We start from the raw sequence: 114,234 nt of genomic DNA on the forward strand, positions 1-114,234 counted from the left end.
CAGCATACTGATGGAGCTCATCTCAATGCCGTCTATGTAGACTTTCGCATGCTCATCCTCTTCTTGCAAAGCCAAGGCATATAAAGCGGGCCAGTAATGCTCTGCTGTAGGGATGGACATATGAGCAGCCTCACCGTATTTTTCCCAATCAATCAAAGTCTCATGATGATTGGCGCCCATTTCTGAAACAAAGAAATCGTTAAAATCCTTCGCCCAAGTGTAAGGTTTTGCGCCCTCTTGCCAATGGATGGTACGCAAGTTATGCACCACATTACCACTGGCTAGAATCAGGATATTTTCATCACGCAAAGGGCGCAATTGTTTTGCTAACTCGTAATGCTGGCGGGCAGACTTCGAGCCATCTAGACTCAACTGCACGACAGGCACATCAGCGTTGGGATACATATATTTAAGAACTGACCAGGCACCATGATCAATGCCCCACTCATTTTCTTCCATCACGATGGGAACATTGAGCAACTCTTGCACGCGATCTGCTAAAGCAGGACTGCCGGGAGCTGGGTACTCAATTTCGAAGAGCTCTTGCGGAAAACCACCGAAGTCATGAATGGTTTTAGGCTTGGACATTGCAGTAACCCAAACACCCCGGGTGACCCAATGTGCCGAGATCACTAAGATAGCGTCTGGACGTTTTAATGATTTACCGAGAGTAGCCCATGCCGCAGTAAAACGGTTGGGCTCAATAGCGTACATCGGACTGCCATGGCCAGCAAATACTGCAGGTTGGCGATGGCTAGTCATAAATACTGGTTAACCGAATACGTAACCAGTATGAGCAGCAACTAAGGCAAACAAAATAGCCAGGCTGGTAGCAGCGGCTAACATGACAACTAAGGTAATGATCTTTTTGTTAATTTCTTCTTTAGATTCGTTATGCCATTCGTTCACGCTAAATCCTTTGCAAATACATTAATGAGTGGGGTAATTATCCACTATCGCCCTCGGCCAGCCTTACGCATCATGCCTTTTCCGCCGCCAAAGCCAGCCTGAGGCCTTCCAGCGGGCCCAGATGGACCTTTGGGTGCCGGTGGTCTGGCTGGGGGCTTGGCAACTACTGGTTTAGCCGGGTTTTTTGGGTCTGTTTTCTTATCGTCAGTCACTTTTAGCTCCTATAGATATCATATTGCCATGATTACTGACTATTCTATCCAAGCTATCGCTATTAATGCGATTCCCTTGATTTTTGCTATCACCATCCATGAAGCAGCCCATGGCTACGCTGCTCGTAAGTTCGGGGATAACACGGCCTATATGCTGGGCAGGGTTAGCTTAAATCCCGCTAAACATATCGATCCTGTAGGCACTATCTTAATTCCACTGGCGTTGATATTGACTGGATCACCTTTTTTAGTGGGTTATGCCAAACCGGTACCGGTGAATTTTGGACGCTTACGCAACCCCAGAATCGACTCCATCTGGGTGGCCTTAGCTGGTCCAGGATCTAACTTTATTCAGGCTTTCATCTGGGCAGTATTACTCATTGTCTTGGTAGGCTTTGGGATCGATGAAAAATTTTTAATCTCCATGGCGCAAGCAGGAATTCTGTGGAATTTAGGCTTATTGGTTTTTAACCTCTTTCCGCTCCCTCCGCTAGATGGTGGCCGCATTCTATCTAGCTTGCTGCCAGCACGCCAATCGATTGCTTTAGGAAAAATGGAGCCTTGGGGCTTTTTTATTGTCTTAGCCCTAGTTTTTACGGGCATCATTGGCAGTCTTTGGATGGAGCCACTGATGGCCCTCTTCAAATCAGTCCTCTACGCTCTCACTCTCCCCCTGCAAATGCTCTTCTAGCTTGGCTGTCAAACAAAAGGCCCTATTCTGGAGTATGCTAATTCTCAGTAAGCAGCGATTCAGTAATCCTTACATAACTATTTATTAGAGGTTTGATATGAAATTACAAAAGATTCTTTTAGCAACTACTGCAACACTCCTAACGATTAGCGCAGGCTTTGCTTTTGCTCAATTCCAAAAACCAGAAGATGCCATTAAGTATCGTCAGAGTGCGTTCACAGTGATGGGTAACTCCTTTTCAAAAATTGGCGCAGTAGTGAGAGGTGAGGCGCCATTTAATAAAGATGAAGTAGCGAAGAATGCCGCTATCGTTGCAATGATGTCTACCTTGCCATGGCAAGCATTTGGTCCTGGCACTGAAGGTGGAAAAGCAGAATCTGATATTTGGTCAAATAGCGCTAAATTCAAAGCTGCTTCAGAGAGAATGCAACTAGCTGCAGTAGATCTGAATAAAGCTGCTCAATCAGGCGACTTAGATAGTATTAAGAAGGCCTTTGGTGCTACAGGAGCAAGTTGCAAGAATTGCCATGATGACTTTAGGAAGAAGTAATCAAGTAACCTACTACTACCGCAACTAGACTCAAGAGCACTAGAGCCATACCGCGTTGTAAGGCTCCATCCTTGGATGCACGACCCAAGTCAGAAGGCAAGTAACTTGCTTCCTCGCTTGGGTCGATTTCTTTATCGCCACTGATCATTGGTGTAATTAGATCTTCACCCTTGAATGTTTTGTAATAGATGATGGCGGTGATGTGAATAGTCATTAAGGTGTAAATCAGCCAGTGATTCCAATAATGAACTTTTGAAAGTAATGACACTGTTGAGTTAGAAACATATTTCGCAAGAGGTCCTTGAAATGCAATTTCATCATCGACAAATAAGCCCGTAATCGCTTGAGTGCTTAGTGATATCAGTAGTACAAAAACAGAAAGCGCGCCCAGCGGATTGTGGCCTAAAACACGTGGTGCTTTGCCCTGCAGATAATCAATAACCCTTTGAGGGCTTGGAAGGAATGATGCAAAGCGTGAGTGCCTAGAGCCAATGAAGCCCCAGGTGATTCGGAAGATCAATAAGGTCAAGACACTGTAACCAAAGTAGGCATGCCATTGCATTGCATTGCCGCCAAGATTGACGCTGGTGATGCTACCGATAATGCAGAGTACTAATAGCCAGTGAAAGAGACGAATGGGCAAATCCCAGACACGAATGATTTTCTTCATGTCTTAAGGATAAGGCAAAACAACGGTATTTATTTGATCTGCGGCAAGTCTTTTTGGATAATTTTTAATCCCGCACGCAAAGCCTCTTGATAGCGCTCACGTTCGGCTTTAATCGTTTCAGCAGTCCAAGAAAAAAATCCTTCTCCAGTCTTCATGCCAAACTTTCCGCTAGCTACGCGCTCACTCACGCACTTAGCAATATTAGGTGAGTTGTTCAAAGTAGGGTAAATCTTCGTGCCCCCAGCAGCATGGATCTCAAGCCCTGCATGATCCCGCTGCATAGCAGGTCCAGCTGCAATGTAGCGAAAGCCAAAACCAAAGCGAACTGCCTTGTCGATATCCTCAAGACTACAAACGCCTTCGTCCACCATTGAAAAGGCTTCGCGTGATAAAGCATGCTGTAAACGATTGGCTAAAAATCCTGGTAAATCTTTTTTCACGACTACTGGAACCATGCCGCAGGCAGTCATCAACCTTGTCAAACTTTCACCCACCAATGGAGAAGTCTTTGCTCCATAAACCACTTCTACACAGGGCACTAAATGCGCTGGCATAAAAAAATGTAAGCCGATCATTCGTGCCGCAGTTTTTAAACCTTCTGCAATTTCACTAATGGGAAAGCTAGTGCTGTTACTAGCCAATACTGCTTCAGGCTTGGCATATTTTTCCAGCTTCACAAATAGTTCTTTTTTGATGTCTAGGCGCTCTGGCACACATTCAATGACCAGATCAATATCAGACCAATCGACCTCTTCAAGAGATCCTGCAACACTTAATAGATGAATACGGTTTTCATAGCCAAGCTCAGTCATTGTGTTGCTAAAGTAATCTGGCAATAGGGCACGACGCTCTGTGGTCGGTTCCACCACCTGAACAGCACAACCTCCTCGAGCACAGACTGCAGCTACGTCCGCACCCATCGTGCCGCCGCCGACAATCACTACCTTGGTTTCAGCTGGGGTAAACAACATTACATATTCTCCTAAAGGGGCAGACTTTTCATTGAAAATCCACATACAATGGGGGTCATTATTCAATAAAAAACATAGTGAGACATGATTCCCGTCAATTCGGTGCTGCAGGTCGGCCATTTCCCTGAATTAATGCAGGCAGAAATCGATCGTCGCTTTACCCCCACCCTCCATCTAGATCTTCAAGTTCCTCCGCCTGGCGGCCAGTTTGAGGCTATCTTGCTGCGTTCTAATACCAAACTACCTGAGGCCTTAATTAAGCAAATCCCCAGCATTCGGATGGTTGCCACTTGTGGGGTTGGCTACGACAACCTACCTCTGACATACCTTAAAGAGCACGGTATTAAAGCCAGCAACACCCCAGGCGTCCTTAATGATGCCGTTTGCGAACTGGCTATTGGAATGATGCTAGGACTTCTTCGCCGTATTCCTGAATCTGAGGCCTTTATCAAAAGCGGCGGCTGGTCCAAAGCGCCATTTAAGTTAGCGACTACTCTTGCTGGAAAGAAGGTTGGCATTGTGGGTATGGGTCGTATTGGCCAGGATTTAGCCAAACGACTAGAGCCTTTTAAGGTTGAAATTGCCTACAGTGGTCCCAGCCCCAAGCAGGTAGCCTGCACCTACTATCCCAATATCCTAGATTTAGCCCAAAACAGTGATGTCCTCTTCTTGGCCTGCCCAGCCACCCCCGATACAGACAAAATCGTGAATGCTCAGGTTCTAGAAGCAATGGGTCCAACTGCTTTTTTAATCAACATAGCCCGTGGCAGTGTAGTAGATGAAGAGGCTCTTTTATATGCACTGCAACATAAAAAGATTGCTGGTGCTGCCCTGGATGTTTTTGAGAATGAGCCCAACCCCAATAAGGGCTTCTTAAGCCTTGATAATGTTTTACTCACACCGCATATCGGTAGCGCCACCACAGAAACACGGATAGCAATGACCAATTTAGCTGTAGATAATTTAGAAGCTTTTTTTGCAAAACAACCACTTCCATCAGAAGTGTCTATTTAAAACGGAGTCAGCATGACCATTTCTTTAATTCCATCCACACTGCCTGCAGTGTTATCTCCTGTATTAACCCCATTTAAAGCAGATAGCACACCAGACGCACAAAAATTACTCAAGCAATGCAAATGGCTATCAGCAAATGGCGTTGGTCAGGCGATCTTTGGCACGAACTCCGAAGCAAATTCGATGTCTGCTACACAAAAGATGAATACGCTCACTGCACTGATTGAGGGCGGTTTAAACCCTGAGCATATGATGCCGGGCACTGGCTCAACTTCTGTTGAGAGCACCTATCGGATGACTGCTCATGCCTTAAGTCATAAATGCGCGGGTGTGTTGATGTTGCCGCCGTTCTACTACAAAGATATTACGGACGATGGTCTGTTTGCTTACTTTTCTGAAGTGATTCAAAGAATGGGCAACTCCGCATTGCAAATTTATATTTACAACATACCGCCTGTCACCAAAATCAATTTAAGCCTTTCATTGCTAGAGCGCTTAATTAAAGAGTACCCAAAAACTGTCGTAGGCATGAAAGACAGCTCTGGTGATTGGGAATATACCGAATCTGTGATTAAGCTATTAGCCCCTTCCGGCTTTCGCGTCTACGCCGGCAGTGAAACATTCCTCATGCGCACCTTACGTGCTGGTGGCGTTGGCTGTATTTCTGCTACCGCAAACGTCAATCCAAAAGCAATTGCTGATGTAGCGGCGCACTGGAGAGAATCTAATGCTGATGAACGCCAAGCAGATTTAGACAAAGTACGCGCTGTTTTTGCCCATTACCAAATGATTGCTGGCATGAAAACTGCTGTTGCACACTTTAGTAAAGATCCTGAGTGGTTGCGAGTACGCCCACCACTCATGCAATTGAGCGCTGATCAACAGGCTAAATTATTAAGTGAGCTCAAAGCAATTAATTTCAGTATGCCGGGTCTTTAATTCAATTCAACATTATTAGGAGACAAAATGAAACTACTTAAAATCATGGTGCTTTCTCTCAGCTTCTTGTGGGCAAGTGCACAAGCACAGAATCTTTCCATTGCAACCGGTGGTACTGGAGGCGTTTATTACCCAATGGGTGGAGGCCTAGCCTCAGTCTTATCCAAGCATGTCCCAGGTATGTCAGCAACTGCTGAAGTTACAGGCGGTTCAGTTGATAACTTAAAACTGATTGGCACTGGCAAACCTTACGTTGGTTTCTCAATGGCTGATGCTGCTAAAGACGCCAAAGATGGTGAAGATAAATTCAAGGACAAGCCAATAGATTTGCGCAATTTACTCATCCTGTATCCAAACCTCATGCACGTTGCTACAGTCGAGTCCACTGGCATTAAGACGATGAAAGATTTAAAAGGGAAGCGCGTCAGTACAGGCTCACCAGGCAGTGCCACTGAAGTCATGGCATTTCGCTTGCTTGAGGCTGCCGGTCTAGATAAAGATAAGGATGTAAAACGCGAGCGTTTGAGCGTTGCAGAATCCGTCAATGCAGTAAAAGATCGCAAGATTGATGCTTTCTTCTGGGTAGGCGGCTTGCCAACTGCAGCCGTTACTGATCTGGCAAACAGCCCGAGCATGAAAATCGTGATGATTGATACTGCTGCTGAAGTTCCTGCTATGAATAAAAAATATGGCAACCTTTACTTTCCATCCTTAATTACTAAACAAACTTATAGCGGTATGGAGAAAGACAATAATGTTGCAGCAGTTGCAAACTTATTGGTCGTCAATGCTTCTATGTCTGATGCTGAGGCATACAAAATTGTGAAGGCGATTTTTGATAATCAGCTTGAACTAGTCCGCTCACATGCTGAGTACAGAAATATCAAGTTAGAGAACCAAAAAGCGAATGCTTCACCGATTGCCTATCATCCTGGCGCTTTGAAGTACTTCAAAGAAAAAGGCATCAAAGTTAATTAAGCTTTAGCGGGGTGAGTTAATCTCACCCCTTCTGCTTTAATATGGCACATAAATATAAATATAGACGGGCTAGGCCATGAATCAAAACGTGATTGACAACGAAACTCAAGAAAAATTAGACGCCTTCATTAAGCAAGAAGAAGGTGACTCCAATGATTACAAAGGTCTTCTGGCGAAGTTCATTACCTTGGTGGCAGTTGGTATGTCTTTGTTTCATCTCTATGCAGCCTACTCTATAGTTCCAACACAGCAATTGCGTGTAATCCACGTGGCCTTAGTTTTGTTTTTGGTCTTTTTGAGCTTTCCCATTGCTACTCGCTTTAAAAATAGGTTGATGTTTTGGGATGTTTTATTTGCTATTGGCTCAGTTGCTATTGCTTATTACATCCTAAGTGGCGGCGATGATTTCATGGATAGAAACACCGCGCCAAATCCTACTGATATCATGGTTGGCATTGGTCTCATTCTGCTCATCCTAGAGAGTGTTAGAAGAACCAATGGCATGGTCCTAGTAACGGTTACCGTTCTCTTTTTGCTTTACGCCTTCCTAGGCAACTACCTGCCTGCGCCGTGGACTCATAAAGGCTATGATCTCGATCGTCTGGTCGGTTATATGTATATGAGCCTCGAAGGCATCTATGGCACTGCAGTCGACGTATCTGCAACCCTGATTATTCTGTTTACCATCTTTGGCGCCTTCTTACAATTTACTGGCGCTGGCAAGTTCTTTATCGACTTCTCCTTTGCGGCAATGGGTGGCAAATCCTCAGGGGTTGGCAGAACCATTGTGCTGTCTTCATTCTTAATGGGCGGCCCATCTGGCTCTGGGGTCGCAACTACCGTTACGGTAGGATCTGTTGCCGCACCCATGTTAGACAAAGTTGGCTATGAAAAGAATGCTGCTGGCGGTCTCTTAGCTGCCGGTGGTCTTGGTGCCATTATTTCACCACCAGTTTTGGGCGCAGCTGCTTTCTTGATTGCAGATTTTCTGAAGATTTCCTATTTAGATGTGTTGCTCATGGCAACTATTCCCACGATTCTTTTCTACCTTGGCCTATTTGTCATGGTTGAGATTGATGTTCGTAAATATGGGATGAAGAATATTCATTTTGAATCTGCGGAAAGTGCCTGGTCACTAACGAAAAAATACTGGTTCCATTTTTTCTCGCTAATTTCGATTGTGGTGTTCATGATGTTTGGTTTCTCACCGGTGATGTCGGTATTTTGGGCAACCGTAGTATCCGCTTTCTCCAGCATGTTGCGCGAAGATACTGCCATCATTCCGTGGGCCTGGTTTAAGGGTAAGGAGCCTATTCTTTCTGGGCTCTACAACTCTAATCTCACTAAAGCACTTGCTTCAGGATCTACTGGAGTATTGGCTATTGCCGCAACCTGTGCGGGCGCTGGCTTAATTGTGGGTACCGTTACCCTAACTGGTCTTGGCCTCAAATTTAGCTCGATTGTGATTCAGTATGCAGGTGGCTCACTATTGCTCACCGCGATCTTCACCGCTTTAATTGTTTGGATTGTGGGTCTGGCTGTGCCAGTCACTGCGTCATACATTATTTGTGCAGTGATAGCGGCGCCGGCATTGATCAATTTAGGTGTGCCCGCCTTTGCTGCACATATGTTTATTTTTTACTACGCCGTTCTCTCCGAGGTTTCTCCTCCAACAGCGCTCTCTCCATTTGCGGCAGCGGCGATTTGTAAGGGCAACCCCTATAGAACAACTTTACAAACCTGGAAATACGTTGCTCCAGCGATTCTGGTGCCATTCATGTTTGTTCTAGACAAGTCTGGAGTGAGCTTGCTCCTGATGGGCTCTAGCAGCGCCTTAGAACAAGCAGATTGGTCGCAAATTGCCTGGATCTCATTTACTGCAGTGGTTGGAATCATCTGTTTGGCGGGCGGTCTTCAAGGGTGGTTTATTGAAAAAACTAAGATCTTTGAGCGTGTGATCATGATCGTCTCTGGAGTTGCTTTGGCTTATCCATCTAGTGAGGCTGATCTGATTGGCTTTATTGGGTTTGCTTTAGTACTCATTACCCAAACGATGACCCATTTAAAATTAAGTCGTAAGTCTTCCTAGACAAAAATATTAGCAGTGCAGATATGAAAAATAAGGCCCGCAAATGCGGGCCTTATTAATTCAATGCTGATGTATTGAGGATTTAAGCGATCTTTGTCCACGCTGCTTTACCAGCATATTTTTTAACTGCAGCCTCATCAAACTCAAATCCCAAGCCTGGTGTTTTGTGCAGTATTAAGTCACCATTCTTAAAGGTAAGCTGCTTATTAATTAATCTACGGAAATTGAGCACCTGATCATCTAAGAAAAACTCTACAAATCGAGCATTAGGTGTGGCAGCAACTAAAGGTGCATGCAAATCATGCATCCAATGAGGGCAGACCGTAACGCCCTTTAAATCAGCATACGCAGAGATTCTGCGCCACTCTGTAATGCCACCACAAACAGCTGCATCTGATTGCAGGATCCTAGCACCGCCTGAGTCAATTAACTCTCTAAAACGCCAGCGTCCAGCTTCCATTTCGCCAGTGGCAACATTGATCTTCGTTAGGCGAGCAAGAGCTGCATGCAAATCTATCGCGTCTGGTGAAAATGGCTCCTCAATCCAGTAGGGGTTATAGGCTTCAAAACGTCGCACATACTCTAACGCAGTGGGTAAATCACGCCATGCATTATTGGCATCTAGAGTCAGCAAAATATCATTGCCGATGGCTTTGCGAGCAGCCTTCACTCGGGCCTCTTCTTGGGCTGGAGATAAACGCCCCACTTTCATCTTGACGGCTTTAAATCCTTGCTTAACATAAGACTCCATTTCTTGACCAAGCTTGGCTGGAGTTTTACCCTCAAGGTAATAGCCGCCACTTGCATAGGCAGGAACTCGGTCGTCCACTACTGAACCAAGATACTGATGTAATGGCAGGCCAACAGAGCGAGCGTTCAGATCCCAGAGTGCTGTATCCAAAATAGAGATGCCCCGCATCACTGCGCCAGTGCGTCCCTGCAAAATGGATTCGTTATACATCTCCATCCACAAGCCTTCACTGCGATGGCTATTCTGCCCAATCAGCTTTGGAGCTAATAACTGCTCGACAGCAATTTTGGCAATATCACCACCAGCACTGCCAACATAACAAAAACCAATGCCTTCATTACCATCCTTGCCGCGAACCTTCACCAGGCAATAGTGCCGCTCAGAAACGGTACGAGTGGAAAATGAAGTGACTTTATCCAAGGGCACTGCTACTGAGGTAACCTGAACAGATTCAATAATCGGCATCTAAACTCCTTATTTCAAAAAATGATTGTATCGATAGTTTAAATGCTCGATCTGAGGCTTAAGCAGTGATCATTTCATCAAATGCTCAACGCGAGATAGAAATACGACCCCTGAAAATACGAAGCCTCGCTTTAATTTGCTGCACTACAACATAATTATCCGTATGCTGGCTCACATTATTAGATAATTACATGGTGAACAAAAAAGTAACTTGTCGCTCCCTCCTGCAAAAAAGAGCGCTTCTTCTGATTGGGTATACCTTTCTAGGTCTGCTCCCTGCTTTTGTATCTGTAGCCAATGCCCAAACTAACCAAACCCGTAAGAAGGTGATTGTTCAGAATACGAAACCCGTTGGCTTTAAAGACACTGCAGCAAAAGGGGCTTCAAAAAGTAATAGCCTAAATCCTGCACTCTTTCAGCGCAAAGACCCCAACGAAGTAGATCTCGATAGCGCTAGTAATCTTGACTACCGCATCGTTCAAGGTTGTCTGCGACGCAGCTTTAACGAAGATAATTTGCCTGCCAGCGTTGGTATTGATAACCGGCAGTTTTCAGAATTTTTCAAAACTCAAACTAAAACGTTCTTTGATCGCATGCGCGGTGATTGCATTCCTTATGCAGCTGCGTTTGGCAGCCGTAACCGCTTTGACTCCCTGAGCATTATGAATGGCCCGATTCAGGATAGTAAAACAGAAGTATGGACATTCACACCGTCCGCATTTGGTGGATTCTTAATTCAACAAGACTATTTAAAAAATGAATCTAAGAACCTGACTGAACTACGAATTCCATTGAGAGATGTTTTATACGACCCCCGTAAGGTTGGCGACCTACTCCCAGTGGAATTGGTTTGGGAATTAAATTCTCTCATTAAACAGATCTATCCGGAAGAAAATAACTCATTAGAAAATACCAATAGCATCGTTCGTTTAATTGTGGACTTTGGTGATCGCGAGAGGTGGGCCCAAATCTGGGCTACTGAAATCATTGATCCAGCGAATAAAGAGGTATTTGCCAGTGCCTATTGGGTAGATCGTAACGATATCCCTGGTGGCTTCTTTACTGGGAGTGGTGAATCTCTCGAGCGATCTTTTTGGACAAATCCACTAAGCTATCGTCGTATTTCACGAGGCGTTGGTAGCGTTCGTGCTTCTAGCAAGCGCCCAAGTAGTAATGCATCTGCTGCCCCAACCCAACAACCCAAGCAGCGCTATCGAACCCACATGGGCATTGATTATGCTGCGCCAACCGGCACCCCTATCTTTAGCGTAGCCAATGGTAAAGTTGCTCACCTTGGCTATAGCGGTGCTTTTGGTAATCTCATTATTTTGGAGCACCCTGGCAACTACCACACCTACTATGCGCATCTTAGTAACTACAACGTTGAGCTTGCAGTGGGCAATGAAGTACGCCGCGGTTTAGAGATTGGCTATGTTGGATCAACGGGAAGATCAACTGGTCCACATCTCCATTTTGAACTGAGAAAAAATGGTATCTATATTGATCCATACGGAATCAAGACTCAGCTCGATTTATGGTCTATGCGAAACAATGAAAGCGGTCAGCTTACAAGAGAAATTCTTTTGCTGGGAAGCCCTATCAAATCGAATTGATAGAACTTTGGTAAAAATGCTGATCTAGAAATAAAAATAGGGTCCGCATGGACCCTATTTCTTTAAGCAATCAATCTTCAATCAGCCGAGAACTAATACCGGCAATTTTGAATGCACAATCACCTCATGTGTCTCGCTACCAAGCAAAAGACCTTTGATGCCAGTACGCTTATGTGATGCCATCACAATCACATCCGCTTTTGATTTTTTAGCTCCATCCAAAATGCCTTCGGATAAAGTGGAATTAGAGATATGCAGTGTTTTTGCTTTGATGCCTGCACCCAGAGCAGTAGCAGCTTTTTTAAACACATCTTTTGCGTAAGCATCACAGGCTTTCTGGTGATCTTTTTGGGTAATTCCATAACCTAAAGTGCTATCGGAATACACCATAGGAGGTAATGAGTCGGAGACATATACCAAGGTCACAGCAGCGCCATCAGCTTTTGCAAGTTCAGCCACCTTCTTTAAAGATTTTTTGCTGATATCTGAGCCATCGACTGGTACCAAAAAATGCTTAAACATATTGACTCCCTTTAAATTGAACTACTAACCTATACTTTCCATCATAATACTAATTATTAGCTCATAACAGCTGAAAAGGGGAACTTAATTGCTCAAGTATTTTGCCATCTACTGTTCATTTTTAATCACAATGCTTGTAATCGATTTAGTTTGGCTCTTAGGCATCGCTAAAAGTCTTTATCGAGATGAAATGGGTGAGTTGATGGCTACTGAACCCAAACTGATTGCAGGGCTCGCCTTCTACCTGCTCTATGCATTGGGGGCTATTATTTTTGTCGTCATTCCAGCGCTATCAAAACAGTCCTTGATATATGCAGTGCAATATGGCGCTTTATTTGGACTATTCTGCTATATGACTTACGACCTCACCAATCTTGCTGTGATTAGAGACTTTCCAACACGACTGGCATTTATTGATATTGCCTGGGGAAGCTTCGTTACTGCAGTCGTTTCTGGTATTGCCTACTGGGTTGGCAATCGTTTTTCCTAATTTGACAGGATTGACGACTTTCTTCAATGGGTCGGTTTAGCAACCCAACCATTGCGACGTTCATACAGAACAAATAGAATACCCCATATAACCACAGCAACATAAGCCCAAATCCACGCAATTTGGGATGAACGCGACCCTGAAATATCTAATACCAAACCGAAGATTGCAGGGCCTACCATACCACCGCCAAATCCCATTAGGGAGTGCAAGCCCATAGCTGCACCTTTGATATTTTCTTGTGCGCTAATCACAAGACCTGCGGTTAGTGTCGCTGAGTCGGCCATGATAAAAATGGCATGCCCAATTGCCAGCGCAACAATCAACCACCATGATTGACCGGTAGAGCAAGCTAAGGCAATTCCGAGTACCGCACTAGTCAGCATCACAATACATACCCACTTTTGACGCCCTACTCGAAGGGCGATTTCATTTCCCAGAATAGAGGCGGGTACGCCAAAGAAGTTTATTACCCCTGCCAATGTAGTTGCTGCCAAGATAAAAGTCTCTCCAGATACCGCACCACAAAATACAAAGAAGGCTACGAGCCAACTTCTTGAGGCAAATAATTCTAATGAGTGCGCGGTATAACCAAAAATAAATCCTGATGCTTTTTTATCTTGCAATACTAATTTCCACTTCTCTAATGGAAATATGTCACGTAAACGAATTTGAATTGCCCCCTTCCACTTTTCGTGCTGCAAAGGTGGTATCAGAAATAGAACAATTAAAAACGCTGTGAAGGGCCCTAGTGCGATGATGCTAAATACATAATGCCAACTAAGAGCACTGAGGATCCAACCTGAACACACATAAGAAAACCCAGTACCAATACCAAAGAAAGCCGTGTAGAAAGCAATATGACGTGTAATCTCACCAGACTGAATGCGATCGGACAAAATTTTGAGGCCAGGCATATAAGTACCAGCAAGACCAGCACCATTCATCGCCATGAAAAATAGAGCAGTCCAAAAGTTGAATGCCAATAGACCCATACCTAGTAAACCAGCTGTAGCCGAAAGGCCGCCAACTAAATAGACTTTACGTGCGTCCACTCGATCAGTAAGTGCCGTGGCTAAAGGAACGGCCAACATATACCCAAAGAAAAAAGCGCTGGCAAGCAATCCAGACTCTAGATTAGTTAAATGCCACTCTTCCTGCAAAGTGGTTAGCACCACTGCGTAGCAAGCAAAGCCCAATAAAGCACAAGTTTGTGCCGTGAGCATCAGGGGGGTGTAAGCAGACAATCGAAAGCGCATAAAGTATTAGTAAAAACGTGAATTCATTCTACTCGCCCTCAAAAGCCAAGACCCGCTACACTAATGGAAATCAGACGGAGGGAGTATGAAAAATAATCATATTTTGGGTCATTTAATCAAGTTCAGCGCAGGCCTATTGATCAGCCTAGGTTGCACCTTAGCGCTAGCGGATAACTATCCCTCAAAACCTATTAAAGCCATCGTCCCATTCGCTCCTGGCAGCTCAACCGATCAAATTGGTCGAGCCTTTGCAGCCAAGATGACTGAGCTCTTAGGTCAGCCTGTTGTGATTGAAAATCGACCTGGCGCAAATGGCCTGATTGGTGCAGATCTCGTTGCTAAGGCTCCCGCAGATGGCTACACGATCTTATTTGGCACCAATAGTACTAATGCCGCACTCAAGAGCTTAGTCAAGAACTTACCTTATAACCAAGATACTGCCTTCGCCCCAATTGGCTACTTTGGTTCAGCACCACTCATTATTACCATCAATAATGATGTCCCTGCTAAGTCACTGAATGGATTTGTCTCGTTAGCTAAAGCCAATCCCGGAAAAATGACTTTCGCTTATGCCAGCACATCGCAACGAGTCTCTTCAGAGATGCTAGCTAGTGCAGCAGATATCAAAATGACTGGTGTCTCCTATAAAAGCGGTCCAAATGCCATGACAGATGTCATTGGTGGACAAGTCAATATGTTCACAGCGGACTTCGGAGTAACCTTACCGCAAGTACAAGCAGGAAAAATTCGAGGACTAGCAGTAACTTCTCTGAAGCGCTCCCCCGCTATTCCAGAGTTACCCACAGTGAATGAAGCTCTTGGCATCAAGGGTTATGAATTAATTGCCTTCTTTGCTGCATTTGGTCCTGCTGATATGCCCAAGGATGCCATTCTTAAGCTCAATAAGGTCATTAATGAAGCAGCCAAATCAAAAGATGTAATTGAGCGATTTTCTGTCATGGGTTTTGAAACTCAACCTGGCACACCAGAAGCGCTTGGTCAAAAAATTAAATTAGAGACTGCTAAATGGGCTAAGGCTATCAAAGAAGCTGGTATTGAGCCAGAATAAGACTGGCCTTATTGTTGACTCAGGTTTGGAGAGTCCTGGAAGCCATTCGATCTATACGTTAGTACCAATGTATCGCGATAGCCGTATTCTTCAAGCGGCTGAATTGGAGTAGATTCATGAATCATCCGCTCATCATTCATGAGCAATAGAGACCAGGGTTGAGCTAGCGTAAAGCGTAATCCCGCTGAACCGTTGGTATCAAATATTCTGGTCTCACCACCTTTAATACCTACCCGGTCTAATAAAAATACTGCTACAAAATCGACTCCATCACGGTGCGCACCTTCAGGTGTTGGACGACCAATGCCATCAGTAGTATCAATCCTAAATTGATGGGTTTCTACAAACCAAGTAGTAACTGGCTTTAAACCACTCAAAACCTGAGCAAGACCTACCAAGAGAGACTGCCAAGCTGGATCATTTAATAAAGCTGCCTGAACCGGCTCAAACCAACGCTCAATTCCGCCATGTAGTGCGTTGTAATTAACTGACTGCCAGTGCGCACGATGCGGCACTATATGAAGATGCTCGCCTTTGATCTCATAACTCGCATGACGACGAAAACGGTAACGGCCACCATCTTTTAAATAGGGATCGCGAGGCAAGCCCTCCCAAAACTGAGTTAAGCTCTGCAAATTTTCTAGCGATACCTGACTGATTTCAGCAACACTTTCAGCCGATACCACAGCATACCCCTGGGAACTTAAAGCCTGTGCAAGCTCATTGGCTGAAGTAAGTGGTGGCGCTAGTGTGGCATTAGTCATAAGCTTATTTTATGGGCAATGAGTGGCAGAGCATTAATCAAGCTGAGCGCCAGATGCTTTCACAATTTTTGCCCATTTAGCCAACTCATCCTTGAGCAAGGCCCCTAACTTCGCAGGAGGCACTGGGCTAAGGTCCAAGCCCTGTGCAGTAAGCTTCTCACGAACATCAGCCCTTGCCATGACTTTTTCCATTGCAAGCTGATTTTTCTTGATGACATCGGCACTCACCCCTATTGGAGCAAAAGTTGCCACCCAAACCTCACCCACACAATCTGGATAAGTTTCTGCAATCGTTGGGATTTCTGGAGCCACACTAGAACGCTTAGCAGAACTAATCGCAATGGCCTGCAACTTACCAGCTTTAATGTAATTGATTGCTGATGGCAGACTTGCAAAAGCAAAAGGAACCTGACCACCCAAGACATCATTAATTGCAGGAGCAACCCCTTTATAAGGAATATGTTGCATCTCAATACCAGCACTGGTATTGAGCATTGCACCAAGCAGATGGCTAATCGTTCCATTGCCAGCAGAAGCATAGGATAGTTCGCCAGGCTTCCTCTTTGCTGCAGCCACAACCTCAGCTAACGTTTTATAAGGGGATCCCGGTGGCGATACCAATACATAGGGCGTAGCGCCGATGTAATAGAGCGGTACAAAATCATTGACCGGATCAAAGCCTGGGTTCTTATAAAGAGATGGATTAATAGCTTGTGCGCTATTGATAGTTAATAGCAAGGTATAGCCATCCTTAGCAGAACGTGCAACGCCCTGAGTACCAATATTGCCGCCTGCACCAGGTCTGTTTTCAACCACAATAGAAGCGCCAATTGCCTCACCAAAAGCAGGCGCAATTAAACGCGCAACAATGTCATTAGTGCCCCCAGCAGCCTGTGGAACCACCAAATTAATCGGCTTATTAGGATATGGTTGTGCAGCCAACTGGGCAGCAAAACATAAGCTAAGTAGGCTAAATAAGTATTTCCATTTACTTTGATTGATTTTCATGGCAACCCCTATCCCAATATATTTAAACGATTACGTACATCAGTTACATGGCCTTTCAGGTCATACAACTCCTTAGCATCTAGCATCGATACCTTGATATTCCCTACTCTTCTTTCAATCTCTTCAAGATCTTTATAATTTTTTTCTTTCAAGCCGGGATTGAATGCATTTTTTTCAATTGCCTTTAGCTCTTCATATACCTGGGCTAGCTTTAATTTTAAGAAGAAATTTTTGATTGCTGGAATATAGGTAAATAAAGGGATCAAAATCACTAGAAGTGGTATGACAATTTTGACAAAACGACCTACCCAAACTGCAGTCCAGAATGGAAAATGGCGATGCAAAAACGATGGCCCATCTTTTAAATAGATTTCTGCATCTACATGAAGAGGAAAATCCAGACCAGTATTAGAGGGGAATTCTCCGACCTTCTGTAAACGAGAATAGGACTTCAAGATATCGTAAGATGCTCCCAAAAGAAGGGAGACCATTGCTGGACTAATATCCTCTTTAGCAACCAATGTAGCTGTGGCAGCGATTACCTGAATCTCTTGTCTAGGTAGGTCATGTGAGATGCTCAATAGACCTCTAGGTACGTTGACTTTGGAAAGATAAGGCAAGTTACGTACATAGGCATCAGCCTGGTCAAAGCTCATTAAACGAATGCCTGAAATTTCATAGAATTTTTTAAGGATAGGTGCTTCAGCAGCCGCAACAATAAACACAACATCTAACTCTCCACTATTTAACTTATTGATAGCCTGATCTGGCTTGAGTTTTTCCGCACGAAAGTCGCCATCTGATAAGCCGCTAATTTGCAATAAAGCATTACTAAGTGCCAATGTGCCGCTACCTTCATTACCAACAGAAACACGTTTACCCTTTAATTGACTTAAAACTCGCAATCCGCCATCGCCCTTAAAAGCAGCCTCGCGGTACCAAACCCAAATTGGCTCATAAAACATTCCAGCTATAGAGACCAACTTTGGATATTTGCCAATGTCAGCAACACCGCCTTGGACCATTGCAAAATCAACCCCAGAATTAGGCTCATTGAGGAGTGCGAGATTATCTACAGTTCCGCCAGTTGTCATTAAGTCGAGCTTGACTCCCTCTTGTGCAAGCTCTGTTTTGAGACGCTCTCCAAACTGGTAATACAACCCTGTCGGAAAGCCGGTAGCCATATCGATTACCTTGGGTGGTGGCGGAATCAAGATCCATAAAAGACCAAAGGCAATGATTAACAGTGTAAGAAATACGGATCCTATCGCTATAGGGCTATAAAGGTGTCTTTTAATGGGCTTCATAAAATCTATATTGTTTTTTGCATTATGCCCCGCACATCAGATTAGGCAACTATTAGCTGCCCAGGAGACTAATGAGCGCTTACTGACGCACTTGGTCGATGACTAGCCGAATGTTATTCGCTCCGACTTTGACCGTTTGTGGGGCAGAAATTAAATCTCCCGACTCTGGCATTGCCATACCCGTTTTAGAAATTCTGACCTCGATAGAGGCTTCGGATAATTGCGATAGTGGTGAACTTGGATTCATCGCCAAAGCATCTGTTAATAAGAAGCTCATCGGAAACTCTGAAACAGACGTTCTTAGCACTGCAACCGGCATACGCTCGCCTGGCTTGCGTGCGATAACCATCATAATATCGCTAGACCTCACTTTAGACTTGATATCGGCTGCTATCTCGATCTTGCCACTAATGCCTTTCGTATTAACGCTAGCTTTAGATGAGAGGCCACCTTTGGCACGCGCATCAGCAATCGATGCCTCGATTGAACGCGCATCCTCTGTTCCTGGCGGCAATTGTTGGGCAAGCTTTTCCCATGTCTGTACGGCAGCCTTGTAATTACCTGCGGCATAAGAGGCTGTTCCAGAAAGCCATATCGCCATTAAGTTATTGGGATCTAATTTCAGCGCTTGATTAATCAGTTTTAACGGTTTACCAGTGAAGCTTCCATTAGCATTAGAGGCCAATACATCTGCATAGTCTGCCAAAAGCTGTGGATCAGAGTCAATAAAGTTTCCAGCGCGCTCATAAGCTTTTGCAGCTTCTACATTGCGCCCTAGGATTCGATAAGAGCGAGCTAACATTACCCAGCCCTGTAAATTAGTTGGATCTTGCTCCATCTTCGCTGCAAACTGGGCAACCATTTTTTCAACACCGTCTTGTGTCATTGGTTGTTGAGTATTTTTCTCAGCGATACGAGTGGCATCACCCAAGAAAAAATAGAAGCCCGCTGAAAGTACTGTGATAAATATACACAGGCCAATCACAGTCAACTTGCTTGAACCCATTACAGAGCGATCATCCTCTTCGTTTGTATCCTGAAAGAGGCGTTGACGCATTTCGGCATGGGCGATTTCATAATCAGCGTCATTAATGGAGCCTGCTCCACGCTCTAGTTCCAATTTATCGAGTTCTTCACGATAAATCGCAGCATTCATTTGACGACGAGAAGTTGCCTCTACTTTAGGCGGGAAAATAAATGGGCGCAATAAGAGAACAAGTACCAAGACTAGTAGTAAGAGGGCGGAAATTAGAAAACTAGTCATAAAGTCCCCTTCCCATTCTTATTATTGAGCAAAGCATCGATCCTTTTATTGTCATCATCTGACAAAGTAATAGTAATTACGGCATTATTTCTGCGGCGTAAATAGGTCAATAACCCTGCTATTCCTATTAGAAGAATAATAAAAGGGCCAATCCAAAGAAGCCAGGTAATCGGCTTGACGGGTGGACGATAGAGCACAAAATCTCCATAGCGCTCAACCATGAAGTTTCTAATTTGATCATCGCTCTTACCCTCTTTAATCAGAGTACGAATTTCTCGGCGTAGATCATTCGCTAAATCAGAGCGTGATCCAGCCAATGACTCATTCTGACAAACTAAGCAACGCATCTCTTCCGAGATACTGATTAAGCGCTGTTCGATCACAGGATCATCTGCCAAGGGGGCAGCATCTCTAGCAAACGATGAGCCAAAACTCAAGACACAGAGGGCGATCAACAAAATCGACTTCATGATTTCTGAAGCTCGCTAATCAAGGGATAGATCTTTTGGTTCAATATGCTCATCGTAATGGGGCCAATATGCTTAAAGCGAATCGTGCCTGCTTTATCAATCACATAGGTTTCAGGCACACCATAGACGCCGTAATCAATCCCAACACGTCCATTAGAGTCAAATGCGGATAGTAGATAAGGATTGCCCTGCATGGCTAACATGGCAAGAGCATCTTCACGCTTATCCTTGTAGTCCAAGCCAATAATGGGGGCAGCCTTTGATTTAGCAAGCTCAACTAGTACTGGGTGCTCCTCACGGCAAGCAACACACCAAGATGCCCAGACATTCAATATCCAAACCTGCCCCTTCATGCTTGCAGGCGAGAAAGACTGATTAGCGTCTGATAATTGTGGAATTTCAAATGCTGGCGCTGGCTTATTAATTAATGGCGAGGGAACTTCTTGTGGATCACGATTTAAACCAATCGCCAAGAAAACAACCAAGACTATAAAAAGTAGGAGGGGAAGTAAAAACTTTACTTTCATACGACCTGCCTCTTGAGTTTGATGCGGTAGCGTCTATCAGAGATTGCCAATACACCGCCAAGAGCCATCAATAAGCAACCTCCCCAGATCCAATCTACAAAGGGCTTGTAATACACGCGGACTGCCCAGGATTTATCAGGTAACTCCTCACCAAGAGAAACATAAATATCTCGCGTTAAGCCGACATCAATAGCGGCCTCAGTCATTGGCATGGTGGATGAGAAATAATTACGTTTCTCTGGATACATCATTGTCTGAGCCTTACCATTCTGATTCAGCAAGAAGGTTCCGCGCATTGCCTGGTAGTTTGGTCCAGGAACTACATTAGCGCCTTGAAACTGAATTTGATATCCGCCTACCGAAACAGTATCACCAGCGGACATACGCACATCTTTTTCTTCTTGATAAGCGCCAACCATCGTGACGCCAATCACAAATACCGCAATACCAAGGTGGGCTAATTGCATACCAATAAATGAGCGCGTTGGCTTGCCCGTCTTTGCTTGCCGAATGATCTGTAAGCAACCGGAAGCAATAACCCAAAAAGCCAATAAGAAGCCAAGGCCAGCTAACCAAGTGAACTCGCCCATCATCAATGGAATGCTGATACCTGCAAACACTGCAACCAAGCCTGCAAGCCATAAGCGCTTGATCACTGCCAGAAGATCCGAGCACTTCCAGTTGGTCCAAGGACCAATGCCCATCAATACCAATAAAGGCGCCATGAGAGGCACAAAGACACTATTAAAGTATGGCGGGCCAACAGAGATTTTTCCTAAATGAAGGGCATCAATTAATAATGGATATAAAGTCCCAAGTAAGACTGACCCTGCAGAAACAACCAGGAAAACATTGCCCAAGAGGATAAATGTCTCTCTTGAGCTCAAGCTAAATTTACCGCCTAGAGAACTCTTAGGCGCACGCCATGCATAAAGAACTAAAGAAGATCCAACTACGAGAACCAAAAAGATCAAGATAAAGACACCACGCTTGGGATCAGTAGCAAATGCATGTACTGATGTGAGAACACCCGAGCGCACTAGGAAAGTCCCCAGGAGAGATAGAGAAAAAGCAGTGATTGCTAATAACACCGTCCAACTTTTAAAGCCACCGCGCTTCTCTGTAACTGCTAATGAATGCAATAGTGCAGTACCGACTAACCAAGGTATAAACGATGCATTCTCAACGGGATCCCAGAACCACCAACCACCCCAACCCAGTTCGTAGTAAGCCCACCAAGAACCTAGCGCAATCCCGAGTGTTAGAAATACCCAGGCAGCGGTTGTCCAGGGACGCGACCAGCGCGCCCATGCTGCATCCAATCTTCCAGATAATAAAGAAGCAATCGCAAAAGCAAACGCTACCGAGAAGCCAACATAGCCCATGTACAACATCGGCGGATGAAACACAAGTCCAGGATCTTGTAATAGTGGATTTAAAGAGCGGCCATCTTGCGCAGCAGGCAGTAAGCGCTCAAATGGGTTAGAGGTTGTGATAACAAAAAGTAGGAGCCCACTCATCACTAAGCCCAAAACACCAATCACTCTAGCAACCATAAATTCATCTAAAGCTTTAGAAAGCTGGGCAACCAAAATAGTCCAAGTACTTAATAAGAAAACCCATAAGAGTAATGAGCCCTCATGCCCACCCCATACAGCACCCAATCGATACATGACAGGCATCTGAGAATTAGAATGCTCCGCGACATACAGCACAGAAAAGTCGTTGATATAAAAACTCCAGGCCAAGATTACAAAGGCCGTGGCAAGCAATAAGAAAACTGTTTGGGCAGCCGGTCTTGCGAGGATTAGCCACTCGCGACGGCCTTGATGCGCGCCTACCAATGGAAGCACACCCTGAATCAGAGCAATACAAAGCGCCAGAATGAGTGCGTAATGTGCAAATTCAGGAATCATTTATTACTTCCATTTTTTTGGGCTTGATCTAAGGCATGCTTAGCCTCTGGTGGCATATAGTTTTCATCATGCTTAGCAAGCACTTCACTAGCAATGAATTCTCCACTGGTATTCATGCGACCTTGAATCACAGCACCCTTACCTTCTTTAAATAAATCTGGAAGAATGCCTGTATATGCAACTGGAATATCTTTCACGAGATCAGTAATAACAAAATGTACTGTCAAGCCATCACGCTTTACAGATTCATCTTTAACCATGCCGCCAATTCGGAAGACTTGGTCCTTTGGCGCCTTACCCGCAGCCACTTCACTAGGAGTAACAAACAAAGCAATATTACTATTAAGCGCATTCAAAATTAATGATGCAGCAACTCCAATAACGACTAGAGCAGCAATAATGATCAATGCACGTTTATATCTCGATTTCACTGACTACTTTCTCTATCAAACTGCTTAGCGAGTTGCTCTTGCTTGAGTCTGCGAACAATTGCCTTAAAGCGAGCACGCACTACTAAAGGCTCAAGTAATAAAACGAGTGCGCAAACACCAAAACTACCCCATACATAGAGTGCGTAGCCACCCATTGCAAAGAATTCTGCTGGACTATTCCACATTAGCTCTTAATCTCGCTCAATTGTCTCACCCAATCGGTATGAGCTTCACGCTCCAGAATGATGGCCCGTACTCGCATCAAACCCACTGCAATCGAATACATCCAGAAGCACAGGGCCATGAGTAGCATGCCCCAGAGCATGGTCTGCGCCATCGCAGGTGCTTTTGTCAAAGAAACGGAGGCGCCTTGGTGCAAGGTATTCCACCATTTCACTGAGAAATAAATAATAGGTACGTTCACCACTCCTACCAGAGCCAAAATCGCGCCCGCTTTATCTGCCCGACGTCGATCATCAATCGACGCCTGCAAAGCCATAAAGCCTAAATAGAGAAAGAGCAAAATTAATTCGGAAGTCAGGCGCGCATCCCAAACCCACCAAGTGCCCCACATGGGCTTACCCCAAAGCGCTCCAGTCCACAGAGATAGAAATGCCATCCATGCACCTACCGGCGCCAAGGCTTGAGCCATCATCGCGGATAAACGGGTGTTAAAAATCAAGCTGAGCCCAGCCCATGCAGCCATCACAAGATAGATAAACATCGACATCCATGAAGCTGGGACATGAACAAAAATAATGCGATAACCCTGACCCTGCACTGCATCTACTGGAGCAACAAAAAAACTGATCCACAGACCAGCCAAACCAAATCCAGCGGCAAGCATCCAGAAAATAGGAATCAGTTTTCCAGCAACTGGATAAAAAGTGCTCGGGCTTGATAACTTAAACCAGTTAATCAAGCGGTTATTCGAAAAAGAAGGGTTATTTACCTGATTCATTCAATCGCAATCTTCACAGCAGCAGCACTCACCCAAGGTACAAATGCTAAAGCCAAAATTAATATAGCGCCAAGCAAAGAAAAATGGCCAGAGGTATCTAAGCCAACACTATTTGCGTAGACAGCGCCCGCACCAAAAATTAATACTGGAATATACAAAGGCAAAATTAACAAACTCATCAATACACTACCGCCTCGCACACCAAGGGTTAAAGCCGCACCAATAGAACCCAACAAGGATAGCACTGGAGTGCCTAGTAAGAGGGTGGCCATCAATACCGATAAAGAACCAGCATCTAAATCAAACTGGATACCAATCACAGGAGCTAATAACACCAGGGGTAGACCACAAACGATCCAGTGTGCAATGATTTTTCCTGTCACCAACAAAACCATGGATTGCGGCGATAAAACCAACTGCTCTAAAGCCCCATCCTGATAATCTGCTGCAAACATCCGATGTAAACCTAATAAGGTAGAAAGCAAGGCAGCGACCCAAATCACGCCGGGGGCAATTTTTCTCAATAAGGCGGTGTCAGCACCAATGCCAAGCGGAAATAAGCTCGTTACCACTACAAAGAAAAATAATGCGGTCAGAACCTCACTCTTACGGCGCATGACCAAAAGCAAATCGCGGTGGATGATGGCAAGCAAGGCTCTCATAGTTCTAGCACCTGCATATTGGGAATATTGATCTCTTGATGGCTAGTGAACACTAAAAGACCGCCAGCAGAGAGATGTTCAATCATTAAATTCTGCAACTCATGAACCGCCTGAATATCAAGGGCATTAAAGGGTTCGTCCAAAATCCATAGCTTGGCCTGACGCGTTAACATGCGCGCCATTAATATTCGTCTCTTTTGCCCTGCAGACAAACAATTGACGGGTAAATTTTCGCGGCCGCGCAAACCAAAACGCCATAAACTTGCCAGGGCTTTTTCTTGGGAGAGAGCGATGTCATCTAACGCTGCGTACATCTGTATATTTTCTAAAGCAGTGAGATCTTCTTTTAAGGCATCTCGATGCCCCAGAAATAAAAGCTCGCGGTGATAGGCAATGGGATCAAGCGCAATGGCTTGACTACCCCAACGCACTTCACCAGATTCTGGTTTTGATAAACCTGTTAATAGGCGCAAGAGGCTAGTTTTACCAACGCCATTCTCACCGCGCACATGCAAACAGTTTCCAGCACTAATACGCAAATTGAGACCTGAAAATAGCTCTCTTTCACCGCGGACACAACAAAGTTCATGGGCTTCAAGCACCAAGGCAGAGTTACTAGAGGTTGTGGAAATATGAGCTGTCATGTGAGGCTGTGGCTTGAATCAAACCACCGCATGCATTGTCCAAGAGCCCATCAGGGCTGTCAAACAAGCAGAAATGGATTTTTGGGAATAATCCCTTTTAATTCAGATGCTTAGAGAATTATAAGCGGAGTCAAGGGAAGCTGCTTCCCTACATTTAAGGGGTTATTCTGGTTTAATGCCGGCACTTTTAATAATCTTGCCCCAGCGCACAGATTCTTTCTTCTGAAAGACCCCAAAAGCCTCAGGGCTCATGGCGTAATACTTTGCCCCCTCAGACTCTAGTTTTTTCTGCACAGAGGCTTGTTGCATGATTTTGCTTACCTCAGCATGGAGCTTTTTCACGACAGCTGGGGGAGTTCCGGCTGGCGCAAATAGGCCAATCCAGTTCTTAACATCAAAGCCAGGAAGTGTTTCACTAATACTCGGCAGATCTGGCATCGATGGATCTCTAGTAGCTCCTGTTACCGCCAAGCCACGTAACTTATCACTTTTCACATACGGAAGAATGGTGGGCATAGTGGCAAACATGACTTGGGTTTGCCCCCCAATTAAATCGGTAATGGCAAGCGCATTACCCTTGTAAGGAATATGAGTCATATCCACTTTAGCGGTAAGGATAAAGAGTTCGCCTGCTAAGTGACTGGCCGTACCAATTCCACCAGAGCCATAAGCCACCTTACCGGGATTTGCCTTTAAATAGGCAATCAACTCACTAACATTTTTGACTGGAAGACTTGGATTAACAGCTAATAAACCCTCGGCATCCAGCACAAAGACTACTGGCACGAAATCCTTCATCGGGTCATAAGGCATGCTTTTGACAAGATAGGGATTGACTGCATGCGTACCAATACTACCCATGATGAGGGTGTAGCCATCAGCAGGAGATTTAGCAACAAAGTCAGCTCCAATATTTCCGCCACTACCAGTCTTATTCTCAACAATGACAGGCTGACCATAAGCTTCACTTAAACCCTGAGCAATAATCCTTGAAAAACCATCCGCAATACCACCCGTAGCGAATGGGGAGATGATCTTGATTTGACGATTTGGATAAGTATCGGCCTGAGCGAAAGCACTCTGCTGACTCAATATAGCCAGAGTAGCAATAAAAGATAATGCAATTTTTTTCATATTAAATGTCTTCAGATTTTTTAGTCAGTGGCGCAGCCGATAATCCCTGTACTTGATATTGGGCAATTAAAGAGCTTACTAAACCCGTGGTAATGAAGTCTTCAATACAAGCGCTTAAAAACTCAATAGCCTCTAAGTGTGACTTTTGAGTAGCAATCGCCTGCTGAATACCAGTGAACTGACCATCGAGTATGCGCGCACCTGGAATTTTTTGAGTAGCAGACACTAGCCCTGTTTTGAGACCTGCGAGAGCATCTAATTTTTCCCTGACAAACAACTCATTACTAGCCTGAACACTGTCTGCATGGACCAAAGTCGCATGCTTAAGATTTCGCTGCAGCCAAAGATCATAAGCACTCTTGAAAAATGAGGCGATCCGAATACCGGGCTGATCCACCTCGGATACATTCACAATAGATGAGTTAGCAGGAACTAAGTAGCTAGCCTCAAGCTCTACATAAGCAGGGGTAAATGTCACTCTTTTAGCGCGCGCTGGATCAGACCCCACCAATGCAATTCCACACTTCCCATCAGCAGCCGAATTGACCACCTCATCCTGAGTTTCACAACCCAGTAGCTTAAGTTCAACACCCAAGTGCTGAGCAATAGCACGGCAAATATCAGGCGCAATACCAGTGGGTTCGCCAGCAGAAGACCTACCAGTAACTAACAAAAAATTACCTAAATACACAGCGGCGTAAAGAACGCCGTGAGGAGCCAGTTGGGCTCTCACGACAGGCGAAATAGAATTCACAAAATCCTATTGAATAAAAGTCTGTAGCAACTTAAAGCTGAACAGTTTCACCTTCGGTCATGGGGATAATTTTGATACTACTTCCCTTCATGGCTTCCTGGAACTCTGCCAAGGTACCTTTTGTCATTGGATTGGAGTTGTAATGCATTGGGATAACCATTTTTGGCTTGACCCAAGTACGCAATGCATAAGCAGCATCATCTGGTGCCATTGTGAAATTTCCACCAATTGGAATTAAAACTAAATCTGGTTTGTAATGCTCGCTAATAAATTTCATATCGCCGAACAAGCCTGTATCGCCCATATGCCAAATCTTGAAGCCATTCTCTAATTCAATGATGTAGCCCATCGCTTCGCCAGCCGGATGAGATTCCATCTTGTCAGTTGCAGGATTCTTCCAAACAAGCAATGAGGAATGCTCGGCTTGCACAGCCGTAACCTTGACTCCAGGCAAAGGAGTGACGCGACCAGTCTTGTTAAAGCGATGTCCTAAATCAGCAGGCAATGCACCCAATGTAATGAGAGGCGTTACCATATCAGCAGGGCCATATAGCTTTGTATTGTTCATCTTAGCTAATGCAGGTGCATCACCAATATGATCTACGTGTGCATGAGTCACTAACAACAAATCAATTGGGCCAATGGCAGCTAAATCATTCTTGAATTGAGGTGGAGTCTTTGGACCACCAGCAATCCAAGGGTCGATCAAGACAATCTTCCCGCCTGGCGTCTTAATTCGAAAACCAGCCTGACCAAGCCATAAGATTTCTGTCTTACCCTGCGCAGTACTAGCAGCAGAGGTCTGGGCATAAGATAGCCCAGGGCTCAGTAGTAATGCTGTCGAAACCAAGAAGCTAGAAATTGAACTTCTCAATGAAATGCTATTCATACGCCGTCTCCCAATTACTTTTTCTATTAATAGAGAAACTATAGCCCAAATTCAGAGTGGCGGGTCTGAATGAGGCTCTATATGGCACCGCACCAATTTAAGCCTAAACAATACAAAATACTGGATGCTCTCGATACATTGATATTGCATCTAGCACTTACCAAGAAAAAACCCCGCAAAGGGCGGGGCTTGAGATGCTAATTTAATGCTGATTAAGGAATCATAATAATGGCGCCAGAGAGCTTCCTACCTTCAGCTGCACGATGAGCATCAGCAGCCTGCTCCAAAGGAAACTTGGCAGCAATTTGCACCTTAACGTAACCCTTGGCAATTGCATCAAACACAGCCTTTGCATTCTCTTGTAGCAATGCATGCGTAGAATTGTGAGGAAATACAGAGGGTCTCGTTAAAAACAGACAGCCCTTCTTATTCAAAATCTCTGGCTGAATTTCAGGAGCAGGTCCTGAGGCAGCGCCAAATAAAGCTAGGGTACCAAAAGGAGCAACGCAGTCTAATGAGCCCATGAAGGTTGTTTTAGCAACAGAGTCATAAACCACATTCGCTTTTTTACCGCCAGTTGCTTTCAAGAATTCTTCAACCCAATTTGGCTGCGAGTAATCAACCACTGCATCACATCCTGCTACTTTAGCTGCAGCCACTTTAGCTTGCGAGCCAACGCTACCGACTACAAAAGCGCCGAGTGCTTTTGCCCAGCCAGCCAAAATTTGACCAACACCACCAGCAGCAGCGTGCACTAAAACAACATCACCCGCCTTTACTTTATAGGTTTTTTGAATCAGGTACTGAGCAGTCATTGCCTTAAAGAACACGGCTGCTGCAACTTCATCAGCAACATTATTTGGTACTGGTACTAACTTATCGGCAGCTACGTTACGGGCACTTGCATACGCGCCAATACCGGCATTCATATACATCACACGATCGCCTACTTTAAGACCTGCCACACCTTCACCTAAAGCCTCAACCACGCCTACAGCCTCATGACCAAGGCCAGTAGGCAAGTCAAGCGGGTAATAACCTGAGCGCTGATACACATCAATGAAGTTAAAACCAATAGCGGTCTGACGAATCTGTACTTCGCCTTTGCCTGGAGGAGACAATTCTTTATCAATCACCTGAATTACCTCAGCACCGCCTAATTCGGAAAGACTAACTACTCGAGCTTTTGTCACGTGTTACCTTATTAAAGATTGTTAAATAGAAAATCATACTGTCAGGGCATCTTCCTCAATCACAGCCCAAGTACTATCACCCAACTTCTTCACCGCCATTGAATAGTTCCAGCCATCTGGAATACCGCAACTCCACTCTTTAGGGCCATTCTGAATGAGCACATTGACAGCATTTCTGCTGTCATAGTAGAGGTGATAGATTTTTCCATGAATCGGATTAAAACCAAACTTCGCAGCATGCACCATCTCAGTAGCATCAAGCCTGGATTGTAGTGCCCGCGCTTGCTTCATCAAAACCTCTGCCTGCTCCATAATGCGTTCGTACTCTAGCTTTGCATTTTGGCGCGCGACATTCACTGCCTTATCTTTTTCTTCAACTACTTTAATGGGAGCAAATACAGGGGCTCCAACCTCCATTGGATATTCAATCCCGGCATGTCTAGCTGGATCGGTATCTTCTATTCTCATTAAAATCCCTGTATCGCCTAAAGTGATTACTTAATTAAGCCACAAGCAATACGCGGCCCTGAGTTACCGGCTGGCTGAGACTTATAGTCATCAGGATCACGATGCACTACCACCGAGCGACCCACAATTCCGGTTGGGCCTGTATTCACAGCAAAACCATGCATTGTTGCAGTGTAAGTAGCATTGCCATTCGCATCTGACTTAATGTTCGGCATATCGCCAGCATGATTCATACCACTATTAGGCATGCCATGGGCTTTGGTATCTGGATTGAAGTGGCCAGCAGCACTAGTAGCATCGGGCGCAGAACAATCACCTTTTTCATGAACATGAAAGCCTTGCTCTGCATTAGGTTTTAATCCAGAAAATTTTCCGTTGACTAAAACATTGCTACCTTGCCAGGTAAAAGTCACTTCACCTTTTGCATTAGATCCAGATCTAGAATCTAAGCTCGAACTTGCTTTTTGACCAGTGCCCTGCTCCATCGATTGGCAAGCAACTAAGGTAAAAAGTCCTGCTACAGATAAGCCAATTGCCACCTTTTTTAACTTTGTATTCATATTCATCTCCCTGGGTTTTAAACTATTTCTTAGTACGCTACGAACGCCTCATATATCACCTCACGGAAAGTGTGACACAAAATCAGGGCGCCTGCTTAGCGCTTATAAAAGCTCAGGGTAACCTCTCCAAGCTCTATGCCAAACTTGCTCATTTTGGCCCTATTCAGCATGACTTTAGGGGTAACAAGGTACATCCAATCGTTAAATTGCACGTGGTAAATAGTACCGTCTACCGGTAGGGCTAGGGTATAGGTCCAATTTAGTGCATTACCCGCTAGGTCGCCCTGTGCCTCGCCGACAACATCATCTGCCCTACCAATATATTTTCCTGGGGATTGTTCAATCAAAGTCCAAATGCGTTTTTGCTTGGTGCCGTCAGAATAATCAAAGCTCTCATCGAGCGTGCCGACCTTCTTGCCATCCACTACTTTCCAGTCTGCCTTGATGAGTACTGTAAATCGTTTCTTTACCTCACCACTGCGGTCTGTGAAGATCCCGTATGCATCAATCGTCCCTGAAAAATAATCACTGAGATCTAAAGTGGGCTTCTCATTTGCATACTGCTGAACATTCGGGCTCGTACATGCAAGTAAAAATGATGCACAAGCAATTGCGGCAAAAGACTTCAGATAAAGATATTGATTCATTTAGCAGGCCTCATTTAAAAGTGGTGGCGGGCAACCTTGACCCAGTAATTCGCTTCGTAATTTTGGTACGCTTGTTTTAGGATCTAGCCAAATACCAAAAAAAGCTTTTGAAAATTCTATGCCAGGTATTTGAGCAATGCGCTTACCATCATGATAAAAAATAGTTCCTTGTTTTGGCACATAGACAGCAGTTAAAGTCTGGCCAGACTCAATATTGGGAAAGACCTTTGCAAGCTCCTTACCCCATTGTGTTACCTGTGCATCTGGAACGCCCATTTTTTTCATCTCTTCAGCGCTGCTATTGGCAATGGAAACACCTGAGAATGATTTTTGATAACGAATATCCAGTGCAAACTCGGGTGAAGAGGGTGTGCCCGCACGATAAAAAGATGCATCGTAAATATGAAAACCCCACCAATTGAATCTACCGCTACCCTGCAGTTTTGCAGGATTTAATAAGCCATCAATAAAGGTGAGGTCTCGAGCAAAACCATTGGATATTAATAAAAAGATAGAAGTAGCCAAAATTAAAAGGATCTTGATCATTCTCATGGCGCACCCTTTGAGGATGTTGCCTTAACCAAATACAAGGCTGTTGGACCTAATAATCTAGAAATTGCATGACGATTTTTTGCAAAGAATCGGTAAGCAATCTGCAATGTGGCTTGTAATGATTTTCTAGAGAATATCCACGCTAAGAATGGGAGATCCGCCCTGCGGTATGCCTCGGAGAAAACAGTCACGCCCTGGATTAGTTCGCCATTGCCATACTGCCCATACATGGCAGCCAAGGCCTGGTCGCAAGAAATGCCAATCTTTGTAGAATCAAAGCGCTCAGAATTAATATCCACAAAATCCAATAGTCCAGCCTGATTTCTTCTAGATAAAAATAGAATCTCTGCCTGGCACAAAGGGCAAGCAGCGTCATAAAAGAGAGTGAGTTTTTCAATTGGATCCATGTCTGAGCAAGTTTAAGCCTTATTGAATAAACTAGTTGATAACCACACTATCGAAAGATGCTATGCAAAAAGAAGTTGCCTTAAATGTATTTGGAGAACCCCTCATCCCCTGCTCATTTGACCCACTGACAGGCTTCTTTAGGGATGGCTGCTGCAAAACCAATGAAGAAGATGTTGGCAGTCACTTAGTTTGTGCCGTGGTCACAAAAGAATTTTTGCAATTTAGCCTTGAAAAGGGCAACGATCTAATAACCCCACGGCCAGAGTACCAATTTCCAGGGCTAGTTGCTGGAGATCAATGGTGCCTCTGCATTTCTCGCTGGATAGAGGCTGTGAATGCGCAATGCGCCCCTTTAATCAAATTAGAGAGCACTCACATCAATGCACTCAAAACAGTCCCCCTAGATATATTGAAAGAATATTCGAGCGAAGTGTGAAGGCTTTCTATACAGATCGTTTTGTATTACCGCTACCAGCGGGACACCGCTTTCCAATGGAGAAATATTCTTACTTAAGAGATCTAGTAAAGACTGTTGCCGATATAGAGTTAATCGAAGCTCCCGCCGCAAGTGACACCCAAATTCTGTATGCCCATGATCCCAACTATCTTATTAAGATCATCAAAGGAAAATTAAATCCTCAAGAGCAGCGAGAAATTGGCTTTCCTTGGAGTGAAAAAATGGTTGAGCGCTCTCGTCGTTCTGCAGGCGCAACTGTTGCTGCGGCAAAAACTGCTCTTGAAGAAGGTGTTGCCATCAATTTAGCTGGAGGTACTCACCACGCGTATCGCAATATGGGAAGTGGCTTTTGTGTATTCAATGACTCTGCTATTGCAGCACGTACGCTCCAGAGAGAAGTGAACGTAAATCTGAAGATTGCGATTATTGATTTAGATGTTCATCAAGGTAACGGTACAGCTTCTATTTTGCAAAATGATCCCTCGATCTTCACGCTATCCATTCATGGTGAAAATAATTTCCCATTTAATAAAGAGCAAAGCGATCTTGATTTAGGCCTTCCAGATGGGTGTAATGATCACACCTACTTAACTTCCTTAGAGCAATGCCTAGATGATCTTAGCTCTCGCTTCCAAGCAGACTGTCTGATTTATCTTGCAGGAGCAGATCCTCATGAAGACGATCGTCTGGGAAGGCTCAATATTAGTAAAGAAGGAATGCGCCTCAGAGATGAAACTGTTCTCCAGTTCGCCTTAGATAAAAGACTGCCAATAGCGATATCAATGGCGGGCGGCTATGGAAAGGAAATTGAATCCACCGTAGACATTCATTTCCAGACCATCAAAGCTGCCTTGCACTTTCAGCAAGAATACTAACTGAGAGTCTAGCTATTACCAAACTTGCTTTTTGCCATCAATCCAAGTTTCCTTGACTTTAATATTGGCGATTTTTTCTGGGCTTGTCTTGCGAGGGTTTTTATCTAAGATCACTAGGTCAGCCTGCTTGCCTACTTCAAGACTGCCAATCTTGTCGTCAGACATGAGTTGATAAGCCGCATTAATCGTGACTGCACGAATCGCATCATCCACAGACACACGCTCGTTGGGCCCCAAGACTTCGCGGGGAGGCTTTTGCCATAGACGATCAACCCCTTCAGAAATATAGCGTAAAGGACTTACTGGAGAGATCGGAGAGTCGCTGTGATAAGTGAAGCGGCCGCCTTCTTTTTTAAATGAAGCGCCTGGGGCAATTCGGCTGGCACGCTCGGGGCCAACAATGTGATTATGAAAGGCTTCGCCCCAATAGTTCACATGACCCACAGTAAATCCAGGAACAACGCCTAATTGCACAGCCTTTTTCACTTGTTCAGGCGTATTGATGGTGAAATGTTCAATTCGTAAACGGCGAGTTTCAGGCTTTGTATTGCCTGCTAAAAGCTTTGCATAGTTATTCAGAGTTTGTTCAACAGCACGATCGCCATTCGCATGAATTGATAATTGCCAGCCCTGATCAAAGAATGGTTTGATCAAACCAAAGAGATCTTCATCTTTGTAGTCAAGATCACCACGTCTTTTACTTCCCATTGGATAAGTGTATGGTTGATTTAACGCAGCCGTTAATCCCTGAGTAGAACCATCGGATACAAATTTGATGCCCACAAAACGTAGCCGGTCGTTTCCATCATTTGGCTTAATGGCATTAAAGTCTTTTGGAATTGCTGGGCCATATAAGTAGCCTCTGACGCGAAGTGGCCAGTCTTTACTAGCGCTTGCGCCCTGGAGTAACTTCACTTCATTATCTAAGCCCAACATGGCGCCCACAGTAATTTCAGTAGTTGTGGTGACCCCTTTCGAAGCAATCATCTTCCCTGTCTTTTGAACAGCCTTGAGTAAATCCGCATCCGAAGGTGGTGGCATTTTTTCCAAGAATGGCAAGTAAGAAGCGCCTTCAATCAAAACCCCAGTGAGCTTACCTTGAGCATTTTTCTGAAATACACCACCACCAGCTGGATTGGGAGTGCTATCAGTCACTCCAGCAATTTCAAAAGCCTTGTGATTGACATACGCAATATGACCAGATTGATTCAGCACGAAAATAGGAACTTCAGTGCTGACCTTATCCAAAACATCAGCAGTTAATTCCGCCATGAATGGATTAGTGCGAGATGGATCTACGCCAAAGCCCATCAACCATTGCCCTTTTGGCAAAGTCTTTAAATGGGCTTTTAATTTGTTGCTAAGTGTTGCAACTGTGTCGTACTTAGTAGTGAAGTTAGAGAGATCTAGCCAAATATATTCACCAACAGCCGTCAAGATAATATGAACGTGAGGATCAATCAGGCCCGGCATAGCTGTGTTGCCTTGGAGATTGACAATCTTAGTCGTGCTGGCTTGCCATCCTTTTATCACGTCCGATTTAGCGCCTAGGGCAACAATTTTCCCATCCTTGACAGCAAGTGCTTCCACCTCTTCATTTTTGGCATTTACGGTAACAATGGGCCCGCCATAAAAAATCGTATCTGCGTTATTCTGAGCGAAAGCCATAGAGGCATAAACGGCCATTACTGCAATAAGAAGGTTTGATGAAAATTTCATTGAATAGGGCCCAATTGGTTTAAGAGTGGTATTGAGTAATCATAATTGGTTTTTCTATCGCCAACCACTTATAAATCTAGTAATGATCTGAAAATGATCTTTAAGTGCACATTGCAAAATAGAGAAATGAAGGCTCTTGGATCAATGAAAGATTAGCTTCTTCAGGCTTTGTGGTGATATAGGCCAAAACACATGCCGCAATGATTAGTAATGCACCGAGCCACAAGGCCCAAGATTTAGAATTTTTGACCATATCAAACCCCTTAAGAAGATATCTGACGTATTTTGCATTCAAACTCCCTAAAGCAGGCAAATTTTGAGACTAATGTGTCTCCCTATCAAGGAAGCACCACGGGGAGCGCAGTAATAACTAATGAAGATCGCTAAATGGACCTAACACTAGTAATTAATCTCATTACAGGTGTAGTAGCAATTGATTGATAGCAAGTCCAAAAGAACCGACTAAAAATATGATCTAGATCAAGCCTTCATATTGTTAACGAACTAGCATGAAAGATGAAGTATCACTCTTAATGATTGGTTCAATATGAAAAATATCGTTGCCCTCGCTTTCATCTTTTCACTATTGATGCCTAATTTAGTTTATGCCAATCGACAACTCGCTATGCGTAATGGCTGTATGAGTTGCCATGCGGACACTGAAATGGATGCGCCACCATGGCGCGAACTTGCGATTAAATATAAAAAATACCGTGGCCAAGCAGAGGCAGCTAGTGTTCAAGGAGAAAAATTGAGAAAGGGTAAGTTGTTTAAGAATATCAAGGCGCATCAAGCATTAAGCCCAGCCAATGCAACAGAACTCATGCAATGGATTATTGATGGCGCCAATTAGGGAAATACATGATGAGATGTAGATCGCCCAACATTAGTTTTAACTTAAACTAAACTGAGGAGTCTTTTAGAACAATTAAATCCAAGGAAAGAGTAATGAGTCTGATTGAGAAGTTGCAATGGCGCTATGCCACTAAAAAAATGGATCCAACAAAAGTAGTGCCGCAAGATAAGGTTGAGCAAATTCTTGAAGCTATTCGCTTAACAGCAAGCTCTAGTGGATTACTGCCATATGAAGTACTAGTCATCACCAATAAAGAGATTCGAGAAAAAATGAAGCCGATTGCAAATGGGCAATCGCAAATTGTTGATTGCTCACACCTACTCGTCTTCGCAGCTTGGGATAACTACACTGCAGAGCGTATTAATGATGCGTTTGATATGACTGAGAAAATCCGTAATTTTACGAGTGACGCTGGTACGGCTTATCGTCAAATGCTTCTGAAGGTCTACCCAGCGAGAGATTCAGAAATCAATTTCACACACGCTGCGAAACAAGCGTATATCGGACTTGGCACTGCACTGATTGCTGCAGCTGAAGAGCAGATAGATAGCACCCCTATGGAAGGATTTGATCCACAAGCGCTAGACACTCTTCTGAACCTCAAAGAAAAAGGTTTGCGTAGTGTTGTCATGCTGCCTTTGGGCTACAGAAAAGCCGATGAAGATTGGTTGCTCAACCTCAAGAAGGTTAGGCGTGCCAAAGAAAGCTTTATTCGCTGGATCAGGTAAATAGTTATCCTGCAGTGACAAATAAAAACACCAACTCTTAAGTTGGTGTTTTTATTTGCGGTGAGCTGTTATGGCCAAAGAGTAAGCCATAGACTCACCATAATTCAAAAAGTAGCAGCTTACTGAGGTTTAACTCCGGCATTTTTCATGGCAACTTTCCATCTCTCAATATCCGTCAACAGGAATTTAGATGCATAACTAGGATTAGCAATTGCGGGGGTTGCCACAGAAGCATCCATTTCGCCAAAGCGACGCACTAAACCTGGATCTTTCAGCGCATTATTTAATGCCTTTGTTAATCGATCAATCACCGGCTTAGGCGTATCTTTTGGTGCATATAAAGCATGCCAAACTGATAATTGAAAACCAGGCATGCCAGACTGACTGAACGTGGGTGTTGAGGGTAAGGAGCTAATGCGATCCTTATTAGCTACAGCAAGTGCTTTGATACTACCTGCACGAATATGCTGCAATGTACTGGCAGGTTGATCGCAAATGACATCCACCTGCCCTGCTAACAAATCATTGAGTGCTGGTCCAGTTCCTTTATAAGATACCGAGAGCCAAGATGCTCCTAGCGTAGATTTCATGAGCACTTCGCACAAGTTCGATGTAGCGCCAATACCTGCATTGGCAAAATTTACCTTATCAGGATTTGCCCTCACATAATCAATAAAACCTTGAAGTGATTCTGCTGGAAAATCCTTCCTTGCCACTAGAACCATTGGAACCTCAGTCACCATACCAATAGGAATAAAGTCAGTAGCTGGGTCATAAGGTAATTTTGTATATAGCGCTGGTGCAGATGCTTGCGCCATATTATGAAAAAGCAAGGTGTAACCATCTGGACTCGCTTTGGCAACCTTAGCTGCGCCAATCGTTCCACCTGCGCCACCAGTATTTTCAATAATGACAGCTTGGCCTAAGTCTTTCGACATGGACTGCGCCAAAATTCTACCCAACACATCTGTAGAGCCACCGGGAGGATATGGCACAACGATAGTGAGTTGCTTTTCAGGATAGGCGGCAAATGCTAGAGATACCGAAAGGCAGCTAAATACCAAAAGAAGTTTGTAGATGAATTTCATAACACTCCTATCAAATAATTATGGAACTAACGAGCTTCAGACCTGACATAGTCAAACATGGCAGTATGATCCGCACCCTTGCCCAGCTTCTCATCTGCCTCTTTAGCAGTAAGGACGCATTGCTTTGCCAGATTTGCATAGCAATTCATATTCTCAATAAAGTTCAGTGCAATTTGCACATCCTTACGCATTAAGGCCAAGGAGAAGCCCGAATTAAAAGCATCATTGAGCATGAAATTTTCAACTTTATTTTCCGTCGTATTATTGCGACCGGTTGAAGCATTAAATACTTGATTTACTACATGAGGATCTAAACCAAACCTCTTTGCCGCATTGAGTGCCTCCGAGGCGGCAATTAAGCCAGCTGCTGACACATAATTATTCAAAGCCTTCACTGCATGTGCTGCACCTGCATCGCCAACATGCACAATGCTCTTACCCATACATTCTAGTAGCGGATGAACCTCTGCAAAGTATTCTTTTTTTCCGCCAACAATAATGGCAAGCGATCCATCAATTGCTTTTTTAACTCCCCCGGATACCGGCGCATCAATAAACTGAATACCTAACTTCTCTAATTTTTGATTGTTTTCTTTGGATGAGATCGGGCTAGATGAGCTCATATCTATTAGGTAGCTATTCTTACGTAACTGAGTAGCAATACCTGCAGATCCATTGATGCCCCACAAGAGCGTATCAATGATGGCGCTATCAGGCAACATTAAGATCGTGAGATTGGCATCTTGTATTGCTTGTTCAGGGCTCGATACAAACTGAAATCTTTTTTCACCTGAAAACTTTACCGCCACCTCTTGGTTAAGATCAAATCCAGCAATCTGATATCCGGCCTTCAGGAGGTTTTTTGCCATGGGGACTCCCATGAGCCCCAAACCCACAAAAGCGATCTTTGTATCGGATGCTTGCATTAGATACCCATTTCTTTAAATACTTCTTTAGCCACACGGAAACTATCAATCGCAGCTGGGACACCGCAATAAATTGCAACCTGTAAAAAGACTTCTTGAATCTCTTCTTTTGTTAAGCCATTATTAATGGCTCCTCTGACATGCAACTTCAACTCATGGGGGCGATTTAGCGCTGCAATCATGGCGAGATTTAAGAAACTACGTGTTTTTCTCTCCAGGCCCGGACGGTTCCAAACTTCATTCCAGCAATACTCAGTAACCAACTCTTGCATGGGCATATTGAAATCATCAGCATTCTTGAGTGAGTTCTCAACATACTCAGCGCCCAATACTTCTTTGCGGGTTTTTAGTCCTTTTTCAAAATTCTCGCGATTCATAACTGCTCCTAGTGATTGATTATTTTTGATTAAATGGCTTGTAGACTTTTTATCAGAAAATAATATTACCTCTTTTCCCCTCTCAACCCTGAAAAAGCTGAGATGACTGACCCTATACAGATCTCACTCAAGGCATAAATTGACATAAAACTAATGGAAGATACCAATGTTCCCAAAGCAAGAACAACAGTTATTCTGAAACAAGAATAATAAAAAGAAACTCAATAAAAAAATACCAAAGGGAGAGCATGATGAAAAGTATTTTCGGGAAGTTAGCTTTTGCAATATCTGGAGTGACAATAGCAACCACAGCGTATTGTGGCACTTACGTATATATCTCAAATATTGAAGATGCCGATATAGCAGCTTATGAACTAACAGCAGGGCCAAGTCCACACTTAAATTTAGTTGGACGCTTTCCTGCTGGAAAGTTTGCAATGCCTATGGCTGTGACACCCGATGGCAAAAATTTATATGCCTCCGTGCGCTCTAAGCCCTTTTCCCTATATATTTATCAAATTGACCAATCCAATGGGCAACTAAAATGGACTGGCTCAGTTCCATTGGCCGATAGCATGGTTGCTGTATCTACTGATAAAACTGGTAAATGGTTATTGGCAACCTCTTTTGGCGGTCACAACAACAGCGTTAACCAAATACAAGCAAATGGCTATGTCAATCCTGTTCCAGCAGAAGCATTTCCAAGTGGCGGTAAAAATCCACACGCCATCATATTTGACCAGTCCAATAAGTTTGTCTATGTACCCCAGCTAGGTACAGATGAAATCAAAATTCATACCTTTAATGCATCCCAAGCCAAGCCTCTCTCTGAGACATCAACTTCAGTAGCCCTCCAAAAACAACAGGGTCCGAGACATATTGTTATTTCGGATGATAATAAATTTGCCTATGTCATTACAGAGATGACTGGTGAAGTAGTGGTTTTCTCTCGGGATATCAAATCAGGAGGATTAACTCAAATTCAGGCTGTATCTAGTCTTCCAGCAGATAGTAAATTAGTACCTGGCAGACCAAGGCCTCCGACTGGTTCGCCAGAGGCGACTGCGTTTGATGACTCCAATATGATTTTCTGCGCTGAAATTAAGTTAACGCCTAATGGTAAATTTCTCTATACATCCGAGAGAACTAAGAGCACATTAAGCGGCTTTGAAGTCAATCCTCAAACAGGCAAAGTAAAGTATCTGTTTACGATACCTACAGAAGAAATGCCGAGAGGATTTAATGTTGATCCTAGTGGTCAATTTTTAGTTGCCTCCGGACAAAAGTCTGACAAGGTATCTCTCTACTCCATCAATCAAGCCAATGGTGAATTAAATCTGATTGAAAGAGTTGCTGGCGGCAAAGGAGCTAACTGGGTCACTTTCGTTAAAACGAAGTGAAATGATTTCTCTCAATACTAAAGCCACCCTTGGGTGGCTTTTTTTATTTTTTCAGTGCGCTTAAAAACTGCTTGATTGCTTTATTTTGAACTTCATTCTCGTTCGGTGTAACTCCTGCCCCTGAAAGATGTCCCATGGGTGAAGTCTCATTGATCGCGACATATTTCACCTGAGGTATATATTTTACCGACTCCTTGGCATCAGATTCTGGATTGAGCAAATCCCCGGTCCCCGCAAGAATGAGCGTCTTTGCCTTAATTGACTTCAATGCAGCAATCGTATCCCCATTAAAACCCTTTGTTTGCCCAATGTCATGGCGATCATAAGCGCGAGATTGCCAAATCCAATCATTTGCATCCATACGCTTCCAAGAAGCATCCTGAAGCTTATTGAGAAAATTAATTTCTGCCTCGGGACTATTGAACTGTTGATTTTGATAAGACGGTGTTCTAACAATCACTCCACTTAACCACCCTGCCCATAGTCGCATTCCTTTTTCAACGGGCTTGTCATATTTACCACCCTGATAAGCTGAGTCAGTCATGATGCTTTGCCTGAGCATCTCTAGAACCCCGGAAGTCCATGCATGGGTTTTAGCTAAAGGAATAATAGGTACGATTGACTGCATAGCATTGGGATAAGAAACAGCCCACTGCAAAGCTTGCATACCGCCCATGGAAGCACCGACCACCGATACTAGCTTGGTAATCCCAAAATGCTCAGTCACTAGTCGATATTGGCTATTCACCATATCTCGAATATTGAATTCCGGAAAGCTCACATTCGCCTGTGTTTGGCTATTGGATGGAGAGCTTGTCAAGCCATTACCAATTGCGTCTGTACAAATCACAAAATACTTATCTGTATCAAGAGCCTTGCCAGGACCAATCAAATAATCAATGCGATGATGATTTCCGCCAATCGCAGTAACCATCAGAATAGCATTCGATTTATCTGCATTCAGAACGCCCTGCGTCGTGAAAGAAATTTTGAAATTCTCAATAGTGGATCCATTTTCAAGGGGAAGATTGCCCTCTGCATAAGTTTGATGAGCTGGATCTGTATCTTTATGGGCATACGAGCTTGCCGAGAAAATGGTAAGCGTCAAACACACAATCAGAAAATGTAATTTTGTTTTCATAAGTCCTCTATCTAATCTTATTCCCAGAATGAAAAATCAGAATTTCCTTAGCGTCAAGGTCATAATGTTTCGCATTATTGGGCTTTTTTTATTTTAAGTATAGGCTAATGTTCAATATACTCCATGCTATTTCAGATGATGATTTCTATCCTTATTGGCTAGCCGGTACTTAAGCCTGAGATCAAAGACGGATGAGAGCAGAATTAGCTGTATATTTAAGCCATTAATGACATTGGAAGATCATGGATAGAAATATTCTAATAGTTGGAGAATACGGAAAAATATTTCTCGCCCCTCTGATTCAGGCTCTTGGAAAATCCTGGACAATTCAACACTGCACTGTCGAACAAGCTAAATCTGAATTGCTGGAGCTTGTCTCCAAGGCACACATTCTGGTTGTATCAGCTGAGTTGGTGTATTCCAAAGACCCGACACTAGTTCAGGATCTTATTACGGCGGGTAAGCAACTTCAATTAATCCAAGTACCATTTTCTGGTATGGAGTGGCTAAAAAAAGAATGGCTTCCTGATGGCTGCATTGTTTGTAATACCAATCAGCACTCTGAACCTATCGCCGAATACGTCATGCTGGGTGTTCTGGAGTTTGCAATTAATATGCGCCATATGGACCGGGAGCTTCGCCAAGGCAGATGGACTTATGGTGGCTCCATTGTGCGAGGACTGAAACATAGTGAGATTCAACATAAAACCATCGGTTTTATTGGTTTTGGACATATTGCTAAACGAGTCACTGAACTCGCCACTCCTTTTGGAATGGAGTTTATTGCGATTAGTCGCAATCCAAAGGTAGACGCTAGGTTGAAGTGGTGGAAAGACAGCTCACATCTAGAGACTTTATTGATGGAAAGTGATTACGTTCTCATTACTGCACCACTAAGCGAAAGTACTAGGGATTTGATTAATGGATCCACACTCAAAAAAATGAAGCCCACTGGCGTCATCATCAATGTTGCTAGGGGGCCGATTATTAATGAGGCAGCTATTTATCAGGCCCTCAAAAACCATGAGATTGGAGGCGCGCTACTGGATGTTTGGTATCAATATGCTAGTACTGATAATTTAGAAATGCGTCCATCAGCACTACCGTTCCATGAGCTAGATAACGTCATCATGACTCCTCATACTGCTAGCTGGACTGATCAACTCGATGAAAGAAGGATCGAATCAGTTGTAAAAAATATTCAAAACTTTATCGATCAAAAGCCTTTGGCTGAGATTGTTTTCTAAATAGCTATACCAACTTGAGATATTAGTTTTTATAAGTCGGGTCTAGCTTTTCTACAATCCGCAGCATTGCGGGCCATTCCATCTCCCCAAATGGCCTTCTGACGTGAGGTTGGTATAAATGATGGGTCTTCTGAATGACTTCATCAGGCGGCATCGTCAATTTCACACCGGAAGAGAGTGCATCCACCTGAGCCTTACACGCCATTTCTAGCCAATACAAAGTATTAAAGGCTTGGGCTGTGCTTGGGCCCACCGCTAGGAGACCATGATTCCTTAGAATCATGGCAGTTTGATCACCCAAATCTGCAACCAGGCGTGACTGCTCATCTAAATCAATCGCAACGCTTTCATAGTCGTGATAAGGAATCCCATGGAATCGCATTGCTGTTTGTGTAATTGGTAATAGGCCACATTCCATCGCAGAAACGGCCATACCAGCACGCGTGTGAGTATGAATCACACAGCTGACATTTTCTCTAGCGCGATGCACAGCACTATGAATCACATATCCAGCCTGATTAATACCAAAATCTGGATTGGGGTTATAGATAACTTCGCCATCTAAATTAATGGTGATGAGATTAGAAGCAGTGACTTCGTTGTACATCAACCCATACGGGTTAATAAGAATAAGCTCTTCTGCACTATCGGGAACTCTAGCGGTAATGTGGTTGTATATCAAATCACTCATGCCAAAATGAGCGACTAGCCTATAGCAAGCTGCTAAGTCAATGCGAGCCTGACGCTCCGCGGGACTAACAATATAACTGGATTTATCCATTACTCTTTTATTCCATTGGCTTAATGTTGAAATCACGAATCAACTTTCCAGTATTCTCGTAATCATTTTTTAAGAACACTGAAAACTCTCCAGAGGAGGATGAAGCTCTTACCTCAGCCCCACCCTTTGCTAACTTCGCGCGCGTCTCTGGCTCTTGCAAAATAAGATTGATTTCGTTTAATAAGGTTTTCTGAATGGCTGGCGGCAGTCCAACTGGGCCAAAAAGTCCTAGCCAAGCTCCAATTTCAAAACCCGGAAAACCTTGCTCAACTACCGTTGGGATTTCTGGCGCAAGTTCTGTTCTTTTCAGTGTAGCAACTGCCAAGGGCTTTAACTTACCTGCTCGCACCATCGCAATACTGGAAGATAGCGTATCAAAAGTAACTGGTAATTGCCCACCAATCACATCTGCTTGTGCTTGACTGCTGCCTTTATAGGGAACCTGGGTCATTTCAATATTGGCACGCTTAGCCAGCACCGACATTACCAAGTTACTGGTAGCGCCATTACCAGTAGATCCATAGCTAATCGGGGTTGGGCTCTTTTGCGCATTTGCCAGAAATTGTTGCAAAGTATTAGCCGGATCATTCGGATTGACCACCATTAAATAAGGCAACCATACCAGCATTCCAATTGGCGTGAAATCCGTCAGAGGGCTGTAACTAAGGGTTTTATAAATATGGGGGTTGATTGACATCGGCGCAGAAGCACTTACCAACAAGGTATATCCATCTGGCTTAGCCTTAGCAGCAATTCCTGCCCCGATACTTCCTGCCACACCAACTTTGTTTTCTACTAAAAATTGCTGCCCCATTCTCTGAGAAAGGCGATCGGCCATGATGCGCGTGACTGTATCGGTGCCCGTACCCGGCGGGAAACCAATGATGATCGTTACAGGTCTATCCGGATAAGCCGCCAGCACAACTAAGGAGCTACTCGACAAGATAGAAAATACCAATGTCCTGATAAAGAATTGAAGTTTCACTAAGCCCCCATTATTTTTTAAAGTTTTTTTAGATTTAAACAACCTTAATGACCAAATCTGGCAATCGATCTATAGAGCAACGAATCACATCACCCTTGACGACTGGACCGACATTTTCAGGAGTGCCTGAGTAGATAATGTCTCCAGGGTATAGCTCATTTGCTTCAGATAATTTAGAAATTTGCTCAGCTACCGACCAAATCATTTGAGACAAATCTGCTTTTTGCTTTACAGTCCCATTGACTGAGAGTTCGATATTCCCCTTGGTGAAATGTCCAATATTGGCAAGCGGGAAAATGGGACCAATAGGTGCTGAGTGATCAAAGGACTTACCAATTTCCCAAGGCTTCTTTTGATCCCCCATAAAACGCTGCAGGTCTCTGCGCGTCATATCTAAGCCAAGTGCATAACCAAATATATGATCAAGTGCTTTCTCAACTGGGATATTCTTGCCGCCTTTGTTTAAGGCTGCGACTAGCTCGACCTCATAGTGGTAATTCTTAGTCAAAGTTGGATAAGGATGATCTACGATTTTGTTTGGCGCAACAAACTGAATGGCATCCGTTGGCTTTTGAAAGAAAAATGGGGGTTCACGAGTTGGGTCAGAACCCATTTCTCTTGCATGCGCTGCATAGTTTCTACCAATGCAATAGATTCTGCGCACCGGAAATTCTTGGCTACTGCTAGCAATAGGAATGTAGACCTGCTCAACATTAAAAGGGGTTTTAATACCCTTCTCATGCGCCTGACTTACGCCTGTACTACTCAGAATAGCAGTACCCACACTCATTTTCAATACATTACGGCGTGTAATATTTTTTTCTTGCGTCATCTTCTCTATTCCATTAAATACAATTTTTGCAGCCATCAAGATTTGGTTTATAAGCAATCAATTTATACAGCAATCAGGGGTAGGAGTAGCCAGTAAATTCCCGCATCCATTATTCGCAAATAAGTGCAGATAATAGTTAGACTAAATTAAGCCTGCATATAACCATATCTGAGGTTGGTTCTGCCATCCCCATACTGGTCATAATTCACTTTTGCTAAGGCAACCTTATCAGTCATTAAGGCAGCTCGTTGTGCAGCAGTAAAGTTATAAAGCCGTGCAGAATTTTCGCCAAAGATTGCTCGCTTGACTGCTCCATCTGCAGCCCCCAGAGGACTAAAGCCATATTTTTTCTGCATATCCTCAGGAATCTCTAATCTACGTAGGGCCTCAATTTGCCACTGGGGGGAGCCCGTCCAGATGGCGTCGGTACCCCAAACAACATGATCTGCCCCTAAGCCTTGAATGAGCTGACCGAGCATCGCAGCACATAGCCTTGGCTCCGCAATAGTACTTTGGGCAAAAATTTGACCTAAATCTCCATAGACATTCGTGACACCTGTTTTTTGTGGGATCTGAGCTAAATCTGTTACCCAATCAATGCGGCCAGATTGTCTAAATTGCTCCCATCCTATATCCCAGGTTCCGCCTGTATAACGAAAAGCGGAATGGTAAATAACGAAATTTAATTGAGGCCAATCTTTAGCAGCTTTCGCAACATCATCTACTTTCGCATAAGCCAATAAGTGAGGATATTGCTGCGTGATTGATGGCGGATAAAGACCTTTATGAACACAGACATTAGCTAAGCTTGGCTTAGCTTTACTCCATTTCGCTAACTTTTCATAAAAGGGATAAAGTAATTTTTCATCATCAAGACGCCAAGGATGCTTTGAAAGTTGCTTATTAGTGTTATCGCCGATGGTGTAGCCCTTAAAAGAATCTGGCTTTAGATTTTCGTGATCTGCTTCGGCCTTTTCTAACCAACCTGGCATTCCTGGCATAAAAATTGCGTGTGAAAACATTCTTTTAGTGCCGGACCCTTGATTCACTGATTCACGCGCCTGCGCTTTCATTGCATTAGTTAAAAACCAATCTCGTGGATCCTCAGATCCAGAGCCAGAAATCAATGCCACTTTAGTATCGCTATCTAAATAGACCTCTTTAAAGTAATTGGCAAACTTCAAGTCATCCAAGGTTTGTGGCTTACCAACTAAAGCAGGATTCCATGAGGCCTTGCCTACAGCCTCGCGAGATCTCACAAAGCCTTCTAGCCGGGTATCGTCACGCAAGAAATGGGTATGCATATCCATAATGAACTGATCTTTTAACAAAGCAGATCTTTGATTAGCCAGCTCTGGTGTTGCAGCCTCGGCATGACTAACGCTATACATCGGGCCAAAGGTGTCATTCATTGCCAAAAAAGCTGCTGCCATTCCTGCAGCACTTTGAAAAAATCGGCGGCGAGGTATGCCTTGGTGCTTAGCAAGGGTTGTACCAATCTCTTTGATGCGATTCTCAAATTCTTTTTGCTTGGGAGTCTGCACACCAGGCAAAAACTCATCACTTGAAATTGCTTGGGTAGGTATCGGAGAACGAAAACGGGCTTTTTCTGCTGGAATTAATCCTGCAATTTCATCAGGAGTCATCATCATTTAAGCTTCCTATAGTCAAAAGAGAGCCTGCTTTAAACTCAATTTACGAGTTAGGCTTGATCTTATCGGAGTCCTGCTTTTGGCTTTTATCGATAGCTGTTTGTAGATTCAAGCTAGGTGCGGACATTTTTTCACCGTCCCACACTTGGCCACACCAACACTCGCCTGCATCATTAATGATGCAAACACCTGAGCCACAGCAGCGCTTATCTGGAGTCTTCATCATTAAGCCTTGTCATAGTCACTAGCAAATTGATGGTTTGTATCCCGGTGGTGGGCTTCATCATTGCGAACAGCAATCACGACATCTCGTAGAGTTGCGCTAGGTTCAAGCTTCCAGTAATCAATAGCAATTTGGGGGGCTGGAACATTCGGTATGCGCCCCTCATCAATTTCTTTTAAATACTCGGTATAGGAATAGACTGCCTCTTCCTCAAAATAGCCGACGATACGATGGGCAGTTCTAGGAAAGAATACATAAATAATGAAAAAGAAATTCCAGAAAATAGCCTGCGCGATCAAAACAAGGTAGCGCTCAAACCGATTGGGATTTGCAATCTCGATGAAAGTCATGAGATGCATTCTTTCATTCTCAGCCTCTGCTAAAAGTGTTCGTATCTTTGGCCCATAGCCAACCTTCATACTCCGCAGGCTTGTTAAATGAGTCCACATTCCGGCAACCATTCCGGGGACTCCTGCCACAGTTTCTAAAACAACAGCTCGGTGCCCATAGCGCTTCTTAAAAAAGGTGTCTGCAAAAAAGCGCATCCCTTTAGTAAAAAATAAGGCAACTCGATCAGAAAATCCAAGGGGTATGTAGTGTTCAGTCTGCTTCATATAAATCACTTTAAATGATTCTTACATTTTACGCCCACATGAAAATGACGCGCCCCTAGGCCAACCGTCCTAGAGGGGCTTAGCCTAGGGAAATCATGGTAATCACAATAAAGCAGCCCTAAAAAGCCAAATCAGTCCCTATTGAGCAGGTTTAAGACTTCTTCACTAAACTGAATGAAAGCGACATTATTTAAGGCACCTTGAAACTGCTTCCAAACCCTTTTTCTGCCCTCATTATTGGCTCCTCTGGAACCATTGGCACGGCGTTTATGGAGCTACTTAAAAACAACCCCCAATGCTCAAATGTCTTGGGTATTCATCGTCATTCAGAACATAGCATTGATTACCAAGATCCAGAGTCTATAGAATCTTGTGCCACAGCATTCTCTCAGGAAGCACCTTTTCAACTCATCATTAATACGATTGGAGTCCTGCACACCAACCACTCGATGCCTGAAAAGAAGCTAGACGATCTGAATACTGAACAACTAGAAGAGCTGATGAAGATCAACGCTATTGGTCCAGCACTCACCGTTAGGCACTTCTCTAAATTACTGGATCCCAAACATAGCATCATGGTTAACCTGTCGGCTAAAGTTGGCAGCATTGAAGATAACCGCCTTGGTGGTTGGTATAGCTACCGAGCTTCGAAGGCCGCGCTCAATATGCTGATCAAAACAGCGTCTATTGAATGGGCGCGTACCAAACCGAACACTGCTCTGATCGCAATGCATCCTGGTACCGTGAACTCAAGACTCTCAAAACCATTTCGCGGCGAGCAGATTGGTAGGCCTGCGCACGATGCAGTGGCAGATATGTTTCGAGTGATTGAAAGTCTCAAGAAAGAAGATTCAGGAAGCTTTCTTTCTTACTCAGGCGAAAGATTGCCCTGGTAAAAGCAAATCGCTGATTAAGGTCTACGCCTTAGGCGCTTTTTTCCTACAAGCGTCTGAACAGTATTTAACAAACTCCCAATTTTTGGCCCAAGACTTTCTCCAGATCATCTCTTTTTTGCAGACAACGCAAATTTTGTTTGGTAGATAACTTTTATTGCCCTTAAAGGAAGTACTCATATCAATCCCTAGAGATCATTGAGATGATTGAGGAGGTGATCGGCATGCCCCACGATCGACTCTTGATCCTCATCGCTAATTCTCTTGAGATTGGCAGTCATCAGCTTTGTACGTGGACTGGATTCAAACTGACTGCGATGCTTAATTAAAAAATTCCAATACAAGGTTGTTACAGGGCAAGCAGTCTCTCCAAATCGAATATCTGGCTTGTACTGACACGAGCTGCAATAATTACTCATGCGCTTGATATAGGCGCCACTAGCAATATAGGGCTTACTAGTGAAGCGTCCACCATTTGCAAACAAAGCCATGCCAGCGGTATTGGGAAGCTCCACCCACTCAATCGCATCGACATAAATTGCCAAGTACCAATCACAGACTTCTGATGGCAAGATCTCGGCTAGTAGAGCAAAGTTGCCGGTCACCATGAGGCGCTGAATGTGATGGGCATAGCCATACTGCAGCGTTTGGCCGATCGCATCTTTCATGCAGGCCATATTAGTTTGACCTGTCCAATACCATTGAGGCAAGGGTCTTTGATGGTTGTAATAATTATCTTGAGCCATCTTGGGCATATCTAAGTAATACATGCCTCTTACAAATTCTCGCCAGCCTAATATTTGACGAATAAACCCTTCAACCGTAGAAAGATCTAAGGAGTATTTTTTCCAGGCCCGTAAAACAGCAGCAATCACTTCTCTTGGATTAAGCAACTTCAGATTAAGCGAGCTCGACAAAATAGAATGCCAGCCAAACGGGGTATCAGTCCACATCGCATCCTGAAATACCCCAAAGTTTCTTAAGCGATATTCCACAAAATAGTCTAGCGCTCCTAGAGCTTGGGCTCGAGTTACTGGCCACCGAAAATGATCTAGTGAGCCAGGGTGATTTGGATAGGTAGCGTTAACAAACTCAAGAACCTCTTTGGTAACTGCATCTGGCTCAAATAAAACGGGGGCCTCAATGATGCCAGGGCCTTTTTTTGAATAGGGCTTACGATTATCTTGATCAAAATTCCACTGCCCACCCTCAGGGTTTCCTTCAGAATTAACCAGAATATTGTGGCGCTTACGCATTAGGCGATAAAAGTACTCTAGCCGTAATTCTTTTTTATCAGCCACCCATTCAACAAATTCTTGATGCGAGCAATAAAAGTGATCGTCCTCACGCATCTCCAGCCTAAGCGATAGCTCTCTTGCTAATGCTTCTATCTGCTGCTTTAAGCGCCATTCGCCTGGCTCAACGCAGATAAGGTTTGTAATCCCGCCTTGGATCATTTTTTCTTTTAAGGTCTCTACGATTGACAGAGGCGAGCTTTGAATATAAGTCAGGGGGTAATTAAGCTTTTTTAACTGAGCAGCAAAGTGCCGCATTGCAGATAAAAACAGAGCAATCTTGGCTTTATGGGACCAAACATATTGCGCCTCTGATATTGACTCAATCATGACTATTTCATCAGTTTTGAAATCAAAATCTCTGAGGGCGGCCCCTTTTAAATCGAGCTGATCTCCCAGAATCAGCACTAAGCGTTTAATAGACTTCATTTATTTTTATACTGCGTTGGGCAATAGGCGCGATCAACTAACTTACTTCGAAGCGCAACGTGCTTTGTAGCCCTTCCAGTAACGCGCTTACGCCATAACTCAAAAGAGCCTCGCTTAAGTTCATGGCGCATCAATTGAATGACTTGTGGTTCAGATAGGCCGAATGATTTCTCAATTGCATCAAATGGGGTCCGATCTTCCCAGGCCATCTCAATCAGGCGAGATATATCAGATTCAGAAAGGATTTTTGATGAGAATTTTGCCACCATGCAAGTTTATGACTTATTTACTAAACTTGTACGACACATGAATATTTTAAAAACCAGATGATTGGCAAAATTCGTAAGAAGTTGATTTCGCTTGCGCCAACACCATTCATAAAAGTGGTAGATGTGGCCTGCCCTATCTGCAACCGCCCTATCCCTGATTCCCAAAAAGATGCTCATCACCTCATACCAAAGTCCAAGGGTGGAAAAACTACCGAGTACCTACACCGCATTTGTCATCGTCAAATACATGCCCTCTTTACCGAAACTGAACTAGCCACGCAATTTAATACTGCGGCGGCTCTTCAAGAGCATCCCGAAATGCAACGATTTATTCATTGGGTTAAATCTAAGCCCAATCACTTCTATGAAAAATCACGTAGAAGTTCTCGATTGAAAGAAATCTAACTCTTACCTAAGGCGAGTCTCTAAAGACAAAACCCTCACCATTTCTGATGAGGGTTTGCTTTTCTGGTGGGCCCACCAGGACTTGAACCTGGGACCAAAGGATTATGAGTCCTCTGCTCTAACCAACTGAGCTATAGGCCCGTTAATCTTTGGATCAATCTTCCTCGAGGAAAGTCTTGAGCTTGTCGCTACGGCTTGGATGACGCATTTTTCTCAAGGCCTTCGCTTCAATCTGACGTATACGCTCACGCGTTACATCAAACTGTTTGCCTACTTCTTCGAGAGTATGGTCTGTACTCATCTCCACACCAAAGCGCATACGCAATACTTTTGCTTCACGTGGTGTTAATGAATCCAGAACATCTTTGACAACGTCACGCATAGATTCATGCAGAGCTGCTTCGGCTGGAGCCAAGGTATTGCCATCCTCAATGAAGTCGCCCAAATGAGAATCTTCATCATCGCCAATTGGAGTCTCCATCGAGATTGGCTCTTTAGCAATCTTCATGATCTTACGAATCTTGTCTTCCGGAATCTCCATCTTGAGCGCCAGGGTTGCAGCATCTGGCTCATGGCCAGTTTCTTGCAAGATCTGACGGCTGATACGATTCATCTTATTGATCGTCTCAATCATGTGCACTGGAATACGGATGGTTCTTGCTTGGTCAGCAATAGAGCGGGTAATTGCTTGACGAATCCACCATGTTGCATAAGTAGAGAACTTATAGCCACGACGGTATTCAAACTTATCTACCGCTTTCATCAAGCCAATATTACCTTCTTGAATCAAGTCCAAGAACTGCAGACCACGGTTGGTATATTTCTTGGCAATGGAGATTACTAGACGTAAGTTAGCTACCGTCATCTCACGCTTAGCCTCACGGGTACGCTTCTCACCTGCAGTCATCTGCTTATTCACTTCTTTTAACTCTGGCAGCGGAATGACTACGCGGGTCTGAATATCAATCAACTTCTGTTGAAGTTCCTGAATGGCAGGCACGTTACGTTGTAAAAGTGGGCCGTAGGGCTTGTTCTCTTTGAGAAGCTTATCAGTCCAGGTTAGATTCATTGCCATCTTCGGGAAGTCTTTTAATACTTCACCACGATTGACACCAATCTTATCTACTAACAAACTCACAATGCCGCGCTCTAGCTTCCATACTTGGTCAACCTGAGAGCGCATAGTGTCACATAACTTCTCAACACTTTTCGCTGTTAAGCGGAAACCTAATAACTCGCCACGAATGAGATCTTGCGCCTTGATATAAGCAGGACAGTTATAACCATCCTTATCAAAAGCACGACGCATTTTGTCGGCTTGCGTGCGAACGATGGCAAATTTCTCGAGGGAGATTTGTTTTAACTCTTCGAGCTGTTTAGCATTGGCTGCTGCAGCGGCAGCACCTCCGCCGCCACCTTCATCATCACCTTCATCTTCCTCAGCATTAGGATCAATCTCTGGCTCTTCGGGCCCCAACTTAATATCTTCAGCATTTGGATCTACCAAGCCATCCACAAACTGATCAATCTCGATCTCGCCAGTAGTAATCTTGTCCACGTTACTCAAGATTTCACTAATAGTGACTGGGCAGGCAGCTAAGGCCATCACCATATCTTTGAGGCCAGCCTCAATCTTCTTCGCAATCACAATCTCGCCTTCGCGAGTCAGAAGGTCTACAGTACCCATCTCACGCATATACATACGGACTGGATCGGTAGTGCGGCCAAATTCTGAATCAACTGTAGAGAGAGCTGCTTCAGCCTTTTCTTCAGCCTCTTCTTCAGAAGCTGCAGCTTCCGTGTTGTCAGACAGAATTAATGTTTCTGCGTCAGGAGCCTGCTCATAAACAGTAATACCAATATCGTTCAATAAGCTGATCAAGGTTTCTAATGCATCAGCATCAGACAACTCATCAGACATCACGTCATTCATTTCACCATGGGTTAAATAACCCTTGGACATACCCATCTTGATCAAGGTCTTCAAACGAGCGCGGCGTAACTCCTGTTGCTCTTCGGTGCCTAATTGCTGAGCTGCGAATTCTTTTAAGAGTGCTTTCTCTTTTGCTTTGCGCTCACGTGCTTTTTGACGATCCGTTAAAACTGGCTCAGCGCCATCAGAAGGAGCTTCTACTTTAGCCTTGCGACCGCGCTTTTTCTCTTCCTCAACTACTGGGGCAGTAACTTCGGCTGCCTTTGCTTTTTTACCTTTAATTTCTTCAGCCTTTGCTACTGCAGAAGCTTTCACTTTTTTTACTGGCTCGGGCTTGGCGGCTTTAACTTTAGTAGACGCTGTTTTAGCAGCAGCCTTCAGTGGTTTTGCTGGGGCCTTCACCGCCTTCACAGGCTTCGCTTTTTTAGCCACTGGTTTAGTAGCAGCTTTTGCTTTTGAAGCAGGCTTCGCTTTTTTAGCTGCCGGCTTAGCAATTGCTTTTGCTTTTGAAGCAGGCTTGGCAGCAACCTTCACTGGTTTAGCTGGAGCTTTCGCTTTCTTGGCTACTGGTTTAGCAGCAGCCTTTGCTTTTGGCTTAGCGGCGGCCTTCACTGGTTTAGCTGAAGCTTTCGCTTTCTTGGCTACTGGTTTAGCTGGTTTTTTGGTCTTGGTATTAGGCATTTATTAGCACTTACTCACATTACTGTTATTGATATCGACTGATTAAGTACAGCCCCGTAGTCCACTTGCCCAAAATTTCATCAAAATAAAGCGCAAGTAGCTGAATTAATTCATTTTTTTCTTGGGAACAGAGGATTATAGTCGATTGTGACTTTTTTAGTCCCCGATATACTAAAAATATAGGCTTATTTCAGGCTATCTTTAGGGGTGTTTGCGTAAATACTTAAGAGAATTTCAGCTTTTCGCCTAATTCACGATATCTAGCGCGATCTAGGTCGTTAGCCGTACTACCAGCAATCTTTTGAGCTATTGCGGTCATTTCTTGCTTTAAGTAGGTCAGTTCTAGCTTTTTAAAGGCGCCCTCTAAGTCTGCCGTAGCCCCATCAAGGTCTAAATCAGACCCCATGACGCGATTTCTGAGTAACTCGTACAAGGGTGCAAGCTCACTGCGCGAGAGTTGGTCTTGGAACATTGCGAAAGCCCCGGCGCCAGCAGTAGCAGATTTATTGCCCTCGCCTGGAATCAATTCCACTAAGTCACATTGGGATAAAAGATCTTGCATTAATAAGAAGGCTTTAGTTGATCGCTGTTCTGCAGCCTTCAATGCCAGTGAGCGTTTGTTAGCATCTAATGATTTTCCAAGATGTGGAAACTGAATCAGTACACGCAACATTTGCTCTGCTAAATCAGTCGGTGCCTTCGGTGGCTCAATATTTTGTGTCGCAACGCGTTTTGCAGAACCCTTAGACGCTTGCCAAGGGGCGCCCTGCCGATTACTGTTGGCAAAAGAATTTTGATTGATTGGTGATCTGGCTTGTTGTGCAGGAGCTGGCACTACTGTTAAACCACAAAATGACTCAAGCTCTGCCGGAGTCGTATTCGTTCGAATCGCGAGCTCACGCAAAATCTGAGTACGCAATGCAATGGGTGGCATCGAGAGCAATAATGGCTTGGCAGCATGATGAGTATGGGCTCTACCCTCTGGGGTAGTGAGCTCGTGGTCTTCACTAACAATCTTAAAGAAGAAGCTAGAGATCGACATTGCTTCTTTAATGACTTTCTCAAATGCAGCTGCGCCATAAGCGCGCACATAGCTATCAGGATCATGCTCTGTCGGTAAGAATAAGAAACGAATTTCTTTATCGTCAGACATCAGCGGTAAACAAGCTTCAAGTGCACGCTGTGCTGCACGTTGACCAGCAGAGTCGCCATCAAATGAGAAAATTACTTTGTCTGTTTGTCTGAGTAGCATCCGTACGTGGTTTGCAGTACATGCAGTTCCTAAGGTGGCTACTGCATTGGGGAAACCTAACTGTGCTAGCGCCACCACATCCATATAACCTTCGCAAACCAAGACGTATTCTTGCGCACGAATCGCTTGCCTTGCTTCAAATAATCCGTAGAGCGTATTACCTTTTGAAAACAATGGTGTCTCAGGAGAATTTAAATATTTTGGCTCACCTTGATCCAGAATACGCCCACCAAAGCCAATGGTTTGACCTTTGGGATTACGAATAGGAAACATCACACGATCACGAAAGCGGTCGTAACGTTTTATTGGAGCGCCTTCAGACTGCTCCCCCTGAATCAGAAGGCCGCCCTCTACAAGAGTCTTTGCTACTTCATCATTGGTATAAGGGCCGAACACTGCCTCCAGTCCTTGCCAGCCATCTGGGGCATAGCCCAAGGCATAACGTTTTGCGATCTCACCGGTCAGACCACGACCCTTTAAATACTCTACTGCCCTGGTATTGCCTTTGAGTTGTTGGCGATACCAATCTGCTGCTGAGCTCATCACCTCACTTAAAGCCATCGCTTGCTGCGCTCTTGCCACATCATTGGCGGTGCGCTCTTCGCGAGGCACATCTAGCCCTGCAGAGCGCGCCAAATCCTCAATCGCATCTACATAACCAAGGCCAGAGTACTCCATCAAGAAACTAATGGCAGATCCATGGGCACCACAGCCAAAGCAGTGATAGAACTGCTTTGTAGGTGATACCGAAAATGAAGGGGACTTTTCTGAATGAAAGGGGCACAAACCTTGGTAATTTGCACCGGCTTTTTTTAACTTAACGTGCTGCCCAACCACATCAACGATGTCAACCCGATTTAAAAGATCGGCAATGAAGGATTGTGGAATAAGCGCCATTAGGCTAGCAGTATGAAACTGTTTTACTGAGTTGGCTAGTCGCTCAATTACTTACTTAGCGAGTGCGGCTTTTACTAAAGCAGATACCTTACCCATATCAGCCTTACCAGCTAATAGACCCTTTAGAGCGCCAATCACTTTACCCATATCTTGTAGGCCAGTAGCGCCTGTAGAAGCAACTACTGCTGCAACTGCAGCCTCTACTTCTGCATCCGACATTTGGGCAGGCAAGTAGGCTTGCAAGATGGTCATTTCAGCAACTTCGATTGCAACCAAATCATCACGATTGGCTTTTTCAAACTGAGAGATGGAATCTTTACGCTGCTTAATCATTTTTTCAATAATCGCAATCACAGCAGCATCATCCAGAACAATTCGATCATCAACCTCACGTTGCTTAATCGCAGCAAGCAATAAACGAATAGCCCCTAGACGTGCAGTCTCTTTTGCACGCATAGCATTTTTCATATCTTCAGTGATTTGATCTTTTAGACTCATGGCATTTTCCTAATGTTGAATATATCTCGCTGCCTAGCTGTGATTAGCAATTCAAAAAGCAAAAACCCGCTGCGTTTCACCGTCAGCGGGCTTCAAAGCTTCTCGGTGAAGAGAGCTTTTAAATTCTATTAGTAAAGCTTCTTAGGCAACATTTGGCTACGAATACGCTTGTAATGGCGTTTTGCAGCGGCGGCCTTTTTACGCTTACGCTCAGCCGTTGGCTTCTCGTAAAACTCGCGGGCACGCAAGTCTGTCAAAAGACCATTTTTTTCAATGGTGCGCTTGAAACGGCGCAATGCCACTTCAAATGGTTCGTTTTCGCGGAGGCGGACTGTAGTCATACTTATTTAACTCGTATATGCTCGATAAATATCGAAAAATTAACTGAATTGCGATTCTAGCACGACAAAACCAAAAAATGATTGTTTTAGGAATAGAAACTTCTTGTGATGAGACCGGGGTGGCTTTATACAACACTACCCCTTGGGAAGAGGGCAAACCTGCATTCCAGGGCATTCTGGGCCAAGGTTTACACTCCCAGATCGCTATGCACCGTGACTACGGGGGTGTAGTTCCAGAACTAGCCTCAAGAGACCATATCCGACGTGTTTTACCCCTTTTAGATCAATCTTTAAGCCAATCTGGGCTCAAATTAGCTGATATTGATGCGGTTGCTTTTACTCAGGGGCCCGGCCTTGCGGGTGCCCTTCTGGTGGGCAGCGCGTTTGCTAAATCCCTGGCCCAAGGGCTGAATTTGCCCTCCATTGGGGTTCATCACCTTGAAGGACATCTACTTTCTCCGCTTTTAGGCCAAAGCGCTCCCCAATTTCCATTTATTGCCCTACTTGTCTCTGGTGGTCACACCCAGCTCATGAAAGTTTCTGGCATTGGTCAATATGAGCTTTTAGGCGAAACCATGGATGACGCTGCCGGTGAAGCGTTTGATAAGACTGCTAAATTATTGGGATTGAACTATCCAGGTGGCGCAGCCATTTCTAAACTGGCAGAAAAAGGGCGACCTGGAATTTTTGATCTACCCAAACCGATGTTGCACTCTGGCGATTTAGACTTCTCTTTCTCGGGACTTAAGACTGCGGTTCTAAATCAAGTGAAAAAGTTTGAAGAGAGAAAGATTACAGACTCTTCTGAAGTGGCGCAATTTCATACGGATCTTGCCAGAAGCTTTGTCGATGCCATCGTTACAGTGCTAGTGAGTAAATCAGAAAAGGCACTCAAACAAACTAGCTGCAAACATTTAGTGCTTGCTGGTGGTGTGGGAGCCAATATGCAATTACGAAATGCACTTAATGACAAAGCGAAAAAGAATCGTTTTGAAGTTCACTATCCACCACTAGAACTTTGTACTGATAACGGAGTCATGATTGCTTTTGCTGGAGCACTACGCATGTTAGCCAAAAATAATGGCTCCACAACTTCTGGAGCCTTTGACATCAAACCCCGTTGGGATTTGCAAAGCAATAATTTGATTTAGCTTGCTTTATTTCTTGTGGCTGATGCGAGCAAAAGCGCTATGGTTATGAATGGACTCAAAGTTCTCAGCCTCAACCACAAAGGCGCGGATACGCTCATCAGCCTTGAGATTGCCAGCCACATCACGCACTAAATCCTCTACGAATTTAGGATTGCTATAAGAATGCTCAGTATTAGCTTGCTTTATTTCTTGTGGCTGATGCGAGCAAAAGCGCTATGGTTATGAATGGACTCAAAGTTCTCAGCCTCAACCACAAAGGCGCGGATACGCTCATCAGCCTTGAGATTGCCAGCCACATCACGCACTAAATCCTCTACGAATTTAGGATTGCTATAAGAATGCTCAGTAACCCACTTCTCATCTGGGCGCTTTAGTAAACCCCAAAGCTCACTAGAAGCTTCGCTCTCTGCGGCGGTGATTAAATCTTCTACTGTCATCTTCGTTTGCGAATCAAGTACGACATCCATAGTGACATGGGATCGTTGATTGTGTGCACCAAACTCAGAAATCTCTTTAGAGCAGGGGCACAAACTCATAACTGGTACCTGAGCGCGCAATCCTAGCTCAATATCTAACTTTCCTGCAGGATTTTGCTTGGCTGTTGCCATCCAAGTCACTTCGTAATCCATCAAGCTTTCTACGCCAGATACCGGCGCTGCTTTTTTAACAAAGTGGGTATAGGTAAATTGCACATGGCCTTCTTTAGCGTCAAGCAAAGGCAACATATCGCACACCATTGCAACAACTGTCATGCTATCAACGGCCATCTCTTGCTTTTGAAGAAGCGCCATGAAGCGCGACATATGCGTTCCTTTAACATGCGCAGGTAGGGCAACATCCATCTCGAACTGACCAACGGATGGAAAGTCTCCAGATGCACTACGAATGGTTAATGGATGACGCACGCCACGAATACCAACCTGCTCAATCGGCAAAGCACGCTCATCCAATGTGGATTGCACATCGGGCATTGCGCTAGCTTTCAGAAAAGCGGGGTTAATGTCGTTCATGGCTCTATTTTCAAGCAAAACGGGTTTATTTGCCCGCAAATACTGAATTTATTGTGAATACGGCCGGAAAACGTTGTTTGATGGAATGCGTAATGCCCTCTACATCCAGGCCACACTTGGTCATCAACAGGTTGTAGTCTCCATGCTCAATAAATTGGTCGGGAAGACCTAGCTGCAAAAGGGGTTTGTTTATTCCAAGCTGCGCCAGCGCTTCCAGGCAAGCGCTTCCCGCACCGCCAGCAATCACGCCATCCTCAATCGTGACAAAATAATCGTGATTCTCCGCCAAGGATTTGATGAGATCAACATCGAGTGGTTTTACAAAACGCATATTGGCAACCGTTGAGTCAATCACCTCTGCGACTTCTAGCGCCGAATACAGCAAAGTACCAAATGCCAAAATGGCTAGGCGGCTTCCAGATTGAGCATTGGATTTGCGACGTATCTCACCCTTACCAAATGGTAATGTGCGGAGTTCTTTAGAAGGAGCTACTCCAGCGCCTGAACCACGGGGGTATCTCACGGCACTAGGATGAGGTTGATGAAATGCCGTAGTCAGTAGATCGCGACACTCTGACTCGTCTGCTGGCGTCATCACCAACATATTCGGGATACAGCGTAAGTATGGAATGTCATAAGCGCCCGCATGGGTTGCACCATCAGCGCCAACTAAACCAGCGCGATCTAATGCAAACAAGACTGGCAAATCCTGCAAAGCTACATCATGAATCAATTGATCATAAGCACGCTGCAAGAAAGTGGAATAAATCGCCACTACCGGCTTCATACCCTCACATGCCATACCAGCAGCAAAAGTGACTGCATGTTGCTCGGCAATACCGACATCGTAATAACGATTCGGAAAGTTTTTCTCAAACGCCACTAAACCAGAGCCTTCACGCATCGCTGGTGTAATCCCAATTAATCGCGGATCTGCTTGAGCCATATCGCATAACCACTCACCAAATACTTGGGTAAAGGTTTTTTTAGTTGCCGCAGCTTTTTTGACGCCCTCTTTAGGATTAAATTTACTAGGACCGTGATACAGCACAGGATCGACTTCAGCCAACTCATAACCTTGACCCTTGCGAGTCACAACATGTAAAAACTGTGGGCCACCGCCTTCTAGAGCTAGGCGGCGCACGTTCTGCAGCATTGGAATCAAAGCGTCTAAATCATGCCCATCAATTGGGCCAAAGTAATTAAAACCAAATTCTTCGAAGATAGTTGAAGGTGAAACCATGCCTTTAGCATGATCTTCAAGACGTTTTGCAAACTCGCGCAGTGGAGGTGCAATCGATAAAACGCTATCGATACCCTTTTTAGTAGCCGAATAAATATTACCGCTCAGCAATCTCGCCAGATGACGATTGAGCGCGCCTACTGCAGGAGAGATCGACATATCATTGTCATTCAGAATAACGACTAGAGGCAGATCTTCATATACGCCAGCGTTGTTCATGGCCTCAAAGGCCATACCACCAGTCATTGCACTATCACCAATGACAGCCACGGCCACATGACGCTCACCCTTTGTCTGGAAGGCGCGAGCCATACCCATCGCCGCTGAGATGCTGGTCGATGAATGTCCTGTACCAAAGGCATCAAACTCACTTTCGGCGCGCTGTGGGAATCCAGATAATCCCTTGAACTGACGCAGGGTGTTCATGCGCTCACGACGGCCCGTCAATATTTTGTGCGGATAGCTTTGGTGCCCCACGTCCCAGACAATACGATCATCTGGAGTGTCAAATACATAATGCAGAGCAATCGATAACTCCACCGTTCCCAAATTAGAAGATAGGTGTCCACCAGTTTGCGATACCGAATCCAAGACAAACTGACGTAATTCATCAGCAAGTGCTGGCAATTCTTCACGAGTCAGTTTTTTTAATTCGTTGGGGGAGTTGATGGAATGTAAGGTCATTGAATCTATTTAGTTTTTATTTATTTAGCTCTATTAACAACTAAGAGTGCTAAATCTTTTAAGGCATCTGCCTTGTTACCAAAATCAGCAAGGCTAGCGATGGCTGTTTCTTGCAAGTCTTTAGCCTGCTGTTGAGCGTAGTCTAAACCCATCAAGGTCACATAGGTTGGCTTATTCGCAGCTGCGTCCTTGCCTGCTGTTTTTCCCAGGGTTTGGCTATCGGCTGTTGCATCAAGCACATCATCAACAATCTGAAAAGCTAAACCAAGGGCTGTTGAATATTTTTGGAGTTGCGCCATTTGAGTGGGATTGAGATGTGCTGCAATACCGCCCAACTCAACAGCGCAAGAGAGTAAGGCGCCGGTTTTCATGGCATGCATTTGTTTCAAACCTACCAGATCTAAAGTTTTTCCAACGCTCTCTAAATCGATTGCCTGTCCGCCAGCCATGCCACGCGAACCAGAAGCAGCAGCTAAAGAACTAATCATCAGCAAGCGTACGTCGACTTCACATTGCGCATTGGCGAGCACCTCAAAAGCACGGGTTTGCAAAGCATCACCAACTAGAAGAGCAGTCGCTTCATCAAACGCTTTATGCACTGTGGGCCGACCACGACGTAAATCATCGTCATCCATACAAGGCAAATCATCGTGCACTAACGAATACGCATGAATACATTCAATCGCAACTGCTGCTGCATCTAACGCCTTTGCTTTGGCATCACCAAGCGAGCCTGCTGCATAAACTAGTAAAGGACGAATGCGTTTCCCACCACCTTGCGCCGCATAACGCATTGCTTCGTGCAAACGATTCGGCGTAGTTTGTGCAGAATCGAGCAAATCATCTAATGCCCTCTCAGCTCGCCCAGAGTGATTAGTAAGCCACTCTTGAAATTGAAAAATGGTAGTCATTAAGCCTCGAACACTCGCACTTGTTGTTCAACTTGAGCAAGCACTCCCTGACAATGTTTTAACAAAGCAGCACCGCGTTGATAAGCCAAAAGGGTCTCTTCTAAGGAGAATTTTCCTGATTCCATGTCCAAAATTAACTTTTCGAGTTCTTTTACAGCTTGCTCATAGCGGAGATCTGGATCAATTGTGACCTCAAGACCTGGTTTTTGAGTCTCTGACTTTTTAGCTGGCATAAGCTGTTTCCTTCATATTTCCCATACGGATAGCCCTACATATTAAAGCGAGAAGCCCCTCTGATGGGTATAATCTACCCCTTCCTTTCCAATATCGATCCGTCGATGGTTGGATTGGTTATTCCGCTTAGCTTCGGCTGACGTTTTCGGGGGTGGGGAGAATGACTAATCTGGCTACCGCGCAGAAGCTTGCGCCGTCCAATCTACAACTGCCGGTTTCGGCATATTTTGACGCTGATCTGTATCAGCGGGAAATTGAACTGCTTTTTAAGCAGGGGCCTGGCTATGTTGGCCACGAACTCATGGTGCCTGAAATTGGCTCCTATCAAACCTTATCCGCAGAAAACGAAGGTCGTATTCTCGTTCGCAACGACTCTGGTGTAGAACTACTTTCCAACGTCTGCCGTCATCGCCAAGCACTCATGCTTAATGGTAAAGGTAAAGCAGACAATATCGTTTGCCCACTCCATCGCTGGACTTACGATTTAGGTGGAAATTTATTAGGCGCACCCCATTTTGAAGATAAGCCTTGCCTCAACTTAGGCAAGTCCCCTTTGCAAAATTGGCAAGGCATGTTATTCGAAGGTCCACGCGATGTGCGCACTGATCTTGCAAAACTGGGTGTTGCTGAGGATCTTCAATTTGATGGCTACATGCTGGATCATGTTGAGGTACACGATTGCAATTACAACTGGAAAACGTTTATCGAGGTTTATCTCGAGGATTACCATGTTGTGCCGTTTCATCCTGGCTTAGGTAAGTTTATTTCTTGTGAGGACTTGCACTGGGAGTTTGGTGACTGGCATAGCGTACAAACTGTTGGTATTCATAAAGATTTGCAAACCCCAGGTTCACCGGTGTATCGCAACTGGCATGAAGCAGTCTTGCGGCAATATCAAGGCAAAACTCCACGGCATGGGGCTATCTGGCTGACCTACTACCCAAATGTAATGGTGGAGTGGTATCCAGGCGTTCTCTGTGTTTCTACTTTATATCCCATGGGCCCAAATAAAACTCGCAATATTGTTGAGTTCTATTACCCAGAAGAGATTGCCTTATTTGAGCGCGAGTTTGTAGAGGCTGAGCGTTCCGCCTATATGGAAACTTGCATTGAAGATGATGAGATTGGTGAGCGCATGGATCAAGGCCGTGCTGCCCTGTTTGCGCGTGGTGTTAATGAAGTGGGGCCCTATCAAAGCCCCATGGAAGATGGTATGCAACATTTTCATGAATGGTACCGTCGCGTCATGAATTTTCAAGGCGCATAATTAAGGCGCATTCTTAAACCATTTTGCATTCAAGATAGGAAGCCTTATGACTCCATTAGTTTCCGCAAACCAACTAGAAGAAATTCTCAATACTGGTGAGAATGTTTTGCTCTGCGATTGCCGCTTTGATTTAGTCAACCCAGAAGCCGGCAGAAAAGCATACGAAGAAAGTCATATTCCCGGGGCTATTTATGTCGATCTTGATCAAGACATGTCTGGCACTAAAACGGGAAGCAATGGCCGACATCCACTGCCTTCTCCACAAGATTGGGCAAAAACTAAAGCTCGCCTAGGCATTAGTCCAAATACTTTAGTAGTTGCCTACGATAAACAAGGCTCAGTCTATGCCAGCCGCCTGTGGTGGATGCTCAAAGCCACTGGGCATGCTAATGTCCGCGTCTTAGATGGTGGTTTAGATTCCTGGAACGGTCCGATGGGCACAATACCCCGCAAACCGACACCGACATCTCAAGCGATTGAGCCCATGCCTTATGTTGGTCTAGTAACAGTTGATGATATGGTGAGCAATCTTCAGTCGCGCAAAAATCTCGTGCTTGACGCCAGAGCAAACGATCGTTTTCATGGACAGAACGAAACTCTAGACCCTGTCGGTGGGCATATCCCTGGTGCAATCAATCACTTCTTTAAAAACAACCTATCGGCCACTGCATTTAAAGCGCCGGAGCAACTGTTTAAAGATTTTGTAGAGTTACTGGGATCCAAAAAACCATCTGAAATCATTCATCAGTGTGGCTCAGGCGTTACTGCCTGTCACAATCTGTTGGCAATGGAAGTGGCGGGATTAAGAGGCTCACGTCTTTATGCAGGTAGTTGGAGCGAATGGTGCGCCGACCCTACAAGACCGGTTGCTACTGATTAGAGCTATTGCGCTATCAATGCAACATTGATAGCAAGATCACAAATCCTACGCCGCACGCAATTAAAAGAGTTTGACGTAAAGATTCGACCCAATGGGGGCGGCGGTGCATTTGCGGGATTAAATCGCTGACCGCAATATAAATGAAACTACTCGATGCAATAACCAACAGATAAGGCATCGCAGTGTGCGCTTTCTCTAAAAAGAAGTAGGCCAAAACACCGCCAAGTACAGCTGCTAATCCACAAATCAGGTTGTATAACAATGCACGAGTCCTCGAGAAGCCTGCATTAAGCAACACAATGAAGTCGCCAATCTCTTGTGGAATCTCATGCGCAATGATTGCTATTGCAGTAAAGATACCAACTTGATAGTCAGCCATAAAGGCAGCAGCAATCAAGATACCATCCACAAAGTTATGAATACCATCACCGACTAAAATCATCCAACCACTACGTCCGGCATTCTCAGCATCATGTCCATGGTGATGAGAATGACCATCCCCTTCGTGATGGTGGTCATGACGCAGAAGGGCAATTTTCTCGAGCAAGAAGAAGCCCAATAAACCCGCAAGCAATGTGGCAAACAACAGTTGCGGGCTTGCCCCTCCCATACTGAATGCTTCAGGTAAAGAATGCAGTAAAGCGGTTGCCAGCAAAATACCAACCGACAAACTCACCATGTTGTGGACCATCTTAGCAAGCAAAGCTACAGAAAAAGTAGCAGCTACCAATACGCTAGCAGCGCCTGCCAAGGCAGTAACCAAAAGAATGGTTTGTAAAACTGTCATAGTGACTAAGCCACTCCCATTTTCTTAAACCAGGCGATACACTTTTCCCAACCATCCTTTGCAGGACCTTCACGATAGGTAGCCCGATAGTCAGCATGAAAGGCATGGGGGGTATCGGGATATACCTCAAATTGAGATGCTTTAGCAGCAGGGTTCTTTGGCGCTGCTTGCGCTAATGCCGCTTTCATCTGCTCAACACTCTCCAAGGAAATACCGGCATCAGCACCACCATACAAACCAAGTACTGGTGCCTTCAAGTCAGCCGCAATATCTACCGGATGACGGGGATTACCTTCTGTCTTCTCGCCAATCAAGCGGCCATACCAAGCCACGCCTGCGCGCACTTGTGGCAATGTGGCGGATAACCAAGTGATACGACCACCCCAACAGAATCCAGTGACGCCAACTTTTTTAAGATCACCACCATTTTTTCCAGCCCACACCAAAGCAGCCTGCAAATCATTTAAAACTTGTGCGTCTGGGGTTTTGGAAACGATATTAGTGAAGATTTCTGCGGTAGTACCATAGGTATTAGGATCACCAGCGCGAGTAAAAAATTCTGGGGCAATAGCGAGATAACCGAGCTTTGCAAAACGGCGAGTAATGTCAGCAATGTATTCATGTACACCGAAGATTTCGCTCGCCACAATAATGATAGGCAAAGACCCTTTGGCTTTTTCGGGACGCGATACATAAGCAGGCATCTGAAAGCTACCCACTGGAATCATTTGCTCGCCCGCTTTAAGGCCTTTAAAATCAGTCTCAATCGCTGCAGCCATTACTGGCTCTGATGCTGTCACAAATCCAACGCCGATGGTAGTTACAGCCGTAGCACCTAGCGCTGAGGTCTTCATAAAGCCTCTTCTACTATTTTGTATTTTTTCACTCATTCTTGTCTCCTCATCGTTGTTTCTAATGCGCCTCTTCCCAATTATCGCCAATACCAATACTCACTACCAAAGGCACCTTTAGTTCGGCAACATTACACATCAAGCCAGGCAATTTAGCTTGCAAAAGCTCGATTTCATCCATTGGCACATCAAATACCAATTCATCATGTACCTGAAGGATTAATTTTGTTTTCAATTGCTCCTTTTCAAGCCAATCCTCTACGGCAATCATGGCCAACTTAATCAGATCCGCAGCAGTACCTTGCATCGGAGCATTAATTGCAGCCCGTTCAGCCCCTTGGCGACGAGGGCCATTCGAACCTTTAATCTCTGGCAACCAAAGACGGCGTCCAAAAACTGTCTCCACGTAACCATTTTCTCTGGCCTCCAAGCGAGTGTGCTCCATATATTGCGCAACCCCTGGGTAACGATCAAAGTATTTAGCAATATAGTTTTGCGCAGCAGAGCGTTCGATCCCTAAGTTGCCAGCTAAACCGAATGCACTCATGCCGTAAATCAGGCCGAAATTAATGACCTTGGCATAACGTCGCTGCTCAGAACTCACATCATCCAAGGGAATGCCAAAAATTTCTGCAGCTGTTGCTTGGTGCACATCTTTACCATCCCTAAAAGCAGCCAAGAGATTATCATCCTCGGCAATGTGCGCCATGATGCGCAGCTCAATTTGCGAATAGTCTGCTGAAAGTAATTTACAACCATCAGCCGGCACAAAGGCCTCCCTAATACGACGACCTTCTTCAGTACGCACAGGGATGTTCTGTAAATTTGGATCACTGGAGGCTAGGCGCCCAGTGACTGCAGTTGCTTGAGAGAAGTTGGTATGTACACGGCCCGTCTTCGGATCAGCCATACGTGGAAGTTTCTCGATATAGGTGGACATCAGCTTCGCTAGACTGCGATAGTCCAAGATACGCGCTGGCAAAGGATAATCTTCGGCAAGTTTTTGCAATACCTCTTCATCGGTAGATGGTGCACCAGATGGTGTCTTCTTAATGACTGGCAATTCCTGTTGCACAAACAAGATTTCAGCAATCTGCTTGGGTGATTGAATATTGAACGGTTGCCCAGCCAGCTGATGAATCTCCCCCTCTAACTCCAGAAGGCGTTTGCCAACTTGCTGACCTTGCTTGGCCAATAAGGCAGAATCAATCCGAATGCCGTTGCGCTCCATAATGCCCAGCACACGCATCGCTGGCATTTCAATCTTTTCGTAGACATACAACAATCCAGCGCTTTCCTGAATCTGTGGCCACAGCTCCAAATGAAGGCGTAAGGTAATGTCTGCATCCTCTGCTGCGTAGCCCGTAGCAATTTTGAGATCGACTTGATCAAAGCCAATTTGATGAACCCCTTTGCCGCAAACCTCTTCGTAACGAATTGTCTTCATACCTAGATGGCGTTCAGCTAAGCTATCCATATTGTGCGGAAGATGCGATTCCAACACATAAGACTCTAGCAAGGTATCAAATTCAATGCCGTTCAAGGCAATCCCATAGTTAGCAAAGATATGGGCGTCATACTTTAAGTTTTGCCCAACCTTTAAATGCGTTTTACTTTCTAACCAAGGCTTCATACGCGCAAGAACAGTAGCGCGATCTAACTGTACCTCTCCATTGCGATGTGCCACCGGAATGTAACAAGCCTCACCTGGCTTGACCGATAACGAGATACCTACTAACTCTGCAGCTAGAGCATCCAGACTAGTGGTTTCGGTATCGACGGCAGTTAATTGCGCTGCATCAATTTTTTGTAACCACTTATCTAAGCCAGCCTCATCAACGACACACTCATAATGTTTTGTGATTGCGCCCTGCAAGTCTTTCGTATCTTGCGATAAATTTTTGGTTGGCGAAGTTGCAATCACTGTAGATTTTTTAGAAGGGGCAGACTGATCGGTTACTTGATTGACAATTGGACTACCCGCCAAGTCAAAGCTAGCCTCAGCCGCAGAAGCCTCATCAGGCGAGCTTGTCAGCTGCTTTTCTACATCCCGCAACCAAGTCTTAAAAGCGTAGCGCTCAAACAGCTCACGTAGTAAAGCAGCATCTTCAGACTTTGCATGCAGATCATCTAAGCTTGGTAAATGCGGCGATAAATCACAATCCGTTTTAACAGTGATGAGTTGTCGCGCATGAGGTAGCCATTCCAATGCGGCGCGAAGATTTTCTCCAACGACACCTTTCACTTGATCGGCATTGGCCATCAAATTATCCAGATCTCCAAATTCTGCTAACCATTTGTTAGCTGTCTTCGGTCCAGCCTTAGGAACACCCGGAACGTTATCGACCGTATCTCCAATAATGGATAAGTAATCGACTATGCGCTCTGGTGGAACGCCAAACTTTTCAATCACGCCATTGATGTCCAGCTTTTCATTGCTCATCGTATTAATCAAGGTCACCGATGGATTGACTAACTGAGCTAAATCTTTATCACCAGTCGAGATGATGGTCTCCCAACCTGCTTCTGTAGCTTGACAAGCTAAGGTACCGATCACATCATCAGCCTCAACTCCAGAAACCATTAATACCGGCCAGCCCAATGCTTTGACAATCGCATGAATCGGCTCAATTTGTTTGACCAAATCCTCCGGCATTGGGGATCGATGGGCTTTGTACTCGGAGTACATTTCATCCCGGAAAGTCTTACCTTTGGCATCAAAAACACAGGCAATGTGGTCAGCCTTGAGCTCAGACCGAGCTCGGCGCATCATATTGACCATGCCATAGATGGCCCCAGTGGGCTCCCCAGCCCCATTTCTGAGGTCTGGCATGGCGTGAAAGGCGCGGTAGAGGTAGCTAGAGCCATCTACCAACAAGAGTCTATGTTTAGTCATACCGCAATCGTACAATCTAGTTGTGAATTGCCTACAGGTCTGGTTAAGGAACCGTCCGAGAGTAGGCTTAAAAAGGTGAAAAATGATGCATGCACTAACTAACTTAATTGGCCACGCCTTCAGTCAAAACCTGGCTCTCATGAGCTTTTTGATAGCTTTTGGACTTTTAGCAGCAGCGCCTGCATATGCTCAGAATAACAGCCAGGCCCTAAGTCCCTCAGAACTTAACCGAATCAATAATCAGCCACTTGCACCTGTTGCAACTCCATCAGGCACCCTCAATTCTCCCCAGAGCCGCAATCCTAGCTATCAATACAAGGATGCCAACGGGACAGAAATCACAGAATACAAAGACACCAATAGTCCAACGCAAGTTCAAGTCAAAACCAAGTACACCACTTACGAAATGTCTCCGCCAGATTCTGTGAAGCCTGGAGCACAATCTGGTGAAGGTAATTTACTGAGCGTACCCAGCATTAGCATTCCGCTTAAGTAAAGAAATAGAATAGTTGCTGCTTTATGGCTGTATTTACCCCAATCGAACTCGCAGATATTTCTCATTGGATTTCTGAAGACTTCAAGATTGGTCAAGCCAGCGAAATTCGGGGAATTCATGGTGGGATTGAAAACTCTAATTTTTTCCTCGACACCATCCAGGATGGCAAAAAACAAGAATATGTTTTAACCATCTTCGAAAGATTATCTGCGCAGCAACTACCTTATTACCTAGAGTTAATGCGCCACCTAGCAAACAAAGGTATCCCGGTTCCAAAACCAATTGAAAATCATCAAGGTGAAATACTGTTTTCACTCAAAGGTAAGCCTGCTGCAATTGTGAGTAAGCTGCCTGGATTATCCAGACTAAAGCCAGAGGCAAAACACTGCAGTATGGTTGGCGAGATGCTAGCCAAGATGCATTTAGCTGGAAAAGACTTTTCTAAGACTCAAGAGAACTTGCGCAGTCTTGGATGGTGGCAAAAAACAATTCCTTTGGTATTGCCACACGTCAGCTCATCCCAAAAAGATTTACTGACGCACGAGCTAGCAATACAAGAAGCCTTTTTCAGCTCAGCTGCTTATGACATGATTCCGCAAGGCGCTAGCCACTGCGATCTCTTTCGTGACAACGTCTTATTTGATCCAAGAGGATCAGCCGATAACTCCCTTGATCAATTAGGCGGTTTCTTTGACTTCTATTTCGCCGGCACTGACAAGTGGTTGTTTGACCTAGCAGTGACTGCAAATGATTGGTGTCTAGCTGACAATAAAGAGGATTTAGATCCGACACGCCTTGCTGCCCTCATGCAAGCATATCAATCAGTACGCCCTCTTATTAAAGAGGAGCAAGCAAGCTGGTCCCTTATGCTACGTGCAGCGGCACTGCGTTTCTGGGTATCCCGCCTTTGGGATTTTTATTTACCCAGAGATGCGCAAATGTTGACGCCCCATGATCCAACTCACTTTGAACGCATTCTTTTAAGTCGTCGATCCCTATGAAACTAAACTCCGTTTTACCCAAAGATGGTTATACCTGGATCAGACAAGGTATTTGGCTCTTCAAACAGAATCCATTGGGTTTCTTGATGTTGGTCTTTTTATATATCTTTGCCGCCCAATTAGCAGTGATTATTCCGGTGATTGGTGTATTTGCTGTGTTGCTTCTCACGCCAACACTATCGGTAGGCTTTATGACTGCTTGTCGCCAAGCTATTCAAAAGGAACGTATTAGTCCGATGGTGTATTTGATCGCGCTGAAGTCTGGCCCCCTCGTACGCAGACGCATCTTGCAATTGGGTATCGTATATGCGGTTCTAATATTGCTTCTCAGCTTTGCCTTAAGTCTCTTGGTAGATTTTGAATTACTAATTCCACTAATGACGAGCGATAAGCCGATTACACCCGAGGCTCTTCGTCAAATTTATTTGGTACTGTTCTTTGGAGCAATTCTCTATATTCCAGTAGCCATGTTGATGTGGTTCTCACCAGTTCTAGTAGCCTGGGCCGATATGCCAGTTGCTCAAGCGCTCTTTTCTAGTTTCTTAGCCTCCTGGACTAATAAGGCTGCATTCTTTGCATATCTGACAATTTGGAGTGTTGTTTTGATTGCTATCCCATTAACGGTCGGCATGATTTTTGATGCAATGGATCTAGGCCAGGCTGCCTCTTTCATCATTGCGCCTATCTCTATGGCAGGTTTGACTGTAATGCACTGCTCTTTCTATGCAACATGGAAAGCCTGCTTTACAGAAGATGAAGTCATTCCATCTGCTTGAGCATCAACTGAGTTTTCAAGTTAATCAATAGCAGCAAGCTTGGCGATGCTGAGCTGCAACCATTTCACGCCATGACGCTTGAAGCTCACTTGGGCTCGCGCATCCGCATCAACCCCTTCTAAGCCTGTAACGCGCCCCTCACCAAATTTTGTGTGAAACACATTTTGACCAATTGAAAATGGATAACTTCCACGCGGTGGCGAAGCCAATCTTTTCACTTCAGTTGAGGCTGAGCCAACTCGCTTTGTAGGTCTCGGACGTTCGCTGCCAGAGTCAAAAAAATCATTGGATTCGTAATCGCGCTGGCGGGTATAACCATCTTGCCAGGTTGTTCCAGAATGAGCGCTTCCACCCCAGCGAGCATCTTTTGCCTTTGGCGTGAGCCACTTCAAAGATTCAGAAGGTAATTCTTCTAAGAAGCGGGATGGCATGTTGTAGCGCACTTGGCCATGGAGCATGCGCGACTGAGTGTGCGATAAATACAAACGCTCTTTAGCGCGAGTAATTGCGACATACATTAAGCGGCGCTCTTCTTCTAAGCCATTTTGCTCGTTGATACTGTTCTCATGAGGAAACAAACCCTCTTCTAGACCTGTAATGAATACAGAAGTGAACTCTAAGCCTTTGGCGGAATGTACTGTCATTAGCTGCACTGCATCCTGTCCCGCTTGCGCTTGGTTATCTCCGGCCTCCAAGGAAGCGTGGGATAAGAAGGCTGCTAAGGGTGATACTTCAACGACGCCAGGAGCATTTTCTCCAGGCAACATGGCCGCAGCGGCGTCCTGTCCGTAACCCTCTTCGGCAATAAAAGCGGTTGCAGCATTAATCAATTCTTGTAAGTTCTCTACACGATCTTGACCTTCACGCTCCGAGAGATAGTGCTGAATCAAACCACTATGCTGGATTACAAACTCAACGGTTTCAGGAAGGGTGTTGTGGCGCGTGGCTTCACGCATGTGGTCTACCAGGCGCACGAAGCCACCAAGTGCAGCACCAGCTTTACCCTCCAAGGAAGAGGCAGCGGTATAAAGAGAGCACTGCTGAGACCTGGCCGCATCTTGCAATGTCTCAATTGATCTTGCGCCAATCCCACGCGTCGGAAAATTGACTACTCGCGAAAAAGAAGTGTCATCGTTCGGATTTTCTAGCAAACGTAAATACGCAAGTGCGTGTTTAATTTCAGCGCGCTCGAAGAATCGTAATCCGCCATAGACGCGATAGGGAATGGCTGCCGAGAACAAAGCATGTTCAATAATTCGAGACTGTGCATTACTTCGATACAGCAGTGCTATTTCGGTACGTTTAATACCGCTACTAATTAGAGCTTTAATCTCATCAACCAACCAAGCAGCCTCTGCATGATCGCTTGGCGCATCAAAGATACGGACCGGTTCACCATGACCTGCATCGGTACGTAGATTTTTTCCAAGTCGCTCCGAGTTATTAGCAATCAAATGATTTGCTGTATCAAGAATATGTCCGTGTGAGCGATAGTTCTGCTCTAATTTCACCATCATGGGGTGATATTGCTTTTCGTAAAGACGCATGTTCTCAACATCAGCACCGCGAAAGGCGTAAATACTTTGATCGTCATCGCCTACAGCAAAGACTGCACTACTTCCCATGCCGCTCACATTAATACGACTAGCATCATGACCAGATAACAATTTGAGCCACGCATATTGCAAAGCATTGGTATCCTGAAACTCATCGATCAAAATGTGACGGAAGCGTTCTTGATAATGGGTGCGAATCGCCTCGCTATGCTTAAGCAACTCGTAGCTGCGCAAGAGGAGTTCAGCAAAATCTACTACTCCCTCACGCTGGCATTGCTCATCATAGGCTGCATAGAGTTGCGCCATCTTCGCCTGAAAATCATCGCCTACTGATAAATCTTTGGCCCGCTGCCCACGCTCTTTGGCATGAGCAATAAAGTACTGCAGTTGTTTTGGAGGGTACTTCTCATCATCAACCTTCAAACCCTTCAAAAGTCGCTTAATCGCAGAAAGCTGATCTTGGGTATCTAAGATTTGGAATGTTGATGGTAAGCCGGCATCTTTATGGTGTGCTCGCAGTAAACGATTACAAAGACCATGAAAAGTACCAATCCACATGCCTCGGGTATTAATCGGCAACATGGCGCTTAAGCGCACCATCATCTCTTTGGCGGCTTTATTAGTAAAGGTGACCGCTAGGACGCCTATAGGGGACACCTGGCCTGTTTGGATCAACCAGGCAATACGGGTGGTGAGGACACGAGTCTTACCACTTCCAGCCCCAGCCAAAATCATGGCTGATTGGGCTTGGCCGTTTTCATTGACGGGCGGGAGGGTAACTGCCTCGCGTTGTTCTGGATTGAGGTTGGCGAGCAGGTCAGAGTACATCACCCCAATTATAATTTGCCTCTTATGCCAAATGCCTCAAATACCCCTAATTCACCAGCAGCCAATTCAGCTGACGAACTCGCTAAATCCTATGAACCCGCCCCGATCGAAGCCTACTGGGGTCCAGAGTGGGAGCGCAGGGGTATTGCTGATGCCACCATGCTCGAAGGTAAGGATGATTTTTCCATTCAGTTGCCGCCCCCCAATGTCACTGGCACCCTGCACATGGGTCACGCCTTTAACCAAACCATCATGGATGGCCTGGTTCGTCATGCACGTATGTCTGGCAAAAATACTTTGTGGGTACCTGGTACCGACCACGCGGGTATCGCTACCCAAATCGTAGTTGAGCGTCAGCTCGATGCGCAAAAAGTTTCTCGTCATGACTTAGGTCGTGAAAAGTTTTTAGAAAAAGTATGGGAATGGAAAGAAACTTCCGGCAATACCATCACCCGTCAAATTCGTCGCTTGGGCGCTTCGATTGATTGGGGTAAAGAATATTTCACAATGGACAGAAAGATGTCCAAAGCAGTGGTGGAAGTTTTCGTTCGCCTGCACGAACAAGGTTTGATCTATCGCGGTAAACGCTTAGTCAATTGGGATCCTGTTTTAGGTACTGCGGTATCAGATCTTGAAGTGGTGAGCGAAGAAGAAGATGGCTCCATGTGGCATATCCGCTACCCATTAGCGGACGGTACAGGCTCGCTCACCGTGGCTACTACTCGTCCCGAGACTTTACTAGGTGATGTTGCTGTCATGGTGAACCCTGAAGACGAACGCTACAAACACCTCATTGGTAAGTCAGTCAATCTGCCTTTATGTAACCGTGAAATCCCGATCATTGCTGATGATTATGTGGATTTGGCTTTTGGTACTGGGGTAGTGAAGGTAACACCAGCACATGACTTTAATGACTACGCAGTGGGGCAACGTCATCAATTACCACTCATTAATATTCTCACGCTGGATGCCAAGATTAATGAAAACGCACCAGCTACTTATCAAGGTATGGAACGTTTTGCCGCTCGTAAACAAATCGTTTCTGACTTAGATACGGCGGGTCTATTAGAAAAAGTTCAGCCTCACAAACTCATGGTGCCCCGTGGTGATCGCACCCAAACCATTATTGAGCCGATGCTTACCGACCAATGGTTTGTGGCTATGTCTAAGCCCAGTCCGGATAACCAATATCAGCCTGGCTCGTCGATCGCTGGCGCTGCATTGGATGCAGTCACTAAGGGTGACATTAAGCTCGTTCCAGAAAACTGGATTAACACTTACACCCAGTGGTTAGAAAATATTCAAGACTGGTGCATCTCTCGTCAACTCTGGTGGGGCCACCAAATCCCCGCCTGGTATGGCGATGATGGCCAGATCTTTGTGGCCCGCTCCGAAGAGGAAGCCAGAGTCAAAGCTGCAACAGCGGGCTATGTAGGCAAACTCAATCGCGATCCTGATGTTCTCGATACTTGGTTTAGCTCAGCACTTGTCCCTTTTAGCTCCCTAGGCTGGCCAGAAAAAACGCCTGCCTTAAATCACTTCCTACCTTCATCGGTATTGGTCACTGGCTTTGACATTATTTTCTTCTGGGTGGCACGTATGGTCATGATGACCTGTCACTTCACTGGAAAAGTACCGTTTCATACTGTCTACGTTCACGGCTTAGTGCGGGATGCTGAAGGTCAAAAGATGAGTAAGTCCAAAGGCAATACCTTGGACCCAATTGATTTGATCGATGGCATCAAGATTGAAGAGTTAGTCGGAAAACGTACTACTGGCCTAATGAACCCTAAGCAAGCAGAGAGCATTAGCAAGAAAACGAAGAAAGAGTTTCCTGATGGTATTCCGGCATTTGGAACCGATGCATTGCGCTTTACCTTTGCATCTCTTGCCTCTCTGGGTCGCAATATTAACTTTGACCAAAAGCGTTGTGAAGGCTATCGCAACTTCTGTAACAAGCTTTGGAATGCTACGCGCTTTGTTCTCATGAACTGCCCTGGTAGTGATGAAGACAATGGCTTTGCACCTTGCGACAATCAATGTGGTCTTGAAGGTTATTTGGATTTTTCACCGGCAGATAAATGGATTGTTTCTCAACTACAAAGAACTGAGGCTGAAGTCGCCAAAGGTTTTGAGAACTATCGCTTTGATAACATCGCTAGCAGCATCTACCAATTTGTTTGGGATGAGTATTGTGATTGGTACTTAGAACTTGCCAAGGTACAAATTCAAACAGGCACTCCAGCCCAGCAACGTGCCACCCGTCGCACGCTATTACGTGTTCTAGAAACTATCCTACGAATGGCGCACCCACTGATTCCATTTATTACCGAGACTCTTTGGCAAACCGTTGGCCCCAAGTCTGGAAAAGAGTTAGCCCAGCAGGACAAGCAAACCATTGCACTCCAGCCCTATCCCGTTTCTCAGCCAGAAAAAATTGATGAGAAGAGTGAAACTTGGGTGGCGCAGATCAAAGCCATCGTAGATGCCTGCAGAAACTTGCGTGGCGAGATGCAAGTACCGCCCGGTCAAAAGGTTCCCCTTTGGATTAGTGGACCAGAAGCCTTCCTGCAAAAAGCGACGCCTTACTTACTCGCCTTAGCCAAACTCTCTGAGGTCAAAATCTATCTCGATGAGTCTGACTTAGAAAAAGATGCTCCTGGCGCTCCGATGGCACTCGTTGGAGACCTGAAACTACTTCTGAAGATTGAGGTTGATGTTGCGGCAGAGCGTACTCGCCTTGGCAAAGAAATTGAGCGCCTCGCCAATGAAATCGCTAAAGCCCGTGGCAAATTGACCAATGAAAGCTTTGTAGCCCGCGCTCCAGAAGAGGTGGTTGCCCAAGAAAAACAGCGTCTTGCTGGTTTTGAGCAGAATCATGAGAAGCTTGTTGCACAATTAGAACGTCTGAAATAAAGCAGTAGCAAATCCAGAGTGATCGGAACCCTTATGCCATTAACTACTAAAGCCGTTACCAAAGCCGTTTTCCCTGTTGCCGGCTTGGGCACTCGCTTCTTGCCTGCAACCAAAGCAAGCCCAAAAGAGATGCTCAATGTGGTTGATAAGCCTTTGATTCAGTATGCGGTTGAAGAAGCCATAGCAGCTGGCATCACTGAGATGATTTTTGTTACTGGTCGCAGTAAGCGGGCTATTGAAGATCACTTTGATAAAGCATATGAACTTGAAGCAGAACTAGAAGCCAAAAACAAACAAGCTCTGCTAGAAATTGTGCGAAGTGTTAAACCTAGTCATGTTGATTGTGTGTATGTGCGTCAACCCGAAGCGCTCGGTTTAGGTCATGCAGTGCTGTGTGCCGAGAAATTAGTACGCGATGAGCCCTTTGCCATCATCCTGGCAGACGACTTATTGGATGGACAACCACCCGTCCTCAAGCAGATGCTCAAGGTATTTAATGAGCAAAACGGTTCCGTGATCGCTGTAGAAAAGATTGATCCAGCCAAGAGTAGCTCATATGGAATCGTATCTGGTGACGAGGTGGCTAAAGGCATCTACCGTCTTAATGGCATTGTAGAAAAGCCGCAACCCAAAGATGCGCCTTCGAACTTAGCAGTTGTTGGGCGCTACGTTCTGTCCTCCGATATTTTTAGCCATATTCGCAATCTCAAACCAGGTGCTGGTGGCGAGATTCAATTGACCGATGCGATTGCCTCCTTGCTGAAGCAAGATGCTGTATTTGCTTATGAGTACGATGGCGTTCGCTATGACTGCGGTAGCAAGCTTGGTTACCTCAAGGCTTCAGTGGAATTTGCTCTTCGTCACCCTGAAGTGGCAACTGATTTTGCGGCCTATTTAAAGAATCGGTCTTTAACCTAAGACTCTTAACCTCGTCTTATCTTCTTTTGAGGAAGAAAATTAAGACATCGCCCTCAGTAGTACTCAGAATCAGTTCATTACCAGTTTGTTTAGCAAATGCCGGAAAATCATGAGCAGCACCAGCATCGGTTGCCTTGATCTTCAAGACTTCACCTGACTGCATGGTGGCTAAAGCTTTTTTGGTACGCAGAATAGGTAATGGGCAATTCATACCAATCGCATCTACTTCCGCATTAAAAGCAATATTTACTGATTCACTCATTTGCTTGCTATCCAATCTTTAACGCCGTTTAAGGCTATACCTAACTTACTAGGATCTGTTCCACCAGCCATCGCCATCTCTGGCTTACCGCCGCCTTTGCCACCTACCTGCTGAGCAACAAAGTTCACCAGATCACCCGCCTTAACCTTGCCAATAGAGTCTGCAGTAACGCCGGCAATTAAGCTGACCTTATCGCCCTGTACGGATGCCAGGACGATTGCCGCAGTTTTGAGCTTTGCCTTGAGTGCGTCCATGGTTTCACGTAAGACCCCTGCGTCAGCACCATCTAAGCGAGCAGCTAATACCTTAAGGCCATTGACATCAATTGCTTGACCAGCCAACTCGTCACCCTGACTTGCTGCCAACTTGGAGTTCACTTTTTCTAGATCGCGCTCTGCTTGACGCAAACTCTCTTGCAATTGAGTAACGCGGTTTACTAAGTCACCTGGATGAGTTTTCAGAATGGCTGCAGCCTCATTTATTCTGTCTTCCATGCCCTGTAAGAAGTGCAGCGCATTATTGCCAGTGACAGCCTCAACGCGACGGATGCCCGCTGCTACGCCACCTTCAGAAACAATCTTCAAGCTACCAATATCGCCAGTGCGTGATACGTGAGTGCCACCACATAGCTCTTTAGAGCTACCGATTTCTAGTACGCGCACTTCTTCGCCGTATTTCTCACCAAATAACATCATGGCACCAGTCTTCTGTGCATCCTCTAAAGACATGACCTTACCTGAGGTGGCAGTGTTCTCCAGAATCTCTTGATTCACAATATCTTCTATTTTGCGAATTTGCTCAGATGTAATCGGAGCATTGTGCGTAAAGTCAAAACGGGTCTTGATAGCATCTACCAGCGAACCTTTTTGTTGTACATGATCACCCAGTACCTCACGCAAAGCTTTGTGCAAGATATGCGTCGCACTGTGATTACGCATCGTGTCGGTTCTTTGCTGAACATCTACTAAAGCATTGAGTACATCACCGACCTTAAGCTCGCCCTCAAGCAACTCACCTTGGTGACCAAAGACATCGGCCTGAATCTTAAAGGTATCTTCTACAGTAAAACGGACAGTCTCATTACGAAGCTCGCCTTTATCACCAACTTGGCCGCCAGACTCCGCATAAAAAGGAGTGTTATCTAACACGATCACAGCAGCATCACCGGCCTTTACTGAAGTTACCGCAGAACCATCTACATATAGACCGGTTACCTTTGCACCCACATGTTTTAAGGTGTCATAACCATGAAACTGGGTTGACTGGCCTTTGTACTCTAAGCCTTGGGCTACCTTGAACTTGCCGGCTGCTCTAGCTTGATCGCGTTGCTTTTGCATCGCTACTTCAAAACCTGGGGAATCGACTGTCACTCCACGCTCACGGCAGACGTCTGCAGTGAGATCGAGTGGAAAACCAAAGGTGTCATGTAAGCGGAAAGCGGTTTCACCATCGACCACTTTGGCGCCGCCTGCTAATGCGCCATCCAAAATTTCCATACCGTTGGCAATCGTCTGGAAGAAGCGCTCTTCCTCTTGCTTTAATACTTCACCCACTTTATCTTGTGCAGCCCGCAATTCTGGATAGGCATCGCCCATCTCTTTAACCAGCGCAGGAACCAATTGATAGAAGAATGGTTTGCGCGCACCTAACTTGTAGCCATGACGAATCGCACGACGTGCAATGCGACGTAATACATAACCGCGTCCTGCATTACCTGGAATGACTCCATCAACAATAACAAAGCTACAGGCTCGAATATGGTCAGCAATCACTTTAAGTGAAGGACTCTGCGCATCACAGTTCCCTCCACCAGCAGCATCTACCGCATCTTTAGCAGCCTTTAATAAATTGACGAAGAGATCGATCTCATAGTTAGAGTGAACGTGCTGCAAAATAGCGGCAATGCGCTCAAGGCCCATGCCCGTATCAACACTAGGCTTAGGCAGTAGATGCATGACACCTGCTTCATCGCGGTTGAACTGCATGAAGACGTTATTCCAAATTTCAATGTAGCGATCACCATCTTCATCTGGACTGCCAGGAGGACCACCAGGAATATGGTCGCCGTGATCATAGAAAATTTCTGTGCAAGGACCACAAGGTCCGGTATCACCCATCATCCAGAAATTGTCGGAAGCGTAACGCGCGCCCTTGTTGTCGCCGATTCGAATAATGCGATCAGTTGGAATACCGATCTGCTTATTCCAGATCTCATAAGCCTCATCATCTTCAGCATAGACCGTGACCAAAAGTTTTTCTTTGGGCAACTTAAATACTTGTGTCAATAAATCCCATGCAAGCTGAATCGCATCTTTCTTGAAGTAATCTCCAAACGAAAAATTACCCAACATCTCAAAAAAGGTGTGATGACGTGCGGTATAACCGACGTTATCTAAATCATTATGTTTGCCACCAGCTCGAATGCACTTTTGGGCAGTCGTAGCGCGGCTATAAGGCCGCTTATCAAAGCCTAAAAACACGTCTTTGAACTGGTTCATCCCCGCATTGGTGAATAACAGGGTTGGATCATCCCCGGGTACGACCGGACTGGACGGAACGATTTGGTGGCCTTTTTGGGCAAAGAAATCTAGGTATGCCTGGCGAATTTGAGAGACTTTCATGCTGATAATTATCGCATTGGCACCTGCCTAGGGCAAACCCTAGACAAGTGACCCCCTTAGTGCCTTACAATCGCTCAACATCAATAAATCGGAACTTAAGCCGATCAATAAGGAGCACAACTTGAAAATTCGGAATCAACGGGATTTTGGGGCTGGGATCATGTATATGGTCATTGGCCTCTTCTTTGCCATTATCGCAAGACAGTATCAATATGGCACGGCGGCTAAGATGGGCCCAGGTTATTTCCCATTTTGGCTAGGCATGCTTATGGCTACTATCGGTTTATTGGTTCTTGTCAGATCTATGAATGCTAAGGCTGCGATCGAAAGTATTCCAAAATTCAATTGGCGCATCATGCTCCAAATCACGGGCGCAGTTGTTTTATATGGCCTCTTGCTCCCTAGAATGGGCTTCTTAGTTGCTGTTGTGGTCTTAGTTTTTGTTGCCGCTAGTGCTAGCAAAGAGTTCACCTGGAAGGGTACTGCTATCAATGCTGCCTTCTTGGTAACCTTTACTTATTCCGTGTTTGTAGTGGGCCTGAAACTTCAGTTCCCGCTACTGCCAGTATTCCTCCAACAATAAAGAACCGGGACACTACAAAATGGATTTATTTGCTAACTTAGGCCTCGGTTTCGAAACTGCATTTACTTTACAGAATCTCCTGTACTGCCTGATCGGCTGTGTCTTGGGAACCCTCATCGGCGTATTGCCTGGTCTTGGCCCTATCGCCACGATCGCGATGCTCTTGCCAGCAACGTATGCTCTGCCTCCAATTGCTGCTCTCATTATGTTGGCCGGTATTTATTACGGCTCACAGTACGGTGGGTCCACAACTGCGATTTTGCTCAATATTCCGGGAGAGACGTCGTCGGTGGTAACCGCAATCGATGGCTACCAAATGGCTCGCAATGGTCGAGCTGGTGTTGCCTTGTTTACTGCCGGTACCGCTTCATTCTTTGCGGGTTGCGTGGCCACTTTAATTTTGGCTGCATTTGCTGCCCCACTCTCTCAGCTTGCTTTTAAGTTTGGTCCTGCCGAATATTTCTCACTGATGGTCTTGGGACTCATTGGTGCGGTTGTTCTGGCATCTGGCTCCTTGATTAAAGCGATCGGCATGATCATCCTAGGTCTTTTGATGGGCCTCATTGGCACCGACGTGAACTCTGGTGTCTCACGCTATGCGTTTGATATTCCAGAACTCAGTGATGGTATCGGCTTCGTTGCAGTTGCGATGGGTGTATTCGGTTTCGCAGAAATCATGGGTAACCTAGAAAAGACTGGCGATGATGAGGGCTTCCTCAATAAGCTGACAACCATGGTCCCAACCAAAACTGATGTGAAGCGCATGATCCCATCTATTTTGCGCGGCACCACTATTGGTTCTATCCTGGGCATTCTGCCTGGTGGTGGCGCTGCCTTGGCCGCTTTCGGCGCTTACTCTGTTGAGAAAAAATCTTCTAAGTACAGCCACGAGTTTGGTAAAGGCGCTATTGAAGGTGTAGCAGGTCCTGAAGCAGCGAACAATGCTGCAGCACAAACCTCATTCATTCCTTTGCTCACATTAGGCATCCCACCAAATGCAGTGATGGCTTTGATGGTTGGTGCGATGACTATTCATAACATTCAACCAGGTCCGCAAGTGATGACTAGTAACCCAGCCTTGTTCTGGGGTCTGATTGCTTCGATGTGGATTGGTAACGTGATGTTGATTCTCTTGAACTTGCCCCTCATTGGTATTTGGGTCAAGCTCTTGAAGATTCCATACCGCTTCCTCTATCCAGCTATTTTGGTGTTCTGCTGTATCGGTGTATACACCGTGAACAACACCGTGTTTGATGTCTATGTCACTGCAGGCTTCGGCTTGATTGGTTACCTCTTCTTCAAGCTGGGTTGCGAACCTCCTCCATTACTCTTGGGCTTTGTGCTTGGGCCAATGATGGAAGAGAACTTCCGTCGTGCCCTATTACTATCCCGCGGTGATTTCATGACCTTCTTAACCCGCCCACTATCCTTGGGATTGCTGATTGCAGCAGCCCTCTTGGTGGTGATCGTAGCCTTACCAGCGGTGAAGAAGACTCGCGAAGAGGCATTCGTAGAAGATTAATTCGCTTTACCTCTATAGAAACGAGCCCGCAGCAGTTTGCGGGCTTTTTCTTTATCGGTCAGATGTTTTCTCTACAATGTGACTATGTCTGAAGATAGCAAATCCTCGAAAGCAAGTACTGGCGCCCTAGCCGAGCCCTCCAACTTCTTACGTCAGATCATTGATCATGACTTAGCAAGTGGTGCTTTTGCCAAGCGTACCAATTTAGCTGGTGAGGCAATTCCATCGATCATTACGCGCTTTCCGCCTGAGCCTAATGGCTATTTACATATTGGTCATGCGAAAAGTATTTGCCTAAACTTTGGCCTTGCTGCTGACTACAACAATCAGCCTGGTGGTGCGCGCTGCAATATGCGCCTTGATGATACCAACCCAGTAAAAGAAGATATCGAATACGCAGACAGTATTTTGGATGCAGTCAAATGGCTAGGGTTTGATTGGGGCAACCATCTTTATCACGCCAGCGACTACTTTGGTCGCCTCTATGAGTTTGCAGAAATTCTGATTCAGAATGGTAAAGCTTATGTTGATAGCCAAAGTGCTGATGATATTCACACCAATCGTGGTAACTTTGGTCAAGCAGGAAAAAACAGTCCCTATCGTGAACGTAGTCCAGAAGAAAATCTTGCCCTCTTTCGCGAGATGCGTGACGGGAAGTTCAAAGATGGTGAACATGTTCTGCGCCTGAAAATTGATATGGCTCACCCCAATATCATGATGCGCGATCCCGTGGTCTACCGTATTCGACATACGGATCACCATCGCACTGGTAGCAAGTGGTGCATCTATCCCTTATATGACTTCACGCATTGCATCTCTGATGCTTTAGAGAATGTATCCCACTCTATTTGTACTCTCGAGTTTGAGAACAATCGCCCTCTCTACGACTGGATTGTTAATTCACTCAAAGAACTGGGTGTCTTCAAAGATCCTGTGCCACATCAGTATGAGTTTGCCCGTCTAAATTTGACTTACACCATTACTAGCAAGCGCAAACTATTGCAGCTCGTTGAAGAAAAACGGGTTGATGGTTGGGATGATCCGCGGATGCCAACGATTGTCGGCATCCGTCGCCGCGGCTATACCCCAGAAAGTATTCGTTTGTTTTGCGAACGCATTGGGGTCTCTAAAGCAGATAGCTGGATTGATATGAGCACTCTAGATCAAGCGCTGCGCGATGATCTAGAAGCAAGAGCACCTCGTGCTACTGCGGTACTCAAACCACTCAAACTCATCATTCAGAACTTTGATGCTGACGGCAAAGAACCTTGCTCAGCACCACGTCATCCACAACATCCCGAATGGGGTAATCGTGAATTTCATTTCACACGTGAGTTGTGGATTGAAGCAGATGACTTCATGAAAGAGCCTATCAAAGGCTTCTTCAGATTATTTCCACCGATGGGTGATCAGCCAGGAAGCCGCGTACGCCTGCGCCATGGCTTTGTGATTGAATGCACTGGATTTGAGACTGACGCCAACGGCAATGTCATTGCAGTGAATGCAAGTTACTTCCCCGATAGTAAGAGTGGCACTGCTGGCTCAAATAACTATAAGGTGAAAGGCAATATCCACTGGATTAGCGCTGCTGAAGCCATTCCGACTGAAGTGCGTCTATATGATCACCTCTTTAGTGACCCGCATCCTGATAGCGGCGATAAGAATTTCTTGGATGCGATTAATCCCCATTCCAAACAAACTATTACCGCCTACCTTGAGCCTTGCATGAGAGAAGTGAAAGCGGAAGAGCGCTTCCAATTTGAGCGTCACGGCTACTTTATTGTCGATCAATTCGATTCCAAACCTAGTAAGCCAGTATTTAACCGAACCGTTGGTCTTAAGGATTCTTGGAAATAGTATCCAGAAAATGTGCCACGCTCGGATAACGAAGTGGCGTTTTGAGCTCATGCAAGCGAGTGTTAGTCACTCTTCTAGATTCGCGCATAAACGACCATAGCATCGGATTGACAATTTTTTGTAATTGCTCGGCTGGCATTCTAGGTGGTCGATCTAGACCAAAAGCATCCGCCACCTCATCAAAGTAATCTCCCATTTTGGTCTCACCGCCATCGCACGTATTGATCACCCTCTGTGGTTTACCGTGATACACCGCAGCGCAAACTAACCTTGCCAAATCATCACTATGAATATGATTTGAGTACGCGTCTTCCTCGGGTCGTAATACTGGTGTTTGAGACTGCAGACGCTCTAGCGGTAGACGGTCTGCCGCATAAATACCAGGTACGCGCAAAATGGTTAAAGCCACTCCATGAGCAGGTGCCCATAAACGCAAAGCAAACTCGGCATCGACCCTTCTTTGAGCACGTTCACTCTGAGGGCTGACTGGGGTACTCTCGCTGACCTTGGCGCCCTGGTGATCGCCGTAGACGCCTGTAGTGCTGATATAGATCAGGCGCCTGACGGCATTAGATCCTTGGGCTAAAATTCGGATGAGGTTGCGGGTTCGGCAATCACGACTTCCCTGATTTTGGGGTGGCGCTAAATGAATGATGGTTTGTGCTAAACCGGATAAGCGCCATAAAGATTCTGGCTGGTCCAGATTACCCAAAATGGGAGTCGCGCCAACCTTCCTCAACTCCTGAAATCGACTTTTCAAGGTCGTTAAGGCAAAAACTCGATGACTACGGGAAAGCTGCTTAGCTACCCGCAGACCAATGTCACCGCAGCCAATAATCAGGATAGAAGGTTTACCAAAAGATTGCATAAGTTACATCGTAACGATTTATTGAAAGGAATGAGAGTGTCTTATCAGATTACGCTCAAAACGAGCGGCAAACAATTTACTGTTAACCAGGATGAAACCCTCCTGGAAGCCGCCCTACGTCAAGGCATCAATTTACCTTACGGCTGCAAAAATGGTGCTTGTGGCTCCTGTAAAGGCAAAATTATAGAAGGTCAGGTGGCCCACGGCCAACATAGCGAGAGCGCCTTGAGTAAAGCAGATGAGACCACTGGTGGTACTTTATTTTGCTGCGCCCACCCTCAATCTGATCTTGTGATTGAAGCGCGTGAGGTTCAAGGTGCTGGCGATATTGCCATACGGAAAATGCCTTGCCGAGTGAATGTGATTGATAGACCAAGCAGTGATGTCGCAATCCTTAAACTACAGTTACCTGCCGCTGAGCGCTTTCAATTTCTGGCAGGACAATATCTAGAGTTCCTCCTCAAGGATGGTCAGCGCCGTGCCTACTCAATTGCCAATGCGCCAGATCAAGAAGGCCCCCTCGAGCTACATATTCGCCATTTACCCGGCGGCCTCTTTACTGATTTTGTCTTTGGAACTGCGACACCTGCCCTCAAAGTAAAAGATATTCTGCGCTTTGAAGGACCCATGGGCAGCTTCTTCTTGAGGGAAGACTCAAAGAAGCCCATCATTTTTGTTGCAGCGGGTACTGGCTTTGCCCCAATTAAATCCATCATCGAACAGATGCAGACCAAAAAGATTCAAAGGCCAATCGAGCTCTACTGGGGTGGGCGCCGACCTGGCGATCTCTACCTAGATCATTTGTGCAAGATCTGGCAAAACGAGATTCCGAACTTCAAGTACATTCCCGTCATCTCGGATGCCTTGGCAGAGGATGCTTGGGGTGGCCGAACTGGCTTTGTTCATCAGGCGGTGATGGCAGACCATGCCAATATGAAGAACCTTCAAGTCTATGCCTGTGGTGCACCAGTGATGGTCAATGCGGCACGAGAGGACTTTTCATCCAAATGCCATCTACCTGAGGAAGAATTCTTTGCAGATTCCTTTACCAGCGCCGCAGATTTAGTCGCAAACTAAACTCCAATAAAGTTAGATAATAGAAACTTCATTAGACCCATTTACCCAAACCGAGTATGAATAAGCCAGTTCAAGCGATCGACACCCATTCAGTGATGTTCATCACCCAACGCCCAGAAGTCATCATGGTCGAAGGTAAAGGCTCGTGGATCACAGATAACAATGGCAAGCGCTATTTAGATTTCTTACAAGGTTGGGCTGTCAATTGCTTAGGCCACAGCAATCCTGGAATGGTTGCTGCACTTAATGTGCAAGCAAAAAAATTAATTAACCCAAGTCCTGCTTTTTATAACGAGCCCATGATTGGCTTATCCAATCTATTAACCAGTAATAGCTGCTTTGACAAAGTGTTTTTTGCTAACAGCGGGGCTGAGGCAAACGAAGGCGCTATCAAGCTCGCACGTAAGTGGGGGCAGATCAACAAAAACGGTGCTTTTGAGATTATTACTTTTGAACACAGCTTTCATGGCCGCACATTAGCCACGATGAGCGCTTCCGGCAAGCCTGGATGGGATACGATGTTTGCCCCACAAGTTGCAGGCTTTCCAAAAGCAGAATTAAATGATTTAGAGTCCGTCAAAAAACTCGTGACTGATAAAACGGTTGCGGTGATGATTGAGCCCATTCAGGGCGAAGGTGGCGTGATACCTAGCACCAAAGAATTTATGCACGAACTGCGCAAGCTCACTAAAGAAAACAATATCCTTTTAATCGCCGATGAAGTACAGGCGGGATGTGGTCGTACCGGCAGCCTCTTTGCTTACCAGCTATATGGAATTGAGCCAGACATCATGACCTTAGGTAAGGGTATTGGTGGTGGCGTCCCCTTGGCAGCCCTCATGGCAAGCAATGCAGTAGCTTGCTTTGTACCAGGAGACCAAGGTGGCACCTATAACGGTAATCCACTCATGACTGCTGTAGGCATTAGTGTCATTGAACAATTATTAGCGCCAGGATTTTTGGATAGCGTCAAAGCCAAAGGTGAACTACTCAAATCAGAACTACTCAAGCTATCCGCAGAATTTAATCTCGAGGGCGAGCGCGGCGAAGGTTTATTGCGCGCACTCATGCTTGGTAAAGATATTGGTGGAAAACTTGTTGAACTCGCTCGTGATCGCAACCCTGAGGGATTATTAATTAATTCACCAAGGCCAAACTTATTACGCTTTATGCCAGCCCTCAATGTGAGTGAGGATGAGATTCACCAGATGGCGAATATGCTGCGTGAGTTACTCAAGCAAACAGCTTAGAGCTGTGAATTTTTAAACGCTAGCTCATTCACCTAAATAAGCTGTTCGTACTCTAGAGTCCTCTAGCAATTCTTTACCTGAGCCACTCAACGTAATTAATCCGCTTTCCATGACATAAGCACGATTTGCGATCTGCAAAGCCAAACGTGCGTTTTGCTCCACCAAGAGAATCGTCATGCCACTGGCTGAAAGATTACGAATGACATCAAAAATAGTTTCTACCATGATGGGGGATAAACCCATCGAGGGTTCATCTAATAGTAATAACTGAGGTTCTGCCATCATCGCCCTACCCATAGCTACCATTTGCTGCTCTCCGCCAGAGAGGGTTCCAGCTAGCTGGGATAAGCGTTCCTTTAATCTTGGAAAGTAAGAGTAGACCTCTTCTAGCTTTTGCTGAACCGCCTTGGCATCTTTTTTCAGAAATGCCCCCATCTGTAGATTTTCTAGAATGGTCATACGCTTAAACACCCCGCGACCCTCGGGAACCATACCTAAGCCAAGCTGAACTAGGTCATAAGCCGGCAATTTCTCAGTGCTACGGCTTGAGAACCGAATCTCACCTGCAGATGGAGTCAATGCACCAGCAATGGCTTTCAAGCTTGAGCTCTTGCCTGCACCATTAGCCCCAATTAAAGCTACTAACTCACCCTGATCAACATACAAATCAATTCCTTTGACAGCATTAATACCGCCATAAGAAACCTTAAGATTTTTTACACTCAGCAAGGCGCTCATCACACTGCTCCCTGGCCGAGATAAGCCCTAATCACTTCAGGATGCACGCGCACATCTGCAGGCTTACCCGAGGCAATCACTTTTCCATAATCAAGCACTGTGAGGCTGTCACAAATACCCATCACTAAACTCACATCATGTTCGATCAGCAAAATCGTTTTGCCATCTGCCCGAATACGAAGCAATAACTCACGCAACTCCAACTTTTCAGTTGCATTCATACCCGCTGCCGGCTCATCTAAAGCCAGCAGCTTAGGTTCGGTAGCTAAAGCCCGCGCGATCTCTAAACGGCGCTGATGTCCATACGATAGATTGCGTGCCTCCATATCGGCATAATCACTTAAACCAACATAAGCTAGCAGTTGTAGTGATTTATCTCGAATAGATCGCTCTTCTCGCTTAGTAGATGGAAAGCGAAAGATTGCGCCCATGACTCCTGCGTTTGATCGACAATGGCAGCCGACCATCACGTTTTCTAGAACTGACATTTCACCAAATAAGCGAATATTCTGAAAGGTTCTGGCTAATCCAGACTGAGTTACCTCGGAGACTGACTCGGGAACATAGGGCTTTCCATCAAATAAAAATATCCCGGAGTCGGCTGGATATAAACCCGTAATGACATTAAAGAAAGTAGTCTTACCTGCGCCATTGGGCCCTATTAATCCAACGATCGAGCCATGCGGAACTTTTAAGCCTACTGAATCGAGCGCATGGACACCGCCAAAGCGCTTAGAAACATCAGCGACATCTAAAAGTAAGCGCTCCATCATGAATTATTTCCGCCCTTTTGCCAGATGCCGCCTGGGCGATACAGCATGATCAAGATCAGGGCTAAGCCGTAAATCAGTTGGCGAATGATTTCAACATCAATAATCACATGACCGAACAGGGCTTGTTGCAAAGGCTGCGCAATGCCACGCAATACCTCTGGAAAGATGGCAAGTAGAACTGCGCCTAGAATGACGCCAGGGATATGCCCAATGCCGCCTAGCACTACCATCGCTAATACAACAATCGACTCCCATAGGGTAAATGATTCGGGTGAAACAAATCCCTGAAAAGCGGAAAATAAAACTCCAGCCACACCGGCAAAAGATGCGCCAATAGCAAAAGCCAGCAGTTTCATATTACGAGTATTAATACCCATCGCCTTAGCTGCTATCTCATCTTCACGAATTGCTACCCATGCACGACCGATTCGCGAGTCCTGTAAGTGCAAACAAATAATCGATACGGATATGGCCAAGAGTAAAAACAAATAGAACACGAGATATAAACCAGGAATCTGTATAAACCCTAGATCCAATGGCTTTGCAAAAGAAATTCCGAATAATTGAATCGGATCAATTGCCGTAATTCCCTTGGGGCCATTCGTCAGATTAAATGGGCGATCCAGATTATTCATAAAGATGCGAATAATTTCTCCAAAGCCTAAAGTCACAATCGCTAAGTAATCTCCTCGCAACTGTAGAGTTGGAAAACCTAGAATGATTCCAAATAGAGCCGCTAGGATGATGGAGAAGACTGCAACCATCCAAGGTGAAAAATGCATCCCCTCCGGAAAGGCTGCTGCAATAGTCTCAAACTGTTGCGGTAAATGTGGGGATGCTAATAGTGCGAAGCTATACGCACCAAGCGCATAAAAAGCGATATATCCCAAGTCCAGAAGTCCAGCAAAGCCCACAACGACATTAAGACCCAGGGCAAGAACGATATAAAGCAAAGCAAAGTCGAGCACTCGTACCCAGTAATTGCCGCCACTAGCGCCAACCACCCAAGGCATCAGAATTAAAGCAATGATGCCGATCCATAAATAGGCGGACCTGGGAAGTCGATTAAGCAGGGTCACCTTAAGCACGGTCCGAAACCCTTTCACCCAAGAGTCCGGTTGGACGTAAGACTAAGACCAAGATCAAAACCAAGAAGGCAAAGATATCTTGATAGTTTGAACCAAAGACGCCGCCAGTGAAATCGCCAATATAGCCAGCACCTAAAGATTCAATTAATCCTAAGAGCAGGCCGCCTAACATCGCTCCCTTTAAATTTCCGATGCCGCCCAAAACAGCTGCAGTAAAAGCTTTTAGACCGGGAATAAACCCCATATAAAAATGTACGTTGCCGTAGTTGCCAGCAATCATGATCCCAGCCAGCGCCGCCAGAGCTCCACCTAACATAAAGGTGATTGAAATAACACGATTGGGATTGACACCCATGAGTGCGGCAATTTGAGTGTTCTCGGCAGTAGCTCGCATTGCTCTGCCCAGCTTCGTTTTTTCGACCAAGAACAACAAACCACACATCACTGCTACCGCAACCACAATGATGACAATTTCCTTGCCAGTAATGGTGGCGCCACTACCCCATAAATCAATAGGAATTGAAGGCAATAATTGCGGATAGGTCATCGGGTTACGAGACCAAATCATCATCGCAATGGTTTGAAGCAAGATCGACATACCGATTGCAGAGATCAAGGGGGCTAAACGCGGCGCATTGCGCAGAGGACGATAGGCAATCCGCTCAATCCAATAGCTTAAGCCAGCACAAACGGCCATCGTGATGGGCAAAACAATTAAAAGAGTTAGCCAGCCCGGAAGATCGCTAGTGAAACCTAGGATTAATCGCAGTAATGAAAGCGATACCATGGCGCCAATCATCAGCACTTCACCATGAGCAAAATTGATAATTCCCAACACGCCGTACACCATGGTGTAACCCAAGGCAATCAGAGCATAGATGCTACCCAGCACTAAGCCATTGATAATTTGCTGAAGGAAGATATCCATTAAGTCACTGTGTTTATGGGGCGTAAAAAAAGAGTGCCGCAGAAGCGGCACTCTTTTATCAACAGTATTTACATCTTAATGACATCTAGAACTGTTTTCTTCTTATCTTTAAAGTCATATAAGGTAATGACGCCCTCTTTCATATCGCCTTTATTGTCAAAGGCAATATTACCAACCAAGCCATCCATCTTGGTATCTGGCATGGCAGCGAGAATCTTTGCTGGATCAGCAGAGTTTGCACGCTTCATTGAGTCCACAAGGACATAAACCGCATCATAGGTAAATGGCGCATAGATCTGTACGTCAGCATTGAAGCGCTCTTTGTAACGCTTCTGGAAATCAGCGCCTTGTGCCATTTTGGACAAAGCCATACCAGCCTCTGAGCAAGTCACGTTGATCACAGCCTCACCAGCCAACTCTGCAAGTTTCTCAGTACACATGCCATCACCACCCACCACTTTGGCTTTGATGCCCAGTTCTGCGGCTTGCTTGGTTAATGGGCCACCAGTGGCATCCATACCGCCATACATAATGACATCAGGTTTCTTACCTTTTACTTTAGTCAGAATGGCCTTGAAATCTGTTGCCTTGTTATTGCTTGCTTCACGGGTGACTACTTTCACACCAGCTGCTTTAATGGTTTTTTCAAACTCATCCGCCAAGCCTTTACCGTACTGAGTAGAGTCATCGATGATGGCAACTGTTTTGGCCTTTAAGGTATTCACAACATAATTAGCCAATGCCGGGCCTTGTTGCGCATCAGTTGCAACTAAACGATAGGTAGTTTTAAAACCTTGATTTGTAAAGTCAGGGTTGGTTGCGGAAGGGGAAACTTGTGTAATACCAGCATCGCTATAGATTTTGGAGGCTGGAATGCTGGTTCCAGAATTCGGGTGACCAACCACACCAACAACTTTAGCATCTACCAATTTCTGCGCTACTTGGGTAGCGGTCTTAGGATCTTCAGCATCATCCTCAGGCACTAAAGTTAAAACAACTTTTTTACCATCAATTGTTAAGCCGCTTTTATTGATCTCTTCGATTGCTAGGCGCGCACCATTTTCATTATCTTTGCCTAAGTGGGCGATTGGGCCAGTCAAAGGAGCGACGTGCCCGATCTTCACTTCCACCCCATCAACTGGAGTAGCAGCAGTCTTATCGCCGCCCTTGCCACAGCCAAACAAAACTAAGGTCGCTGCTGCTGCAATAGCACTTTTCATAAACAACACTTTTGATACTTTTAAATTAATCATCTACAGCTCCTATGAAATGAATACTTCAGCCAACTAAATTTTTAGGTAGTGAGAATGTCACGTCTTCCACTACGCCATCTAATGCACGAACTTGACGTGGTCCAAACTCTAGAATACGTGCCACGATAGATTGAGCCAAACTTTCTGGCGCGGATGCACCAGCAGTTAAACCAATACGCTTTTTGCCAACAAACCACTCTGACTTGAGCTGTTCAGGAGCGTCCACCATGTAAGAGGGAACGCCCAGTTTTTCTGATAATTCACGCAAGCGATTGGAGTTTGAGCTCGCTGCACTTCCCACCACAATGACGACCTCCACTTGAGGTGCCATAAATTTCACGGCATCCTGACGATTCTGAGTGGCATAACAAATATCTTGCTTGCGTGGTTGAACAATGTTGGGGAATTTTTTGGTGAGTGCTTCAACAATTTCTTTAGTCTCATCGATGGATAAAGTCGTTTGCGTCACGAAAGCAATTTTTTCATCGTTTGTAAAAGATAATTTATCAATATCAGCAACTTTTTCAATTAAGAAAAGTCCCTTCTCTATTTGTCCCATGGTTCCCTCGACCTCAGGGTGTCCCGCATGACCAATCATCAAAATAGTAAACCCATCTTTGGACATCTTCACTACCTCAAGATGGACTTTGGTCACCAATGGGCAGGTAGCGTCATAAACCTGCAAGCCTCGATCTTGAGCATCTTTGCGCACCGCTTGAGATACGCCATGAGCACTGAACACAACAATTCCACCTTTAGGAACCTCTTGCAAATCTTCTACAAATACTGCACCTTTTTCACGCAATTCATTCACAACATTTGCATTGTGAACAATCTCGTGGCGCACATAAATGGGTGCACCAAAACGCGTCAGAGCTTCATTGACGATATTGATAGCACGATCCACGCCCGCACAAAAACCGCGGGGCTGTGCCATCAAAATTTCAGGGTTATCTGGATTACTCATCTGTTAAAGAATAGCAACAATTTCTGCTTCAAAAGTTATAGGCCGGCCGGCCAAGGGATGATTGAAGTCAAACCATGCACCCTCATCATCAATCGATTGCAAAACACCCGCATATTGTGCGCCGCCTGGTGCATTGAATTCAATCACATCGCCCGGATTAAATTCCACATCATCAGCACGACCTTCTTTCAGGGCTTTCAACGAAACCCATTGCACCAAATCTTCTTTACGCTCACCAAAACTTTCTTCTGGTGAAAGTAAGGCGCTTTTTTTCTCACCCAAACCAAGTCCTAGCAATACTTTTTCAAAACAAGGAGCAAATTGTCCAGAACCCATCAGAACCGTAGCAGGACGATCAACAAAAGTATTGATGTAATCGTCCCCATTGGGCAAAGTGAGCCGGTAGTTGAGGGTCAAGTAGGAGTGGGGCAAAACAGTAAGCTGAGTCATAAGCTTATTGTATCTAGGCCTGCGCCCGCTGTGCACTCCCCGATTTCGGGCTGGCCAAAACATGAACAGCCCCGTGAAAAACCTCGAATGGATGGTGCTGCTGCGCTGTCTGATGCAGAACTTTTAGCCATTTTTTTACGGGTTGGCGTAAAAGGCAAAAGCGCGGTGGGCCTAGCCCAAGATCTGCTCCATCATTTTGGGAGCCTGCCCCGTCTGCTCAGGTGCACCCGTGAGGAGCTAACTTGCATCCATGGAATGGGGCTATCCAAATGGTCTCAAATCCAAGCCGCCTATGTGCTAGTAAAGCGTAGTCTTGAGGATGGGCTGGCTCAGGACTCTATTTTTTCCTCGCCAAGCCATGTTAGAGAGTTCCTACAGGCTAAGATTGGCCGTCTGCCCCACGAGGTCTTCCTTTGCCTCTACCTAGACTCTCGCCTACATCTTATTGAATGCCAGGAGCTTTTTAGGGGCTCTATTACCCATACAGCCGTCTATCCCCGAGAAATTCTGAAGGAGGCCCTCTCTAGAAATGCCAGCGCCCTGATCGTGGCGCACAATCACCCTAGCGGAAACCCCCTGCCCAGCAATGCAGATCAAGAGCTGACCAGAACCCTCCAGAATGCCCTGCAATTGGTTGACATTACGCTTCTAGACCACTGCATTGTCAGCGGCAGCGGTTTTTTCTCTTTTTCAGATTCTGGCCTTATGAATATTGGTAAATAATGGAAGTAATTACTAACTTATATTAGATTTAGGGACTTTTCTGCCTAATTTATTGTCAAGAGCCCAAAACCAAAGCCATTTAGGACTAGCCCAAAATAGGCTGGGACTGATACAATCTTCTTTTTTCGCAATTAATGGAGTTATGTCATGGCAAAAGTTTGCCAAGTCACTGGGAAGAAGCCGATGGTTGGCAACAATGTATCCCATGCAAACAATAAAACGAAGCGTCGCTTTTTGCCGAATTTGCAAAACCGTCGTTTCTGGGTTGAATCTGAAAACCGCTGGATTAGCTTGCGCTTAACCAATGCTGGTTTGCGCGTGATCGACAAGAACGGCATCGATGCTGTGTTGTCTGATCTACGTGCACGTGGCGAAATTTAAGGAGCGCACAAATGGCTAAGGGCGGCAGAGAAAAAATCAAGTTAGAGTCATCAGCAGGTACTGGTCACTTCTACACAACTTCAAAAAACAAGCGTACTAAGCCTGAGAAAATGGAGATCATGAAGTTTGATCCCACTATTCGCAAGCACGTTGCTTACAAAGAAACAAAGCTGAAGTAATTTACTTCCAGCTAATAAAAAACCCGCTATGTGCGGGTTTTTTATTGCCTAGGAATTCTGAAGCATTGAAGTTATGCGTAGCGGCGCAATCTCAGAGAGAACTCACGCAAGCTCGTTAAGCCGCTATCTTCAGCGCGCTGACACCAAGCATGCAGTTGTGCAACTAACTGCTCTCTAGTGGCGTTAGAGCGACCCCAGATAGCCTGTAGATCGCGGCGCATCTCAATCATCTTACGTAGTTGTGCGTTACTTGCCATTAATTCCTCAAGCTTTGCTCGCTCCTGCTCGCTAAGACGAGATTCATCTTTGGCTAACCAAGTACGAGCATCGCTTAAATGAGATGCAAGCACCTGCATATGCTGCGCTTCATTACTAAAGTACTGACGTAATGTTTTACTGTAGCGCGCCATGATTTCATAACGATTTGCAATGATGGCTTCTAGAGTATTGTGATCGGCAGGACGCAAATCGCTCAGCACTGGCTTGGGCGGCGTTTTCTTGATATTAGCCAAGCCCACTGCACTCATGATCTGAATGTACATCCAGCCAATATCAAACTCGTACCATTTGTTTGATAGCTTAGCGCTGGTAGCAAAGGTGTGATGATTGTTGTGTAGCTCTTCACCACCAATCAAAATACCCCAAGGGATAATATTTTTAGAGGCGTCTTCACAGTCGTAATTACGATAGCCCCAAAAGTGGCCAATACCATTAATCACACCAGCCGCAGTAATAGGAATCCACAGCATTTGAACGGACCAAACCGTCAGGCCAATGCCCCCAAATAAAAACACATCGATGATGAGCATGATGGCAACACCCTGCCAAGAAAACTTGGAATAAATATTGCGCTCAAGCCAATCATCTGGAGTGCCATGGCCAAACTTTTCCATCGTCTCTTGGTTTTTGGCTTCATTTTTGTAGAGCTCAGCACCGCGAGAAAGTACAGTAGCAATCCCTAAAATTTGTGGGCTGTGGGGATCATCTACTGTCTCGCATTTGGCATGATGCTTGCGATGAATCGAGGCCCACTCCTTAGTAACCATACCCGTGGTGAGCCAGAGCCAAAAACGGAAGAAATGAGAAGCAATCGGATGCAAATCCAGGGCACGGTGCGCCTGGCAACGATGCAAAAAGATGGTGACTGCTGCAATGGTGATATGAGTAGCTACCAGGGTAAAAATGGTAATTTGCCACCAAGACCAATCGAGGTACCCATTGGCTAGCCAATTAAGAAATAAATCAAAACCTGAGCTTGAAACTGTATTCAAAAGTGAATCCCTAATGAGGTCTAAACCTCTATTTTAGTTCTTTCACAGCCTTTTTGGTTTTGACTTTTGCCTCTTTTTCTACTGCTTTTTCAGAGTCTAGGACTGGGGTAGCAGCCTTCTTTTGGAAAACAGCGCCAAAAAAGCCATCTGTTCCATGAATATGAGGCCAAAGTTGCCACCAAGGGTTGTCTAGACCGCACCCTAAAGGAAGCTTGTCATTTGGAAAGAGTGGCTTTAGGGCTTGAGCGGCAGGCACCACCTCAAATTGAGGGTGCTTTGCCAGAAAATCCTCTGCAATCGCTTGATTTTCTTGAGGTAAAAGACTGCAAGTGGCATAAACCAAACGACCACCTGGTTTTAATAGTCGGGCCGCAGAAGCCAAAATATTCATTTGCTTTTGATTTAACTCTAAAACCCCTGTTGGGGTTTGGCGCCATTTGAGATCTGGATTACGTCTCAAGGTACCCATTCCACTGCAAGGGGCATCTACTAGAACGCGATCGATCTTTCCAGCCAAGCGTTTGATCTTGGCGTCATTCTCACTGTCGATCCATACCGGATGAACGTTTGAGAGGCCACTGCGGGCTTGCCGTGGCTTTAAGTTAGCCAAGCGTCGCTCAGATGTATCAAATGCATAGAGGCGACCTGTAGAGCGCATCAAGGCTCCAATCGCCAAAGTCTTGCCACCCGCTCCAGCACAAAAGTCGACAACCATCTCGCCACGTTTAGGTGCAAGCAAATAGGCAAGAAGCTGACTACCCTCATCTTGCACCTCAAACATACCCGCTTTAAATCCAGCCGTATTTTGCAAGGCAGGCTTACCCATAATGCGTACACCATCTGGTGCATATGGAGTTGGGATCGCTTGGTAGCGACCACCCAATGCATTCATCTGCACTAACAATTCTTCGCGATTGGTCTTCATGGTGTTTGCGCGCAAATCTAATAGCGCTGGGTGCATTAATGATTTAGCTAGCTCTTCACGCGTTTCTTCACCAGGATATTTTCCAAAGGCATCCCATAACCACTCTGGCAAATTATTACGAACGAGAGGATTTAATGCGGCAGGATCTACCGTAGCAAAACGTTGTAGCCATTCATATTCACCAGGCTTTAGCACGTGTGCCAAATCTGCAATGGCACTTTCTGCACGGTTAGCCGACCCAAGTCCACCCTCAGAAAGAGCCGACAGCAAACCCAATAAGGCTAAGCGTCTAGCCTGAGAACCTTCGCCACTGGAAGCAAATTGTGAGAATTCATTTTTACGACGCAAGATTGCAAAAGCACTTTCTGCAATTAATGCGCGATCACGATTTCCGAGTTGTGGCTCAGCGCGAAAATAACGACTAACTACGCGATCAGCTGGTTGCTCAAAACTGAGCAATTCTGGAAGTAAGCGCTCCAAATGAATCGCATGCTGAGGCAACGCTTTGGCATTAGAAAAATTCTTTTGACCTTCAGGCGCAATTAAATTTCCGCTCGCATTACGTCGCTCTGGACGACGAAGTGGATCATTCGATTTAGCAGCGTAACTTTTATGTGGGGCGAGTCTGTTTCCAGATTTACGGGGTGGACGTTCTGCACTCATAATTTGAAAAATTGCGGCTCTGGGGGTTGAAGCTTCACTTGATTACCTTCTATTCGCAATCGTCCGTCAAGGAACCATTTTACGGCCCGCGGGTAAATCTGATGCTCAGCTACCAAAACACGGGCTGCCAAGGTATCAGCATCGTCGCCTTCGCGGACTGGAACGGAGGCTTGGCAAATAATAGGCCCCTCATCTACACCCTCAGTGACAAAGTGCACAGTAGCGCCATGCACCTGAACGCCAGCCTCTAAAGCACGCTCATGGGTATGCAAACCAGGAAATGCTGGCAAGAGGGCTGGATGAATATTGATCAGGCGGCCCTCAAAATGGCGTATGAAGCCTGGGGTCAGAATTCTCATAAACCCCGCCAGAACGACTAAATCAGCCCCTAATTCATCTATTTTCTCGATTAGGGCTTTATCAAAGGATTCTCGAGCGGCATGCTCTTTGTGCTCCACAACGAAGGCTGGAATACCCTGCAAGCGAGCAAATTCAAGGCCCTTAGCCGCGGAGTGATTGGCTATCACCCCAGCAAATTTGACTGGCCACCGCTCTTTTTGAGCAGTTTTGACGATAGCCTCAAAATTGGATCCGCGGCCTGAGATTAAGGTAACGATAGAAAGCATGCCCACAATATAATTGATGGCTACCCTGAAAGCGATTTTGTGAACGTATTCCGTGGCCCGACCCAGTTTTCTGCAGGACCTGCTTGTGCCCTCAGCATCGGTAATTTCGATGGCGTGCACAGGGGTCATTGCGCCCTACTAAAACAGCTCGTGGATGGCGCCAAGGAACAAGGCCTGGTGAGTTGCGTCATGACCTTTGAGCCACACCCTAAAGAATTCTTCTCACCAGAACAAGCCCCTCCTCGTATTCTGAATCTGCGCGACAAACTAGCGGCTTTAGCAGAGCTTGGAATTGATCGGGTTGTAGTGGAGCATTTCAATGCCGCCTTTGCACGACTTACGCCAGATGAGTTCGTCTCTGAAATCATTGTCAAGCGCTTAAATGCAAAATGGATTTTGATTGGCGATGATTTTTGCTATGGGGCAAAGCGCGCTGGGAATTTTACGAGCCTCAAAGCTGCCGGCGAAAAATATGGCTTTGAAGTTTCTAGCATTCAAACTATCTCAGAAGATGGTGAGCGTATTTCCAGTTCCGCTTTGCGTGCGGCACTTGCTAATGGTGATATGAACCAAGCTGAAAAATTATTAGGTCGTCCTTATGGAATTTCTGGTCATGTCATTCATGGTCAGCAATTAGGTCGCAAACTTGGCTTCCCTACTTTGAACTTAGCAGTTGCCAATCACTTACATCACCGTAAACCAGCAACTACTGGCATCTTCACTGCGCAAGTATTAGGTCTTAGCGATAAACCCCTGCCAGCCGTAGCTAGCCTAGGCGTCAGGCCGACAGTCGAAGATGAAGGACGCGTATTGCTTGAGACGCATATTTTTGATTACCAGCAAGATGTCTACGGAAAAATTATTACTGTGGAACTCTTAGAAAAAATTCGTGATGAGGCCAAGTATGACGACCTCGACACCCTCACAAAAGCAATTGCAGCTGATGCAAAGCACGCCAGAAATTATTTCCAGAAAAAAACTTATGTCTGAAAAAGAAAACTCTTATCCTGTCAATCTTCTCGATACCTCGTTTCCAATGCGGGGAGACCTAGCCAAGCGCGAACCACAATGGGTTACTCAGTGGCAGAAAAATAAGCTTTACGAAAAAATTCGTGCGGCTCACGCCAACCAAACGAAATTCATTTTGCATGACGGCCCTCCATATGCGAATGGCGATATTCATATTGGGCATGCAGTAAACAAGATTCTGAAAGACATCATCGTCAAATCCCGCTGGTTAATTGGTTTTGACTCTGCCTATGTGCCGGGTTGGGATTGCCACGGCATGCCAATTGAGATTCAGATTGAAAAGCAGTTTGGTAAAAACTTACCGACAGCTGAAGTGCAATCTAAGGCACGTGCCTATGCACAAGTACAAGTAGATAAGCAGAAAAAAGACTTCGAGCGCTTAGGTGTACTTGGAGACTGGAACAATCCTTACCTCACTATGAGCTACCGTAATGAGGCTGATGAAATTCGTGCTCTAGGTAAGATTTGGGAAAAGGGCTATGTCTTTCGCGGCCTAAAGCCTGTGAACTGGTGTTTTGATTGCGGTTCTGCTCTAGCGGAAGCCGAGGTCGAATACCAAGACAAGACTGATCCAACGGTAGATGTCGGCTTTGCATTTGATGAAGCCCAGCGCCCACAACTTGCCAAAGCTTTTGGGCTCTCAGAGCTTCCTAACAAGCCTGGTCAGATTGTGATTTGGACCACTACACCATGGACTATTCCTGCGAACCAGGCCATGAATGTTCATCCTGAGCTGACTTATGCCTTGGTTGATGTGGGTGACAAGTTATTAATTCTGGCAAAAGATCGTGTTGAAAACTGCCTACAAGACTACGGCCTCGAAGGTAAAGTAATTGCAACTTGTACTGGTGCTCAACTGGCAAACATTTCCTTCTGGCATCCGCTTGCGCCATTGCATGAGGGCTACAAACGTCTCTCGCCAATCTACCCGGCTGAATACGTCACTCTTGATACCGGCACCGGCATTGTTCACTCTGCACCCGCTTATGGAGAAGAAGATTTTAAGTCCTGCAAAGCAAACAAACTAGCCGACAACGATATTCTGAATCCAGTCATGGGCAATGGTGTGTATGCCTCATGGCTGCCACTCTTTGCCAATGAGTACATCTGGAAAGCAAACCCCAAGATTGTGGAAGCTATGCGCGAAGCTGGTAGCCTGCTCCGCGATAAAACCTACACACACTCCTACATGCACTGCTGGCGCCATAAGTCGCCGATTATCTATCGCGCTACTTCGCAGTGGTTTGCGAGTATGGATAAAAAGCCTTCAGATGGCAAAGCAAGCTTGCGTGAAACAGCGTTAGCTGGCATTGAGAATACCGACTTCTTCCCTGCGTGGGGCAAACAACGCCTACACAGCATGATTGCTAATCGCCCTGACTGGACCTTGTCACGTCAGCGCCAATGGGGCGTACCAATGGCTTTCTTTGTTCATAAAGAAAGTGGTGAGCCCCATCCGCGCACTGTTGAGCTACTTGAAGAAGTAGCGAAGCGCGTAGAAAAAGACGGTATTGAAGCTTGGCAAAAATTAGAAGTTGCCGAACTGCTTGGTGATGAAGCTGCGCAATATGAAAAGAATCGTGACACCCTAGATGTTTGGTTTGATTCAGGGACAACCCATTGGCATGTAATTCGTGGTTCACATCGCAATGAATTACTTACTGCTGATGCTCAAACGCCCAATGGACGTTTGGCTGACTTGTATTTAGAGGGCTCAGATCAACACCGTGGTTGGTTCCATTCTTCCTTACTCACTGGTGCAATGCTCGATGGCAAACCGCCCTACAAAGCCTTGCTAACGCACGGCTTCACAGTAGATGGCCAAGGACGCAAGATGAGCAAGTCTGTGGGTAACGTGATTGCTCCACAGCAAGTGGCTGACAAACTTGGTGCTGAAATTATTCGTCTTTGGGTGGCCTCTACAGACTACTCAGGTGAAATGACGATTTCTGATGAGATTCTGAAACGCGTTACCGAGAGTTATCGCCGCATTCGCAATACCTTGCGCTTCTTGCTAGCCAATCTTTCTGATTTTGATCCAAGCAAGCATATTATGCCCGCTGATCAATGGCTAGAAATCGATCGCTATGCTGTAGCATTAGCGAATCAAATCCAAACTGATGTTCAGGCACATTACAAAGCTTATGAATTTCATCCAGCTGTAGCGCGTATGCTGTCATTCTGCTCAGAAGATTTAGGTGGGTTCTATTTAGATATTCTGAAAGATCGTCTCTATACCAGCGCACCTGATTCACCCGATCGTCGTGCTGCACAAAATGCTTTATTCCATATCACCCAAAATCTTCTAAAGTGGCTCGCACCCTTCCTTTCGTTTACTGCAGAAGAGGCATGGCAGGACTTTCCACATGGCTCAGGGAAAAAGCCTTCTGAGTCAATCTTCATGGAAGAGTTTGGCACCTTCCCAGAAATTACCAAAGCAGATGAATTACTTGCCAAGTGGAATCGTATTCGCGAAATTCGCTCTGAAGTCACCAAGGCGATTGAGATTGAACGCGAAGCCGGCAATGTCGGCTCATCTCTGCAGGCAGAGCTGACAATTAAGCTCGGCGATGTTGACTTTGCCATCCTGCATTCACTAGAAGATGATTTGCGCTTTGTCACCATTACCTCCAGCGCCAAGATTGAACTCAGTAATGATGGCTTAGAGGTCTTAGTCCGCGGTAGCCAGTACAAGAAGTGTGGTCGTTGCTGGCATCACACCCAGAATGTTGGCAGCAATATCGATCACCCTGAACTGTGTAGTCGCTGCATTAGCAATCTTTTTGGTGATGGTGATCATCGCTTATTTGCTTAATAGATCAATTCGATGAGTATTTCATTTCTACGCTCTCTAGCAATTGCAACGATCATTCTGCTCTTAGATCAACTGAGCAAGTGGTCGGCCTTAAGCAATTTGCAGTTAGGCGTTCCAGAGCCCGTGCTTCCTTTTATGAATTGGCTACTACTCCTTAACCCTGGGGCGGCATTTTCTTTTTTGGCCCAAGGCTCAGGATGGCAGCGTTGGTTCTTTACGATCGTGGGTTTGGTAGCCTGCGTCTATATTGTTTGGCTCCTGCGTAAAAGCCAAAACGATAAAATACTTTGTGTCGCTCTGAGTTTGATTCTAGGGGGCGCACTGGGGAATGTATTAGATCGAATCATGTACGGTGCTGTCGTTGATTTTATCGACCTTCATTACGCCAACTGGCATTGGCCAGCATTCAATATTGCAGATAGCGCTATTTGTATTGGCGCCGCGCTGATTATTTGGGGTGAATTAAGTAAGTCATTTGGCAAATCTGCCCAATCCCATTAAGCTGACACCATGCAATCACTTTTAAATAAGAAAATCGTTCTCGGGATCTCTGGTGGCATTGCCGCCTATAAGACTCCTGAACTTGCACGCCAATTGATACAAGAAGGCGCTACCGTTCAGGTAGTGATGACGCAAGCTGCAACTCAATTCGTAACACCCGTCACAATGCAGGCCCTCACAGGCAACCCCGTCTTTACCAGTCAGTGGGATAGTAGTGTTAGCAATAATATGGCTCACATAGAACTCTCCCGTTCTGCTGATGCTATTGTCATTGCACCTGCTAGCGCTGACTTAATGGCCAAACTCTCCTTAGGTTTAGCTGATGACTTACTCAGCACACTTTGTCTTGCTCGAGATTGCCCCCTCTTACTTGCACCAGCAATGAATAAGCAAATGTGGGAACACGCCGCAACCCAAAGAAGTGTTGAGCGCCTCAATAAAGATAGAGTTACCCTTCTTGGTCCAGCCAGTGGCTTTCAAGCCTGTGGTGAAGTTGGCATGGGCAGAATGCTAGAGCCTTTTGAAATCACCGAGCAAGTCATAGCTTTCTTTCAGAAGAAAACTTTGATCGGTAAAAAAGTATTAATTACTGCTGGCCCTACTTTTGAAGCAATTGATCCAGTGCGCGGCATTACGAATCACAGCTCAGGCAAGATGGGCTTTGCGATCGCGCGTGCAGCTGTTGAGGCAGGCGCCCAAGTACATCTCGTTGCAGGCCCCTGTGACTTAACAACCCCATTAGAGGCTACCGGGAACATTACTCGCAGCAATGTGAGAAGCGCAAAAGAAATGCATGTGGCCACATTAAATGCCTCTGATTGCGATATCTTCTTTGCAGTTGCTGCGGTAGCCGATTGGGGTATTGCAAAGCCTGCTCAAGAAAAGATCAAGCGCCAAGGCAAATCAGCTCCAAGTATTGAATTCATTGCTAACCCTGACATTCTTTTAGATGTCGCTAAAACCGTCAAAATGAAAGCTGGTAAACCTTACCCATACTGCGTAGGTTTTGCAGCAGAATCTAGCAATTTGGAAAAACATGCCCAAGAAAAACGGCAGCGCAAGGGCATTCCAATGGTCGTCGGCAATATCGGCCCAGAAACATTTGGTAGTGACCTCAATCAATTGCTTGTCATTGATGAAGCTGGTACCAAGAAAATTGCTAAGGCGGAAAAGCTTCAACTTGCTCGTCAACTGATTGCGCTTGTCGCTAAGAAAATTTAAACACCCTCGCTACCCGCTTTAGGAAATTCTATGCAATCACTCCAAGTCAAAATTCTCGATGAACGTATGCGCGACCAATTGCCAGTCTATGGAACACCAGGTAGTGCTGGACTAGATTTACGCGCTTGCATTGATGAAACCATTGAGATAGCACCGGGCCAAACTGTCTTAGTACCAACAGGTTTGGCTATCTTTGTTGAAGATCCGCGTTATGCTGCATTCATTCTTCCACGCTCAGGTCTTGGCCATAAGCATGGAATAGTCTTAGGAAATTTAGTTGGCTTAATTGACTCCGATTACCAAGGTCAACTGATGGTGAGCACCTGGAATCGCAGTTCAACTCCGTTCAAGCTGGAACCTATGGAGCGCTTAGCTCAATTAGTAGTCATGCCAGTCCAGCAAGTACAGCTCAAAGTGGTTGAGGAGTTTACTGAGAGCAGTCGTGGTGCTGGAGGCTTTGGAAGTACGGGACGAGCTTAAGCCAAGTCCCAATATAAAAGCCACCCTAAGGTGGCTTTTTTTACCTCAATGTTAGCTGAGGTTTATTTCCGAATATGTGCATGACGGGCAGCATCCTGTGACATGCCCCCACCTTTGCCCTCGCGAGATTCTTTCTCCGCAGAAATTTCCTTACGTCGCTCTTTACAAGAGCCTGCAATTTCTTGCAAAGCTTTGCGAGCACGAGTGGCAGATGCTTTAACGCCCTTACCTTCGAACTTTTCATGCTCGGCCTTATAAGTCTCAAAAGCATCCAGCAATTTATCGTGGTGTGACATATTTTCCTTTAACGTTGCTATTGGTTAAATTTCTTCTGCGGGAGCTACATCTTTTTTAGCGGTCTTACCTGGCAATACGGGGGCATCAAAATTCAATTGCACCTTACCATCCACATCCACATCCACATCCACATGTCCGCCTTGGGCCAATTTACCAAAGAGCAATTCATCAGCAAGTGCTTTGCGAACTGTATCTTGAATAATGCGTTGCATTGGGCGAGCACCCATTAATGGATCAAAGCCATGCTTCGCCAAATGAGCGCGCAATGCAGCGCTGAAGGTGGCGTCGACTTTCTTCTCATGCAATTGCTCCTCTAGTTGCATTAAGAACTTATCAACCACTCGCATGATGATAGTTTCATCAAGCGCTTTAAAGGAAACAATAGCATCTAAGCGATTACGGAACTCCGGTGTAAAGAACTTCTTGATATCCGCCATCTCATCACCGGACTCACGGACATTCGTAAAGCCCATAATGGACTTCTGCATTGCTTCTGCACCAGCGTTAGTAGTCATGATGATGATGACATTACGGAAGTCGGTCTTACGACCATTGTTATCCGTTAAGGTTCCATGATCCATTACCTGCAAAAGAATATTGAAAATATCCGGATGGGCTTTTTCAATCTCATCAAGCAAGAGTACACAATGCGGTTTCTTGTTGACAGCCTCGGTGAGTAAACCACCCTGATCAAATCCTACATAGCCTGGAGGCGCTCCGATCAAGCGGCTGACTGCATGACGCTCCATATACTCGGACATATCAAAACGCAGCAACTCAATACCTAAAATGTAGGCAAGCTGTTTTGCTACTTCCGTCTTACCAACACCCGTTGGGCCAGAGAATAGGAATGAGCCGATTGGTCTGTCGATCTTGCCAAGACCCGCGCGCGTCATCTTAATGGCGCTAGCCAAGGCCTCAATTGCAGGGTCTTGACCAAAGACCACGCTCTTAATATCGCGATCTAATGTTTGCAACTTACTACGATCATCTACGGTCACCGACTGCGGCGGTATACGGGCAATCTTGGCAACAATCTCCTCAATCTCTGGACGACCAATAGTTTTTTTCTGTTTAGACTTAGGCAAAATACGTTGCGCAGCGCCAGCCTCATCAATCACATCGATTGCCTTATCTGGCAAATGACGATCATTAATATAGCGGGCAGAGAGCTCGGCAGCAGCGACCAATGCGCCAGCTGCATACTTCACACTATGGTGCTCTTCAAAACGAGATTTGAGACCGCGCAAAATTTGCACCGTCTGATCAACAGTTGGCTCAACCACATCAACCTTTTGGAAGCGGCGAGATAGGGCTGCATCTTTTTCAAAAATTCCGCGGTACTCTGTAAAGGTAGTTGCGCCAATACACTTAAGTTGGCCATTTGATAAAGCGGGCTTCAATAAATTACTTGCATCTAATGTTCCACCAGATGCAGCGCCCGCACCAATCAAGGTATGAATCTCATCAATGAACAAAACACCATGGGCATGATCTTTTAAAGACTTCAGAACACTCTTTAAGCGCTGCTCAAAATCACCACGATATTTAGTGCCAGCAAGCAAGGCACCCATATCCAAGGAATAAACCGTTGCATTAGCCAGGATGTCAGGAACATCACCCTTCACAATCCGCCAAGCCAATCCCTCTGCAATCGCAGTTTTACCAACTCCAGCCTCACCAACTAATAGTGGGTTGTTCTTACGGCGACGGCAAAGTACCTGAATCACCCGCTCTACTTCGCTCTCACGACCAATCAGGGGGTCAATCTTGCCTTGGCGAGCCAAAGCATTCAGGTTTTGGGTGTACTGATCTAAGGGGCTCTCTTTTCCAGATGAAGCGGATTCTTCTGTTTCTTGGGTTGCATCAGCAGGCTTTACATGTTCAGCCTGATCTTTGCGAACACCATGACTAATAAAGTTCACCACATCCAAGCGAGTCACTCCTTGCTGCTGCAGGAAGTACACTGCATGCGAATCTTTTTCACCAAAGATAGCAACCAAAACATTGGCGCCAGTAACTTCTTTCTTACCGTTTGAAGTGGATTGCACGTGCATGATGGCACGTTGAATCACCCGCTGAAATCCAAGCGTAGGCTGTGTATCAACCTCATCATTGCCAGGCACTACTGGAGTGTTGTCATTAATGAAGTTCTTAAGCTGAGAGCGTAACTCGGCGATATTGACCGCACAAGCTTTGAGCACCTCAACTGCGGTCGCATTGTCTAATAATGCAGCCAATAAATGTTCGACCGTAATGAACTCGTGTCGTGATGCCCGCGCGTCAACAAACGCCATATGTAAACTGACTTCTAGTTCCTGGGCAATCATACTTCCTCCATAGTGCACTGTAGTGGGTGGCCCGCTTCACGGGATAGTTCAACAACTTGATGCACTTTGGTGGCAGCGACATCGCGAGTAAAGACCCCGCAAATACCTTTGCCAACTAAATGAACTTGCAACATGATGCGTGTAGCTGTTTCATGATCTTTACTAAAATACTCCTGAATCACCATCACCACAAATTCCATTGGCGTGTAATCGTCATTCAATAGTAAAACTTTATACATCGAAGGCGCCTTAACTTTCTCGGCCTGCTTTTCGAGAAGGATGGTGTCCTCAATGTAGGGATTGACTGGTACGCCAGTAGTGGGATTTTTTGGTGTGCGGCTCATAAGAAACATTCTAAACACAGATATTCAAACTTTAATTTACTAGGGTCTTGTTGCTAAAAAACCTGTAAAAACCCCTGTTTAACCCATATTGGGGCAGTTTTCGATAAATAAAGGGTATTTACTAGGGGGTAAGTAGATATAACTCCTTGACACCCCTACAAAAAGGGCAAACAATCAGGGGGTAGGCTTCAAGAGAAGTTCTATTTAGGCGTGTTGTGGAGCGAGACTGATTAAAAAGTATTTACCCTCATCACGGTTGTTTTAAGTTTATGTAATGGAGTTCGCATGGCGACCGGAATTGTTAAGTGGTTCAATGATGCAAAAGGTTTTGGCTTTATCAAACCTGATGATGGTGAAGAAGAGTTGTTCGCGCATTTCAGCGCAATTACTATGCCTGGGTTCAAAACCCTTAAGGAAAACCAAAAGGTAACGTTTGATATTACCCAAGGCCCTAAAGGCAAGCAAGCTACCAATATCCAAGCGGCTTAATAGTCCTTAGATCATTATGAGAAACCCAGGACTTGTTCCTGGGTTTTTTTTCGCCTGTAATTTACTCCCCTAAAATGCACAACATGCGCATATCAATCAATACTTTTCGCCATCTCTTATCTTTCGCCCTCTTGATCAGTTCAAGTCTAGCCTTCGCACAACTAAATGCCGGCTTACCAACGGTTGAGTTGAAAACCGGTATCTATCGCATTCAAGCAGAAATAGCAGACACTCCAGAGAGAAGACAGACCGGTTTAATGAATCGCACCAGCATGCCAATGAATTCTGGAATGCTCTTTATATTTGAAGAAAAAGCGGGGCACTGCTTTTGGATGTTTAGCACTAAGATTCCTCTCTCGATTGCTTTCATTGCAGACAATGGCAAGATTGTGAATATCGAAGAGATGCAAGCTGGTACAACCAATAACCACTGTCCTAAAGCCGCAGTGCGTTATGCCCTAGAGATGAATAAGCAATGGTTCTCCGAGAGAGTGATTGGTCCGGGGTCAGTGATTAGCGGCTTACCGAAGAGATAGTCAAAGCATTCTCTATTGGGATATAAAAAACGCAGACCTTAGTCTGCGTTTTACTTTGGTGAAGCAAGACTACTTATTCAAAGTGGCAAACATAGTGCACTGCTTGCTCGGCGCGAATAATAAAGTAGCCACCCTTCTCTACTTCCCAGCTTTGACCAGCCTTGAACTCTTGCTCTGGAGCGCCATTGATACTCACGAAAGCAGTGCCATCGACTACTTCCATTACTTCTCTAGTACTCAAGTCAAAACGTAATGTGCTTGGCAACACAACGCCAACGGACTTACGCACACCGTTGGGCAGAGTCACAGTGTGAGAAACGCACTTACCATCAAAAAATATATTGGCTTTTTTACCTACTGATACTTGATCAAATTGCATCTGAACTCTTTCTAATTTAGTTATAACTAATTATTTCTTTGCACGTTTACGTTTCGCTATTTCAGCAATGCGCATACGTAAGGCGTTGAGTTTGATAAAACCACCCGCATCAGCTTGGTTATACGCACCGCCGTCATCATCAAAGGTTGCAATATTCTGATCAAATAAAGTATTTGCTGAATCACGTGAAATAACCGATACAGAACCCTTATAGAGTTTTAAGCGTACAACGCCATTCACCATCTGCTGAGTATGGTCAATCAAGGTTTGCAAAGCCATACGTTCTGGCGCCCACCATAAGCCGTTGTAAATCAAGCTAGCGTAGCGTGGCATGAGGTCATCCTTCAGGTGAGCTACTTCACGATCCAAGGTGATACTCTCAATACCGCGGTGCGCCTTGAGGAGAATCGTACCCCCTGGGGTTTCGTAGCAGCCGCGGCTCTTCATACCAACAAAACGGTTTTCAACTAAATCAAGGCGACCGATGCCGTGCATGCCGCCAATACGATTTAACTCTGCTAATAACTCATGTGGTTTATAGGCTTTGCCATTAATCGCAACTGGGTCACCCGCTTTAAATTCAATCTCAATCACTTCAGGAGCATCGGGAGCCTTTTCAGGAGAAACTGTCCAACGCCACATAGACTCTTCTGCCTCTGCGTTTGGATTCTCTAAATGACGACCTTCGTAACTGATATGCAAGAGATTGGCATCCATGGAATAGGGTGAGCCCCCTTGCTTATGCTTCATCTCGACTGGGATGCCATGCTTTTCTGCGTACGCCATTAACTTCTCGCGCGAGAGTAAATCCCATTCACGCCAAGGAGCGATGACTTTAATGCCAGGCTCCAGAGCGTAGTAACCCAACTCAAAGCGGACTTGATCATTTCCCTTACCAGTAGCACCATGCGATACAGCATCTGCACCAGTCAAGCGTGCAATCTCAATTTGACGCTTAGCAATTAATGGACGAGCAATCGATGTGCCCAAGAGATATTCGCCCTCGTAAATCGTATTAGCCCGAAACATTGGAAATACAAAGTCACGCACAAACTCTTCACGTAAGTCATCGATAAAAATATTCTCTGGCTTGATGCCAAATTGCAAAGCTTTAGCACGCGCTGGCTCGAGTTCTTCACCTTGACCTAAGTCAGCAGTAAATGTGACGATCTCACAACCGTAAGTATCTTGAAGCCACTTCAAGATGACGCTAGTGTCAAGACCACCAGAATAGGCTAGTACGGCTTTTTTAATATCAGACATGATTTTTTATTCAATCAAAAATTAATTAATAAACAACTAAGGCAAATTACTGAATATTTTCCTATCAGCTCAAACGACCGCAGAGTAAATACTCCATTAATGCCTTTTGAACATGCAAGCGATTTTCCGCTTCTTCCCAAACAATACTTTGTGGACCATCAATCACGCCAGCAGAGACTTCTTCACCACGGTGGGCTGGCAAACAATGCATAAACAATGCATCAGGCTTTGCTACCGCCATTAACTCTTCGTCAATCATCCAGTCCTGGAAAGCATTCATCCGTGAGGTATTTTCAGCCTCGTAACCCATGCTGGTCCAAACATCAGTGGTTAACAAATCGGCACCTTTACAAGCATCCTTAGGATCAGCGCAAATAGTTAAGTGTTTTGCGGCTGCTTTTGTTAAACGAGAGGGGTCCAACTGATAGCCCACTGGTGCGGAAAAGCGGAACTGAAAATCTAAACATTCAGCTGCCTGTATCCAGGTGTAAGCCATATTGTTAGCATCACCAACCCACGCCACCGTCTTGCCTTGGATTGGACCGCGAGCTTCTACAAAAGTAAAGATATCGGCCAATACTTGGCAAGGATGATATTCATTGGTAAGGCCATTAATGACTGGCACTCTGGAATTAGCAGCAAAGCGCTCAATGATGTCTTGGCCAAACGTGCGAATCATGATGATGTCAGTCATTCTTGAAATCACCTGCGCAGCATCCTCTACGGGCTCACCACGACCCAACTGGGTGTCACGGGTGTTCAGGTATACGGCATGGCCACCAAGCTGATGGATGCCCGCCTCGAAGGAAAGACGAGTACGCGTGGAATGTTTCTCGAAAATCATTGCTAAGGTACGGTCGTGAAGCGGATGCCAAGTCTCATAACTTTTAAACTTGGACTTAAGCCATGCTGATCTTTTCAGCAAGTAGTCATATTCTTCACGAGTAAGGTCAGCAAACTGCAGATAGTGCTTGACCTGACCGGGCACTTGAGGCTTTGCCAGAGATGTCATAGTTGAGCTTTCTACTAAAGTTTTGGCTTGCATTTTTTTCTTCAAACATTCGACTGCACGAAAATAGAACTTAAGGTCATCTTACGGCTAACACCCCCTGTTAAGCTAGAGGACTTAACCATGCCGATTCCTACCACCTTCCTTACGCGAACTTGAACCACAAAAAACTTTTCATTCAAGGCATTACCACTGCTGGCAAACCATTTCGACCCAGTGATTGGGCGGAGCGCCTGTGCGGAGTGATGGCTAGCTTTCGCCCTCCAGGAGACTCTGGAGACCCTCGTTTCACCTATTCACCCTATGTCACACCAGTCGTGATTGCAACTGTGAAATGCGTTGTTATTGATACTAGACTGGGTGATCTTGATCCAAGAGCGCTGGACTTTGTAACAAACTTTGCCAAAGACAACAATCTACCGATCGAAGAGGCCTGTGAGTTTGAGCCCAAACCACAAACCCAGTCCTAAAAACAAAAACCCGCTCTGATAAGGAGCGGGCTTAGGTCGAAATGATTTCGACCAGCCTAAAACTGATTCTGTATTACGCAGCCATTGCCTTAATGGCTGCAGACAAACGTGACTTCTGACGTGATGCAGTATTTTTGTGAGCAATCTTTTTGTCAGCAATCTTGTCGATTGTTACTTGAGTTGCTGCAAATACTTTCGCAGCCGCCGCTTTATCACCAGTTTCGATCGCTTTACGAACTGCCTTAATGGAAGTGCGGAGCTTTGAACGCAAACTGGAGTTGTGCTCATTCTGTTTTACTGCCTGGCGTGCGCGCTTGCGCGCTTGTGCTGTATTGGCCATCTTTAAACCTTGCCTCTATAAATTGCAAAATGCGATTAGTTAAAAATCCTGCGGTCTTGCCAGATTCATAAGCAAGCTCGCCAAAACCCAAGATTTTACATTAAAGGGGCAAAAAAGCCCAGTCGACTGATAAATAGGTGAAAATCGGCTCATGAACCTGCTTTCTGCTGCCGCCAAGGTGAGCTCCCTCACTATGCTGTCCCGCATTACGGGGCTTCTTCGGGAGACCCTGATTGCCCGTAGTTTCGGGGCCTCAGAGTGGACAGATGCCTTTAATGTGGCTTTTAGGATACCCAATTTACTGCGTCGTTTATTCGCTGAAGGGGCCTTTTCGCAGGCTTTTGTCCCCATTTTGGGCGAAATCTCCAAGGATGGGGATCAAAAACAGCCTCAAATCCTCGTTAATGCAGTCGCCACGCTCTTATTTTGGGCTTTACTGCTCACAGTATTGCTCGGCGTGATCGGCGCCCCATTGCTCATTCTGGTGATTGCTACCGGATTTAGTGGTGGTCCAGCCTATGAGGCCAGCGTTGTTATGACCCGCATCATGTTTCCCTATATTGGGCTAATTTCGCTGGTTTCACTGTCGGCGGGAATTCTGAATACTTTCCAGCGTTTTGCCATCCCGGCCTTTACTCCCGTTTTATTAAACCTGGCCTTAATCGGAAGTGCACTATTTTTGGCACCTCATCTAGATCAACCAATCTACGCACTCAGTATTGGTGTCCTCTTGGGCGGTATCTTGCAGTTAGCGCTTCAGATTCCGGCGCTTTCTCGCATAGGACTTTTGCCACGAATTGGTTTGCTGCCTGGCGCCATTAAATCTGCCATGGCAAATCCAGAAGCAAAACGGGTTTTGAAACTAATGGGGCCAGCAGTCTTTGCCGTCTCTGTTGCACAAATCTCACTCATCATCAACACCAATATCGCATCCCGCTTACAAACTGGAAGTGTGTCGTGGCTTTCCTATGCCGATCGCTTAATGGAATTTCCCACGGCACTGCTAGGCGTCGCTTTAGGCACCGTGCTTCTACCCAGCTTAAGTAAAGCTAATGCCAAGAATGACTTAATTCACGCAGGTGAATTACTCATCTGGGGATTGCAGCTGACATTTTTGTTGGCTACACCCTGTGCAATTGCGCTCTTTGTTTTCGGCGAACCGCTTGCAGCAGTGCTCTATCACTATGGCAAATTTAATGCACTAGATGTTTTGATGACACAACGCGCACTGGCTGCATATGGTGTTGGGCTGATTGGGCTGATTTTGGTAAAGATTTTGGCGCCGGGTTTTTATTCACGCCAGGATATTCGGACCCCAGTCAAGATTGGTTTGCTAGTTCTTGTAGCAACCCAACTGGCTAACTTGGTTTTTGTTCCCTGGCTTGGGCATGCAGGTCTTGCCCTCTCTGTTGGCGCTGGCGCCTGTCTGAATGCAGCCCTCCTATGGATTGGCCTTCATCAACGGGGGGCATTGCCTAGCTCGGCTTGGGCCAAATACCTTGGGCAGCTATTTTTGGCCCTCATCCCCTTCTCTGCAGTCCTTTTTTATGCTGCTGGCGCCCATAATTGGATCGCCCTCCAGGCGGAACCTTGGACCCGTATTGGTCTTCTAGCTGCATGGTTGGCCGCCGCTGCCATGGTTTACTTTGGCGCCCTTGGTCTAGTTGGAATTCGCTGGCAAAAATTCTTGCGTCATGCAAAATAGGACTTATGCCAACACAACAACTCGACTATTTCACTTCTTTAGTTGCTGAAGACGAACACTTACCGCTAACGGAAGCGGCGATCGCTGTTGCACAACATGCGTATCCAGATTTAGATGTTCAAAGTGTCCTTGATCAACTTGATCAAATGGGCAATAAGTTGAAATCCCGAATTACTCCAGATACGCCCCAAATTCAGCGTTTGCAAATTCTGAAGAATTTCTTTTATACCGAATTAGGCTTTGGACCAAACCCAAATGATTTTTATGCGCCCGAGAATTCTTATTTGCACTATGTGCTTGAGAACCGGAGAGGCATTCCGATTTCGCTTGCGATTTTGATGATGGAATTGGGTCAGCAAATTGGCCTAAAGATTCGCGGAGTTTCATTTCCAAATCACTTCATGATGCGCATCTCCTTGCAACAAGGTGAAATCATCATGGACCCACTTACTGGTGAATCACTCTCCAAAAATCAGCTCCAAGAGATGCTTGATCCCTACCTAGACGCTAAGGGCTACCGCGGGGAATTGAGCCTACCTCTGAATATCTTCCTGCGAGCCTCTAACCCACGCGAAATCTTGTCTCGTTTCATGCGAAATCTGAAAATGATTTACTCGGAAGATGAGCGCTGGGAGCGCCTGCTTGGAATTCAAGAGCGCTTAGTGATTTTGCTGCCAAACTCGATTGAAGAGGTTCGTGATCGTGGGCTGATCTTTGCTCAACTGGAATATTTACGCCCTGCAATAGCAGATATGCATCGTTATCTCAGTGAATCCCCAGAAGCAGAAGATGCGAGCGATATCCGTGAACATATTGCTACGCTAGAGAGTCAGGCTAAGTTCCATTAAAACTTAGCCCAAAATAGCAATCGCTATTGCTTACGTTGAAAAATTTTGTAGAGGGCAGCTAGGACGACTGGGATCGCTGCAGCACCAACGCCGATCAATACGATCACATTTAAGTTTTGACGAATAATGGGGATGTTGCCAAAAAAATATCCGGCAATCACCAAGCCGAATACCCATAGCACGGCGCCAGTGATATTGAAGAACTGAAAGCGCGAGAAGTTCA

Annotated in this window: 121 protein-coding genes and 1 tRNA gene (2 of these 122 only partly in view); 43 read left to right on the forward strand and 79 right to left on the reverse strand. The window is 45.4% G+C overall.

Annotation, left to right across the window (positions count from 1 at the left end; all coding sequences use genetic code 11):
* The 3 genes in view from ygiD to ICN31_RS06730 are tightly spaced (at most 44 nt apart) and all read right to left on the reverse strand, a layout consistent with a single transcriptional unit that may run on beyond the window.
* A protein-coding gene (ygiD, locus tag ICN31_RS06720; RefSeq protein ID WP_216259821.1) for a 4,5-DOPA dioxygenase extradiol crosses the window boundary here: on the reverse strand, positions 1-762 show its 5' portion. The gene continues 18 nt to the left of window position 1, outside the view; only the first 762 of its 780 coding nucleotides appear in the window; it begins with the start codon at positions 760-762; the stop codon falls past the left edge of the window.
* 9 nt (positions 763-771) lie between these two features.
* Entirely contained in the window at positions 772-909 is a 138-nt protein-coding gene (locus tag ICN31_RS06725) for a hypothetical protein (protein ID WP_169709848.1), read from the reverse strand.
* 44 nt (positions 910-953) lie between these two features.
* A complete protein-coding gene (locus ICN31_RS06730; protein WP_161491176.1) occupies positions 954-1,121 on the reverse strand; it encodes a hypothetical protein in 168 nt (55 codons plus the stop codon).
* Positions 1,122-1,149: 28 nt separating this feature from the next.
* Between ICN31_RS06730 and ICN31_RS06735 the strand changes: the two genes are divergently transcribed.
* Complete coding sequence (locus ICN31_RS06735; protein ID WP_216259823.1) at positions 1,150-1,812, forward strand: site-2 protease family protein; 663 nt, start codon at positions 1,150-1,152, stop codon at positions 1,810-1,812.
* Positions 1,813-1,909: 97 nt separating this feature from the next.
* On the forward strand, positions 1,910-2,362 hold the full coding sequence (locus ICN31_RS06740) for a cytochrome c (RefSeq protein WP_216259825.1): 453 nt from the start codon (positions 1,910-1,912) through the stop codon (positions 2,360-2,362).
* Here the strand turns inward: ICN31_RS06740 and ICN31_RS06745 are convergent.
* Together ICN31_RS06745 and ICN31_RS06750 are read right to left on the reverse strand one after the other, a co-directional pair.
* Entirely contained in the window at positions 2,349-3,032 is a 684-nt protein-coding gene (locus ICN31_RS06745; protein WP_216259827.1) for a cytochrome b/b6 domain-containing protein, read from the reverse strand. The genes ICN31_RS06740 and ICN31_RS06745 overlap by 14 nt on opposite strands.
* A 29-nt stretch (positions 3,033-3,061) precedes the next feature.
* Positions 3,062-4,003, reverse strand: a complete 942-nt coding sequence (locus tag ICN31_RS06750; RefSeq protein WP_216259829.1) for a 3-hydroxyacyl-CoA dehydrogenase family protein — start codon at positions 4,001-4,003, stop codon at positions 3,062-3,064.
* Between the two features lie 84 nt (positions 4,004-4,087).
* Here ICN31_RS06750 and ICN31_RS06755 point away from each other — a divergent pair, with 84 nt between their 5' ends.
* The 4 genes from ICN31_RS06755 (at position 4,088) to ICN31_RS06770 (ending at position 9,023) form a co-directional block, all read left to right on the forward strand.
* Positions 4,088-5,017: a 2-hydroxyacid dehydrogenase gene (locus ICN31_RS06755; protein WP_216259831.1), complete on the forward strand. Its 930-nt coding sequence runs from the start codon at positions 4,088-4,090 to the stop codon at positions 5,015-5,017.
* A 12-nt stretch (positions 5,018-5,029) separates the two neighbouring features.
* On the forward strand, positions 5,030-5,956 hold the full coding sequence (locus ICN31_RS06760; RefSeq protein WP_088524912.1) for a dihydrodipicolinate synthase family protein: 927 nt from the start codon (positions 5,030-5,032) through the stop codon (positions 5,954-5,956).
* Positions 5,957-5,983: 27 nt separating this feature from the next.
* Positions 5,984-6,934 carry a TAXI family TRAP transporter solute-binding subunit gene (locus ICN31_RS06765; protein WP_216259834.1) on the forward strand — a complete coding sequence of 317 codons (951 nt, stop codon included), beginning with the start codon at positions 5,984-5,986 and terminating at the stop codon, positions 6,932-6,934.
* 76 nt (positions 6,935-7,010) lie between these two features.
* Positions 7,011-9,023 (forward strand): TRAP transporter fused permease subunit, encoded by a 2,013-nt coding sequence (locus ICN31_RS06770; protein WP_216259835.1) that lies wholly within the window; start codon positions 7,011-7,013, stop codon positions 9,021-9,023.
* Positions 9,024-9,105: 82 nt separating this feature from the next.
* Here ICN31_RS06770 and ICN31_RS06775 read toward each other — a convergent pair whose 3' ends face one another.
* Positions 9,106-10,239, reverse strand: a complete 1,134-nt coding sequence (locus ICN31_RS06775; RefSeq protein WP_216259837.1) for a mandelate racemase/muconate lactonizing enzyme family protein — start codon at positions 10,237-10,239, stop codon at positions 9,106-9,108.
* Positions 10,240-10,430: 191 nt separating this feature from the next.
* On the opposite strand from ICN31_RS06775, the gene ICN31_RS06780 reads away from it, so the two are divergent.
* Positions 10,431-11,852, forward strand: coding sequence for a M23 family metallopeptidase (locus tag ICN31_RS06780; RefSeq protein ID WP_216259839.1), 1,422 nt, complete (start codon positions 10,431-10,433; stop codon positions 11,850-11,852).
* An 81-nt stretch (positions 11,853-11,933) separates the two neighbouring features.
* Here the strand turns inward: ICN31_RS06780 and ICN31_RS06785 are convergent, their stop codons facing one another.
* Positions 11,934-12,374, reverse strand: a complete 441-nt coding sequence (locus ICN31_RS06785; RefSeq protein WP_216259841.1) for a universal stress protein — start codon at positions 12,372-12,374, stop codon at positions 11,934-11,936.
* Between the two features lie 88 nt (positions 12,375-12,462).
* On the opposite strand from ICN31_RS06785, the gene ICN31_RS06790 reads away from it, so the two are divergent.
* Positions 12,463-12,864, forward strand: coding sequence for a DUF2177 family protein (locus ICN31_RS06790; RefSeq protein WP_216259844.1), 402 nt, complete (start codon positions 12,463-12,465; stop codon positions 12,862-12,864).
* 23 nt (positions 12,865-12,887) lie between these two features.
* On the opposite strand, the gene ICN31_RS06795 is transcribed toward ICN31_RS06790, so the two are convergent.
* On the reverse strand, positions 12,888-14,123 hold the full coding sequence (locus ICN31_RS06795) for a nitrate/nitrite transporter (RefSeq protein WP_216259845.1): 1,236 nt from the start codon (positions 14,121-14,123) through the stop codon (positions 12,888-12,890).
* 85 nt (positions 14,124-14,208) lie between these two features.
* On the opposite strand from ICN31_RS06795, the gene ICN31_RS06800 reads away from it, so the two are divergent.
* A complete protein-coding gene (locus ICN31_RS06800) occupies positions 14,209-15,192 on the forward strand; it encodes a tripartite tricarboxylate transporter substrate binding protein (RefSeq protein ID WP_216259853.1) in 984 nt (327 codons plus the stop codon).
* 8 nt (positions 15,193-15,200) lie between these two features.
* Here ICN31_RS06800 and ICN31_RS06805 read toward each other — a convergent pair whose 3' ends face one another.
* The 21 genes from ICN31_RS06805 to ICN31_RS06905 all read right to left on the reverse strand — a co-directional run bounded on the left by ICN31_RS06805 (position 15,201) and on the right by ICN31_RS06905 (position 31,750).
* Positions 15,201-15,956 (reverse strand): 2OG-Fe dioxygenase family protein, encoded by a 756-nt coding sequence (locus tag ICN31_RS06805; protein ID WP_216259855.1) that lies wholly within the window; start codon positions 15,954-15,956, stop codon positions 15,201-15,203.
* A gap of 33 nt (positions 15,957-15,989) precedes the next feature.
* Positions 15,990-16,964 (reverse strand): tripartite tricarboxylate transporter substrate binding protein, encoded by a 975-nt coding sequence (locus tag ICN31_RS06810; RefSeq protein WP_216259857.1) that lies wholly within the window; start codon positions 16,962-16,964, stop codon positions 15,990-15,992.
* An 8-nt stretch (positions 16,965-16,972) separates the two neighbouring features.
* Positions 16,973-18,271, reverse strand: a complete 1,299-nt coding sequence (locus ICN31_RS06815; RefSeq protein WP_216259859.1) for a TAXI family TRAP transporter solute-binding subunit — start codon at positions 18,269-18,271, stop codon at positions 16,973-16,975.
* A 79-nt stretch (positions 18,272-18,350) separates the two neighbouring features.
* Positions 18,351-19,535 carry a c-type cytochrome biogenesis protein CcmI gene (gene ccmI, locus ICN31_RS06820; RefSeq protein WP_216259861.1) on the reverse strand — a complete coding sequence of 395 codons (1,185 nt, stop codon included), beginning with the start codon at positions 19,533-19,535 and terminating at the stop codon, positions 18,351-18,353.
* Positions 19,532-20,005: a cytochrome c-type biogenesis protein gene (locus tag ICN31_RS06825; RefSeq protein ID WP_216259863.1), complete on the reverse strand. Its 474-nt coding sequence runs from the start codon at positions 20,003-20,005 to the stop codon at positions 19,532-19,534. Before ICN31_RS06825 ends, ccmI begins: the two co-directional genes overlap by 4 nt.
* Positions 20,002-20,532, reverse strand: coding sequence for a DsbE family thiol:disulfide interchange protein (locus ICN31_RS06830; RefSeq protein WP_216259864.1), 531 nt, complete (start codon positions 20,530-20,532; stop codon positions 20,002-20,004). Before ICN31_RS06830 ends, ICN31_RS06825 begins: the two co-directional genes overlap by 4 nt.
* A complete protein-coding gene (locus ICN31_RS06835; protein WP_216259865.1) occupies positions 20,529-22,448 on the reverse strand; it encodes a heme lyase CcmF/NrfE family subunit in 1,920 nt (639 codons plus the stop codon). Before ICN31_RS06835 ends, ICN31_RS06830 begins: the two co-directional genes overlap by 4 nt.
* Positions 22,445-22,879, reverse strand: a complete 435-nt coding sequence (gene ccmE / locus ICN31_RS06840; protein WP_216259867.1) for a cytochrome c maturation protein CcmE — start codon at positions 22,877-22,879, stop codon at positions 22,445-22,447. Before ccmE ends, ICN31_RS06835 begins: the two co-directional genes overlap by 4 nt.
* Positions 22,876-23,064, reverse strand: a complete 189-nt coding sequence (gene ccmD, locus ICN31_RS06845; protein ID WP_216259868.1) for a heme exporter protein CcmD — start codon at positions 23,062-23,064, stop codon at positions 22,876-22,878. Before ccmD ends, ccmE begins: the two co-directional genes overlap by 4 nt.
* Complete coding sequence (locus ICN31_RS06850; RefSeq protein ID WP_216259870.1) at positions 23,064-23,840, reverse strand: heme ABC transporter permease; 777 nt, start codon at positions 23,838-23,840, stop codon at positions 23,064-23,066. The genes ccmD and ICN31_RS06850 overlap by 1 nt, the downstream gene beginning before the upstream one ends.
* A complete protein-coding gene (gene ccmB, locus ICN31_RS06855) occupies positions 23,837-24,502 on the reverse strand; it encodes a heme exporter protein CcmB (protein WP_216259878.1) in 666 nt (221 codons plus the stop codon). Before ccmB ends, ICN31_RS06850 begins: the two co-directional genes overlap by 4 nt.
* Positions 24,499-25,146, reverse strand: coding sequence for a cytochrome c biogenesis heme-transporting ATPase CcmA (gene ccmA, locus ICN31_RS06860; RefSeq protein WP_216259881.1), 648 nt, complete (start codon positions 25,144-25,146; stop codon positions 24,499-24,501). The genes ccmB and ccmA overlap by 4 nt, the downstream gene beginning before the upstream one ends.
* 162 nt (positions 25,147-25,308) lie before the next feature.
* On the reverse strand, positions 25,309-26,280 hold the full coding sequence (locus tag ICN31_RS06865) for a tripartite tricarboxylate transporter substrate binding protein (protein WP_216259883.1): 972 nt from the start codon (positions 26,278-26,280) through the stop codon (positions 25,309-25,311).
* Between the two features lies 1 nt (position 26,281).
* Complete coding sequence (locus tag ICN31_RS06870; RefSeq protein WP_216259884.1) at positions 26,282-27,034, reverse strand: transporter substrate-binding domain-containing protein; 753 nt, start codon at positions 27,032-27,034, stop codon at positions 26,282-26,284.
* Between the two features lie 31 nt (positions 27,035-27,065).
* On the reverse strand, positions 27,066-27,923 hold the full coding sequence (locus ICN31_RS06875; protein WP_216259887.1) for a metal-dependent hydrolase: 858 nt from the start codon (positions 27,921-27,923) through the stop codon (positions 27,066-27,068).
* Positions 27,924-28,135: 212 nt separating this feature from the next.
* On the reverse strand, positions 28,136-29,116 hold the full coding sequence (locus ICN31_RS06880) for a zinc-binding dehydrogenase (protein WP_216259895.1): 981 nt from the start codon (positions 29,114-29,116) through the stop codon (positions 28,136-28,138).
* 33 nt (positions 29,117-29,149) lie between these two features.
* On the reverse strand, positions 29,150-29,584 hold the full coding sequence (locus ICN31_RS06885) for a DUF2452 domain-containing protein (RefSeq protein WP_088525194.1): 435 nt from the start codon (positions 29,582-29,584) through the stop codon (positions 29,150-29,152).
* Between the two features lie 26 nt (positions 29,585-29,610).
* Positions 29,611-30,144, reverse strand: a complete 534-nt coding sequence (locus tag ICN31_RS06890; RefSeq protein WP_255530930.1) for a superoxide dismutase family protein — start codon at positions 30,142-30,144, stop codon at positions 29,611-29,613.
* 95 nt (positions 30,145-30,239) lie between these two features.
* Positions 30,240-30,791: a DUF3833 domain-containing protein gene (locus ICN31_RS06895; protein WP_216259901.1), complete on the reverse strand. Its 552-nt coding sequence runs from the start codon at positions 30,789-30,791 to the stop codon at positions 30,240-30,242.
* Positions 30,792-31,343, reverse strand: coding sequence for a chalcone isomerase family protein (locus ICN31_RS06900; protein ID WP_216259903.1), 552 nt, complete (start codon positions 31,341-31,343; stop codon positions 30,792-30,794).
* The gene (locus ICN31_RS06905; protein WP_216259905.1) at positions 31,340-31,750 is read right to left on the reverse strand and encodes a thiol-disulfide oxidoreductase DCC family protein; all 411 of its coding nucleotides are present in this window, start codon (positions 31,748-31,750) and stop codon (positions 31,340-31,342) included. Before ICN31_RS06905 ends, ICN31_RS06900 begins: the two co-directional genes overlap by 4 nt.
* A 62-nt stretch (positions 31,751-31,812) precedes the next feature.
* On the opposite strand from ICN31_RS06905, the gene ICN31_RS06910 reads away from it, so the two are divergent.
* Positions 31,813-32,187 (forward strand): DUF2237 family protein, encoded by a 375-nt coding sequence (locus ICN31_RS06910; protein ID WP_216259906.1) that lies wholly within the window; start codon positions 31,813-31,815, stop codon positions 32,185-32,187.
* Positions 32,184-33,083, forward strand: coding sequence for a histone deacetylase (locus tag ICN31_RS06915; RefSeq protein WP_216259908.1), 900 nt, complete (start codon positions 32,184-32,186; stop codon positions 33,081-33,083). Before ICN31_RS06910 ends, ICN31_RS06915 begins: the two co-directional genes overlap by 4 nt.
* A 15-nt stretch (positions 33,084-33,098) precedes the next feature.
* Here the strand turns inward: ICN31_RS06915 and ICN31_RS06920 are convergent, their stop codons facing one another.
* Positions 33,099-34,802: an amidohydrolase gene (locus ICN31_RS06920; protein ID WP_216259910.1), complete on the reverse strand. Its 1,704-nt coding sequence runs from the start codon at positions 34,800-34,802 to the stop codon at positions 33,099-33,101.
* 100 nt (positions 34,803-34,902) lie between these two features.
* Positions 34,903-35,055 (reverse strand): hypothetical protein, encoded by a 153-nt coding sequence (locus ICN31_RS06925; protein WP_216259912.1) that lies wholly within the window; start codon positions 35,053-35,055, stop codon positions 34,903-34,905.
* A 294-nt stretch (positions 35,056-35,349) separates the two neighbouring features.
* Here ICN31_RS06925 and ICN31_RS06930 point away from each other — a divergent pair, with 294 nt between their 5' ends.
* Together ICN31_RS06930 and ICN31_RS06935 are read left to right on the forward strand one after the other, a co-directional pair.
* On the forward strand, positions 35,350-35,655 hold the full coding sequence (locus tag ICN31_RS06930) for a hypothetical protein (protein WP_216259914.1): 306 nt from the start codon (positions 35,350-35,352) through the stop codon (positions 35,653-35,655).
* A 95-nt stretch (positions 35,656-35,750) separates the two neighbouring features.
* A complete protein-coding gene (locus tag ICN31_RS06935) occupies positions 35,751-36,386 on the forward strand; it encodes an NAD(P)H-dependent oxidoreductase (protein WP_216259917.1) in 636 nt (211 codons plus the stop codon).
* A 119-nt stretch (positions 36,387-36,505) separates the two neighbouring features.
* Here the strand turns inward: ICN31_RS06935 and ICN31_RS06940 are convergent, their stop codons facing one another.
* The 3 genes from ICN31_RS06940 to ICN31_RS06950 are packed head-to-tail and all read right to left on the reverse strand — an operon-like array spanning position 36,506 to position 38,777.
* The gene (locus ICN31_RS06940) at positions 36,506-37,474 is read right to left on the reverse strand and encodes a tripartite tricarboxylate transporter substrate-binding protein (RefSeq protein WP_216259919.1); all 969 of its coding nucleotides are present in this window, start codon (positions 37,472-37,474) and stop codon (positions 36,506-36,508) included.
* Positions 37,475-37,500: 26 nt separating this feature from the next.
* Positions 37,501-38,400: an NAD(P)-dependent oxidoreductase gene (locus ICN31_RS06945; RefSeq protein ID WP_255530931.1), complete on the reverse strand. Its 900-nt coding sequence runs from the start codon at positions 38,398-38,400 to the stop codon at positions 37,501-37,503.
* On the reverse strand, positions 38,400-38,777 hold the full coding sequence (locus tag ICN31_RS06950; RefSeq protein ID WP_216259932.1) for a carboxymuconolactone decarboxylase family protein: 378 nt from the start codon (positions 38,775-38,777) through the stop codon (positions 38,400-38,402). The genes ICN31_RS06945 and ICN31_RS06950 overlap by 1 nt, the downstream gene beginning before the upstream one ends.
* Positions 38,778-39,025: 248 nt before the next feature.
* Here ICN31_RS06950 and ICN31_RS06955 point away from each other — a divergent pair, with 248 nt between their 5' ends.
* On the forward strand, positions 39,026-40,177 hold the full coding sequence (locus tag ICN31_RS06955; protein ID WP_216259934.1) for a beta-propeller fold lactonase family protein: 1,152 nt from the start codon (positions 39,026-39,028) through the stop codon (positions 40,175-40,177).
* A gap of 43 nt (positions 40,178-40,220) precedes the next feature.
* Here ICN31_RS06955 and ICN31_RS06960 read toward each other — a convergent pair whose 3' ends face one another.
* Entirely contained in the window at positions 40,221-41,318 is a 1,098-nt protein-coding gene (locus tag ICN31_RS06960; protein ID WP_216259943.1) for an alpha/beta fold hydrolase, read from the reverse strand.
* Positions 41,319-41,560: 242 nt separating this feature from the next.
* Here ICN31_RS06960 and ICN31_RS06965 point away from each other — a divergent pair, with 242 nt between their 5' ends.
* Complete coding sequence (locus tag ICN31_RS06965; RefSeq protein ID WP_216259945.1) at positions 41,561-42,565, forward strand: 2-hydroxyacid dehydrogenase; 1,005 nt, start codon at positions 41,561-41,563, stop codon at positions 42,563-42,565.
* A 22-nt stretch (positions 42,566-42,587) separates the two neighbouring features.
* Here the strand turns inward: ICN31_RS06965 and ICN31_RS06970 are convergent, their stop codons facing one another.
* The 6 genes from ICN31_RS06970 to ICN31_RS06995 all read right to left on the reverse strand — a co-directional run bounded on the left by ICN31_RS06970 (position 42,588) and on the right by ICN31_RS06995 (position 47,652).
* Entirely contained in the window at positions 42,588-43,346 is a 759-nt protein-coding gene (locus tag ICN31_RS06970; RefSeq protein WP_216259947.1) for a class II aldolase/adducin family protein, read from the reverse strand.
* Between the two features lie 7 nt (positions 43,347-43,353).
* On the reverse strand, positions 43,354-44,331 hold the full coding sequence (locus ICN31_RS06975) for a tripartite tricarboxylate transporter substrate binding protein (protein WP_216259949.1): 978 nt from the start codon (positions 44,329-44,331) through the stop codon (positions 43,354-43,356).
* A gap of 34 nt (positions 44,332-44,365) precedes the next feature.
* Positions 44,366-45,199: a fumarylacetoacetate hydrolase family protein gene (locus ICN31_RS06980; protein WP_370624279.1), complete on the reverse strand. Its 834-nt coding sequence runs from the start codon at positions 45,197-45,199 to the stop codon at positions 44,366-44,368.
* A gap of 110 nt (positions 45,200-45,309) precedes the next feature.
* Positions 45,310-46,815: an amidohydrolase family protein gene (locus tag ICN31_RS06985; protein WP_216259951.1), complete on the reverse strand. Its 1,506-nt coding sequence runs from the start codon at positions 46,813-46,815 to the stop codon at positions 45,310-45,312.
* A gap of 43 nt (positions 46,816-46,858) precedes the next feature.
* Positions 46,859-47,041, reverse strand: a complete 183-nt coding sequence (locus tag ICN31_RS06990; protein WP_216259952.1) for a hypothetical protein — start codon at positions 47,039-47,041, stop codon at positions 46,859-46,861.
* A complete protein-coding gene (locus tag ICN31_RS06995; protein ID WP_216259953.1) occupies positions 47,041-47,652 on the reverse strand; it encodes an alternative oxidase in 612 nt (203 codons plus the stop codon). The genes ICN31_RS06990 and ICN31_RS06995 overlap by 1 nt, the downstream gene beginning before the upstream one ends.
* A 200-nt stretch (positions 47,653-47,852) precedes the next feature.
* Between ICN31_RS06995 and ICN31_RS07000 the strand changes: the two genes are divergently transcribed.
* Positions 47,853-48,548 carry an SDR family NAD(P)-dependent oxidoreductase gene (locus tag ICN31_RS07000; protein WP_216259955.1) on the forward strand — a complete coding sequence of 232 codons (696 nt, stop codon included), beginning with the start codon at positions 47,853-47,855 and terminating at the stop codon, positions 48,546-48,548.
* A gap of 21 nt (positions 48,549-48,569) precedes the next feature.
* On the opposite strand, the gene ICN31_RS07005 is transcribed toward ICN31_RS07000, so the two are convergent.
* From ICN31_RS07005 to ICN31_RS07015, 3 genes are read right to left on the reverse strand one after another with little or no spacing between them, the layout of a single operon-like run.
* Positions 48,570-48,725 (reverse strand): DUF2256 domain-containing protein, encoded by a 156-nt coding sequence (locus tag ICN31_RS07005; protein ID WP_216259957.1) that lies wholly within the window; start codon positions 48,723-48,725, stop codon positions 48,570-48,572.
* Positions 48,726-48,733: 8 nt separating this feature from the next.
* A complete protein-coding gene (locus tag ICN31_RS07010) occupies positions 48,734-50,269 on the reverse strand; it encodes a cryptochrome/photolyase family protein (RefSeq protein ID WP_216259959.1) in 1,536 nt (511 codons plus the stop codon).
* The gene (locus ICN31_RS07015; protein ID WP_216259961.1) at positions 50,266-50,538 is read right to left on the reverse strand and encodes a TIGR03643 family protein; all 273 of its coding nucleotides are present in this window, start codon (positions 50,536-50,538) and stop codon (positions 50,266-50,268) included. Before ICN31_RS07015 ends, ICN31_RS07010 begins: the two co-directional genes overlap by 4 nt.
* A gap of 57 nt (positions 50,539-50,595) precedes the next feature.
* On the opposite strand from ICN31_RS07015, the gene ICN31_RS07020 reads away from it, so the two are divergent.
* The gene (locus tag ICN31_RS07020; RefSeq protein WP_216259963.1) at positions 50,596-50,943 is read left to right on the forward strand and encodes an HNH endonuclease; all 348 of its coding nucleotides are present in this window, start codon (positions 50,596-50,598) and stop codon (positions 50,941-50,943) included.
* Between the two features lie 64 nt (positions 50,944-51,007).
* On the opposite strand, the gene ICN31_RS07025 is transcribed toward ICN31_RS07020, so the two are convergent.
* From ICN31_RS07025 to rpsU, 5 genes are all read right to left on the reverse strand, one after another.
* Positions 51,008-51,084, reverse strand: a tRNA-Ile gene (locus ICN31_RS07025).
* Positions 51,085-51,097: 13 nt separating this feature from the next.
* Complete coding sequence (rpoD, locus tag ICN31_RS07030; RefSeq protein ID WP_216259965.1) at positions 51,098-53,557, reverse strand: RNA polymerase sigma factor RpoD; 2,460 nt, start codon at positions 53,555-53,557, stop codon at positions 51,098-51,100.
* Between the two features lie 223 nt (positions 53,558-53,780).
* Positions 53,781-55,706, reverse strand: a complete 1,926-nt coding sequence (gene dnaG / locus ICN31_RS07035) for a DNA primase (protein ID WP_216259967.1) — start codon at positions 55,704-55,706, stop codon at positions 53,781-53,783.
* A gap of 51 nt (positions 55,707-55,757) precedes the next feature.
* Positions 55,758-56,204: a GatB/YqeY domain-containing protein gene (locus ICN31_RS07040; protein WP_216259969.1), complete on the reverse strand. Its 447-nt coding sequence runs from the start codon at positions 56,202-56,204 to the stop codon at positions 55,758-55,760.
* A 128-nt stretch (positions 56,205-56,332) separates the two neighbouring features.
* Positions 56,333-56,545, reverse strand: a complete 213-nt coding sequence (gene rpsU, locus ICN31_RS07045) for a 30S ribosomal protein S21 (protein ID WP_011903537.1) — start codon at positions 56,543-56,545, stop codon at positions 56,333-56,335.
* A 77-nt stretch (positions 56,546-56,622) separates the two neighbouring features.
* Here rpsU and tsaD point away from each other — a divergent pair, with 77 nt between their 5' ends.
* Positions 56,623-57,696 (forward strand): tRNA (adenosine(37)-N6)-threonylcarbamoyltransferase complex transferase subunit TsaD, encoded by a 1,074-nt coding sequence (gene tsaD, locus ICN31_RS07050; protein WP_216259971.1) that lies wholly within the window; start codon positions 56,623-56,625, stop codon positions 57,694-57,696.
* A gap of 6 nt (positions 57,697-57,702) precedes the next feature.
* Here the strand turns inward: tsaD and ICN31_RS07055 are convergent, their stop codons facing one another.
* From ICN31_RS07055 to xseB, 5 genes are read right to left on the reverse strand one after another with little or no spacing between them, the layout of a single operon-like run.
* Positions 57,703-57,882 (reverse strand): GTP cyclohydrolase, FolE2/MptA family, encoded by a 180-nt coding sequence (locus ICN31_RS07055; protein ID WP_370624328.1) that lies wholly within the window; start codon positions 57,880-57,882, stop codon positions 57,703-57,705.
* Positions 57,879-58,706, reverse strand: a complete 828-nt coding sequence (gene folE2 / locus ICN31_RS07060; protein WP_216259973.1) for a GTP cyclohydrolase FolE2 — start codon at positions 58,704-58,706, stop codon at positions 57,879-57,881. The genes ICN31_RS07055 and folE2 overlap by 4 nt, the downstream gene beginning before the upstream one ends.
* A gap of 25 nt (positions 58,707-58,731) precedes the next feature.
* Complete coding sequence (dxs, locus tag ICN31_RS07065; RefSeq protein WP_216259975.1) at positions 58,732-60,633, reverse strand: 1-deoxy-D-xylulose-5-phosphate synthase; 1,902 nt, start codon at positions 60,631-60,633, stop codon at positions 58,732-58,734.
* 20 nt (positions 60,634-60,653) lie between these two features.
* Positions 60,654-61,544 (reverse strand): polyprenyl synthetase family protein, encoded by an 891-nt coding sequence (locus tag ICN31_RS07070; RefSeq protein WP_216259977.1) that lies wholly within the window; start codon positions 61,542-61,544, stop codon positions 60,654-60,656.
* A complete protein-coding gene (gene xseB / locus ICN31_RS07075; protein WP_216259979.1) occupies positions 61,544-61,777 on the reverse strand; it encodes an exodeoxyribonuclease VII small subunit in 234 nt (77 codons plus the stop codon). Before xseB ends, ICN31_RS07070 begins: the two co-directional genes overlap by 1 nt.
* 161 nt (positions 61,778-61,938) lie before the next feature.
* On the opposite strand from xseB, the gene ICN31_RS07080 reads away from it, so the two are divergent.
* Both ICN31_RS07080 and ICN31_RS07085 read left to right on the forward strand, forming a co-directional pair.
* On the forward strand, positions 61,939-63,045 hold the full coding sequence (locus ICN31_RS07080; RefSeq protein ID WP_216259981.1) for an SRPBCC family protein: 1,107 nt from the start codon (positions 61,939-61,941) through the stop codon (positions 63,043-63,045).
* Between the two features lie 46 nt (positions 63,046-63,091).
* Complete coding sequence (locus ICN31_RS07085) at positions 63,092-63,925, forward strand: sulfurtransferase (RefSeq protein WP_216259983.1); 834 nt, start codon at positions 63,092-63,094, stop codon at positions 63,923-63,925.
* 13 nt (positions 63,926-63,938) lie between these two features.
* Here ICN31_RS07085 and ICN31_RS07090 read toward each other — a convergent pair whose 3' ends face one another.
* Genes ICN31_RS07090 through polA form a run of 3 tightly spaced genes read right to left on the reverse strand, consistent with a single transcriptional unit; the run spans position 63,939 to position 68,459 of the window.
* On the reverse strand, positions 63,939-64,712 hold the full coding sequence (locus ICN31_RS07090; RefSeq protein WP_216259985.1) for a ZIP family metal transporter: 774 nt from the start codon (positions 64,710-64,712) through the stop codon (positions 63,939-63,941).
* Between the two features lie 5 nt (positions 64,713-64,717).
* Positions 64,718-65,602 (reverse strand): dienelactone hydrolase family protein, encoded by an 885-nt coding sequence (locus ICN31_RS07095; RefSeq protein ID WP_216259986.1) that lies wholly within the window; start codon positions 65,600-65,602, stop codon positions 64,718-64,720.
* Between the two features lie 22 nt (positions 65,603-65,624).
* Positions 65,625-68,459 (reverse strand): DNA polymerase I, encoded by a 2,835-nt coding sequence (gene polA / locus ICN31_RS07100; protein WP_216259988.1) that lies wholly within the window; start codon positions 68,457-68,459, stop codon positions 65,625-65,627.
* Positions 68,460-68,598: 139 nt separating this feature from the next.
* Between polA and ICN31_RS07105 the strand changes: the two genes are divergently transcribed.
* From ICN31_RS07105 to ICN31_RS07115, 3 genes are read left to right on the forward strand one after another with little or no spacing between them, the layout of a single operon-like run.
* Positions 68,599-68,955, forward strand: a complete 357-nt coding sequence (locus ICN31_RS07105; RefSeq protein ID WP_255530932.1) for a hypothetical protein — start codon at positions 68,599-68,601, stop codon at positions 68,953-68,955.
* Positions 68,956-68,978: 23 nt separating this feature from the next.
* The gene (locus ICN31_RS07110) at positions 68,979-69,956 is read left to right on the forward strand and encodes a homoserine kinase (protein ID WP_216259993.1); all 978 of its coding nucleotides are present in this window, start codon (positions 68,979-68,981) and stop codon (positions 69,954-69,956) included.
* Positions 69,953-70,732 (forward strand): BPSS1780 family membrane protein, encoded by a 780-nt coding sequence (locus ICN31_RS07115; protein ID WP_216259995.1) that lies wholly within the window; start codon positions 69,953-69,955, stop codon positions 70,730-70,732. The genes ICN31_RS07110 and ICN31_RS07115 overlap by 4 nt, the downstream gene beginning before the upstream one ends.
* A 20-nt stretch (positions 70,733-70,752) precedes the next feature.
* Here the strand turns inward: ICN31_RS07115 and ICN31_RS07120 are convergent, their stop codons facing one another.
* Complete coding sequence (locus ICN31_RS07120; protein ID WP_216259997.1) at positions 70,753-73,116, reverse strand: UvrD-helicase domain-containing protein; 2,364 nt, start codon at positions 73,114-73,116, stop codon at positions 70,753-70,755.
* Between the two features lie 24 nt (positions 73,117-73,140).
* Between ICN31_RS07120 and ICN31_RS07125 the strand changes: the two genes are divergently transcribed.
* The gene (locus tag ICN31_RS07125) at positions 73,141-76,032 is read left to right on the forward strand and encodes a valine--tRNA ligase (RefSeq protein WP_216260005.1); all 2,892 of its coding nucleotides are present in this window, start codon (positions 73,141-73,143) and stop codon (positions 76,030-76,032) included.
* Positions 76,033-76,065: 33 nt separating this feature from the next.
* A complete protein-coding gene (gene galU / locus ICN31_RS07130; RefSeq protein ID WP_216260007.1) occupies positions 76,066-76,950 on the forward strand; it encodes a UTP--glucose-1-phosphate uridylyltransferase GalU in 885 nt (294 codons plus the stop codon).
* Positions 76,951-76,966: 16 nt separating this feature from the next.
* Here the strand turns inward: galU and ICN31_RS07135 are convergent, their stop codons facing one another.
* Both ICN31_RS07135 and alaS read right to left on the reverse strand, forming a co-directional pair.
* Positions 76,967-77,194 carry a sulfurtransferase TusA family protein gene (locus ICN31_RS07135; RefSeq protein WP_216260822.1) on the reverse strand — a complete coding sequence of 76 codons (228 nt, stop codon included), beginning with the start codon at positions 77,192-77,194 and terminating at the stop codon, positions 76,967-76,969.
* 14 nt (positions 77,195-77,208) lie between these two features.
* Complete coding sequence (gene alaS / locus ICN31_RS07140; protein WP_216260009.1) at positions 77,209-79,833, reverse strand: alanine--tRNA ligase; 2,625 nt, start codon at positions 79,831-79,833, stop codon at positions 77,209-77,211.
* Between the two features lie 121 nt (positions 79,834-79,954).
* On the opposite strand from alaS, the gene ICN31_RS07145 reads away from it, so the two are divergent.
* The 3 genes from ICN31_RS07145 to ICN31_RS07155 all read left to right on the forward strand — a co-directional run bounded on the left by ICN31_RS07145 (position 79,955) and on the right by ICN31_RS07155 (position 83,795).
* Positions 79,955-80,416 (forward strand): tripartite tricarboxylate transporter TctB family protein, encoded by a 462-nt coding sequence (locus ICN31_RS07145; protein ID WP_216260013.1) that lies wholly within the window; start codon positions 79,955-79,957, stop codon positions 80,414-80,416.
* Between the two features lie 19 nt (positions 80,417-80,435).
* A complete protein-coding gene (locus tag ICN31_RS07150) occupies positions 80,436-81,938 on the forward strand; it encodes a tripartite tricarboxylate transporter permease (protein ID WP_216260016.1) in 1,503 nt (500 codons plus the stop codon).
* Between the two features lie 84 nt (positions 81,939-82,022).
* The gene (locus tag ICN31_RS07155) at positions 82,023-83,795 is read left to right on the forward strand and encodes a glutamine--tRNA ligase/YqeY domain fusion protein (protein WP_216260018.1); all 1,773 of its coding nucleotides are present in this window, start codon (positions 82,023-82,025) and stop codon (positions 83,793-83,795) included.
* On the opposite strand, the gene ICN31_RS07160 is transcribed toward ICN31_RS07155, so the two are convergent.
* Positions 83,776-84,663, reverse strand: coding sequence for an SDR family oxidoreductase (locus tag ICN31_RS07160; protein ID WP_216260020.1), 888 nt, complete (start codon positions 84,661-84,663; stop codon positions 83,776-83,778). The genes ICN31_RS07155 and ICN31_RS07160 overlap by 20 nt on opposite strands.
* Before the next feature lie 36 nt (positions 84,664-84,699).
* Between ICN31_RS07160 and ICN31_RS07165 the strand changes: the two genes are divergently transcribed.
* Together ICN31_RS07165 and ICN31_RS07170 are read left to right on the forward strand one after the other, a co-directional pair.
* On the forward strand, positions 84,700-85,740 hold the full coding sequence (locus tag ICN31_RS07165; RefSeq protein ID WP_216260023.1) for a 2Fe-2S iron-sulfur cluster-binding protein: 1,041 nt from the start codon (positions 84,700-84,702) through the stop codon (positions 85,738-85,740).
* A 56-nt stretch (positions 85,741-85,796) separates the two neighbouring features.
* A complete protein-coding gene (locus ICN31_RS07170; protein ID WP_216260025.1) occupies positions 85,797-86,990 on the forward strand; it encodes an acetylornithine transaminase in 1,194 nt (397 codons plus the stop codon).
* Positions 86,991-87,014: 24 nt separating this feature from the next.
* Here the strand turns inward: ICN31_RS07170 and ICN31_RS07175 are convergent, their stop codons facing one another.
* The 7 genes from ICN31_RS07175 to ICN31_RS07205 form a co-directional block, all read right to left on the reverse strand.
* Positions 87,015-87,731 (reverse strand): ATP-binding cassette domain-containing protein, encoded by a 717-nt coding sequence (locus ICN31_RS07175; RefSeq protein WP_216260027.1) that lies wholly within the window; start codon positions 87,729-87,731, stop codon positions 87,015-87,017.
* Positions 87,728-88,501, reverse strand: a complete 774-nt coding sequence (locus tag ICN31_RS07180) for an ABC transporter ATP-binding protein (RefSeq protein ID WP_216260029.1) — start codon at positions 88,499-88,501, stop codon at positions 87,728-87,730. The genes ICN31_RS07175 and ICN31_RS07180 overlap by 4 nt, the downstream gene beginning before the upstream one ends.
* Positions 88,498-89,589 carry a branched-chain amino acid ABC transporter permease gene (locus ICN31_RS07185; RefSeq protein WP_370624282.1) on the reverse strand — a complete coding sequence of 364 codons (1,092 nt, stop codon included), beginning with the start codon at positions 89,587-89,589 and terminating at the stop codon, positions 88,498-88,500. Before ICN31_RS07185 ends, ICN31_RS07180 begins: the two co-directional genes overlap by 4 nt.
* Positions 89,582-90,517 carry a branched-chain amino acid ABC transporter permease gene (locus ICN31_RS07190; protein ID WP_216260031.1) on the reverse strand — a complete coding sequence of 312 codons (936 nt, stop codon included), beginning with the start codon at positions 90,515-90,517 and terminating at the stop codon, positions 89,582-89,584. The genes ICN31_RS07185 and ICN31_RS07190 overlap by 8 nt, the downstream gene beginning before the upstream one ends.
* A 68-nt stretch (positions 90,518-90,585) precedes the next feature.
* Entirely contained in the window at positions 90,586-91,767 is a 1,182-nt protein-coding gene (locus tag ICN31_RS07195) for an ABC transporter substrate-binding protein (RefSeq protein ID WP_216260825.1), read from the reverse strand.
* Positions 91,768-91,795: 28 nt separating this feature from the next.
* On the reverse strand, positions 91,796-92,737 hold the full coding sequence (gene ispH / locus ICN31_RS07200) for a 4-hydroxy-3-methylbut-2-enyl diphosphate reductase (protein ID WP_216260034.1): 942 nt from the start codon (positions 92,735-92,737) through the stop codon (positions 91,796-91,798).
* Positions 92,738-92,740: 3 nt separating this feature from the next.
* On the reverse strand, positions 92,741-93,187 hold the full coding sequence (locus ICN31_RS07205) for a peptidylprolyl isomerase (RefSeq protein WP_216260036.1): 447 nt from the start codon (positions 93,185-93,187) through the stop codon (positions 92,741-92,743).
* Between the two features lie 30 nt (positions 93,188-93,217).
* Here ICN31_RS07205 and radC point away from each other — a divergent pair, with 30 nt between their 5' ends.
* The 3 genes from radC (at position 93,218) to rpmG (ending at position 94,470) form a co-directional block, all read left to right on the forward strand.
* Positions 93,218-93,910, forward strand: coding sequence for a DNA repair protein RadC (radC, locus tag ICN31_RS07210; RefSeq protein WP_370624283.1), 693 nt, complete (start codon positions 93,218-93,220; stop codon positions 93,908-93,910).
* Positions 93,911-94,057: 147 nt separating this feature from the next.
* Positions 94,058-94,291, forward strand: coding sequence for a 50S ribosomal protein L28 (rpmB, locus tag ICN31_RS07215; RefSeq protein ID WP_011903570.1), 234 nt, complete (start codon positions 94,058-94,060; stop codon positions 94,289-94,291).
* A gap of 11 nt (positions 94,292-94,302) precedes the next feature.
* Positions 94,303-94,470 carry a 50S ribosomal protein L33 gene (gene rpmG, locus ICN31_RS07220; RefSeq protein WP_015421876.1) on the forward strand — a complete coding sequence of 56 codons (168 nt, stop codon included), beginning with the start codon at positions 94,303-94,305 and terminating at the stop codon, positions 94,468-94,470.
* A gap of 71 nt (positions 94,471-94,541) precedes the next feature.
* Here the strand turns inward: rpmG and ICN31_RS07225 are convergent, their stop codons facing one another.
* From ICN31_RS07225 to purN, 3 genes are read right to left on the reverse strand one after another with little or no spacing between them, the layout of a single operon-like run.
* On the reverse strand, positions 94,542-95,741 hold the full coding sequence (locus ICN31_RS07225; protein WP_216260038.1) for an acyl-CoA desaturase: 1,200 nt from the start codon (positions 95,739-95,741) through the stop codon (positions 94,542-94,544).
* Between the two features lie 28 nt (positions 95,742-95,769).
* Entirely contained in the window at positions 95,770-97,329 is a 1,560-nt protein-coding gene (locus ICN31_RS07230; RefSeq protein ID WP_216260041.1) for an RsmB/NOP family class I SAM-dependent RNA methyltransferase, read from the reverse strand.
* Positions 97,326-97,955 carry a phosphoribosylglycinamide formyltransferase gene (purN, locus tag ICN31_RS07235; RefSeq protein WP_216260043.1) on the reverse strand — a complete coding sequence of 210 codons (630 nt, stop codon included), beginning with the start codon at positions 97,953-97,955 and terminating at the stop codon, positions 97,326-97,328. Before purN ends, ICN31_RS07230 begins: the two co-directional genes overlap by 4 nt.
* Positions 97,956-97,994: 39 nt before the next feature.
* On the opposite strand from purN, the gene ICN31_RS07240 reads away from it, so the two are divergent.
* From ICN31_RS07240 to dut, 5 genes are read left to right on the forward strand one after another with little or no spacing between them, the layout of a single operon-like run.
* The gene (locus tag ICN31_RS07240) at positions 97,995-98,945 is read left to right on the forward strand and encodes a bifunctional riboflavin kinase/FAD synthetase (protein ID WP_216260044.1); all 951 of its coding nucleotides are present in this window, start codon (positions 97,995-97,997) and stop codon (positions 98,943-98,945) included.
* The gene (ileS, locus tag ICN31_RS07245) at positions 98,920-101,799 is read left to right on the forward strand and encodes an isoleucine--tRNA ligase (protein ID WP_370624329.1); all 2,880 of its coding nucleotides are present in this window, start codon (positions 98,920-98,922) and stop codon (positions 101,797-101,799) included. The genes ICN31_RS07240 and ileS overlap by 26 nt, the downstream gene beginning before the upstream one ends.
* Positions 101,800-101,811: 12 nt before the next feature.
* Positions 101,812-102,300 (forward strand): signal peptidase II, encoded by a 489-nt coding sequence (gene lspA / locus ICN31_RS07250; RefSeq protein ID WP_216260048.1) that lies wholly within the window; start codon positions 101,812-101,814, stop codon positions 102,298-102,300.
* A 9-nt stretch (positions 102,301-102,309) separates the two neighbouring features.
* Positions 102,310-103,521: a bifunctional phosphopantothenoylcysteine decarboxylase/phosphopantothenate--cysteine ligase CoaBC gene (coaBC, locus tag ICN31_RS07255; RefSeq protein ID WP_216260050.1), complete on the forward strand. Its 1,212-nt coding sequence runs from the start codon at positions 102,310-102,312 to the stop codon at positions 103,519-103,521.
* A gap of 30 nt (positions 103,522-103,551) precedes the next feature.
* Positions 103,552-104,001, forward strand: a complete 450-nt coding sequence (gene dut / locus ICN31_RS07260) for a dUTP diphosphatase (protein ID WP_216260053.1) — start codon at positions 103,552-103,554, stop codon at positions 103,999-104,001.
* A 62-nt stretch (positions 104,002-104,063) separates the two neighbouring features.
* Here dut and ICN31_RS07265 read toward each other — a convergent pair whose 3' ends face one another.
* Genes ICN31_RS07265 through clpS form a run of 3 tightly spaced genes read right to left on the reverse strand, consistent with a single transcriptional unit; the run spans position 104,064 to position 106,981 of the window.
* Complete coding sequence (locus tag ICN31_RS07265) at positions 104,064-104,297, reverse strand: hypothetical protein (RefSeq protein WP_216260055.1); 234 nt, start codon at positions 104,295-104,297, stop codon at positions 104,064-104,066.
* 24 nt (positions 104,298-104,321) lie between these two features.
* Complete coding sequence (gene clpA, locus ICN31_RS07270) at positions 104,322-106,628, reverse strand: ATP-dependent Clp protease ATP-binding subunit ClpA (RefSeq protein ID WP_216260057.1); 2,307 nt, start codon at positions 106,626-106,628, stop codon at positions 104,322-104,324.
* A complete protein-coding gene (clpS, locus tag ICN31_RS07275) occupies positions 106,625-106,981 on the reverse strand; it encodes an ATP-dependent Clp protease adapter ClpS (protein ID WP_216260059.1) in 357 nt (118 codons plus the stop codon). Before clpS ends, clpA begins: the two co-directional genes overlap by 4 nt.
* A 276-nt stretch (positions 106,982-107,257) precedes the next feature.
* On the opposite strand from clpS, the gene ICN31_RS07280 reads away from it, so the two are divergent.
* Together ICN31_RS07280 and ICN31_RS07285 are read left to right on the forward strand one after the other, a co-directional pair.
* On the forward strand, positions 107,258-107,461 hold the full coding sequence (locus tag ICN31_RS07280; protein WP_011903586.1) for a cold-shock protein: 204 nt from the start codon (positions 107,258-107,260) through the stop codon (positions 107,459-107,461).
* A gap of 83 nt (positions 107,462-107,544) precedes the next feature.
* Positions 107,545-107,997, forward strand: a complete 453-nt coding sequence (locus tag ICN31_RS07285; protein ID WP_216260062.1) for a DUF192 domain-containing protein — start codon at positions 107,545-107,547, stop codon at positions 107,995-107,997.
* A 73-nt stretch (positions 107,998-108,070) separates the two neighbouring features.
* Here ICN31_RS07285 and ICN31_RS07290 read toward each other — a convergent pair whose 3' ends face one another.
* From ICN31_RS07290 to argF, 3 genes are all read right to left on the reverse strand, one after another.
* Positions 108,071-108,376 carry a pyrimidine/purine nucleoside phosphorylase gene (locus ICN31_RS07290; RefSeq protein WP_216260064.1) on the reverse strand — a complete coding sequence of 102 codons (306 nt, stop codon included), beginning with the start codon at positions 108,374-108,376 and terminating at the stop codon, positions 108,071-108,073.
* A 30-nt stretch (positions 108,377-108,406) separates the two neighbouring features.
* On the reverse strand, positions 108,407-109,639 hold the full coding sequence (locus ICN31_RS07295; protein ID WP_216260066.1) for an argininosuccinate synthase: 1,233 nt from the start codon (positions 109,637-109,639) through the stop codon (positions 108,407-108,409).
* Positions 109,640-109,703: 64 nt separating this feature from the next.
* Positions 109,704-110,651, reverse strand: a complete 948-nt coding sequence (argF, locus tag ICN31_RS07300) for an ornithine carbamoyltransferase (RefSeq protein WP_216260829.1) — start codon at positions 110,649-110,651, stop codon at positions 109,704-109,706.
* 152 nt (positions 110,652-110,803) lie between these two features.
* On the opposite strand from argF, the gene ICN31_RS07305 reads away from it, so the two are divergent.
* A complete protein-coding gene (locus ICN31_RS07305) occupies positions 110,804-111,118 on the forward strand; it encodes a DUF3579 domain-containing protein (protein WP_216260069.1) in 315 nt (104 codons plus the stop codon).
* Positions 111,119-111,191: 73 nt separating this feature from the next.
* Here ICN31_RS07305 and rpsT read toward each other — a convergent pair whose 3' ends face one another.
* Positions 111,192-111,458 (reverse strand): 30S ribosomal protein S20, encoded by a 267-nt coding sequence (gene rpsT, locus ICN31_RS07310; protein WP_216260072.1) that lies wholly within the window; start codon positions 111,456-111,458, stop codon positions 111,192-111,194.
* A gap of 151 nt (positions 111,459-111,609) precedes the next feature.
* On the opposite strand from rpsT, the gene murJ reads away from it, so the two are divergent.
* The gene (gene murJ / locus ICN31_RS07315; RefSeq protein ID WP_216260074.1) at positions 111,610-113,163 is read left to right on the forward strand and encodes a murein biosynthesis integral membrane protein MurJ; all 1,554 of its coding nucleotides are present in this window, start codon (positions 111,610-111,612) and stop codon (positions 113,161-113,163) included.
* A gap of 5 nt (positions 113,164-113,168) precedes the next feature.
* The gene (locus tag ICN31_RS07320; RefSeq protein WP_216260076.1) at positions 113,169-114,011 is read left to right on the forward strand and encodes a SirB1 family protein; all 843 of its coding nucleotides are present in this window, start codon (positions 113,169-113,171) and stop codon (positions 114,009-114,011) included.
* A gap of 23 nt (positions 114,012-114,034) precedes the next feature.
* Here ICN31_RS07320 and ICN31_RS07325 read toward each other — a convergent pair whose 3' ends face one another.
* A protein-coding gene (locus ICN31_RS07325; RefSeq protein ID WP_216260084.1) for a VTT domain-containing protein crosses the window boundary here: on the reverse strand, positions 114,035-114,234 show its 3' end. The gene runs 442 nt beyond the window's last position; 200 of the gene's 642 nt are visible here — the last part of the coding sequence; its start codon lies off the right edge, out of view — the gene reads right to left on this strand; it ends in the stop codon at positions 114,035-114,037.

The sequence above is a fragment of the Polynucleobacter sp. UB-Piko-W3 genome, from assembly GCF_018881635.1.
GTDB lineage: Bacteria > Pseudomonadota > Gammaproteobacteria > Burkholderiales > Burkholderiaceae > Polynucleobacter.

Bases quoted from the DNA above. Each gene is read 5' to 3' on its own strand.
- ICN31_RS06985 (WP_216259951.1), bottom strand. From the start codon at position 46,815: ATGATGATGACTCCTGATGAAATTGCAGGATTAATTCCAGCAGAAAAA.
- ICN31_RS06815 (WP_216259859.1), bottom strand. From the start codon at position 18,271: ATGAAGCCCATTAAAAGACACCTTTATAGCCCTATAGCGATAGGATCC.
- ICN31_RS06775 (WP_216259837.1), bottom strand. From the start codon at position 10,239: ATGCCGATTATTGAATCTGTTCAGGTTACCTCAGTAGCAGTGCCCTTG.
- ICN31_RS06830 (WP_216259864.1), bottom strand. From the start codon at position 20,532: ATGAAAGTAAAGTTTTTACTTCCCCTCCTACTTTTTATAGTCTTGGTT.
- ICN31_RS06925 (WP_216259912.1), bottom strand. From the start codon at position 35,055: ATGGTCAAAAATTCTAAATCTTGGGCCTTGTGGCTCGGTGCATTACTA.
- polA (WP_216259988.1), bottom strand. From the start codon at position 68,459: ATGACTAAACATAGACTCTTGTTGGTAGATGGCTCTAGCTACCTCTAC.
- ICN31_RS07155 (WP_216260018.1), top strand. From the start codon at position 82,023: ATGTCTGAAGATAGCAAATCCTCGAAAGCAAGTACTGGCGCCCTAGCC.
- ICN31_RS07105 (WP_255530932.1), top strand. From the start codon at position 68,599: ATGAGCTTTTTGATAGCTTTTGGACTTTTAGCAGCAGCGCCTGCATAT.
- ICN31_RS07205 (WP_216260036.1), bottom strand. From the start codon at position 93,187: ATGACTCAGCTTACTGTTTTGCCCCACTCCTACTTGACCCTCAACTAC.
- dxs (WP_216259975.1), bottom strand. From the start codon at position 60,633: ATGACCTTACATTCCATCAACTCCCCCAACGAATTAAAAAAACTGACT.
- ccmD (WP_216259868.1), bottom strand. From the start codon at position 23,064: ATGTGGAATAGTCCAGCAGAATTCTTTGCAATGGGTGGCTACGCACTC.
- ICN31_RS07170 (WP_216260025.1), top strand. From the start codon at position 85,797: ATGAATAAGCCAGTTCAAGCGATCGACACCCATTCAGTGATGTTCATC.
- ICN31_RS07150 (WP_216260016.1), top strand. From the start codon at position 80,436: ATGGATTTATTTGCTAACTTAGGCCTCGGTTTCGAAACTGCATTTACT.
- ICN31_RS06735 (WP_216259823.1), top strand. From the start codon at position 1,150: ATGATTACTGACTATTCTATCCAAGCTATCGCTATTAATGCGATTCCC.
- alaS (WP_216260009.1), bottom strand. From the start codon at position 79,833: ATGAAAGTCTCTCAAATTCGCCAGGCATACCTAGATTTCTTTGCCCAA.
- ICN31_RS07125 (WP_216260005.1), top strand. From the start codon at position 73,141: ATGCCAAATGCCTCAAATACCCCTAATTCACCAGCAGCCAATTCAGCT.
- ICN31_RS07095 (WP_216259986.1), bottom strand. From the start codon at position 65,602: ATGAGTGAAAAAATACAAAATAGTAGAAGAGGCTTTATGAAGACCTCA.
- dnaG (WP_216259967.1), bottom strand. From the start codon at position 55,706: ATGGCGCTTATTCCACAATCCTTCATTGCCGATCTTTTAAATCGGGTT.
- ICN31_RS07020 (WP_216259963.1), top strand. From the start codon at position 50,596: ATGATTGGCAAAATTCGTAAGAAGTTGATTTCGCTTGCGCCAACACCA.
- ICN31_RS06885 (WP_088525194.1), bottom strand. From the start codon at position 29,584: ATGAGAATAGAAGATACCGATCCAGCTAGACATGCCGGGATTGAATAT.
- ICN31_RS06970 (WP_216259947.1), bottom strand. From the start codon at position 43,346: ATGGATAAATCCAGTTATATTGTTAGTCCCGCGGAGCGTCAGGCTCGC.
- dut (WP_216260053.1), top strand. From the start codon at position 103,552: ATGCAATCACTCCAAGTCAAAATTCTCGATGAACGTATGCGCGACCAA.
- ICN31_RS06750 (WP_216259829.1), bottom strand. From the start codon at position 4,003: ATGTTGTTTACCCCAGCTGAAACCAAGGTAGTGATTGTCGGCGGCGGC.
- rpsT (WP_216260072.1), bottom strand. From the start codon at position 111,458: ATGGCCAATACAGCACAAGCGCGCAAGCGCGCACGCCAGGCAGTAAAA.
- ICN31_RS07040 (WP_216259969.1), bottom strand. From the start codon at position 56,204: ATGAGTCTAAAAGATCAAATCACTGAAGATATGAAAAATGCTATGCGT.
- murJ (WP_216260074.1), top strand. From the start codon at position 111,610: ATGAACCTGCTTTCTGCTGCCGCCAAGGTGAGCTCCCTCACTATGCTG.
- argF (WP_216260829.1), bottom strand. From the start codon at position 110,651: ATGACATCTCTGGCAAAGCCTCAAGTGCCCGGTCAGGTCAAGCACTAT.
- xseB (WP_216259979.1), bottom strand. From the start codon at position 61,777: ATGCCAGCTAAAAAGTCAGAGACTCAAAAACCAGGTCTTGAGGTCACA.
- ICN31_RS07010 (WP_216259959.1), bottom strand. From the start codon at position 50,269: ATGAAGTCTATTAAACGCTTAGTGCTGATTCTGGGAGATCAGCTCGAT.
- ICN31_RS06950 (WP_216259932.1), bottom strand. From the start codon at position 38,777: ATGAATCGCGAGAATTTTGAAAAAGGACTAAAAACCCGCAAAGAAGTA.
- ICN31_RS07080 (WP_216259981.1), top strand. From the start codon at position 61,939: ATGACTAATCTGGCTACCGCGCAGAAGCTTGCGCCGTCCAATCTACAA.
- clpS (WP_216260059.1), bottom strand. From the start codon at position 106,981: ATGTTTCTTATGAGCCGCACACCAAAAAATCCCACTACTGGCGTACCA.
- ICN31_RS07015 (WP_216259961.1), bottom strand. From the start codon at position 50,538: ATGGTGGCAAAATTCTCATCAAAAATCCTTTCTGAATCTGATATATCT.
- ICN31_RS07280 (WP_011903586.1), top strand. From the start codon at position 107,258: ATGGCGACCGGAATTGTTAAGTGGTTCAATGATGCAAAAGGTTTTGGC.
- ICN31_RS07115 (WP_216259995.1), top strand. From the start codon at position 69,953: ATGAAACTAAACTCCGTTTTACCCAAAGATGGTTATACCTGGATCAGA.
- lspA (WP_216260048.1), top strand. From the start codon at position 101,812: ATGAGTATTTCATTTCTACGCTCTCTAGCAATTGCAACGATCATTCTG.
- ccmB (WP_216259878.1), bottom strand. From the start codon at position 24,502: ATGAGAGCCTTGCTTGCCATCATCCACCGCGATTTGCTTTTGGTCATG.
- rpsU (WP_011903537.1), bottom strand. From the start codon at position 56,545: ATGACTACAGTCCGCCTCCGCGAAAACGAACCATTTGAAGTGGCATTG.
- ICN31_RS07290 (WP_216260064.1), bottom strand. From the start codon at position 108,376: ATGCAATTTGATCAAGTATCAGTAGGTAAAAAAGCCAATATATTTTTT.
- ICN31_RS07230 (WP_216260041.1), bottom strand. From the start codon at position 97,329: ATGAGTGCAGAACGTCCACCCCGTAAATCTGGAAACAGACTCGCCCCA.
- ICN31_RS06980 (WP_370624279.1), bottom strand. From the start codon at position 45,199: ATGGCTGCAAAAATTGTATTTAATGGAATAGAGAAGATGACGCAAGAA.
- ICN31_RS06900 (WP_216259903.1), bottom strand. From the start codon at position 31,343: ATGAGAATGATCAAGATCCTTTTAATTTTGGCTACTTCTATCTTTTTA.
- ICN31_RS06780 (WP_216259839.1), top strand. From the start codon at position 10,431: ATGGTGAACAAAAAAGTAACTTGTCGCTCCCTCCTGCAAAAAAGAGCG.
- ICN31_RS06800 (WP_216259853.1), top strand. From the start codon at position 14,209: ATGAAAAATAATCATATTTTGGGTCATTTAATCAAGTTCAGCGCAGGC.
- ccmA (WP_216259881.1), bottom strand. From the start codon at position 25,146: ATGACAGCTCATATTTCCACAACCTCTAGTAACTCTGCCTTGGTGCTT.
- ICN31_RS06990 (WP_216259952.1), bottom strand. From the start codon at position 47,041: ATGATGAAGACTCCAGATAAGCGCTGCTGTGGCTCAGGTGTTTGCATC.
- tsaD (WP_216259971.1), top strand. From the start codon at position 56,623: ATGATTGTTTTAGGAATAGAAACTTCTTGTGATGAGACCGGGGTGGCT.
- ICN31_RS06930 (WP_216259914.1), top strand. From the start codon at position 35,350: ATGAAAAATATCGTTGCCCTCGCTTTCATCTTTTCACTATTGATGCCT.
- ICN31_RS06760 (WP_088524912.1), top strand. From the start codon at position 5,030: ATGACCATTTCTTTAATTCCATCCACACTGCCTGCAGTGTTATCTCCT.
- rpmG (WP_015421876.1), top strand. From the start codon at position 94,303: ATGGCTAAGGGCGGCAGAGAAAAAATCAAGTTAGAGTCATCAGCAGGT.
- ICN31_RS07160 (WP_216260020.1), bottom strand. From the start codon at position 84,663: ATGCAATCTTTTGGTAAACCTTCTATCCTGATTATTGGCTGCGGTGAC.
- ICN31_RS06905 (WP_216259905.1), bottom strand. From the start codon at position 31,750: ATGGATCCAATTGAAAAACTCACTCTCTTTTATGACGCTGCTTGCCCT.
- ICN31_RS06740 (WP_216259825.1), top strand. From the start codon at position 1,910: ATGAAATTACAAAAGATTCTTTTAGCAACTACTGCAACACTCCTAACG.
- ICN31_RS06795 (WP_216259845.1), bottom strand. From the start codon at position 14,123: ATGCGCTTTCGATTGTCTGCTTACACCCCCCTGATGCTCACGGCACAA.
- ICN31_RS06955 (WP_216259934.1), top strand. From the start codon at position 39,026: ATGATGAAAAGTATTTTCGGGAAGTTAGCTTTTGCAATATCTGGAGTG.
- ICN31_RS06835 (WP_216259865.1), bottom strand. From the start codon at position 22,448: ATGATTCCTGAATTTGCACATTACGCACTCATTCTGGCGCTTTGTATT.
- ICN31_RS07285 (WP_216260062.1), top strand. From the start codon at position 107,545: ATGCGCATATCAATCAATACTTTTCGCCATCTCTTATCTTTCGCCCTC.
- folE2 (WP_216259973.1), bottom strand. From the start codon at position 58,706: ATGAACGACATTAACCCCGCTTTTCTGAAAGCTAGCGCAATGCCCGAT.
- ICN31_RS06805 (WP_216259855.1), bottom strand. From the start codon at position 15,956: ATGACTAATGCCACACTAGCGCCACCACTTACTTCAGCCAATGAGCTT.
- purN (WP_216260043.1), bottom strand. From the start codon at position 97,955: ATGCTTTCTATCGTTACCTTAATCTCAGGCCGCGGATCCAATTTTGAG.
- ICN31_RS06945 (WP_255530931.1), bottom strand. From the start codon at position 38,400: ATGCAAGCATCCGATACAAAGATCGCTTTTGTGGGTTTGGGGCTCATG.
- ICN31_RS06920 (WP_216259910.1), bottom strand. From the start codon at position 34,802: ATGAAATTTTCATCAAACCTTCTTATTGCAGTAATGGCCGTTTATGCC.
- ICN31_RS06810 (WP_216259857.1), bottom strand. From the start codon at position 16,964: ATGAAAATCAATCAAAGTAAATGGAAATACTTATTTAGCCTACTTAGC.
- ICN31_RS07320 (WP_216260076.1), top strand. From the start codon at position 113,169: ATGCCAACACAACAACTCGACTATTTCACTTCTTTAGTTGCTGAAGAC.
- ICN31_RS07190 (WP_216260031.1), bottom strand. From the start codon at position 90,517: ATGGATATCTTCCTTCAGCAAATTATCAATGGCTTAGTGCTGGGTAGC.
- ICN31_RS06890 (WP_255530930.1), bottom strand. From the start codon at position 30,144: ATGAATACAAAGTTAAAAAAGGTGGCAATTGGCTTATCTGTAGCAGGA.
- ICN31_RS06765 (WP_216259834.1), top strand. From the start codon at position 5,984: ATGAAACTACTTAAAATCATGGTGCTTTCTCTCAGCTTCTTGTGGGCA.
- ICN31_RS06960 (WP_216259943.1), bottom strand. From the start codon at position 41,318: ATGAAAACAAAATTACATTTTCTGATTGTGTGTTTGACGCTTACCATT.
- galU (WP_216260007.1), top strand. From the start codon at position 76,066: ATGCCATTAACTACTAAAGCCGTTACCAAAGCCGTTTTCCCTGTTGCC.
- ICN31_RS06825 (WP_216259863.1), bottom strand. From the start codon at position 20,005: ATGAAGTCGATTTTGTTGATCGCCCTCTGTGTCTTGAGTTTTGGCTCA.
- ICN31_RS06755 (WP_216259831.1), top strand. From the start codon at position 4,088: ATGATTCCCGTCAATTCGGTGCTGCAGGTCGGCCATTTCCCTGAATTA.
- ICN31_RS06965 (WP_216259945.1), top strand. From the start codon at position 41,561: ATGGATAGAAATATTCTAATAGTTGGAGAATACGGAAAAATATTTCTC.
- ICN31_RS06875 (WP_216259887.1), bottom strand. From the start codon at position 27,923: ATGAATAGCATTTCATTGAGAAGTTCAATTTCTAGCTTCTTGGTTTCG.
- ICN31_RS07295 (WP_216260066.1), bottom strand. From the start codon at position 109,639: ATGTCTGATATTAAAAAAGCCGTACTAGCCTATTCTGGTGGTCTTGAC.
- ICN31_RS07265 (WP_216260055.1), bottom strand. From the start codon at position 104,297: ATGTCACACCACGATAAATTGCTGGATGCTTTTGAGACTTATAAGGCC.
- ICN31_RS06785 (WP_216259841.1), bottom strand. From the start codon at position 12,374: ATGTTTAAGCATTTTTTGGTACCAGTCGATGGCTCAGATATCAGCAAA.
- ccmI (WP_216259861.1), bottom strand. From the start codon at position 19,535: ATGACTAGTTTTCTAATTTCCGCCCTCTTACTACTAGTCTTGGTACTT.
- ICN31_RS06995 (WP_216259953.1), bottom strand. From the start codon at position 47,652: ATGAAGCAGACTGAACACTACATACCCCTTGGATTTTCTGATCGAGTT.
- coaBC (WP_216260050.1), top strand. From the start codon at position 102,310: ATGCAATCACTTTTAAATAAGAAAATCGTTCTCGGGATCTCTGGTGGC.
- ispH (WP_216260034.1), bottom strand. From the start codon at position 92,737: ATGAGTAATCCAGATAACCCTGAAATTTTGATGGCACAGCCCCGCGGT.
- ICN31_RS06865 (WP_216259883.1), bottom strand. From the start codon at position 26,280: ATGAAAAAAATTGCATTATCTTTTATTGCTACTCTGGCTATATTGAGT.
- ICN31_RS07070 (WP_216259977.1), bottom strand. From the start codon at position 61,544: ATGACTACCATTTTTCAATTTCAAGAGTGGCTTACTAATCACTCTGGG.
- ICN31_RS07090 (WP_216259985.1), bottom strand. From the start codon at position 64,712: ATGACAGTTTTACAAACCATTCTTTTGGTTACTGCCTTGGCAGGCGCT.
- clpA (WP_216260057.1), bottom strand. From the start codon at position 106,628: ATGATTGCCCAGGAACTAGAAGTCAGTTTACATATGGCGTTTGTTGAC.
- ICN31_RS07005 (WP_216259957.1), bottom strand. From the start codon at position 48,725: ATGAGTACTTCCTTTAAGGGCAATAAAAGTTATCTACCAAACAAAATT.
- ICN31_RS07085 (WP_216259983.1), top strand. From the start codon at position 63,092: ATGACTCCATTAGTTTCCGCAAACCAACTAGAAGAAATTCTCAATACT.
- ICN31_RS07180 (WP_216260029.1), bottom strand. From the start codon at position 88,501: ATGATGGAGCGCTTACTTTTAGATGTCGCTGATGTTTCTAAGCGCTTT.
- ICN31_RS06850 (WP_216259870.1), bottom strand. From the start codon at position 23,840: ATGAATCAGGTAAATAACCCTTCTTTTTCGAATAACCGCTTGATTAAC.
- rpmB (WP_011903570.1), top strand. From the start codon at position 94,058: ATGGCAAAAGTTTGCCAAGTCACTGGGAAGAAGCCGATGGTTGGCAAC.
- ICN31_RS06745 (WP_216259827.1), bottom strand. From the start codon at position 3,032: ATGAAGAAAATCATTCGTGTCTGGGATTTGCCCATTCGTCTCTTTCAC.
- ICN31_RS06935 (WP_216259917.1), top strand. From the start codon at position 35,751: ATGAGTCTGATTGAGAAGTTGCAATGGCGCTATGCCACTAAAAAAATG.
- ICN31_RS06910 (WP_216259906.1), top strand. From the start codon at position 31,813: ATGCAAAAAGAAGTTGCCTTAAATGTATTTGGAGAACCCCTCATCCCC.
- ICN31_RS06895 (WP_216259901.1), bottom strand. From the start codon at position 30,791: ATGAATCAATATCTTTATCTGAAGTCTTTTGCCGCAATTGCTTGTGCA.
- ICN31_RS07110 (WP_216259993.1), top strand. From the start codon at position 68,979: ATGGCTGTATTTACCCCAATCGAACTCGCAGATATTTCTCATTGGATT.
- rpoD (WP_216259965.1), bottom strand. From the start codon at position 53,557: ATGCCTAATACCAAGACCAAAAAACCAGCTAAACCAGTAGCCAAGAAA.
- ICN31_RS07120 (WP_216259997.1), bottom strand. From the start codon at position 73,116: ATGTACTCTGACCTGCTCGCCAACCTCAATCCAGAACAACGCGAGGCA.
- ICN31_RS06770 (WP_216259835.1), top strand. From the start codon at position 7,011: ATGAATCAAAACGTGATTGACAACGAAACTCAAGAAAAATTAGACGCC.
- ICN31_RS06940 (WP_216259919.1), bottom strand. From the start codon at position 37,474: ATGAAATTCATCTACAAACTTCTTTTGGTATTTAGCTGCCTTTCGGTA.